General features: G+C 71.6%; 99 protein-coding genes, 13 tRNA genes, 1 other RNA gene and 1 pseudogene. 58 read left to right on the top strand and 56 right to left on the bottom strand.

Features of this window, described 5'->3' with window-relative positions; translation table 11 throughout:
- Nucleotides 1-501: 501 nt before the first annotated feature.
- Nucleotides 502-1,050, bottom strand: a complete 549-nt coding sequence (locus tag B079_RS0119000) for a MarR family winged helix-turn-helix transcriptional regulator (protein ID WP_018547430.1) — start codon at nt 1,048-1,050, stop codon at nt 502-504.
- 134 nt (nt 1,051-1,184) lie between these two features.
- Here B079_RS0119000 and B079_RS0119005 point away from each other — a divergent pair, with 134 nt between their 5' ends.
- Entirely contained in the window at nt 1,185-2,444 is a 1,260-nt protein-coding gene (locus B079_RS0119005; RefSeq protein ID WP_018547431.1) for an MFS transporter, read from the top strand.
- Here B079_RS0119005 and B079_RS0119010 read toward each other — a convergent pair.
- Nucleotides 2,434-4,128, bottom strand: a complete 1,695-nt coding sequence (locus tag B079_RS0119010; protein ID WP_018547432.1) for an ATP-binding SpoIIE family protein phosphatase — start codon at nt 4,126-4,128, stop codon at nt 2,434-2,436. The genes B079_RS0119005 and B079_RS0119010 overlap by 11 nt on opposite strands.
- Before the next feature lie 129 nt (nt 4,129-4,257).
- Nucleotides 4,258-5,634 (bottom strand): NAD(P)/FAD-dependent oxidoreductase, encoded by a 1,377-nt coding sequence (locus B079_RS0119015; RefSeq protein WP_018547433.1) that lies wholly within the window; start codon nt 5,632-5,634, stop codon nt 4,258-4,260.
- Nucleotides 5,635-6,009: 375 nt separating this feature from the next.
- Here B079_RS0119015 and B079_RS0119020 point away from each other — a divergent pair, with 375 nt between their 5' ends.
- Together B079_RS0119020 and B079_RS0119025 are read left to right on the top strand one after the other, a co-directional pair.
- Nucleotides 6,010-6,708, top strand: coding sequence for a TetR/AcrR family transcriptional regulator (locus B079_RS0119020; protein WP_018547434.1), 699 nt, complete (start codon nt 6,010-6,012; stop codon nt 6,706-6,708).
- 293 nt (nt 6,709-7,001) lie between these two features.
- Complete coding sequence (locus B079_RS0119025) at nt 7,002-8,960, top strand: sigma-70 family RNA polymerase sigma factor (protein WP_018547435.1); 1,959 nt, start codon at nt 7,002-7,004, stop codon at nt 8,958-8,960.
- On the opposite strand, the gene B079_RS0119030 is transcribed toward B079_RS0119025, so the two are convergent.
- Nucleotides 8,947-11,031, bottom strand: a complete 2,085-nt coding sequence (locus tag B079_RS0119030; RefSeq protein ID WP_018547436.1) for an asparagine synthase-related protein — start codon at nt 11,029-11,031, stop codon at nt 8,947-8,949. The two genes, B079_RS0119025 and B079_RS0119030, sit on opposite strands and share 14 nt — an antisense overlap.
- A gap of 756 nt (nt 11,032-11,787) precedes the next feature.
- Between B079_RS0119030 and B079_RS0119035 the strand changes: the two genes are divergently transcribed.
- From B079_RS0119035 to B079_RS0119050, 4 genes are all read left to right on the top strand, one after another.
- Entirely contained in the window at nt 11,788-13,212 is a 1,425-nt protein-coding gene (locus B079_RS0119035) for a hypothetical protein (protein ID WP_018547437.1), read from the top strand.
- A 124-nt stretch (nt 13,213-13,336) separates the two neighbouring features.
- Complete coding sequence (lhgO, locus tag B079_RS0119040; RefSeq protein WP_018547438.1) at nt 13,337-14,554, top strand: L-2-hydroxyglutarate oxidase; 1,218 nt, start codon at nt 13,337-13,339, stop codon at nt 14,552-14,554.
- Nucleotides 14,555-15,306: 752 nt separating this feature from the next.
- Nucleotides 15,307-16,137, top strand: coding sequence for a tRNA (guanosine(46)-N7)-methyltransferase TrmB (trmB, locus tag B079_RS0119045; protein WP_018547439.1), 831 nt, complete (start codon nt 15,307-15,309; stop codon nt 16,135-16,137).
- 72 nt (nt 16,138-16,209) lie between these two features.
- Complete coding sequence (locus B079_RS0119050) at nt 16,210-17,550, top strand: PrsW family intramembrane metalloprotease (protein ID WP_037801707.1); 1,341 nt, start codon at nt 16,210-16,212, stop codon at nt 17,548-17,550.
- Between the two features lie 13 nt (nt 17,551-17,563).
- Here the strand turns inward: B079_RS0119050 and B079_RS0119055 are convergent, their stop codons facing one another.
- The 4 genes from B079_RS0119055 to B079_RS0119070 form a co-directional block, all read right to left on the bottom strand.
- Nucleotides 17,564-18,517, bottom strand: a complete 954-nt coding sequence (locus tag B079_RS0119055) for an aldo/keto reductase (protein ID WP_018547441.1) — start codon at nt 18,515-18,517, stop codon at nt 17,564-17,566.
- Between the two features lie 92 nt (nt 18,518-18,609).
- On the bottom strand, nt 18,610-19,626 hold the full coding sequence (locus tag B079_RS0119060) for a M23 family metallopeptidase (protein ID WP_018547442.1): 1,017 nt from the start codon (nt 19,624-19,626) through the stop codon (nt 18,610-18,612).
- Nucleotides 19,627-20,037: 411 nt separating this feature from the next.
- A tRNA-Met gene (locus B079_RS0119065) sits at nt 20,038-20,111 on the bottom strand.
- A 531-nt stretch (nt 20,112-20,642) separates the two neighbouring features.
- A complete protein-coding gene (locus B079_RS0119070; protein WP_234016819.1) occupies nt 20,643-21,242 on the bottom strand; it encodes a TetR/AcrR family transcriptional regulator in 600 nt (199 codons plus the stop codon).
- A gap of 61 nt (nt 21,243-21,303) precedes the next feature.
- On the opposite strand from B079_RS0119070, the gene B079_RS0119075 reads away from it, so the two are divergent.
- Entirely contained in the window at nt 21,304-22,134 is an 831-nt protein-coding gene (locus tag B079_RS0119075) for a class I SAM-dependent methyltransferase (protein ID WP_199779940.1), read from the top strand.
- Nucleotides 22,135-22,312: 178 nt separating this feature from the next.
- Here B079_RS0119075 and B079_RS0119080 read toward each other — a convergent pair whose 3' ends face one another.
- Entirely contained in the window at nt 22,313-23,446 is a 1,134-nt protein-coding gene (locus B079_RS0119080) for a dihydrofolate reductase family protein (RefSeq protein ID WP_018547445.1), read from the bottom strand.
- Between the two features lie 70 nt (nt 23,447-23,516).
- Between B079_RS0119080 and B079_RS0119085 the strand changes: the two genes are divergently transcribed.
- Both B079_RS0119085 and B079_RS0119090 read left to right on the top strand, forming a co-directional pair.
- Nucleotides 23,517-24,041 carry a MarR family winged helix-turn-helix transcriptional regulator gene (locus B079_RS0119085; RefSeq protein WP_018547446.1) on the top strand — a complete coding sequence of 175 codons (525 nt, stop codon included), beginning with the start codon at nt 23,517-23,519 and terminating at the stop codon, nt 24,039-24,041.
- Nucleotides 24,042-24,192: 151 nt separating this feature from the next.
- Entirely contained in the window at nt 24,193-24,831 is a 639-nt protein-coding gene (locus tag B079_RS0119090; RefSeq protein ID WP_018547447.1) for a GTP cyclohydrolase II, read from the top strand.
- A gap of 45 nt (nt 24,832-24,876) precedes the next feature.
- On the opposite strand, the gene B079_RS32335 is transcribed toward B079_RS0119090, so the two are convergent.
- Nucleotides 24,877-25,584 (bottom strand): HNH endonuclease, encoded by a 708-nt coding sequence (locus B079_RS32335; protein WP_158685017.1) that lies wholly within the window; start codon nt 25,582-25,584, stop codon nt 24,877-24,879.
- 251 nt (nt 25,585-25,835) lie between these two features.
- Here B079_RS32335 and B079_RS0119100 point away from each other — a divergent pair, with 251 nt between their 5' ends.
- From B079_RS0119100 to B079_RS0119120, 5 genes and pseudogenes are all read left to right on the top strand, one after another.
- Nucleotides 25,836-27,086 carry a helix-turn-helix domain-containing protein gene (locus B079_RS0119100; protein ID WP_026248852.1) on the top strand — a complete coding sequence of 417 codons (1,251 nt, stop codon included), beginning with the start codon at nt 25,836-25,838 and terminating at the stop codon, nt 27,084-27,086.
- A 50-nt stretch (nt 27,087-27,136) separates the two neighbouring features.
- Nucleotides 27,137-27,736 (top strand): hypothetical protein, encoded by a 600-nt coding sequence (locus B079_RS35240; RefSeq protein ID WP_158685019.1) that lies wholly within the window; start codon nt 27,137-27,139, stop codon nt 27,734-27,736.
- Nucleotides 27,733-27,891, top strand: a complete 159-nt coding sequence (locus B079_RS35245; RefSeq protein WP_018547451.1) for a hypothetical protein — start codon at nt 27,733-27,735, stop codon at nt 27,889-27,891. The genes B079_RS35240 and B079_RS35245 overlap by 4 nt, the downstream gene beginning before the upstream one ends.
- A gap of 223 nt (nt 27,892-28,114) precedes the next feature.
- Nucleotides 28,115-28,225 (top strand): annotated as a pseudogene (locus tag B079_RS34995) (N-acetylmuramoyl-L-alanine amidase); the annotation flags it as partial.
- A 10-nt stretch (nt 28,226-28,235) separates the two neighbouring features.
- A complete protein-coding gene (locus tag B079_RS0119120) occupies nt 28,236-28,457 on the top strand; it encodes a hypothetical protein (protein ID WP_018547453.1) in 222 nt (73 codons plus the stop codon).
- A 310-nt stretch (nt 28,458-28,767) separates the two neighbouring features.
- Here B079_RS0119120 and B079_RS0119130 read toward each other — a convergent pair whose 3' ends face one another.
- Nucleotides 28,768-29,235: an NUDIX hydrolase gene (locus B079_RS0119130; protein ID WP_018547455.1), complete on the bottom strand. Its 468-nt coding sequence runs from the start codon at nt 29,233-29,235 to the stop codon at nt 28,768-28,770.
- Nucleotides 29,222-29,980: a DUF5919 domain-containing protein gene (locus tag B079_RS0119135; RefSeq protein WP_018547456.1), complete on the bottom strand. Its 759-nt coding sequence runs from the start codon at nt 29,978-29,980 to the stop codon at nt 29,222-29,224. The genes B079_RS0119130 and B079_RS0119135 overlap by 14 nt, the downstream gene beginning before the upstream one ends.
- Before the next feature lie 167 nt (nt 29,981-30,147).
- Between B079_RS0119135 and B079_RS32345 the strand changes: the two genes are divergently transcribed.
- Together B079_RS32345 and B079_RS35250 are read left to right on the top strand one after the other, a co-directional pair.
- The gene (locus tag B079_RS32345) at nt 30,148-30,522 is read left to right on the top strand and encodes a hypothetical protein (protein ID WP_018547457.1); all 375 of its coding nucleotides are present in this window, start codon (nt 30,148-30,150) and stop codon (nt 30,520-30,522) included.
- A complete protein-coding gene (locus tag B079_RS35250; protein WP_018547458.1) occupies nt 30,519-30,671 on the top strand; it encodes a hypothetical protein in 153 nt (50 codons plus the stop codon). Before B079_RS32345 ends, B079_RS35250 begins: the two co-directional genes overlap by 4 nt.
- A 41-nt stretch (nt 30,672-30,712) precedes the next feature.
- On the opposite strand, the gene B079_RS35930 is transcribed toward B079_RS35250, so the two are convergent.
- The 5 genes from B079_RS35930 to B079_RS0119170 all read right to left on the bottom strand — a co-directional run bounded on the left by B079_RS35930 (nt 30,713) and on the right by B079_RS0119170 (nt 35,944).
- Nucleotides 30,713-30,952 carry a helix-turn-helix domain-containing protein gene (locus B079_RS35930; RefSeq protein WP_018547459.1) on the bottom strand — a complete coding sequence of 80 codons (240 nt, stop codon included), beginning with the start codon at nt 30,950-30,952 and terminating at the stop codon, nt 30,713-30,715.
- 277 nt (nt 30,953-31,229) lie between these two features.
- A tRNA-Lys gene (locus B079_RS0119155) sits at nt 31,230-31,302 on the bottom strand.
- A 76-nt stretch (nt 31,303-31,378) separates the two neighbouring features.
- Nucleotides 31,379-32,869 (bottom strand): amino acid permease, encoded by a 1,491-nt coding sequence (locus B079_RS0119160; RefSeq protein WP_018547460.1) that lies wholly within the window; start codon nt 32,867-32,869, stop codon nt 31,379-31,381.
- A gap of 169 nt (nt 32,870-33,038) precedes the next feature.
- Entirely contained in the window at nt 33,039-35,171 is a 2,133-nt protein-coding gene (locus tag B079_RS0119165; RefSeq protein WP_018547461.1) for a DEAD/DEAH box helicase, read from the bottom strand.
- 263 nt (nt 35,172-35,434) lie between these two features.
- Nucleotides 35,435-35,944, bottom strand: coding sequence for a hypothetical protein (locus tag B079_RS0119170; protein ID WP_026248854.1), 510 nt, complete (start codon nt 35,942-35,944; stop codon nt 35,435-35,437).
- 131 nt (nt 35,945-36,075) lie between these two features.
- Between B079_RS0119170 and B079_RS0119175 the strand changes: the two genes are divergently transcribed.
- From B079_RS0119175 to B079_RS35935, 9 genes are all read left to right on the top strand, one after another.
- Complete coding sequence (locus tag B079_RS0119175) at nt 36,076-36,426, top strand: metallopeptidase family protein (RefSeq protein ID WP_018547463.1); 351 nt, start codon at nt 36,076-36,078, stop codon at nt 36,424-36,426.
- A gap of 104 nt (nt 36,427-36,530) precedes the next feature.
- Entirely contained in the window at nt 36,531-38,009 is a 1,479-nt protein-coding gene (locus B079_RS0119180) for a metallophosphoesterase family protein (protein WP_018547464.1), read from the top strand.
- Nucleotides 38,010-38,109: 100 nt separating this feature from the next.
- Nucleotides 38,110-38,185 (top strand) — tRNA-Glu (locus B079_RS0119185).
- A 232-nt stretch (nt 38,186-38,417) separates the two neighbouring features.
- A tRNA-Asp gene (locus tag B079_RS0119190) sits at nt 38,418-38,492 on the top strand.
- 24 nt (nt 38,493-38,516) lie between these two features.
- A tRNA-Phe gene (locus tag B079_RS0119195) sits at nt 38,517-38,590 on the top strand.
- Between the two features lie 167 nt (nt 38,591-38,757).
- Nucleotides 38,758-39,102 (top strand): hypothetical protein, encoded by a 345-nt coding sequence (locus B079_RS0119200; RefSeq protein ID WP_018547465.1) that lies wholly within the window; start codon nt 38,758-38,760, stop codon nt 39,100-39,102.
- 145 nt (nt 39,103-39,247) lie between these two features.
- Nucleotides 39,248-43,192, top strand: coding sequence for an ATP-dependent RNA helicase HrpA (gene hrpA, locus B079_RS0119205; protein ID WP_026248855.1), 3,945 nt, complete (start codon nt 39,248-39,250; stop codon nt 43,190-43,192).
- 95 nt (nt 43,193-43,287) lie between these two features.
- A tRNA-Asp gene (locus tag B079_RS0119210) sits at nt 43,288-43,362 on the top strand.
- A gap of 161 nt (nt 43,363-43,523) precedes the next feature.
- Nucleotides 43,524-43,688, top strand: a complete 165-nt coding sequence (locus B079_RS35935; RefSeq protein ID WP_267880473.1) for a DUF6274 family protein — start codon at nt 43,524-43,526, stop codon at nt 43,686-43,688.
- A 420-nt stretch (nt 43,689-44,108) separates the two neighbouring features.
- Here the strand turns inward: B079_RS35935 and bldC are convergent, their stop codons facing one another.
- Nucleotides 44,109-44,315: a developmental transcriptional regulator BldC gene (bldC, locus tag B079_RS0119215; RefSeq protein WP_003949541.1), complete on the bottom strand. Its 207-nt coding sequence runs from the start codon at nt 44,313-44,315 to the stop codon at nt 44,109-44,111.
- Nucleotides 44,316-44,918: 603 nt separating this feature from the next.
- A complete protein-coding gene (locus B079_RS0119220) occupies nt 44,919-45,761 on the bottom strand; it encodes a hypothetical protein (protein WP_018547467.1) in 843 nt (280 codons plus the stop codon).
- 273 nt (nt 45,762-46,034) lie between these two features.
- Between B079_RS0119220 and B079_RS0119225 the strand changes: the two genes are divergently transcribed.
- On the top strand, nt 46,035-47,132 hold the full coding sequence (locus tag B079_RS0119225) for a Leu/Phe/Val dehydrogenase (protein ID WP_018547468.1): 1,098 nt from the start codon (nt 46,035-46,037) through the stop codon (nt 47,130-47,132).
- A 377-nt stretch (nt 47,133-47,509) separates the two neighbouring features.
- On the top strand, nt 47,510-47,761 hold the full coding sequence (locus B079_RS0119230; RefSeq protein WP_018547469.1) for a DUF3073 domain-containing protein: 252 nt from the start codon (nt 47,510-47,512) through the stop codon (nt 47,759-47,761).
- A 133-nt stretch (nt 47,762-47,894) separates the two neighbouring features.
- Here B079_RS0119230 and purM read toward each other — a convergent pair whose 3' ends face one another.
- From purM to B079_RS0119255, 5 genes are all read right to left on the bottom strand, one after another.
- Entirely contained in the window at nt 47,895-48,965 is a 1,071-nt protein-coding gene (purM, locus tag B079_RS0119235) for a phosphoribosylformylglycinamidine cyclo-ligase (protein ID WP_018547470.1), read from the bottom strand.
- 43 nt (nt 48,966-49,008) lie between these two features.
- On the bottom strand, nt 49,009-50,538 hold the full coding sequence (gene purF / locus B079_RS0119240; RefSeq protein ID WP_018547471.1) for an amidophosphoribosyltransferase: 1,530 nt from the start codon (nt 50,536-50,538) through the stop codon (nt 49,009-49,011).
- A 201-nt stretch (nt 50,539-50,739) separates the two neighbouring features.
- A complete protein-coding gene (locus tag B079_RS0119245) occupies nt 50,740-51,174 on the bottom strand; it encodes an META domain-containing protein (RefSeq protein ID WP_234016820.1) in 435 nt (144 codons plus the stop codon).
- A 95-nt stretch (nt 51,175-51,269) separates the two neighbouring features.
- Complete coding sequence (locus tag B079_RS0119250) at nt 51,270-51,992, bottom strand: sterol carrier family protein (protein WP_018547473.1); 723 nt, start codon at nt 51,990-51,992, stop codon at nt 51,270-51,272.
- A gap of 10 nt (nt 51,993-52,002) precedes the next feature.
- Nucleotides 52,003-52,662, bottom strand: coding sequence for a TetR/AcrR family transcriptional regulator (locus B079_RS0119255; RefSeq protein ID WP_018547474.1), 660 nt, complete (start codon nt 52,660-52,662; stop codon nt 52,003-52,005).
- A gap of 96 nt (nt 52,663-52,758) precedes the next feature.
- On the opposite strand from B079_RS0119255, the gene B079_RS32350 reads away from it, so the two are divergent.
- On the top strand, nt 52,759-54,231 hold the full coding sequence (locus B079_RS32350) for an MFS transporter (protein WP_018547475.1): 1,473 nt from the start codon (nt 52,759-52,761) through the stop codon (nt 54,229-54,231).
- A 92-nt stretch (nt 54,232-54,323) separates the two neighbouring features.
- Here the strand turns inward: B079_RS32350 and purL are convergent, their stop codons facing one another.
- From purL to purS, 3 genes are read right to left on the bottom strand one after another with little or no spacing between them, the layout of a single operon-like run.
- Nucleotides 54,324-56,606 (bottom strand): phosphoribosylformylglycinamidine synthase subunit PurL, encoded by a 2,283-nt coding sequence (purL, locus tag B079_RS0119265; RefSeq protein WP_018547476.1) that lies wholly within the window; start codon nt 56,604-56,606, stop codon nt 54,324-54,326.
- A complete protein-coding gene (purQ, locus tag B079_RS0119270; protein WP_018547477.1) occupies nt 56,603-57,283 on the bottom strand; it encodes a phosphoribosylformylglycinamidine synthase subunit PurQ in 681 nt (226 codons plus the stop codon). Before purQ ends, purL begins: the two co-directional genes overlap by 4 nt.
- The gene (gene purS, locus B079_RS0119275) at nt 57,280-57,543 is read right to left on the bottom strand and encodes a phosphoribosylformylglycinamidine synthase subunit PurS (RefSeq protein WP_018547478.1); all 264 of its coding nucleotides are present in this window, start codon (nt 57,541-57,543) and stop codon (nt 57,280-57,282) included. The genes purQ and purS overlap by 4 nt, the downstream gene beginning before the upstream one ends.
- 310 nt (nt 57,544-57,853) lie before the next feature.
- Between purS and B079_RS0119280 the strand changes: the two genes are divergently transcribed.
- From B079_RS0119280 to B079_RS0119315, 8 genes are all read left to right on the top strand, one after another.
- The gene (locus B079_RS0119280; RefSeq protein WP_018547479.1) at nt 57,854-58,171 is read left to right on the top strand and encodes a histone-like nucleoid-structuring protein Lsr2; all 318 of its coding nucleotides are present in this window, start codon (nt 57,854-57,856) and stop codon (nt 58,169-58,171) included.
- A 150-nt stretch (nt 58,172-58,321) separates the two neighbouring features.
- Nucleotides 58,322-58,393: transfer RNA gene (locus B079_RS0119285), tRNA-Gly, on the top strand.
- A 79-nt stretch (nt 58,394-58,472) separates the two neighbouring features.
- A tRNA-Gly gene (locus B079_RS0119290) sits at nt 58,473-58,545 on the top strand.
- Between the two features lie 127 nt (nt 58,546-58,672).
- Nucleotides 58,673-59,611, top strand: coding sequence for an ABC transporter ATP-binding protein (locus B079_RS0119295; RefSeq protein ID WP_018547480.1), 939 nt, complete (start codon nt 58,673-58,675; stop codon nt 59,609-59,611).
- The gene (locus tag B079_RS0119300; protein WP_018547481.1) at nt 59,608-60,408 is read left to right on the top strand and encodes an ABC transporter permease; all 801 of its coding nucleotides are present in this window, start codon (nt 59,608-59,610) and stop codon (nt 60,406-60,408) included. Before B079_RS0119295 ends, B079_RS0119300 begins: the two co-directional genes overlap by 4 nt.
- 16 nt (nt 60,409-60,424) lie before the next feature.
- On the top strand, nt 60,425-61,699 hold the full coding sequence (locus B079_RS0119305; RefSeq protein ID WP_018547482.1) for a sensor histidine kinase: 1,275 nt from the start codon (nt 60,425-60,427) through the stop codon (nt 61,697-61,699).
- Nucleotides 61,696-62,310: a response regulator transcription factor gene (locus tag B079_RS0119310; protein WP_018547483.1), complete on the top strand. Its 615-nt coding sequence runs from the start codon at nt 61,696-61,698 to the stop codon at nt 62,308-62,310. Before B079_RS0119305 ends, B079_RS0119310 begins: the two co-directional genes overlap by 4 nt.
- 23 nt (nt 62,311-62,333) lie before the next feature.
- Nucleotides 62,334-62,409: transfer RNA gene (locus B079_RS0119315), tRNA-Gly, on the top strand.
- A 46-nt stretch (nt 62,410-62,455) separates the two neighbouring features.
- On the opposite strand, the gene B079_RS0119320 is transcribed toward B079_RS0119315, so the two are convergent.
- The 6 genes from B079_RS0119320 to ffs all read right to left on the bottom strand — a co-directional run bounded on the left by B079_RS0119320 (nt 62,456) and on the right by ffs (nt 71,017).
- On the bottom strand, nt 62,456-63,352 hold the full coding sequence (locus B079_RS0119320; protein WP_018547484.1) for a phosphoribosylaminoimidazolesuccinocarboxamide synthase: 897 nt from the start codon (nt 63,350-63,352) through the stop codon (nt 62,456-62,458).
- Between the two features lie 72 nt (nt 63,353-63,424).
- Nucleotides 63,425-64,927 (bottom strand): N,N-dimethylformamidase beta subunit family domain-containing protein, encoded by a 1,503-nt coding sequence (locus B079_RS0119325; protein ID WP_018547485.1) that lies wholly within the window; start codon nt 64,925-64,927, stop codon nt 63,425-63,427.
- Nucleotides 64,928-65,160: 233 nt separating this feature from the next.
- Entirely contained in the window at nt 65,161-66,939 is a 1,779-nt protein-coding gene (locus tag B079_RS0119330) for a hypothetical protein (protein WP_018547486.1), read from the bottom strand.
- A gap of 266 nt (nt 66,940-67,205) precedes the next feature.
- Nucleotides 67,206-68,456: a phosphoribosylamine--glycine ligase gene (purD, locus tag B079_RS0119335; RefSeq protein ID WP_018547487.1), complete on the bottom strand. Its 1,251-nt coding sequence runs from the start codon at nt 68,454-68,456 to the stop codon at nt 67,206-67,208.
- A 121-nt stretch (nt 68,457-68,577) separates the two neighbouring features.
- Nucleotides 68,578-70,818, bottom strand: a complete 2,241-nt coding sequence (locus B079_RS0119340) for a DNA polymerase III subunit gamma and tau (RefSeq protein WP_018547488.1) — start codon at nt 70,816-70,818, stop codon at nt 68,578-68,580.
- Between the two features lie 102 nt (nt 70,819-70,920).
- Nucleotides 70,921-71,017, bottom strand: an RNA gene (ffs, locus tag B079_RS34070) — signal recognition particle sRNA small type.
- Nucleotides 71,018-71,159: 142 nt separating this feature from the next.
- Between ffs and B079_RS0119345 the strand changes: the two genes are divergently transcribed.
- Nucleotides 71,160-71,247, top strand: a tRNA-Ser gene (locus tag B079_RS0119345).
- 75 nt (nt 71,248-71,322) lie between these two features.
- Here B079_RS0119345 and B079_RS0119350 read toward each other — a convergent pair.
- The 4 genes from B079_RS0119350 to B079_RS32360 all read right to left on the bottom strand — a co-directional run bounded on the left by B079_RS0119350 (nt 71,323) and on the right by B079_RS32360 (nt 76,577).
- On the bottom strand, nt 71,323-72,615 hold the full coding sequence (locus tag B079_RS0119350) for a glycoside hydrolase family 16 protein (RefSeq protein ID WP_018547489.1): 1,293 nt from the start codon (nt 72,613-72,615) through the stop codon (nt 71,323-71,325).
- A gap of 221 nt (nt 72,616-72,836) precedes the next feature.
- Nucleotides 72,837-73,181 (bottom strand): hypothetical protein, encoded by a 345-nt coding sequence (locus B079_RS33330; RefSeq protein WP_018547490.1) that lies wholly within the window; start codon nt 73,179-73,181, stop codon nt 72,837-72,839.
- On the bottom strand, nt 73,172-74,203 hold the full coding sequence (locus B079_RS0119360) for a hypothetical protein (protein WP_018547491.1): 1,032 nt from the start codon (nt 74,201-74,203) through the stop codon (nt 73,172-73,174). The genes B079_RS33330 and B079_RS0119360 overlap by 10 nt, the downstream gene beginning before the upstream one ends.
- 1 nt (nt 74,204) lies before the next feature.
- Complete coding sequence (locus B079_RS32360) at nt 74,205-76,577, bottom strand: glycoside hydrolase domain-containing protein (RefSeq protein WP_018547492.1); 2,373 nt, start codon at nt 76,575-76,577, stop codon at nt 74,205-74,207.
- 420 nt (nt 76,578-76,997) lie between these two features.
- Between B079_RS32360 and B079_RS0119370 the strand changes: the two genes are divergently transcribed.
- The gene (locus tag B079_RS0119370) at nt 76,998-77,630 is read left to right on the top strand and encodes a DsbA family protein (RefSeq protein WP_018547493.1); all 633 of its coding nucleotides are present in this window, start codon (nt 76,998-77,000) and stop codon (nt 77,628-77,630) included.
- On the opposite strand, the gene B079_RS32365 is transcribed toward B079_RS0119370, so the two are convergent.
- From B079_RS32365 to B079_RS0119390, 4 genes are all read right to left on the bottom strand, one after another.
- Complete coding sequence (locus B079_RS32365) at nt 77,617-78,225, bottom strand: poly-gamma-glutamate hydrolase family protein (RefSeq protein ID WP_018547494.1); 609 nt, start codon at nt 78,223-78,225, stop codon at nt 77,617-77,619. The two genes, B079_RS0119370 and B079_RS32365, sit on opposite strands and share 14 nt — an antisense overlap.
- 25 nt (nt 78,226-78,250) lie before the next feature.
- Nucleotides 78,251-80,035, bottom strand: a complete 1,785-nt coding sequence (locus B079_RS0119380; protein WP_051095228.1) for a copper resistance CopC family protein — start codon at nt 80,033-80,035, stop codon at nt 78,251-78,253.
- Nucleotides 80,036-80,179: 144 nt separating this feature from the next.
- The gene (locus B079_RS0119385) at nt 80,180-80,794 is read right to left on the bottom strand and encodes a GNAT family N-acetyltransferase (RefSeq protein WP_018547496.1); all 615 of its coding nucleotides are present in this window, start codon (nt 80,792-80,794) and stop codon (nt 80,180-80,182) included.
- On the bottom strand, nt 80,787-82,895 hold the full coding sequence (locus B079_RS0119390) for a penicillin acylase family protein (RefSeq protein WP_018547497.1): 2,109 nt from the start codon (nt 82,893-82,895) through the stop codon (nt 80,787-80,789). The genes B079_RS0119385 and B079_RS0119390 overlap by 8 nt, the downstream gene beginning before the upstream one ends.
- A gap of 83 nt (nt 82,896-82,978) precedes the next feature.
- Between B079_RS0119390 and B079_RS0119395 the strand changes: the two genes are divergently transcribed.
- The 5 genes from B079_RS0119395 to B079_RS36345 all read left to right on the top strand — a co-directional run bounded on the left by B079_RS0119395 (nt 82,979) and on the right by B079_RS36345 (nt 85,774).
- Nucleotides 82,979-83,701: a siderophore-interacting protein gene (locus B079_RS0119395; RefSeq protein WP_018547498.1), complete on the top strand. Its 723-nt coding sequence runs from the start codon at nt 82,979-82,981 to the stop codon at nt 83,699-83,701.
- 53 nt (nt 83,702-83,754) lie between these two features.
- Nucleotides 83,755-84,354 carry an HhH-GPD-type base excision DNA repair protein gene (locus tag B079_RS0119400; protein WP_018547499.1) on the top strand — a complete coding sequence of 200 codons (600 nt, stop codon included), beginning with the start codon at nt 83,755-83,757 and terminating at the stop codon, nt 84,352-84,354.
- 95 nt (nt 84,355-84,449) lie between these two features.
- Entirely contained in the window at nt 84,450-85,160 is a 711-nt protein-coding gene (locus tag B079_RS0119405) for an HdeD family acid-resistance protein (protein ID WP_018547500.1), read from the top strand.
- Nucleotides 85,161-85,322: 162 nt separating this feature from the next.
- A complete protein-coding gene (locus tag B079_RS0119410) occupies nt 85,323-85,589 on the top strand; it encodes a hypothetical protein (RefSeq protein ID WP_018547501.1) in 267 nt (88 codons plus the stop codon).
- Between the two features lie 56 nt (nt 85,590-85,645).
- Entirely contained in the window at nt 85,646-85,774 is a 129-nt protein-coding gene (locus B079_RS36345; protein ID WP_018547502.1) for a hypothetical protein, read from the top strand.
- A gap of 22 nt (nt 85,775-85,796) precedes the next feature.
- Here B079_RS36345 and B079_RS0119420 read toward each other — a convergent pair whose 3' ends face one another.
- The gene (locus B079_RS0119420; protein WP_018547503.1) at nt 85,797-87,362 is read right to left on the bottom strand and encodes a helicase HerA-like domain-containing protein; all 1,566 of its coding nucleotides are present in this window, start codon (nt 87,360-87,362) and stop codon (nt 85,797-85,799) included.
- Nucleotides 87,363-87,646: 284 nt separating this feature from the next.
- Between B079_RS0119420 and B079_RS0119425 the strand changes: the two genes are divergently transcribed.
- Together B079_RS0119425 and B079_RS0119430 are read left to right on the top strand one after the other, a co-directional pair.
- A complete protein-coding gene (locus tag B079_RS0119425; protein ID WP_003986294.1) occupies nt 87,647-87,943 on the top strand; it encodes a type II toxin-antitoxin system VapB family antitoxin in 297 nt (98 codons plus the stop codon).
- A gap of 123 nt (nt 87,944-88,066) precedes the next feature.
- Nucleotides 88,067-88,705 (top strand): LytR C-terminal domain-containing protein, encoded by a 639-nt coding sequence (locus B079_RS0119430; protein ID WP_026248859.1) that lies wholly within the window; start codon nt 88,067-88,069, stop codon nt 88,703-88,705.
- Nucleotides 88,706-88,735: 30 nt separating this feature from the next.
- On the opposite strand, the gene upp is transcribed toward B079_RS0119430, so the two are convergent.
- Nucleotides 88,736-89,371 carry a uracil phosphoribosyltransferase gene (gene upp / locus B079_RS0119435; protein WP_018547505.1) on the bottom strand — a complete coding sequence of 212 codons (636 nt, stop codon included), beginning with the start codon at nt 89,369-89,371 and terminating at the stop codon, nt 88,736-88,738.
- 464 nt (nt 89,372-89,835) lie between these two features.
- On the opposite strand from upp, the gene B079_RS0119440 reads away from it, so the two are divergent.
- The 7 genes from B079_RS0119440 (at nt 89,836) to B079_RS0119470 (ending at nt 93,957) form a co-directional block, all read left to right on the top strand.
- Nucleotides 89,836-90,369 (top strand): hypothetical protein, encoded by a 534-nt coding sequence (locus B079_RS0119440; RefSeq protein WP_018547506.1) that lies wholly within the window; start codon nt 89,836-89,838, stop codon nt 90,367-90,369.
- A 59-nt stretch (nt 90,370-90,428) separates the two neighbouring features.
- The gene (gene tadA, locus B079_RS0119445; RefSeq protein ID WP_037801730.1) at nt 90,429-90,860 is read left to right on the top strand and encodes a tRNA adenosine(34) deaminase TadA; all 432 of its coding nucleotides are present in this window, start codon (nt 90,429-90,431) and stop codon (nt 90,858-90,860) included.
- A 79-nt stretch (nt 90,861-90,939) separates the two neighbouring features.
- Nucleotides 90,940-91,027, top strand: a tRNA-Ser gene (locus tag B079_RS0119450).
- A gap of 173 nt (nt 91,028-91,200) precedes the next feature.
- A complete protein-coding gene (locus B079_RS0119455) occupies nt 91,201-91,380 on the top strand; it encodes a hypothetical protein (RefSeq protein WP_018547508.1) in 180 nt (59 codons plus the stop codon).
- Nucleotides 91,381-91,390: 10 nt separating this feature from the next.
- Nucleotides 91,391-91,684 (top strand): Dabb family protein, encoded by a 294-nt coding sequence (locus B079_RS0119460; protein ID WP_018547509.1) that lies wholly within the window; start codon nt 91,391-91,393, stop codon nt 91,682-91,684.
- Nucleotides 91,685-91,870: 186 nt separating this feature from the next.
- On the top strand, nt 91,871-92,722 hold the full coding sequence (locus B079_RS0119465; RefSeq protein WP_018547510.1) for an RNA polymerase sigma factor SigF: 852 nt from the start codon (nt 91,871-91,873) through the stop codon (nt 92,720-92,722).
- 308 nt (nt 92,723-93,030) lie between these two features.
- Nucleotides 93,031-93,957: an RNA polymerase sigma factor SigF gene (locus tag B079_RS0119470; RefSeq protein WP_018547511.1), complete on the top strand. Its 927-nt coding sequence runs from the start codon at nt 93,031-93,033 to the stop codon at nt 93,955-93,957.
- A gap of 93 nt (nt 93,958-94,050) precedes the next feature.
- On the opposite strand, the gene B079_RS0119475 is transcribed toward B079_RS0119470, so the two are convergent.
- On the bottom strand, nt 94,051-94,245 hold the full coding sequence (locus B079_RS0119475; RefSeq protein ID WP_018547512.1) for a hypothetical protein: 195 nt from the start codon (nt 94,243-94,245) through the stop codon (nt 94,051-94,053).
- 205 nt (nt 94,246-94,450) lie between these two features.
- Between B079_RS0119475 and B079_RS0119480 the strand changes: the two genes are divergently transcribed.
- From B079_RS0119480 to B079_RS0119495, 4 genes are all read left to right on the top strand, one after another.
- Nucleotides 94,451-94,945, top strand: a complete 495-nt coding sequence (locus B079_RS0119480; RefSeq protein WP_018547513.1) for a MarR family winged helix-turn-helix transcriptional regulator — start codon at nt 94,451-94,453, stop codon at nt 94,943-94,945.
- A 13-nt stretch (nt 94,946-94,958) separates the two neighbouring features.
- Entirely contained in the window at nt 94,959-97,493 is a 2,535-nt protein-coding gene (locus tag B079_RS0119485; protein ID WP_086022397.1) for an MFS transporter, read from the top strand.
- 94 nt (nt 97,494-97,587) lie between these two features.
- Nucleotides 97,588-98,409, top strand: coding sequence for a YceI family protein (locus B079_RS0119490; protein ID WP_018547515.1), 822 nt, complete (start codon nt 97,588-97,590; stop codon nt 98,407-98,409).
- A gap of 88 nt (nt 98,410-98,497) precedes the next feature.
- A complete protein-coding gene (locus tag B079_RS0119495) occupies nt 98,498-98,974 on the top strand; it encodes a PPOX class F420-dependent oxidoreductase (protein WP_037801710.1) in 477 nt (158 codons plus the stop codon).
- On the opposite strand, the gene B079_RS0119500 is transcribed toward B079_RS0119495, so the two are convergent.
- The 10 genes from B079_RS0119500 to B079_RS0119545 all read right to left on the bottom strand — a co-directional run bounded on the left by B079_RS0119500 (nt 98,971) and on the right by B079_RS0119545 (nt 111,668).
- Complete coding sequence (locus B079_RS0119500; protein ID WP_018547517.1) at nt 98,971-99,726, bottom strand: TetR/AcrR family transcriptional regulator; 756 nt, start codon at nt 99,724-99,726, stop codon at nt 98,971-98,973. The genes B079_RS0119495 and B079_RS0119500 overlap by 4 nt on opposite strands.
- A 92-nt stretch (nt 99,727-99,818) precedes the next feature.
- Complete coding sequence (locus B079_RS0119505) at nt 99,819-101,270, bottom strand: MFS transporter (protein ID WP_018547518.1); 1,452 nt, start codon at nt 101,268-101,270, stop codon at nt 99,819-99,821.
- A 62-nt stretch (nt 101,271-101,332) separates the two neighbouring features.
- Nucleotides 101,333-103,570 carry an ArnT family glycosyltransferase gene (locus B079_RS0119510; protein WP_018547519.1) on the bottom strand — a complete coding sequence of 746 codons (2,238 nt, stop codon included), beginning with the start codon at nt 103,568-103,570 and terminating at the stop codon, nt 101,333-101,335.
- Nucleotides 103,567-105,102, bottom strand: coding sequence for a glycosyltransferase (locus B079_RS0119515; RefSeq protein ID WP_018547520.1), 1,536 nt, complete (start codon nt 105,100-105,102; stop codon nt 103,567-103,569). Before B079_RS0119515 ends, B079_RS0119510 begins: the two co-directional genes overlap by 4 nt.
- A 14-nt stretch (nt 105,103-105,116) precedes the next feature.
- Complete coding sequence (locus tag B079_RS0119520; protein WP_026248860.1) at nt 105,117-106,790, bottom strand: sensor histidine kinase; 1,674 nt, start codon at nt 106,788-106,790, stop codon at nt 105,117-105,119.
- Between the two features lie 20 nt (nt 106,791-106,810).
- Complete coding sequence (locus B079_RS0119525) at nt 106,811-107,551, bottom strand: response regulator transcription factor (protein ID WP_018547522.1); 741 nt, start codon at nt 107,549-107,551, stop codon at nt 106,811-106,813.
- Nucleotides 107,552-107,750: 199 nt separating this feature from the next.
- Nucleotides 107,751-108,644 carry a DUF2797 domain-containing protein gene (locus B079_RS0119530; RefSeq protein ID WP_078496009.1) on the bottom strand — a complete coding sequence of 298 codons (894 nt, stop codon included), beginning with the start codon at nt 108,642-108,644 and terminating at the stop codon, nt 107,751-107,753.
- A 53-nt stretch (nt 108,645-108,697) separates the two neighbouring features.
- Nucleotides 108,698-109,735: a Bro-N domain-containing protein gene (locus tag B079_RS0119535; protein ID WP_018547524.1), complete on the bottom strand. Its 1,038-nt coding sequence runs from the start codon at nt 109,733-109,735 to the stop codon at nt 108,698-108,700.
- A 109-nt stretch (nt 109,736-109,844) separates the two neighbouring features.
- Complete coding sequence (locus tag B079_RS0119540) at nt 109,845-111,068, bottom strand: hypothetical protein (protein ID WP_018547525.1); 1,224 nt, start codon at nt 111,066-111,068, stop codon at nt 109,845-109,847.
- 93 nt (nt 111,069-111,161) lie between these two features.
- Nucleotides 111,162-111,668, bottom strand: coding sequence for a SigE family RNA polymerase sigma factor (locus B079_RS0119545; RefSeq protein ID WP_018547526.1), 507 nt, complete (start codon nt 111,666-111,668; stop codon nt 111,162-111,164).
- A 115-nt stretch (nt 111,669-111,783) separates the two neighbouring features.
- Here B079_RS0119545 and B079_RS0119550 point away from each other — a divergent pair, with 115 nt between their 5' ends.
- Nucleotides 111,784-112,446: a DUF6000 family protein gene (locus tag B079_RS0119550; RefSeq protein ID WP_018547527.1), complete on the top strand. Its 663-nt coding sequence runs from the start codon at nt 111,784-111,786 to the stop codon at nt 112,444-112,446.
- A 61-nt stretch (nt 112,447-112,507) separates the two neighbouring features.
- Here B079_RS0119550 and B079_RS0119555 read toward each other — a convergent pair.
- Both B079_RS0119555 and B079_RS0119560 read right to left on the bottom strand, forming a co-directional pair.
- Nucleotides 112,508-112,580 (bottom strand) — tRNA-Arg (locus B079_RS0119555).
- A gap of 222 nt (nt 112,581-112,802) precedes the next feature.
- A tRNA-Ser gene (locus tag B079_RS0119560) sits at nt 112,803-112,893 on the bottom strand.
- Nucleotides 112,894-113,199 lie beyond the last annotated feature (306 nt).

A 113,199-nucleotide genomic window follows, 5' to 3' on the forward strand; every position in this document is an offset into this window, starting at 1 on the left:
ATCTGGCGTTGATTTTTGGCACGCTGTTGAGTTCTCAAGGAACGGTCGCTTCCTTTGTACTCACCCTCTCGGGCTTTCCTCCGGGCTTCCCTTCGGTGTTTCCGACTCTATCAGACCGTTTTCCGATCCGATTTCCTCGGTGCTTTCCAGGTTCTCGCTCTCGCGTTTCCCTTTCCGGCGGTTCCGACTCTATCAGATCCTTTTCGGTGTCTGACCCCCAGTCAGCGGGGTTTGTCTTCCCGGCCTCGCGGCCGTTCCGACGTCTCAAACCTTAGCGGATCAACCCCGGCAGTTCCTAATCGGGCTGCCGAGCCCCATTCGAATTGAATTCGGACACGCCGAAAGCAATCCCAGGGGGAGATCGTGCTGATGGTTTGGGGTGCCGCTCCAGGCGGCGGAGTGTTGCGGGAGAACCGTTACGTCTCCGTGCAACCCGAAGAACTTTACGGATCCGCACGGGGCGAGTCAACCCCCGCTGTCAAGATTTTTTTGAGCGGCAGGTCAGTCCAGGTCGGTGAGCCGGCCGTCCGCGTCCGGCTGGGCGTGCTCCACGCGGCGCAGCAGCCGGGTGAGGACCTCTCCGAGCACGGCGCGCTCGGCGGGGGTGAGGTCCTGGAGCAGGTCCTCCTCGAAGACGGTGGCGAGGCGCATCGCCTCCAGCCACTTCTCGCGGCCCCCGGGAGTCAGCTCGACGATGACCCGGACCCGGTTGGACTCGTCGCGCTCGCGGGTGACCAGACCTTCGCCCACCATGCGGTCGATGCGGTGGGTCATCGCGGCCGGGGTGAGGCCGAGGCGCTTCGCCAGCTCGCCGGGGCCCATGCGATAGGGGGAGCCGGACAGGACGAGTGCCTTCAGCACCTCCCACTCGGCGTTGCTGATGCCCAGCTCGGAGGTCTGGCGGCCGTAGGCGACGTTCATCCGCCGGTTCAGCCGGGACAGCGCCGACACGATCTTCTCGACCTGGGGGTCCAGGTCCTGGAACTCGCGCTGATAGGCGGCGATCTGTTCTTCGAGCGTCGGCTCGGTGACGCCGGGGGTGTCGGCCATAGCCGCAGTATCGCACGGGCTCTCCTTGCTTTGAAGTCCTTCGATATGTAGTCTTTAGCTTCGAACTTTAGCTTTGAAGTCTTCACTCCTAACTGATGAAAGAGGTGAACGTGACCAGGGCGAGGGGAGCGGCGATGCGCCGCATCCACGTGGGCAACGCACTCAGTGCGTTCGGGCTCGGCTTCACGGTTCCGTATCTGTACGTCTATGTGGCGCAGGTGCGAGGGCTGGGAGCGATGACGGCGGGACTGGTGCTCGCCGTCTTCGCCGTGGCCGCGCTGGTCGTGCTGCCCTTCGCGGGCCGCGCGATCGTGCGCCGCGGTCCGCTGCCCGTGCTGCTCGCCGCCCTGGTCCTGGCCGCGCTCGGCGCCCTCGGCCTCGGTCTGGCGAGCAGCGCGGCGGCGGTCCTGGTGACGGCGGCGGCGCTCGGCGCCGGGCAGGCCGTGATGCAGCCCGCGCTGGCGACGATGATCGTGGACTGCTCGGCGACCGAGACCCGCTCGCGCGCGTTCGCGACGCAGTTCTTCCTGCAGAATCTCGGGCTCGGTATCGGCGGACTGATAGGCGGCCACCTGGTCGACACGACCAAGGTCTCCTCCTTCACCCTGCTGTTCGCGTTCGAGGCGGCGATCTTCCTGCTGCTGGTCGTGGTGATGACGACGGTGCGGATGCCGCGCGCCCCGCACATCACGGACCAGCCGGAGGGCGCGGCCAAGGGCGGCTGGCGCCGGATGGCCGGGAACCGCGCGATGGTGCAGCTCTGCGTCCTGGGCTTCGTCCTCTTCTTCGCCTGCTACGGCCAGTTCGAGTCCGGGCTGAGCGCGTACGGCGTGGAGGCGGCCGGGATATCCACGTCCACCCTCGGCACCGCGCTGGCGGCCAACACGATGATGATCGTCGTGGCGCAGTTCGCCGTGCTGAAGCTGGTCGAGCGGCGGCGCCGGTCGCGGGTCATCGCGCTCGTCGGGCTGATCTGGACCGTCGCCTGGCTGGCGGCGGGGTACGCGGGGCTCGGGCACGGCAGCCAGGAGATGGCCACGGCCGCGTTCGTGTCGACGTACGCGCTGTTCGGGCTGGGTGAGGCGATGCTGTCGCCGACGCTCGCCCCGCTGGTGGCGGATCTGGCGCCCGAGGGCAGCGCCGGTCAGTACAACTCGGCCTTCGCGCTGGTCAAGCAGCTCGCGCTGGCGATCGGTCCGGCGGTGGGCGGTCCGCTCGGGGCCTCGCTGCACGCGCCGTACATCGTGACGTTCGTGCTGTTCTCACTGGCGATCAGTGTGCTGGCGCTGCGGCTGGGGCGGCGGCTCACGGCCGCGCAGGACCGGCCGTGGTCGCTGGTGCAGAGCCGGGTGGTGGCCCGGGGCAAGGCGGCGGCGGAGTCCGTCAGCGCCTGATCCCGTCGGCCCCTGATCCCACGGAGGGCTCGCCCTTCGAGAGCAGGAACTCGCACCAGACCGCCTTGCCGCCGCCCGGTGTCTTCCGGGCGCCCCAGGCGGAGGCGATGGTGGCCACGATGTCGATGCCGCGTCCGGACTCGTCGGCGGGTTCGGCGCGGCGGCGGCGTGGGAGGTGGTCGTCGCCGTCGGTCACCTCGATGATCAGGCGGCGGTCGGTGCGGCGGAGCCGGAGCCGCATGGGCGGGATGCCGTGCTGGAGGGAGTTGGCGACCAGTTCGCTGGCGGCCAGGACGCCCAGGTCGTGCAGTTCCACGGGGAAGCGCCAGCTGGTGAGGACGCCGGAGGCGAAGGCGCGGGCGCGCGGGGCCGCCTCGATGCCGCCGAGCAGATCGAGGGCAGCGTTGCGGAAGAGGTCGCCCTCGGGGCCGGTGCGCGCGGGGTGCTGGAGGACCAGGACCGCCACGTCGTCGTCGTGGTCGGCGGTGACTCCGGCCGAGCGGACCAGTCGGTCGCAGACGACCTGGGGGCTGCCGGTGGCTCCGGCGAGGGCGCGTTCCAGGGCGGCGATGCCCTCGTCCAGGTCCTCGTCGCGCCGCTCGACCAGACCGTCCGTATAGAGGACGGCCGTGGAGCCGGGGCCGAGGGGGACCGAGCCGGAGGCGTGCACCCAGCCGCCGGTGCCGAGCGGGGGTCCGGTGGGTTCGTCGGCGCGCAGCACCGTGCCGTGCTCGTCGCGGACCAGGATCGGCAGATGGCCGGCGGAGGCGTAGACCAGGCGGCCCTCGTTGGGGTCGTGGACGGCGTAGACGCAGGTGGCGATCTGGTTGGCGTCGATCTCGATGGCGAGGCCGTCGAGCAGCTGGAGCACCTCGTGGGGCGGCAGATCGAGGCGGGCGTAGGCGCGGACGGCGGTGCGCAGCTGGCCCATGACGGCGGCGGCGCGCACGCCACGGCCCATGACATCGCCGATGACGAGGGCGGTGCGTCCGCCGCCGAGGGTGATGACGTCGTACCAGTCGCCGCCGACGGCGGCCTCGGTGCCGCCGGGCTGGTAGGTGGCGGCGACGCGCAGGTCGTCGGGTTCCTCCAGGTCCTGTGGGAGCAGGGAGCGCTGGAGGGTGACGGCGGTCTCACGCTGGCGGCGTTCGCTGGTGCGCAGGCGTTCGGCGGCCTCGGCGTGGTCGGTGACGTCGGTGGCGAAGACGAGGACGCCCGCGCCCCGGTCGCCGCCCTCGGTGACCGGGGTGCAGGTGAAGGTGTAGAAGCGGCCGTCGACGGCGCGGCGGGACTTCAGGGTGCGGGGGCGTCCGCTGCGCAGCACCTGGTCCAGGAGCGGGAGCAGGCCCAGTTCGGAGAGTTCGGGCAGGGCCGCGCGGGCGGGCTCGCCCGGGGTGCGGGTGCCGAAGGCCGCGCGGTAGGCGTCGTTGACGTAGGCGAGGCTGTGGTCGGGGCCGTGGACGAGGGCGACGAGGGCCGGGACGCGGTCGAGGACCTCGCGTGCGGGCAGTTCGTCGACGGCGGGGCCGAAGGCGGGCTGTTCGTCGGGGCGTTCGCCGCGGGCCGCGGGCACGGAGCCTTCTCCCGGTGGGTTCGGGGACACCGCCTGTACCGCCTGCTCGGTCCGTGCCGCGGCGCGGCGCTGCGTTCCGGGGAGCCGGGCGCTCCAGCGCGTGAAGTTCACAGTGGGGAAAGCCTCGTGTGTGCTGAGTGCGGGCGGATGCCCGGCCGGGGACATGGGCAGTCTGGCAGGTGGCCGTCCGGGGCGATATCCGTCAGACGCCCCGGTGCCGGGTGGAGTTCCCGGGTCCGGTCAGGACGACCCCTTCGGGTTGTCGGACGGGGGAGGTGGGGGGGTTCCACCGGCTGCCAGTTCGAACTCCGCGCGGGGGTGTTCGAGGGAGCCGAGCGAGACGATCTCGCGGCGGAAGAGTCCGGCGAGGGTCCACTCGGCCAGGACGCGGGCCTTGCGGTTGACGGTGGGCACCCGGCTGAGGTGGTAGACGCGGTGGATGAGCCAGGCGGGGTATCCGGTCAGCCGGTGTCCGTACACCTGGGCCACCCCTTTGTGCAGGCCGAGGGAGGCGACGGAACCGGCGTGGGTGTGCGCGTAGGTCTCCAGGGGTTCGCCGCGCAGGGTGTGGACGAGGTTGTCGGCGAGGACGCGGGCCTGGCGTACGGCGTTCTGGGCGTTGGGGGCGGTCTCGGTGCCGGGGTCGGCGGTGACGTCCGGTACGGCGGCGGCGTCGCCCGCGCCCCAGGCGTGCGGGGCGCCTTCGACGGTCAGCTCGGCGGTGCAGCGCAGCCGGCCTCGGTCGGTGAGCGGCAGGCCGGTGGCGGCGAGCAGGGGGTGGGGGCGGACGCCCGCGGTCCAGACGAGGGTGCGGGTGGGGAAGCGCTGGCCGTCGCTGAGCACGGCGATCCGGTCGGCGCAGGACTCCAGGCGGGTCTCCAGGAGGACGCGGATGTTGCGGCGGCGCAGCTGGGTGACGGTGTAGCCGCCGAGTTCGGGGCCGACCTCGGGGAGGATGCGCCCGGTGGCCTCGACGAGGACCCATTTCATGTCCTCGGGGCGGATGCCGGGGTAGTAGCGGGTGGCGTGGCGGGCCATGTCCTCCAGTTCGGCGAGGGCTTCGACGCCCGCGTAGCCGCCGCCGACGAAGACGAAGGTGAGGGCGGCGTCGCGGACGGCGGGGTCGCGGGTGGAGGAGGCGATGTCGAGCTGTTCGATGACGTGGTTGCGCAGGCCGATGGCCTCCTCGACGGTCTTGAAGCCGATGCCGTGCTCGGCGAGGCCGGGTATGGGCAGGGTGCGGGCGACGGAGCCGGGGGCGAGGACGAGTTCGTCGTAGCCGAGGAGTTCGTCCGGGGCGTCGCGCTCGGCGGTGGCGAGGGTGCGGACGGCGGCGGTGCGGGCGGTGTGGTCGAGGGAGGTGACCTCGCCGACGACGACGCGGCACCGGTCCAGGACGCGGCGCAGCGGGACGACGACATGGCGGGGTGAGATCGAGCCCGCGGCGGCCTCCGGCAGGAACGGCTGATAGGTCATATAGGGGTCGGGGCTGACCACGGTGATCTCGACATCGCCCTGTCTGAGCTGCGGTTTCAGCGTCCGCTGGAGACGCAGGGCGGTGTACATCCCGACGTGGCCGCCGCCGACGACCAGAATGCGCGCGCGTTCCTTCACCATCCCATGACGCACCCGGCGCCTTTGTTTGTCCACAGCCCCGGCGATTTGTGTGACCGGAAGACGGTGGTGCGCCGTGTGGGACGCGCCGCCCGGACGGGGGAATCGGGGCCGGGCCGCCCGGTGCCGCGAGCGGTGGTGAAGGCATGGAATCCGGACATAGATGGCTCGTACTCCGATCGGGGGCGCACTGTGCGGAACCTACCCCTTCTGAATTGACGCCCTCTCAACTATGTTCATGTGTCGACGGAGTGCGGGGAATGTGGCCGAACGGGGCCCGCGCGGAGCGGTTCCGCTCAGGGACCGGGCCGGTTCCGCGTACCTCCGGCGTCAGTGGCGGGGAGTCTCCGGGGGGAGACGTCATCACCGGGGGAACACATGCATCTTCAGGACACGCACTGGTCGGCCGCGTCCGTCGTGACCGGCGGCAAACGCGGGGACGGTCCGCGTTCGGCGCCGCTGCGGGTGGACGCGCAGCGCAATCTGGAGCACGTGCTGCGGGCGGCGCGTGAGGTCTTCGGCGAGCTGGGGTACGGCGCGCCGATGGAGGACGTGGCGCGGCGCGCGCGGGTCGGGGTCGGCACGGTCTACCGGCGCTTTCCCAGCAAGGACGTGCTGGTGCGGCGGATCGCCGAGGAGGAGACCGCGCGGCTGACCGAGCAGGCGCGGGCCGCGCTGGGTCAGGAGGACGAGCCGTGGTCGGCGCTGTCGCGCTTCCTGCGCACGTCGGTGGCCTCGGGCGCGGGACGGCTGCTGCCGCCGCAGGTGCTGCGGGTGGGGGTCGCGGACGACGAGGCCCGGGTGCCGCAGCAGCGTTCGCAGCCGGTCCCCGGTTCGGGTGAACTCCGGCTGGTGGCGGACGAGTCCACGAGCGTGGCCGCGCTCCTCGAGGTGGTCGGACGGCTGGTGGACCGCGCGCGGGCGGCGGGCGAACTGCGCCCCGATGTCTCCGTGGCCGACGTCCTCCTGGTCATCGCCACGGCGGCCCCGTCTCTGCCGGACGCGGCCCAGCAGGCGGCGGCCTCCGCCCGCTTGCTGGAGATCCTGCTGGAGGGACTGCGCTCCCGCCCGGCGTAGGGCCCGCGGAAGCGACCGTAGGCCCCGCGCGATCGATCGCAGGTCCCTCGGAAGCGAGGCCGGGCCCGGTGACCGTACCGGGCCCGGTATGGCCGTAGAACCTTCCTCATCCCGCCCCCGAAAGATCAACAACGTCCTTACGTGAACACCCCGTTCGGATTTTGTTCGCAAGGCGTGGGGATAATCCGCCCGGACGAGTGACGGGTCGGACGAGTGGCCCAGGGGTGTAAACCTTTGTGGCACCCTGAGCCGGTACGGATTCGGCTGTGCCGGGCATCGGGGGATTTTCGGGGATGAGTGTCGACGGGTGGGACGGCGCGCGCGGTGAGGGCGACGCGGAGGCCGGCGGGCTGACGTCGCCGCAGGTGCCGAGCCAGGGCGGGCGTGGTCCCGGGGCGGAGCAGCCGCGTCCGGCCGAGTCCGCCGAGGCGAGTCTCCCCGCCCAGCGTGAGGGCAGCGTGCTGCCGCCCCCGCGTGACCTGCCCCCCGCCGACATGCCCCCCGCCGACAGCGAGCTGATCGAGCGGATGCGGGCCGGTGACGACTCCGCGTACGAGGAGCTGTACCGCAGGCACGCCGACGCGGTGAAGCGCTACGCGCGTACCTGCTGCCGTGACGGCCACACCGCCGACGACCTGACCGCCGAGGTGTTCGCGCGGATGCTCCAGGCGGTGCGCGGCGGCTCGGGCCCGGAGTACGCGGTGCGCGCCTATCTGCTGACCTCGGTGCGCCGGGTCGCCGCGCACTGGACCAAGTCGGCCCGGCGCGAGCAACTGGTCGACGACTTCGCGGTGTTCGCGCAGCAGGCCGCCCGTTCCTCCGAGGTGTCCGACGACGACACCCTGGACCTCGGCGCGGACGTGCGCGCGATGCACGAGGCCGAGCAGTCGATGGCGATGCAGGCGTTCCGCTCGCTGCCCGAGCGCTGGCAGGCGGTGCTCTGGCACACCGAGGTGGAGGACGAGTCGCCGAGCGACGTGGCGGTGCTGTTCGGCCTGGACGCCAACGGCACGCGCGTGCTGGCCAGCCGGGCCCGTGAGGGGCTGAAGCAGGCGTACCTCCAGGCGCACGTCAGCGCGAGCCTCGTGAGCGACGAGGAGTGCGCGCGCTACGCGGACCAGCTCGGCGGGTACGCCCGCCGCAAGCTGCGGGTGCGCGCCGAGCGGGGCCTGCGCAAGCACCTGGAGGAGTGCGCCAAGTGCCGCCTGGCGGCAGCCCAGATCCAGGAAGTCGCGAGCGGCATCCCGGCGGTCGTCCCGGTGGCCGTCATCGGCTGGTTCGGTGCCGCCGGGTACGCGAAGGCGCTCGGGGTCATCGCGGGCGGCGCGGGAGTCGGCGCGGCGGGTGCCGCCGCAGCGGCGACCGGTTCCGGAGGCGGCGCGGGCGGTGGCGCGGCGGCCTCGGAGGGGCTGGGCGCGCCGGTGAAGGCGGGTATCGCGACCGGCGTGGTGGCGGTGGCCGCCGCGGCGATCGCCCTCGCGCTGGTGAACGACAACCACCCGACCCGGGAGATCGCCAAGCCCGCCCCGTCCCCGGTGATCCAGCAGCCGCACACCCCGAAGCCCGCTCCGAAGCCGAAGAAGCCGGACCCGGAGCCGGTCGCCGCCGCCCCCGCGCAGCCCCCGGCGCCCGCACCGAAGCCGACGCCCAAGCCCGCCCCGAAGCCGAAGCCCACCCCGAAACCGGCCCCCAAGCCGAAGCCCACCCCGAAGCCGACGCCGACTCCCCAGCCGACGCCGAAGCCGACCCCGCCCCCGAAGCCCGCGCCGAAGCCGACGCCCAAGCCCACCCCGAAGCCCACTCCGCCGCCCGCGCCCGAGGTCTACGAGACCAACGCGCTGAACTACGACCTCACCGGCGACGGCACCGAGCCCGAGGTGCGCCTCGGCGACAGCAGTTGGGTGTGGCGGCGCTACGACCTCTCGATCGGCGGCACGCACTACTCCCCCGGCATCACCGTGCGCGGCGACTCCTCGGTCACCGTGGACCTCAACCGCCAGTGCACGGCGTACGACGCCCTGGCCGGGGTGGACGACCTCAACCTCACGCACGGCAAGGTGGCCTTCTCCGTCTACGCGGACGGGGTCCGGCTGTGGCAGTCCGGTGCGGTGGAGGCCGGGGACGCGGCGGTGCCGGTGCATGTGGACCTGGCCGGGCGCAGGACGGTGCGGCTCGTGGTGGAGCAGCGGGGCAACGCCTTCGAGCAGGTGGCCTTCGCGGACTGGGCCCGCTCCCGGTTCACCTGCCGCTAGCGGCTCCCAGCGCGCCCCGCTGCGGGTCGATGCCCGCGGGTACGGCGCGGGCGCGGGCCGGGGTGCCGGTCCAGCAGCTGCCCCGGCGGGCGAGCAGACGGCCGAGCCAGAGTTCGACGGAGACCAGGTCGGCGAGGCCGTCCAGCGGGAGGGGTTCGCCCGCCGCCGCCGAGCGGACGGCCTTGCGGACCACGCGGGCCTCGACCAGGCCCGCGTCCGCGAGCAGCGGGGTGGCGAAGAGGTCCACGAGCGAGTCGGCGGCGACGCGCAGGCCCGTCCGGGCGGCGGCGGCACTGGACGCGTGCGAGGGGGCGCCCCAGCCGGGCGGCAGATCGGTGACCCCGGCGCCGTCCAGGACGGTGCGCAGGACGGCGGCGCGGGCGCCGGGCTTGACCCGCAGGGCCTCGGGCAGGGCGCGGCAGGCGCGGACGACCTGGTTGTCGAGGAAGGGCGCGTGCAGCCGCTGGGAGCGGACCTCGGCGGCCTGTTCGAGGACGCGCAGATCGGCGGCGTGCCGGGCGAGGACGGCGGCGGCGCGGAACTCGCCGGGGCGCAGCCCGGGTCCACCGGAGGCGCGGTCCGCCCCGGACTGCAGAAGAACCGATACTTCAGCCAGTGCTTCCCCCGTCAGCCACCGCGCCGCCGGACCGGGTCTCCCCCAGGTCAGCGCGGCGAGGGACGCGCCGACCGCCCCCTTGGGTTCGTCGAAGCCCCGCCGCATCAGCCGCTCGGCCAGCGCCGCCATGCCCGTGCGGTACGGCGTACGGGCCAGGCGCCGGGCCGCGCCGTAGACCCGCGCGGGGACCAGAACCGAGCCGTCGGCGCGGGTGAGGGCGGCGACCGGGCGGACCAGATGGCGCCGTCTGCGGTCGAGCAGCAGATCGGCGAGGCGGGCGGGGTGGGCGTCGAGGACCTGGCGGGCGCCGTGTCCGGTGAAGTGGTCGGCGCTGCCCGCCGCGAGCCGGGCGCGGTGCCGGGCGGCGGTGACCAGGGAGGGGCCGGGTTCGTCGGTGAGGGGTCCGTCCAGGTCGGCGTAGGGGAGGGTGTCCTCGCCGCCGGTGACCACCACGTGGTGCAGGCGCGGGTTGGCCGCGAGGGCTCCGGCGCGCTCCAGTTCGGCCTCGCGGCCACCGACGGCCAGGTCGTTGAAGGTGACGGCGAGCAGCCGCTCCCCCGCGCCGGTGCCGTGGCCGAGCAGGGTGCCGGGTCGGCCGGGCAGCCCGGCGGCGAGCAGGGCCAGGGTGCCGGAGGCCGGGCCGCCGGAGAGGTCGGCGCCGATGCCGGGCACCGGCATCCCGCGCGCCGCCCGCCGCTCGGCCGGGCCCATGCCGGGCACCGGCCCTGGATCGAGTCCGGGCACGTGCCGGGGCGCGGCGAGCCGCACCCGGACCGCCTCGATCAGGGCGTCGCGCACGGCGTCGACGGCGTGGGCCGGGTCGGCCGGGGGCGCGGCGACCGCGAGGGAGGCGACCGGCTCGTACCCGGTGATCTCGCGCGCTCCGGCGCGCAGGATCAGTGCGTGCCCCGGCGGAACGCGGCGTACGCCCTCGTACGGCGTGGTGTCGCGCAGCGCGGCCGGGACGTCCGGGGCGGCGAGCAGGGAGGCGAGGTGGCCGAAGTCGAGGTTGGCCTCGGTGAGGTCGGCCAGCGGCAGGGCGGCCGTGGCGAAGGAGGTGCCGCCGTTCCAGGGAGCGTGGAAGACCGGGCGGGCGCCCGCGAGGTCGCCGCAGACAGTGATGCGGCGCCCGGCCTGCACGACGGCGGTGTAGCTGCCGGGCCAGGCGGTCAGATGCCGGAGCGCGCCCCCGCGCGCGGTGAACAGGCCCCGGCGCAGCTCGTCGTCGGAGGCGCCGCAGATGCCGAGGACGGCGATGCGGTTCTGTGCGTCGCCCTGGACCACGCGGACCTCGTCGGGGCGCCAGTCGCCGACCGCCCACAGCGGGTCGGGGCCGCCCCACAGCAGCTGGGAGCCGACCGGGTGTGGGGTCTCGTCGTCGTATCCGGAGGGGTCCACGGCGCCGGGTCCGAGGCCGCCCGTCGCGGCGCTGTTCCACCCGACCAACCACCGCATCGACGCCTCCACAGGCTGTGGACAATCAGTGCACCGCACGAACCGGACCCATGCTGCCATGAAGAACGCGCCGGAGAGGGGCGGCGGCGCCGCCTTCGCGCGGGAGAAACCTGAGCGAAACGGCGTGCGGGGGTGGGCGCTTGGCACGGAAGGGCAGGGTCGCACCGGCGAGCGGCGGTCGGCGGGACCTGCGGACAACTCCCCTGGAACACCGGGCGTATGCGATGCGAATGCGCCCCGCTTCACTCCCCGAAAACCCCCTGTGCGCCCTCAAGTTCTCTGGTCGGAGCGGGGATCAGCGGTCCTGACGGAGGGCGGTTTTCGGCCAATTCGTGGGCGGCGTACGGCGGTTGAGCACGCTCCGTACAGAGCCGCGCAGAGCCCTGCGGACCGCGGGCCGCGCACAGTCCGGGAGGCGGGCATCGCCTCCCGGACCGGTCCGCCACCCGCGGGGATGAAGGTGGCGGTGTCCCCCAGCCCACTGGATTCAGTACAGCGGGCCGACCCACGCGAGTCCCATGGAACCGCTCCCGAGGTGGCCGGAGAAGAGCGCACGGACAGGCGCACGGCCACACGGCCGGGGGCACGCCGCGACAGGGTGTGCACGGTGCGTACAGGGCCGTACTCCCGTACGGACCGCAATCGCGCCATCCGGAACAATGCCCCTTAACGCTTGGGATGCGGCGAACTACGCTGTGTTTACGAATGCCGCGTGGTTATGCCAGCGGGGCAGCCGTCTGTGTCGAGGGGTGGCGCATGTCCAGGGAGCAACGCGGGCCGAACGAGAAACTCGGCGCCGTTCTCGCCCTCGCGGGAATCAGCAACGCGGGACTGGCGCGGCGCGTCAACGACCTAGGCGCCCAGCGGGGGTTGACCCTTCGCTACGACAAGACGTCGGTGGCGCGCTGGGTTTCGAAGGGCATGGTGCCCCAAGGGGCGGCACCTCACCTGATCGCGGCGGCGATCGGCCAGAAACTCGGCCGCCCGGTGCCGCTGCACGAGATCGGCCTGGCGGACGCCGACCCGGCGCCGGAGGTCGGCCTCGCCTTCCCGCGCGACGTGGGCCAGGCGGTCAAGTCGGCCACCGATCTGTACCGGTTGGACCTGGCCGGGCGCCGGGCGGGCTCCGGCGGGATCTGGCAGTCGCTGGCGGGCTCGTTCGCCGTGAGCGCCTACGCCACGCCCGCGTCCCGATGGCTGATAACCCCCGCCGACAGCTCGGTGGAACGCGAGGCGGCCTCGGCCGAGGGCGCCGGCGCACCGATCAAAGTCGGCCACAGCGATGTGCGCAAACTCCGGGAGGCGGCCGAGGACGCCCGGCGCTGGGACTCCAAGTACGGCGGCGGCGACTGGCGTTCGTCCATGGTCCCGGAGTGCCTGCGCGTGGAGGCGGCGCCGCTGCTGCTCGGCTCCTACTCCGACGAGGTGGGCCGCGCCCTGTTCGGCGCGGGTGCCGAACTGACCCGGCTGGCGGGCTGGATGGCCTTCGACACCGGCCAGCAGGAGGCCGCCCAGCGCTACTACATCCAGGCGCTGCGGCTGGCCCGCGCGGCGGCCGACGTACCCCTCGGCGGCTACGTCCTCGCCTCCATGTCCCTCCAGGCCACCTACCGGGGCTTCGGCGACGAGGGCGTGGACCTCGCCCAGGCCGCCCTGGAGCGCAACCGGGGTCTGGCCACCGCCCGCACGATGAGCTTCTTCCGGCTGGTCGAGGCGAGAGCGCACGCGCGCGCGGGCGACGCCCAGGCCGCGGGCGCCGCGCTGAAGTCGGCCGAGGGCTGGCTCGAGCGCTCCCGCGAGGGCGACAACGACCCGTCCTGGCTCGGCTTCTACGGCTACGACCGCTTCGCCGCCGACGCCGCCGAGTGCTACCGCGATCTGAAGGCACCCCGCCAGGTGCGCCGCTTCACCGAGCAGGCCCTGTCCAAGCCGACGGAGGAGTTCGTGCGCTCGCACGGGCTGCGCCTGGTCGTCTCCGCGGTGGCCGAGCTGGAGTCGGGCAACCTGGACGCGGCCTGCGAGCAGGGCGTGCGCGCGGTGGAGGTGGCCGGGCGGATCTCCTCGGCGCGCACCACCGAGTACGTCAAGGACCTGCTGCACCGCCTGGAGCCGTACGGCGACGAGCCGCGCGTGGTGGAGCTGCGCGAGCGGGCCCGGCCGCTGCTGATGGCTCCGGCGTGAGGGGCTGAGGGCGTGCGGGGCTGAGGGCGTGCGGACTGACGGCTCCGGTGTCATGGTCCGGCCAGTCGCGGTCGGCCGCGTTTGAAGCCGTTGTCAGTGGCGCAGTGCACTATCGAGTCGGGAGGTGGTGCAGGTGCGGACGGGCGCGTACGACTGTGATGTGCTGGTGGTCGGTGGCGGGATCGTCGGGCTGTCGACGGCGTACGCGATCACCCGCGCCGCGCCGGGTACGCGGGTGACGGTGCTGGAGAAGGAGCCAGGCCCGGCCCGGCACCAGACCGGGCGCAACAGCGGGGTGATCCACAGCGGGATCTACTACCGCCCCGGCTCCCTGAAGGCGCGGTACGCGGTGCGGGGCGCGGCCGAGATGGTCAAGTTCTGCGCGGAGTACGGCATCCCGCACGCGGTCACCGGCAAGCTGATCGTCGCCACCGAGCGCGCCGAGCTGCCCCGGCTGCACGCCCTGGCGCAGCGCGGCCGGGAGAACGGCATCACGGTGCGGGAGCTGGGCGCCGCCCAGATCGCGGAGTACGAACCGGAGGTGCGGGGACTTGCCGCGCTCCACGTCGGCACGACCGGCGTGTGCGACTACGGCGCGGTCGCGCGGCAGCTGGCCCGCGCCTCCGGTGCCGAGATCCGCTACGGCGCGCGGGTGGCCCGCATCGACCGGCGCCCCGAGCGGGGCGTGGCCGTGCTGACCTCCTCCGGGCAGGTGGTGCGCGCCCGCGTGCTGGTGAACTGCGCGGGGCTGTACTGCGACGAGGTGGCCCGCCTCGCCGGTGACGAGCCGGACGTGCGCATCGTTCCCTTCCGCGGGGAGTACTGGGAGCTGGCCCGCCCCGAGCTGGTGCGGGGCCTGGTCTATCCGGTGCCGGACCCGGCGTTCCCCTTCCTCGGGGTGCATCTGACCCGGGGCATCGACGGCGAGGTCCACATCGGCCCGAACGCGGTCCCGGCGCTGGCCCGCGAGGGGTACGGCTGGGGTGTCGTACGCCCCCGTGAGCTGGCGGGCACGCTCGCCTGGCCCGGCGCGTGGGCGCTGGCCCGGCGGCACTGGCTCTACGGCGCCGGTGAGCTGCGCCGCTCGGTGTCCAAGGGCGCGTTCCTGAAAGCGGTGCAGCGCTTGGTGCCCGCCGTCGGCTCGACGGACCTGGTGCGGGCCCCGGCCGGGGTGCGGGCACAGGCAGTGGCCCGGGACGGCTCCCTGGTGGACGACTTCCTGCTGCGCGAGACCCCCCGCACGATCCACGTCCTGAACGCCCCGTCCCCGGCAGCCACGGCCTCCCTCCCGATCGGCCGCGAGGTGGCGTCCCGCGCCCTGGCGATACTGAGCACGACGTGACCACCGAGCGACCGTGCCCCACCGGACGGGACCGACCCATCCCACGGCTATGCCCCGTCACGCGGGCCGGACCTACCGGGCGGCCGTGAGCCACCAGGCGAGGCCGACCTGCCACACGAACCGACCCACCGCACCGGCTCGATCCGCCACACGGCCATGACCCGTCACACGGGCCCGACCGGCCGAACGGCCGTGACCCACCGGACGGGCCGACCTGCCACACGGGCCCTACCCGCCCCACGGGCTCGGTCCACCGCACCGGCCCGCCCCACCGCACCGGCCCGATCCGCCACACGGCCATGACCCGTCGCGGGCCCGACCTGCCGAGCGGCCATGAACCACCAGGCGGGGTCGGCCTGCCACACGGCCACCCGCACGGGCTCGGTCCGCCACACGGCCCCGACCCACCGCACCGGCCCGCCCCACCTCGCGGCCATGACCCGTCACGCGGCTCCGACCTGCCGAGCGGCCGTAAGCCACCGGGCGAGGCCGACCTGCCGCACGGGCCCGAACCACCGCACCGGCTCGATCCGCCGCACGGCCATGACCCGTCACGCGGGCCGGACCTGCCGAGCGGCCATGAGCCACCGGGCGGGCATGACCCACCGGACGGGGCCGACCCGCCCCACGGGCCCGAACCACCGCACGTGCCCGGTCCGCCGCACCGACCCGACCCACCGCACCGGCGTGACCCGTCACACGAGGCGAGCAGAAGGGGGCGCCCCCGTCGACCGCCTAAAATCGGAGGCACTGTGTCTGACTTCGTGAACGCCCCCGAGACCGAGCGACCCGCCACCGACGGGTCGTCCGTTCCGCTGTCCGCCCGGACCTCCCGGAGCAAGGGGGAGCCCCGTTTCCCGGGTGGCCCCCAGGCCGATCCCGCCGGGTCGCACTTCGAGCGGCGCATCCGCAGCTTCCAGCCGCGCCGCAGCCGGGTGACCACCGGCCAGGCCGATGCCCTGGAGCGGCTGTGGCCGCAGTGGGGCATGGACATCGACGGGCAGCGGGTCGTGGACCTCGCGGAGCTGTTCGGGAACTCGAACCCGGTCGTGCTGGAGATCGGCTTCGGCATGGGCGAGGCGACGGCGCAGATGGCGGCGGCGGCCCCCGACGTCAACATCCTCGCGGTGGACGTGCACACCCCCGGCCAGGGCAATCTGCTGAACCTGGCCGACCAGAACGGCCTGACCAACATCCGGGTCGGCAACGGCGACGCGATCATCCTGCTCCGCAAGATGCTCACGCCCGACTCCCTCGACGGTCTGCGCGTCTACTTCCCGGACCCGTGGCCCAAGAAGCGGCACCACAAGCGGCGGCTGATCCAGCCCGCGTTCCTGAGCCTGGCCGCGACCCGGCTGCGGCCCGGCGCGGTCGTGCACTGCGCGACCGACTGGGAGCCGTACGCCGAGCAGATGCTCGACGTGCTCTCGGCACACCCCGACTTCGAGAACACGCAGGCGGAGGGCGGTTTCGCGCCGCGTCCCGGGTTCCGGCCGCTGACCCGTTTCGAGGGCCAGGGACTGGACAAGGGTCACGTCGTGAACGATCTTCTTTTCCGCCGCGTACCTCACCGGCAGCCGTAGGCCCGGCCGGTCGTCGCGTCGGGCCCGTATTTCCCGACGGCCCGCCGTCGGGTCACCGTTAGGGTCGATGCCGTGGCCACCAGCTCTCCCTCCCCGATAGCCCGGGAACACTCCGGACGCCATCACCCGCCGCACTGGTGGCAGCGCCGCTCGGTGCGCTACGGCGCGCTGAGCACGCTGCTCGCGCTGTCCGGCCTCGTCATCCTCGCGCTGGTGCGGCTGCAGACCGGGACCGAGGGGTTCCTGGTGGGGCTCGGGCTCGCGGTGCTGCCGGTGCCGTGGCTGATCGCCGCCTTCCGCTGGCTGGACCGGGTGGAACCGGGCCCCTGGCGGAACCTGATCTTCGCGTTCGCCTGGGGCGCCTGCGCCGCCGCGCTCATCGCGATCGTCGCCAACAGCTTCGCGACCCACTGGATCGCCACGGCCGCCGCCGACCCGGACGACGCCGACACCCTGGGCGCCACCCTGATCGCCCCGGTCGTGGAGGAGTCCGCGAAGGGCGCCGCCGTGCTGCTGGTCTTCCTCTTCCGCAGACGCGACTTCACCGGCCTGGTGGACGGCGTGGTGATCGCCGGGGTGACCGCGACCGGCTTCGCCTTCACCGAGAACATCCTCTATCTGGGCACCGCCTTCGGCGAGGACCGGGTCACCGGCGCCGGGGGCATCGTCTCGGTCACCGCCGCCACCTTCTTCGTCCGCGTGGTGATGTCGCCGTTCGCGCACCCGCTGTTCACCGTGTGCACCGGCATCGGCTTCGGCCTGCGCGCGCTCGCGGCGCCCCGGCAGCGGGTGCGGCGCGTGCTGTTCCCGATCGGCGGCTGGCTGCTGGCGATGACCCTGCACGGCCTGTGGAACGGCTCCGCGTCCTTCGGCCAGTTCGGCTTCCTCTTCGTCTACGCCGGTTTCATGGTGCCCGCGTTCGGCCTGCTGACCTGGCTGGCGATCTGGACCCGGCAGAACGAACTGCGCACCGTGCGCGAGGAGTTGCCGACCTATGTGTTCGCCGGGTGGCTCGGTCCGGCGGAGCCGTTCGTGCTCGGCTCGATGCGTGCGCGCCGGGTGGCCCGCGACCACGCCCGGCATCACCTCGGCGGCCGGCCCGCCGCCCACGCGGTCGCACGGTACGAGGCGTACGCCACCTCGCTCGCCTTCCTGCGGCGCCGGGCCCGCCGGGGCAGGGCCGGGGCGGACTTCCTCGCCCGCGAGCACGAGCTGCTGGCCGCGCTGTGGCGGCGCCGCGAGGTGGCCCGCCCCGCGCTGGAGTACGCGGCCCGGGTCACCGCGCCCCGGCCGCAGTGGCCCGCGTACGGCCACCCTGCGGTGCCGTACGCGGGCTACGGGTATGGCGGGTACGGGAGCGGCTACGGGTACCCGTCGGTGCCGTACTCCGGCTACAACCCGTACCGGTCGTAGCCCGCGCGCCCGCTCAGGCGGAGGCCGCGGTCAGCCGGTCCAGCTCGTCCTGGGTCAGCCGCAGGTCCGCGACCCCGAGCAGGGCCGGGAGCTGGTCGACCGTGCGGGCCGAGGCGATCGGGGCGACCACCGTCGGCTGGGCGGCGAGCCAGGCCAGGGCGACCGTGGCGACCGGAGCACCATGGGCGGCGGCCACCTCGTCCAGCACGGTGAGCACCTTCTGGCCGCGCTCGGACGCCAGGTACTTGGCGGCGCCCTCCGCACGGGGGCTGTCCACCTCGGTGCCGGGCCGGTACTTGCCGGTCAGGAAGCCGGAGGCGAGGGCGAAGTACGGCACCGCCGCCAGGCCCTCCCGGGCGGCGAGGTCCTGCACCGGGCCCTCGTAGGTGTCGCGGGAGACCAGGTTGTAGTGGGGCTGGAGGGCGACGTAGCGGGTCAGGCCCTCGCGGTCGGAGAACTCCAGGGACTCCCGCAGCCGGTCGGCGCCGATGTTGGAGGCGGCGATGTGCCGGACCTTGCCCGCCTTCACCAGCTCGTCCAGGGCACCGATGATCTCCTCGACGGGGACCTCGGGCTGGTCGAAGTGCGTGTAGTAGAGGTCGATGTGGTCGGTGCCCAGGCGGCGCAGGGAGGCGTCGGCGGCGGCCCTGATGTTGGCGGCGGACAGGCCCTTGTACTCCGGGTGCTGGCTGACCTTGGTGGCGATGACCACCTGGTCGCGGTTGCCCCGGGAGGCGACCCACTTGCCGATGATGGTCTCCGACTCGCCGCCGGAGTTGCCCTCGATCCAGGCCGAGTAGGAGTCGGCGGTGTCCACGAAGTTGCCGCCCGCCGCCGCATAGGCGTCCAGGACGGCGAAGGAGGTCTTCTCGTCGGCGGTCCAGCCGAAGACGTTGCCGCCGAGGGCGAGCGGGAAGACCTCCAGGCTGGAGGAACCGAGCTTGCGCAGATGAGGAGAGGCAGTCATGTCTCTCCTCAACGATCACTCGGGGCCCGTCCATTCCGCCTGTCGCACGAATGTCACCGGGGATCGCGCCCGTCTCGGGGATCAGGCCCGTCTCAGGGGTTGAGCCCCTTGCCGCGCAGCCAGGTCATCGGGTCGATGCCGGTGGCCTGGCCGCCGGGGTGGACCTCCAGGTGGAGGTGGGGCCCGGTGACGTTGCCGGTGGCGCCGACGCGGCCGATGACCTCGCCGGTGGCGACCTTCTGACCGGCCGAGACACTGATCGAGGACTGGTGGCAGAACCACAGCTCGGTGCCGTCGTCCAGGGTGAGGACGGTGCGGTAGCCGTACGCCCCGGCCCAGCCCGCCTGGGTGACGGTGCCGCCGTGGATGGCCTTGATGAGCGTGCCGGTGGGCGCGGCGAAGTCGAGACCGGTGTGGTAGCCGGAGGACCACAGCGCGCCGGGCTCCCCGAAGGTGCCGGTGATCGTGTACCCGGAGGTCGGCAGCGTGTACTGCTTGGCCAGCGCGGCCAGCCGCTCCGACTCGGCCTTCTTCTTGGCGTCGGCCTCCGCCTTCTCCTTGGCGTCGGCGGCCTGGGCGGCGGCCTCCTTCGCGGCCTTGTCGGCGGCGTCGGCGGTCTCCCGGTCGGCCGCGGCGACGGCCGCCGCAGTGGCCCGGCTCTCGGCCTTGCTCTGCTGGTACGCGGCCTGGGCGATGATCCGGCTGCGCAGGGCCTCGCCCGCGTCGGAGGACTCCTCGCTCTGCGCGGAGGCCGAGCCGACGGCGCTCAGCGAGGGCGCGGGGGTCTCGGAGCCGTGGTCGATGAGGGAGTCGACGCCGGGCAGGTCGGGCAGCGCGATGGAGACCGGCGGCTTGCCGGTGTTGGCGCTGGCCATGCCGCCCGCGCCGACGGCGGCGATGACACCGACGCCGAGCACGGTGGAGCTGCGGGCGAGCCCGCCGCCGCCACGCTGCTTGGCGACGCGGTGCCGGCCGCCGCGTGCGGCGGGGAGGGACTCCTCGGTGGGGTTCCACTCCTCCCAGGGCCCGTCGGCGCGCGGTGCGCCGTAGCCGAAGGTGTCGTGCTCGCCCGGGGTCGGTGCGAAGGGGGTGTGGGGGTCGGACGCCACGGGGGCGCGCTCCTTTCCTGCCTTCGCCTGCTACCGGGTACGCGGTGGGGGCGACCCCCGCCTCTGGGGCGTGGGGAGGGTGTGGGGATGCGGCGCGAGCGCACGGAGTCGTCTCGGGGACGGCTGGGACGGCCGCGCTGCGTTATCGAACGTTAATAGACCCGGCTGTTGGATTCCAAGCCGATCGGCTTGATCTTTAAGCTTCTTCGGGGCGGACTTAGCCACCAAGGTGGTCACAAAGAGGGCGAGTTGACCGGCGATCAGCAGCGAGCGCGTTTTTGATGATGACTCAGAATCGCTGCGGAGGGAAACCTTTACCTCACGGTGCGTGACGGTGAGGGGGTGGGGAGATGCCGGGAAAACACTCAGGGCCGGAATCCGATGAACTGGATTCCGGCCCTGAGTCTTCAGTAGCGGGGACAGGATTTGAACCTGCGACCTCTGGGTTATGAGCCCAGCGAGCTACCGAGCTGCTCCACCCCGCGTCGTTGTGTCTCAACCATACGTCATGCGCGGGGCCCGATGCACATCCATTCCACGTGACCTGCGCCTCAGGGGTAGGTTCCGGGTCTGCGTTAGCGGTGTCGGTCGATCCCTGACAGTCGGCTGGCAATCTTCCGACGCGCGTGAGTAACGCCTGTGGCCGGAAGCGATCAGTCTCGGGAACTTCGCGATCATCCGGCCAAGCATCACCCCGGGGAGTACGCGTCGGCGACGACGCGTGGGCTGGTGGTCTACGAGAGCCGTCTGGAGCTGGCTCGGCTGCTGCTGGCGGACTTCGACCCGCAGGTGATCGGGATTTCTGCCCAGCCGTGCCGCCTGCGGGCGCGGGTGGGCAGGCGGTGGCGGCTGCACGTGCCGGACTTCCTGCGCCTGGGAGGTGGTGCAGGACGGGGATCCGCTCACGGTCGCCGAACGGCGCCTGGCGGCGGCCCGGCCGGTCGAGGACGAAGCAGAGCGCCTGCTCAGCCTCTTGGACACGGCACAATCCTCCGTCACCTGGCCAACGGCCCGACCTACGGCCGGGGTGGCCGCAAGGCGCCTGCGATGACGGTGGTCACCATCTTGCGGATGGCGGCGGTCTGCGGCGGGGCGCTTGTCCGGTCGGCGAACAGCAGGTGCCCGGCCCCGACGAGGGTGGGGGCGAGTGTGTCGATGTCGGCGTCACCGGCCAGGCGCCCCAACTCCCGCTCGGCGGCGAGGTATGCGGCGATCATGGCAGTGCCTTGCATGGCCAGTGGGAGGCCGGTCAGACCGGCCTCGCGCAGCCGGGCGCGGAGGCCGTCGCGGAAGGTGATGAGCGCAACGATCGCCACCGTGACCGGCCCGAACAGGTCCTGCAGCGCGTCGGCGAGGTTGTCCACCACGCTCCCGGTCCCGGCGGCGGCACGCAGAGTCGTGGTGCGGTCCTCGATGCCGCGGACACGGTCGAAAACGAGTTCCGCCAGGAAAGCGTCGAAGTCGGCGAAGTGCCGATGCAGCACGCCCTTGGCACAGTTCGCCTCCTCCGTGACCGCCCGGCTGGTCAACGCGTCGGGCCCGTCCCGAAGCAGGACGCGCTCAGCGGCTTCGAACAACTGGCCGCGCACGTTGTGGATGTGCACCCCTGACGGCATCGTTTCCCTTTCCGTGCCGCCCCGCCTTAACAAGTGGGCAACCGCCCATTAGTGTGGGCGCATGCCCACTTTAGCGCAGGGACAGCCGGACGCGTCCGGACCCGAGCCCCACCGCCACCGGCAGACGGCCGAGTCGTTCGGCGTGGATGCCGAACGCTACGACCGCGCCCGACCGCCGTATCCCCAGGCCCTGGTGGACAGGATCGTCGCGGCAAGCCCCGGTCGGCACATCCTCGACGTCGGAGCCGGAACCGGCATCGAGGCCCGGCAATTCCAGGCGGCCAGCTGCACAGTGCTCGGTGTCGAGCCCGACGAGCGGATGGCCGCCTTCGCGCGACGCAGCCGCATCGAGGTCGAGGTCGCCAGGTTCGAGGACTGGCAGCCGGCCGGGCGGCGGTTCGACGCGGTCATCGCCGGCACCGCCTGGCACTGGGTGGACCCCGTCGCCGGCGCGGCCAAGGCGGCCCAGGTGCTCCGGCCCGGCGGCCGACTCGCCCCCTTCCACCACGTCCCCCAGCTCCCGGCCGAGTTGATCGACGCCCTCGCCGAAGCACTCCAACGGGTCGCCCCCGATTCACCGTTCAACCCCGGCCTGCTCAGAGGATCGGCCGTGGACGCCTACCAGCCACTGTTCGCGAAAATCGCCGACGGGATCCGGCAGACCGGCAGCTTCAACGAGCCCGAACAGTGGCGCTTCGCATGGGAGCGCACCTACTCCCGACAGGAGTGGCTCGACCAGCTCCCCACTTTCGGCGGCCTCACCCAACTCCCCGCAGGCAAAATGGCGCAGGTCCTGGACAGCGCCGGAACCGCGATCGACAAGCTCGGCGGCCACGCCACCATGCCCTACACATCCGTCGTGATCACCTCGACCCGCTCCCATACGGCCTGACCACCGCAAACGCCGGGAAAGTTCTCCGGCTTGTTGCACCGGACCTCAGCCCGACGGTCCGTCCCTGCGGGCCACACGATTGCTGAAGATCAGCCGATCGGCCCCCTGCTGACGCAACAGGGAATCCGGAGTTCCAGCAGGACCCATTGCTGACGGAGCGGCTCAACCTACCTGCGCCTCAGGGCAGCAGATGGCCGTTCGGGGCCTTCGCGGCGGCCTCGTACTCGGGCAGCGTCACCACCGTCACGCCCCCGTCCGCGAGCACCCCGGACCCGTCGGCCGCCGTCACGAAGGTGTCCGGTTCGCGCCAGGCGGTGACCACTCGGCGTACGCCCGAGCGCAGGATCAGCCCGGCGCACGGGACGGGCCGGGAGGCGCGGTGGGCGCACGGCTCCAGGCTGCTGTAGACGGTGGCGCCGGGCAGGCGGGGGTCGTCCGGGGCGATCTTCGCGAGGGCGGCCTCCTCCGCGTGGACCACCGGGTCGCCGTCCTCGCGCGAGTGACCGCGCGCCAGCTCGGTGCCGTCGGCGGCGACCACCACCGCGCCGACGCTGAAGGCGGTCTCCGAGGGCGGGCACAGCGCGGCCAGCTCGCAGGCGGTGCCGAGCCAGTGGCGGTCGGCGGCGACGGGCAGCGGTCCGGTGCCGGGGGCGGTGGGCTCGTAGCGCATCAGCACCACGTCCTCGATGCGGCGGCTCTCGGTGAGGCGGAGCCGGCCGCCCTGGTAGGCGCCGGGTCCGAAGAGGCGGGGCGCGGCCGGGTCGCCGACGAAGAGGGGGGCGAGGACGAGCTGGAGTTCGTCGGCGAGGCCCTGCTGGAGGAGCTGGGTGTGCACGGTCCCGCCGCCCTCGACCATCAGGCGCCGTACGCCGCGCTCGTCGTGCAGATGCGTGAGCAGCGCGCGCCAGTCGAGGACGGGGCCGAGGGAGACGACGTCGGCGGTGTCGCCGAGGACGCGGGAGGCCCGCTCGGCGCCCGGGTCCGTCGTATAGACGGCCTTCTCGCCGCCCGTGTGCCAGAAGTTGGCCTTCGGATCGAGGTCGCCGGAGGCGGTGACGGTGACCTTGAGCGGGTACTCCGGCCTGCCCTCGGCCCGGCGGGCGGCGCGGCGGCCCGGGGCGTTGACGAGGAGGCGGGGGTTGTCGGCGCGGATCGTGCCCGCGCCGATCAGGATGGCGTCGACGGAGGCGCGCACCTCGTCCACCCGGTCGAAGTCGGCGGGACTGGAGAGGAGGAGGCGGTCGGGCCCGGTGTCGTCCAGATAGCCGTCGAGGGAGACGGCGGCGGACAGCAGGACGTACGGGTACGGCATCGGCGCGCTCTCTCCGGGTGACTCGCGGGCTGATCTTGGTTCAAGTTTGAAACAAACCTACACTGGCGGCATGACGACCCGCTGGCTCACGCCCGAGGAGCAGCGCGCCTGGCGCGCGTACCTCGCCGCCTCCCGCTTGCTGGAGGACGCGATCGACCGGCAGCTCCAGCAGGACGCCGGGATGCCGCACCTTTTCTACTCGGTCCTGGCCACGCTCTCCGAGGCGCCCGACCGTCGGCTGCGCATGACCGACCTCGCGGAACAGCTGAAGATCACCCGCAGCAGGCTGACGTACGCGGTGACCCGCCTGGAACGGGATGGCCTGGTACGGCGCGAGGACTGCGCCTCGGACCGGCGCAGCAGTCTCGCGGTGCTGACCGAGGAGGGGACCTCTGTCCTGGAGCGTACGGCGCCCGGCCATGTCGGCACGGTCCGCGCGACCCTCTTCGGTCGGCTGGACCCGGAACAGGTACGGCAGTTGGAGGAGATCTGCGCGGAGGTGGCGCGGGGACTCCAGGGCGAGGAGGCGGGGGGTACGGCGGAGGAGGTGCCGTGGCGACGGCGCTCGACGCCGTGCGCGGAGCCGCCGCGCTGAGGCGCGCCGCCAGGCGGCGACGGACACTCGCCGTTGATTGATTCAACTTTGAAGCATGAGATAGGGTCCGGAACCGTACCTGTTTCAAATCTGAAGCAGCTGGAGCGCGGGCGACGACCGCGACGCCGACCGCACGGATCCCGGAGGCCCGATGCCCGACACCCCCGCCGCCACCCCGCGCGCCCGCGTCCGGGTGCCGCTGCGCTTCGGCGACGGCTACGCGGCCGACGCCGAGCTGGTCACCTTCCACGGGCTCACCGACGGCCAGGAACACCTCGCCCTCGTCCTCGGCGACCCCGGCCCGGTGCCGCTGGTGCGGCTGCACTCCGAGTGCCTGACCGGCGACGTCTTCGGCTCGGCCCGCTGCGACTGCGGACCGCAGCTGCGCGAGGCGGTCGAGCGCATCGCCGCACGCGGCGGTGTCCTCCTCTACCTCCGCCAGGAGGGCCGCGGCATCGGCCTCTACAACAAACTCGACGCCTACGCCCTCCAGGACCAGGGCCTCGACACCTACGCCGCCAACACCGCCCTCGGCCTCCCCGAGGACGCCCGCGACTACACCCCCGCCGCCCAGATGCTCCACGCCCTCGGCATCACAGAACTGGACCTCCTCTCCAACAACCCCGACAAATCCGCCCAGTTGCACACCCTGGGCATCTCGGTCCGCACCCGCATCCCGACGGGCGTCTTCACGACACCCCACAACGTGCGTTACCTGCGAGCAAAGGCAGACCAGACCCACCACACGCTCGCACTGCCGGGGTTGGAGGAGGACCAGCAGCCGGCCTGAGGGGTCACCTGGCGACGCGCGCGTTCCGCCGGGGCAACTTTCGGGTCACTGACCGATTTTTCTCTCGCCTGACATCAGATACGCCACGATCAACTTGGCAGCGAGATCGCCTTCCGACACCCCCTCGCTGAACGCCACCTTCGAGAAAGCCATGTGCTGATCATCCGTCAGGATTACGGCATTCAGGTTCCTTGCCTGCGGGTGCCAGTAGCCGCAGCACATGCGTCTTGTACAGATGGCAGCCGCCGACACGTAGACGTTGGGTGTCGTCCAGGGAAGATGGGGATAGCCAGACAATTCCCCTCGACAAGCCTGCAGATACTCCAACATCTCTGCCTTGTTCTTGTGGTGGACGTCACCGTAGTGGTGACGGAACCAGTCCCTGCGGCTCGCTTCGCGGATCTCACGTCGAGTTCGGCTCACGCGCTCCTCGAATCCGTGGAACATCCGAAGGGGCATGCGCCGGGTGTCGAATCCCACGGTCGGCTGCTCGCGATGGAGCTTCTGGTCGATCAACCACTCCATCGCCGTACGCTTGCCCTTCCAGTCATTGCAGGGCTTACACGCCGGCAGAAAGTTCCACCAAACGTCAGCCCCGTTGTCCGCGACGGGTTCCTCGTGGTCAAGGGTTGTCGACGGAGCGACAGCACAGTAGACACACAAGCCTTGGTTCGACGTCAGCGTCATCAGCCATACCCACGTTGGCTGCTTCGCCCGCTTGCCCCGCTGCACACTTTCCGTCACGACTGCCATGAGGATCTCCAACCTCCAGTGCCTTGAGTGAAGGACGCTAACCCCAGCCACTGACAGTGCGTAGTCTTTGATCACAGACAGCTACATTCTGCGTTAACGGGCTCAGAGGCACCTGCCCTGCGGACCTCCAGAAAGTCGCCAACGCGGGCAGGATCATGCCGCGCCTTGAACCTGGCTCCGAAACCGCCCAAAGGAAAAGCCCCGCCCCTACTCTGACAGTGCGACCTGTTCTGAGTGATTGGGGCGAGACCGTGTCATCTGACGCTACCCCGGACCCGTATGCCGACCCGCTTCGATTCGGCCAGCGCGTGCAGATCCTGCGCGAGCGGCGCGGCATGAATCGAACTCAGCTCGCGGACTTGCTCGGCATGTCACCGCACACCCTGAAGAAGATCGAGAACGGGCAGATGAACGCACCCGGCCTCGACATGGTGATGCGAATCGCGGAAGCGCTGCGAGTCCGTGACCTTGCCGACCTCACCGGGCTACCGGACATGCATGTGGATCTCTTCGTCGGCCCTGGCCACCCCCGACTCGCTGCGGTCAAGGCCGCCGTCGACAGCCTCTCCGTCGAGACGAACCCGGAACCGCCGCGCGTACCCCATTTGAAGGCCAGGCTGCGCGCGGCCTGGAAGGCGAGGCACCAGGCTCCCAACCACCGGGAGGCGATCGGGGCGCTGCTTCCCGGGCTGATCCAGGACGCCCAGGTCCTGGCCCGACACGCCGACAGCGCGGCGGACCGGCGGGCGGCACAAGCTCTCCTTGCGCAGACCTACTCCCTGGCGCAGTTCTTCCTCTCCTACCAGCCCGACGCCCCCCTGCTGTGGCGGGTGGCCGAGCGCGGCATGGTCGCCGCGCAGGAATCCGACGACCCACACGCCATCGGCGTCGCCGCGTGGCTCCTCGCGCAGGCACACCGGGACTCCGGACGCCGCCACTTCGACGCCGCCGACACCATCAACCTCCAAGCGCTGAACTTCCTGCGGCCCCTGCTTCCTGACGCGGATGACGACGTACTTGCCATCGCAGGTGCCCTGGAGTTCGAGCTGGGTTACACCGCAGCCCGCCGTCGGGACACCGGGACCGCATGGCGGCACTGGGACAGGGCCAACGAGGTGGCAGACCGACTGCCCGCCGGCTACTACCATCCCGTCACCTCGTTCTCGCGGGCGGTCATGGGCGCGCACGCTGTGACCGTTGCCGTCGAACTTCACCAGGGCGGCGAATCCGTCCGGCAGGCCGCCCGCGCCGATGAACTGACGATCCCCTCCCGGCCGCGCCGAGCCCGCCACCGGATCGAGGAAGCCCGCGGCTACCAGCTCGACAGGCAACCGGACGTCGCGATCGCCACACTGGAAAAGGCGTACCGCGCGGCCCCGGAGACGATCCGGTACAACGGCTATGCCCGCTCCATCCTCCTGGAGGAGGTCGAATCGAAGCAGGCGTCCCGGCGTCGGCGCGCGGCCGAGCTGGCGACCGAGATCGGGGTGCTCACCGCGTAGGGACCGGATCCCGGTCCTCGGTCCTACGGCACCGCCCCTACGGTCACAGCGTGAGGCAGATCACCGTGACCCGGGGAGGCAGCACTGTGCCGCAGGAAACCGATCGTCCGCCCGTGCCGCCGCTCCTGTCTCCGTTATTCGGAGCCGCCGCCGTCCGTACGGACTCCGACCCTTCCGAAGCCGTCGCCGCTTGGCTGGCGGGGGCGCACCCCAAGCCGAAGAGAGTGCTCCGTCACTGGGAAGCGGGCGCGGATGAGCTTCTTCCGCTCGGCGGACGTTTCGCGGCAGTGCGTATCCCTGGTGCCATCCTGCACGCCGCCGTAGGGAGCGATGACGACCAGGCGCTCACCGTCGTCGCCCGCGACACCCTGCGCGGCCCGGTCATCGCCGGAACGTACGCCCGCCGACGGACCTACTGGGCGCTCGTTCCCTGGCGTGCACACGTGTACTGGCCCAGCTACCTCACAGACACCCCGTATCTGGGTTCCGGCAGCTATCTGACCGTGCCCCCTCCCACCTGTATCAAGGAGCCCATCCCCTACTGGGTGACGCCGCCGCGCTACCGCTACGACCTCTGCTCTCGAGAGCATGTCTTCAACGTCATCATCCGCGGCTGCAGCGCCATGTCCCGGGAGGCGGGAAGCCGGTGATCTGCTCGCGCTGCGGCGCGCTCATCCAGGGAACACCCCTCGCGGTCTGCGTGGAGACCGGCTCGGCCGTGTCCGCGACCATCTACATCTGTCCCACCCCGTGCAAGTCCGAGGCCACCCGGCAGACCACGTCCAAGCCCGGCTCCGGCCAGTAGCTCTGCCCAGGGGAGGACGTCGAGGCAGACCGGGGCCATGAACTCAGCTTGCTTTGCACTTCGGTTGAGCCTCGGTGGAGCACCGGTGGAGCAGGGGCCTCGGAAGCGCCCAGAAAAGCGCACGCCCCCAGCTCGGTACCTCTCTGAGCTGGGGGCGTTCTCGTAGGCCCTGTGGGACTCGAACCCACAACCAATGGATTAAAAGGACGTGTGGGGCTCCGGAGACGTCGCCTCGTACGCGGCCTGGCAGCGCAAGTGCGGCTACACCGGGACCGCCGCCGACGGCATCCCCGGCAAGACGTCCTGGGACAAGCTCCACGTCCCCAACACCTGAGAGGCCTCTCATGAAGGACACGACGAAGCGCACCCTCCGCACCATGGTGCAGACGACGCTCGGCATCGCCGCCGTACTCCCCGCGATCGTCCAGGCCTCCGGCATCCCCGCCGCCCTCCCGTGGGCTGCCGCCGCCCTCGCGATCGCCGCGGGCGTCACCCGGGTCATGGCCATCCCTGTCGTGCAGGCGCTGCTTCCGGCCTGGCTGCGTACCGGGAAGGTGGACAGATGACGGTGGGCCCGGACCCGGGCGTGTTCATCAGCAGCGCCCAGATGTACCAGGAGCTGCGGACCTTGTCGGACGGGATCACCCGCGTGGAGACCAAGCTGGACACGATCAGCAAGGACCTCACCGAGGTGACGAAGGACCTGACGGACCACGAGACCCGCATCCGCTCCCTCGAGCAGACGGTGTGGCGGGCGGCGGGCGGCGGGCGGCGCCGCCGTCCTCGGCGCGGGCGCCGGCATCCTCGCCCAATACCTGATGCACTGACCGCCGCCCCGCCCTCCGGGAGGGCGGGGCCGCTTCATCATGTCGGGGATCAGCCGAGAACGGGCATATCTCCCGCGAGATAGTCGGTCACCCGTCGGCGGATGCTCGTCACCATGGGCAGGTCGTCGATCTCCGACGGATCGAACCAGCGCACCTCGGTCGACTCATCGGACACTGCGAGCTGGCCGCCGACCGGGCGCGCGAGGAAGCAGATCGAGAACTCCTGCCGCACCTCGCCGTCGTCGTAGGCGAAGACGTGCCCGGGATCGGTGTAGATGCCGACGATGCCGACCAGTTGGACGTCGTAGCCTGTCTCCTCGCGAGTCTCTCGGATCGCGCAGCCGGGCAGGGACTCGCCGATCTCCATCCGGCCGCCGGGGAGGGCCCACATGCCGTTGTCGACGCGCCGCTGGAGCAGGATGCGGCCGTGGTCGTCGACCACCACCGCCGAGGCCGCGGGTACCAAGCTGTTCGCCGCCGGGGCGTCGGGGTCGTTCTCGTAGTCACGCCTGCCCATGGGTCTCCGTCCATACGGGGGTGCCGCGTCGCCATAGCTCTTCGACGTGCGAGGCGAAGCGGTCGAACATGCCGTCCGCCTGGCACCGGCGCAGGTGCAGCGTCGGCGCGTCGTGGCCAATGCTGTGCGTCAGCAGCGGGGTCACGATCATGTCCTCGTCGAAGCGGAACACGGACAGGTGCGCGTGCCCCGCGCTGTAGCGAGCGTCCACCCCGTCCTGGCTGCGGAGCTTCTCCAGCTCGGCGAGCGTGACCCGGATGCGCGTGGACAGCGACAGCGCGACATCCTCGTCCTCTTCCCGGGCACGGGTGAGGTCGCTGTCGGGGTCGCCCACGAGGAAGCGGATGCGACAGCCGGCGGACGCCTTGCGCCGGAGCGCGGTGCCGAACCGGGCCTGCTCCAGCCAGAGGAAGTAGTTGGTGTACCCGGCGAAGACGAGCTGCGTCCCGGCGCGGGTGATCAACGTCCGCCACAGGGAGGCCGGGACCGCCGAACGGTAGGGGTAGACGGACACGACCTCGCGGTCAGGGCCCACCTTGAGCGCCTTCTTCGCTGCTGCCGGCCACAGCACGTCTTCCTCCTTTCCGAGCGCCGCCGCAGCAGCCCACCTATGCCGGGCGTGCGGCACCCGACCGGCTTCCGTGATCCACCGGGCGACGGTCTTCACGTCCACACCGCACTTCTCGGCGAGCTGGCGGTCCGTCATCGTCGCCTCAGCCATCGCTTGCTGCAACGCCTCGTTCATCCGCTTCCCCCTGGGACGTTCAGCACGCTTCACAAGGTAGCCCGCACTTCGTCCCCAACGGCCCGAAAACGGGGTTGGAACGCCCCAGACGAGGGACCACGGTGAGATCAAAAGCCCCCGCAACCGCAGCAACGGTCCGGGGTGTGGCCGACTGCGAAGGAGTCGACGTGAGCCACCGCACCGTCGCGCCCACCGCCCCGTCAGGGCGCCTACCCGCCGACGTCTCCCCGACGGCGTACCTGCCGCTGCCCGACCTGGACGACCTGACCATCGAGCAGGCCGCCGGCCGCGCGTGCGTGTGGGGTGGCCAGCCGATCACCATCACCAGGTCGACCGACCTCGGCGAGCAGACCACCGGCGGGCGGCACTGGTTCCCGCGCGCCTGCGGCATCTGCTACCTCCAGCGGGTCGCCGACCTCTTCTTCGCCCACGAGCGGGACTGCCCGCTGTGCCACGACGACGACCGCCACACGGAGCGCGACACCTCCCGCGCCCTCAACTGGCTCGTGCGCCGCGGCTACCTCACCGGAGGCTGCCGATGATCTGCCACCGCTGCCAGAACATCATCGAGGGCGAACCACAGACGGTGTCCGTGGAGACCGGGTCCGGTGTGTCCGCGGACATCTACATCTGCCCGAAGTCATGCCTGCCCGACAACATCCGCCGGGACGTGGCCCGCGACGACGACTAGCCGCCCGGGGCTGGGACGCCGCCGATCGCCCCGGCCCCGGGTCAACCCACCAGCTCCGACAGCGGAACGCCGATCGCCCGCGCGATCCGGAGCAGCGTCTCCAACTTCGGGTTCTTGGTGCCGTTCTCCACGTGCTGGTAGTACGTGCGGCTCAACGGGGCCCGGAGGAAGACCTGCTGCTGGGTGAGCCCCCGCTCCTCCCGGACCTCTCGGATACGCCGACCGATGCGCACGCGCTCCTCGCGCAGCCAGGCGTCATCGTCAGTGAGGTCGGTAGGCACTCGACACACCGTCTGGCCTGGGGGATCATGTGTCAGCCCTCCCCCGGATGGCTTTTTGTGATCTTGATACCCCACAGGCTGCCGACGCGCTGGAGCTAGGACTCCGGAGAGGGCGCCGAGGCAGAGCAGGGCGGTCATCACCGTGGATGACCGCCCGCTCTCATGTACCCCCGCTTTCCTGACCCCTTGGGCCAGCAGCGGGCCAGCAAACGATCAAGACACCCCAGAAAAGCGCACGCCCCCAGCTCGGTACCTCTCTGAGCTGGGGGCGTTCTCGTAGGCCCTGTGGGACTCGAACCCACAACCAATGGATTAAAAGTCCACTGCTCTGCCAATTGAGCTAAGGGCCCAGGCGATGTTGCCTGTCCGAGCATAGCGGGAGGTGGCCGTGTCTCCGATCGGGTATCGGGGACACGGCCGCGTCGGTCACTCCTCGGGCCGGGCCAGGAACCAGTGGCGGGCCGAGGCGAGCCACCAGGTGGCGGCGAAGCCGAGGACGACCAGGACGGCGATCGGGGCGTAGTTGAAGGTTTCCCAGGTGACGGGGGAGACCTGGGGGAGCATGAAGAGGATCGTGATCAGGACGACCCAGGTGACCGAGAGGAGGCCGATGGGACGGGACCAGCGGCCCAGGTGCCAGGGGCCGCGGACGAAGGCGTCGCCCTTGCGGACGCGGAGCAGGGTCGGGATGACGTAGGCGATGTAGAGGCCGATGACCGCGATGGAGGTCACCGCCGCGTAGGCCGTGGAGTTGATCAGGTACGGGAGGCCGAGGACCAGGGCGCCCAGGGCCGCCAGCCAGACCGCCGCGACCGGGGTGCGGGTGCGGGGGCTGACCGTGTGCCAGACGCGGGAGAAGGGCAGCGCGCCGTCGCGGGAGAAGGCGTAGATCATGCGGCTGTTGGCCGTCACGGAGGCCATGCCGCAGAAGAGCTGGGCGCCGATCACGACCAGGAGCAGGAGCTTGCCGGTCGTGGCACCGAGGGCATCCAGGAGGATCTGGGCCGGGGGCGCGCCCGTCGGGGACTCCAGCGCCTTGTCGTACGACTGGATCGCGAAGGTGAAGCCGAGGAGCAGGACGAAGCCCGCGATCCAGGAGGTCCAGATGGAGCGGACGATGCCCTTGGGGCCCGCCGTCGCCGCGTCGTGGGTCTCCTCGGTCATGTGGGCGGAGGCGTCGTAGCCGGTGAAGGTGTACTGCGCCATGAGCAGGCCGAGCAGGACGACGTAGAAGGAGCTGCCCCAGCCGGTCTCGTTGACGAACTTCGTGAACACGAAGGACGCCGACTGGTGGTGGTCCGGCAGGATCGCCAGGGCGCCGACGATGACGGCCACGCCCACCACGTGCCACCACACGCTGACGCTGTTGAGCAGCGCGACGATCCGGACGCCGAAGGTGTTCAGCAGGCCGTGCAGCAGGAGGATCGCGGCGAAGAGGAGGACCGTGCGGCCGGGGGTCACCTCGAAGCCGAACTGGAGGTTCAGCCACGCGCCGAGGAAGGACGCGGCGCCGAAGTCGATGCCCGCGGTCACCGCGACCTGCCCCAGCACGTTGAACCACCCCGTGAACCACGCCCACGCCGCCGCCGACCGCTCCGGGGCGAGCCGGTGCGCCCAGAAGTACAGCCCCGCCGAGGTCGGATACGCGGAGCAGATCTCGGCCATCGACAGCCCGACGAACAGCGTCATCAGGCCGACCGCCACCCAGCCCCAGGTGATCACCGCCGGGCCGCCGGTCACCATGCCGAAGAGATACAGCGTGAGACACCCGGACAGCACCGAGATGATCGTGAAGGACACGGCGTAGTTCGAGAACGCCGACATCCGCCGCGCCAGCACCTGGGTGTAGCCGAGCTGGGCGAGCCGCTCCTCGTCGGAGAGGACCGGCTCGCCACCGATTTTCGTATCGTCTGTCATGCCCCCAGCAATTCCCTGGGGGTCGACGTGACATGCGTCACGCGATGGCCGGAAACCACCGGAAACCATCGGGTAACACGAAGGGCCCGTACGGAAGCGAATCCGTACGGGCCCTTCGTCAGCTCAAGCTCAAGCTCGGGTCAAGGCCCAGGCTCGGGCTCACGCGCCGTCAGCCGTTGCGCTTCCAGCGGGGCTTGTCGTCGCGGCGGCCGAAGGAGGAGGAAGAGCCGCCGGTGTTGCCCCGGTGGTCGTCACGGCGGCCGTACGGGCGGTCGTGGCCGCCAGTGCGGAAGCCCGGGCGGTCGTCGCGGCGGTCGCGGTTGAACGGACGGTCGCTGCCCCGGTGGCCGGTGCGGTCGTCACGGCGGAAGCCGCCCCGGTCGTCACGGCGCTCGAAGGTGCGGCCACCCCGGTCGTCGCGACGCTCGAAGCCGCCACGGTCACCTCGGTCGCCCCGGTCGTTGCGGTCGCGGTCGAAGCTGCGGCCACCACGGTCATCGCGGCGCTCGAAACCCCGGCCGCCCCGGTCGTCGCGACGCTCGAAGCCACGGTTGCCCCGGTCGTCACGGCGCTCGAAACCGCCACGGTCACCACGGTCGTTGCGGTCACGGTCGAAGCCACGACCACCACGGTCGTCACGACGCTCGAAACCCCGGCCACCACGGTCATCGCGACGCTCAAAGCCACCACGGCCGCCCCGGTCGTCACGGCGCTCGAAGCCACGGCCACCGCGCTCGTCACGACGCTCGAAGCCACGCCCACCGCGCTCGGTCTCGCGCGCGGCCGGACGCTCCGCCTCGGCGGACGCCTCGGCCACGGCCTGCTCGGCGGACGCCTGGGCCTCGGCGACGGCGGCCTCGGGGTCCTCGCCACGGTCGCGGGCGACCCGGGCCACGAGGCGGTCGGCCTCGTCGCGCAGCTCCGCGGCGCGGCGCTGCGCGCGCTCCAGCTCCTTGGTGAGCTGGGCGACCTCGCGCTCGGCCTGCTGCGCGGCGTTGCCCGCCGACTCGGCCTGGACCTCGGTCATGGAGCGGGCGCCGGTGATCTCGGCGACCTCGGCGTCGAAGGCGTCGCCGCCCTGGATGATGTGCCGCCCGGCGTCGACACCGGCGTCCTCCATCAGACGGAAGATCTGACGGCGCTGGTGCGGCAGCGACAGGGAGACGACCGTGCCGGTACGGCCCGCACGGGCGGTACGGCCCGCACGGTGCAGGTAGTCCTTGTGGTCGCCCGCCGGGTCGACGTTCAGGACCAGGTCGATGCCGTCGACGTGGATACCGCGCGCGGCGACGTCGGTGGCGACCAGGACGTTGACGTAACCGTCCTTGAAGTCGGCCAGGGTGCGGGTGCGGGCGCCCTGGGTCATGCCGCCGTGCAGCGCGTCGGCCTTCACGCCGGACTCGCGCAGCTGCTCGGCGACGCGGTCGGCGCCCAGCTGGGTGCGGACGAAGATGATCGTGCGGCCCTTGCGGGAGGCGATCGCGGCGGTGACCGGCGCCTTGTCCTTGGGCTTCACGATGAGGATGTGGTGCGACATGGTCGTGACGTTGCCCTGGGCGCTGTCGACCTCGTGCGTGACCGGGTCGTTCAGGTAGCGCTTGACCAGCGTGGAGATCTCGTTCTCCATAGTGGCCGAGAACAGCATCCGCTGGCCGCCGGCCGGGACCTGGTCCAGCAGCTCGGTGACCTCGGGCAGGAAGCCCAGGTCGGACATCTGGTCGGCCTCGTCGAGGACGGCGATCTGGACGTCCTCGAGCGAGCAGGCGCCGCGGTTGATGATGTCGCGCAGACGGCCCGGGGTGGCGACGAGGACGTCGACGCCGCGCTCCAGAGCGTAGATCTGGTTGCCCATCGAGGTACCGCCGCAGACGACCTTCATCTTCAGGCCGAGGACGTCGCCGTAGGGCTGGAGGGCGTCGGCGACCTGCATCGCCAGCTCGCGGGTCGGCGTCATGATGACGGCGCGCGGGCGCTTCTTCTCGGTGCGGCCACCGGCCAGCGTGGCCAGGGTGGGCAGACCGAAGGAGAGGGTCTTGCCGGAGCCGGTGCGGCCACGGCCGAGGATGTCCTTGCCGGCCAGGGCGTCCGGGATGGTCGCGGCCTGGATCGGGAACGGCGTGGTGACGCCGTTCTGCGCGAGCTTGCGCACGATGCCCTCGGGCAGACCGAGGTCGGCGAAGGTGATCTGGGGGGTGTCGGTGGTGTCGTCGGCCTCGACGACTGCGGTGACCTCGTTCGTCTCGTCGACGGGGGTGTCCCCGTCCTCGAGCGCGACGAACTGGTCAGTACTGGAAACGGACATGCGAATGCGAAACCTTCCGGAGTCTCTCGGCACGCGCCCGTCAACTCCGTGATTCGCACAACACAACCGCCTCAATGCGGTCCGTCACGGCAAAGGAGAGTACGCGCCACACGGCGCGCTCTGCGATGGCGCCGGGCAAATGGGATCAAACGATCTACCACCATACGCACCCCCCACCCCCGAAGGCAAACCCGCTCGTGAGGGCCCTGTCCGGCCCCCGAAAGCCGCCTGTCCGGCCCCAGGGGAGGCGTGCATGGAGGTTGTTACGCGGCCACGGCCGCCGCCCGGAGCGGCACCCGCTCGACCAGCTGCGGCCCGGGGTCCTCGTGCGCCGAGGACGACGGCTCGGCCGACGGGGGCGTGGTGTCCGGCGGCGGCGCGCTGGAGGCGGGCGGCTCCGGCGGGGCGGAGCTGACGGGCGGGGTCGGCGGCACATTGGTCGGGGCAGGCTCGCCGGGGCGCACGGTCTGGCCCGGCTTCGACGGCGCCGCGGAGCGGTCGTGCTTGCCGGAGGCGCTGGCGGACGCCGAGGCCGACTCGCCCGGCTTCTTCTTGCCGCCGTGCCCGTGTTTGTCGTCGCCCGCCGCCTCCTCGAACCCGGCTCCGCCGCCGCCCGCGATCGGCCCACCGCCCGGCACCCCGCCCTGGCGCTGCCCCGCCGAGTGCTCGGGCCGGGCGGGCCCCGCGTCCTCCCCCACGCGCACGCAGCCTGCGGCAGCGGCGGCGGCCAGCACCGTGACGACCAGACGGACGGGTACGTACTTGGGGCGCACGGCGGCCACCTCCGGGACAAGGGAAGGAGTCGACCTGTCCAACTCCCGCCGCCCGCAAGAGGACACGCCCGTTGTTCGAACCCGCTCACCCTCAGCCGCCGTACGGGCCGTCCGTCCCCGACAATGGCGGTGTGCTGGAGATGACACGCGACAGGTTCGAAGAGCTGGTGAGCGAGGCCCTGGACCGGATCCCGCCGGAACTGACGCGGGTCATGGACAACGTGGCCGTCTTCGTGGAGGACGAGCCGCCCGCCCACGACCCGGAACTGCTCGGCCTCTACGAGGGCACCCCGCTCACCGAACGCGGTGAGTGGTACGCCGGGGTCCTCCCCGACCGCATCTCGATCTACATGGGCCCGATCCTGCGGTTCTGCGCCACGCAGGAGGAGGTGGTGGACGAGGTGGCCGTCACGGTCGTGCACGAGGTCGCCCACCACTTCGGCATCGAGGACGCCCGGCTGCACGAGCTGGGCTGGGGCTGAGCTTCGGCCCGGACCGAGCCGGAGCCCCGGCCTGCGCTGAGCCGGACCGGGGCCTCGCCGGGCCACCCCGCATATCCCGTGGCGCCGCTGGGCATACGGCCCCAATGCCCCGCGTCCCCGCCGCCCCGCTCCGCCGCCGGAACCGGACCACGGACCGCCGCCCCCTCCCCTTCCTCGCCCTCGCCGCCCGTCCCCGCCCCTGGCTGCGGGCGCTCGGCCTCGTCACGGTCGTGCTCACCGGGGCCTGGCTGGGGCTGCTGGCCGTCGGGAACGTCCGCACCCCGGTCGGCCCGATGGACACCACCATGGCGCTGCGGCCCTCCCTCAGCGGCGGCACGAAGATCAACGTCTCGCCGCTGGGCGCCCTCACCCTGGACAGCCATGTCGCCCCGCTCCGCCTGGACGTCGACGTGGACCAGCTGGACCCGGTGCGCGCCCAGGCGCTGGTGGACCACCCGGAGCGGCTGTCGGGGCTCCAGCAGGAGATCACCGACGATGTCGAGCACGGCACGCTCGACCTCGCGGTGCGTTCCTCGGTCGCCGTCGTCACCGGCGCGGCGCTGCTCGGCCTCGCGGTGTACCGCAGGCCCCGCCGCGCACTGGCGGCCGGCGGGCTGGCCCTCGCCCTGCTCGCGGCTTCGGGCGTCTCCGCGTACGCCACATGGAACCCGCGCTCGGTCCTGGAGCCCCGCTTCTCCGGGCTGCTGTCCTCGGCCCCGTCGGTGGTGGGCAACGCACGCAGCATCGTCAGCGAGTTCGACGTCTACCAGAAGGAGCTGGCCCGCCTGGTGACGAACGTGACGAAGCTGTACGACGTCGCGTCCACGCTCCCCGCCTACCAGCCCGACCCCTCCACGATCCGGGTGCTGCACGTGTCGGACATCCATCTCAACCCGGCGAGCTGGAAGATCATCGAGTCGCTGGTGACCCAGTACAAGGTGAACGTGATCGTGGACTCCGGCGACACCATGGACCACGGCACGGCGGCGGAGAACGGCTTCCTGGACCCGATCAAGGATCTGGGCGTGCCGTACGTGTGGGTCAGGGGCAACCACGACTCCGAGGCCACCCAGCGCTATCTGGAGCGCATGAAGAACGTGCACGTCCTGGACGACGGCCGGGCCGAGACGGTTGCCGGGGTGCGGTTCGCGGGGATAGGAGACCCCCAGTTCACGCCCGACCGCTCCCGGCCGACCGGCGGGGACGCGGCCGAGCGGCTGGCCGGGGCGCGGCTGGCGTCGGCACTGCGGGACCAGCGGACCAAGGGCACTCCGGTGGACATCGCGGTGGCCCATGAACCGGTGGCGGCGCAGGAGACGGACGGGACGGTGCCGCTCGTGCTCTGCGGGCATCTGCACACCGAGGGGACGAAGATCCTGCCGCTGGGCACCCGGCTGCGCCGCGAGGGCTCGACCGGCGGCAGCGGGCTGCGGGCGGTCGAGGGCCAGTACCCGGCACCGGTCGAGGCGTCGATCCTCTACCTGGACCGCGACACCCGCAGGCTCCAGGCGTGGGACGAGATCAGACTGGGCGGTCTGGGGCGGACGACGGCCGAGGTCAGCCGTCATCTGGTCAAGAAGTGAGTCACCGGGGGTGCCGCGAAGTGTTTTGCCGATACCACCGCCCATCCCCTATGCTGCTCACGTCCCCGACGCGCTGCGAAGCGCCCACGGCGGGCCGATAGCCCTCATCGTCTAGCGGCCTAGGACGCCGCCCTTTCAAGGCGGTAGCACGGGTTCGAATCCCGTTGGGGGCACCACAGCAGACTTGTCACGAAACCCGCTCTGATCCAGGGCGGGTTTTCGCGTTCCCAGGGGCATCTCCCTGGCACCCTCCCCCTCGGAGCCTGGGGAATCACGTTTTCGGAGCACCCCCGGTGCTCTGATACGCTTCTCCAGCGACGTCAGCCCAACAGATGCGCACCTCACAGCAGGTGGGAATCACGTTGGGGAGACCCGCAACCGTGTGCGACACTGTCGTACACAGCGCCTGGTCCTGTGGAGCAGTTTGGAGTGCTCGCCACCCTGTCAAGGTGGAGGCCGCGGGTTCAAATCCCGTCAGGACCGCTGAGGTTTCACGTGAAACCTCGTGGCTGGGTAGCTCAGTTGGTACGAGCGATCGCCTGAAAAGCGATAGGTCGCCGGTTCGACCCCGGCCCCAGCCACAACCGCCCTCACCAGGGCCGACACCCCCTCCGGAGTCTCCGGCGGGGGTGTTTTCGTAGGTCAGGGGACTGCCGTCGAGCTGCCCTGGAGCGCGGTTGCGGGGTTCGGGGGCCGGGGCCACAGTGAAATACGGCCATCCGTGGGAAATCACCCCGAGGGAGTGCCTATGCCCGTCACGAAAAGACAGCGGACGGCAGTGTTCAGCTCGATGTTCGTAGCTGCGGCCGTCGTTCTCGCTCCGGTCTCCTTCCAGCAGGTCGCGTCGGCGGCACCCGCCACCGCGCGGACCGGGACGGTGACGACGCTTCCGGCTTCACCCAGGGACTACCAGCAGGGCTTCCGGGACGGCTTCAGGTCGGGCTTCCGGGACGGTCAGCGCACGTGCCACCACCGCAATGACGGCCACCGTCAGTTCCCGGTCCGCTCGCTGGTGGACCCGCGCGGGGACTACCAGAACGGCTTCAAGGACGGGTACCGGTCCGGGTTCAGGTCCGGACAGCGAAGCTGCTGAGCCGAGGCGGCGAAGCCGCCGAGCCAGGACAGCGCAAGCCACCTAGTCAGGGAGACGGGCCCGTGCGCGGGCCCGTCCGCCTGAGAGCGCCGGAGCGGCAAATCGTTCGCGCGCTGTTTCCCCGAGGTGAGATCCTGGATCGCGTATGTCTACGCATCCCGCTCCCGCCCCGGGCGCCCTCGCCTCCCGACTGACCGAGTTGTCGCTGCGTGACGCCCACCGGCTCGGGCGCAGGCTCGAGGGCGCGCGCAAGATCCGTAAGCCGGAGGCCCGCGCCGCCGTCCTCGCCGAGATCGAGGGCGACATCGACCAGGCCGCCTCCCGCATGAACGCGCGGCGCTCCCGTGTGCCCGCCGTCACCTACCCCGAGCAGCTGCCGGTCAGCCAGAAGAAGGACGAGATCGCAGCCGCCATCCGCGATCACCAAGTGGTCATCGTGGCCGGTGAGACCGGCTCCGGAAAGACCACCCAGATCCCCAAGATCTGTATGGAGCTGGGCCGGGGCGTGCGCGGCATGATCGGGCACACCCAGCCCCGCCGCATCGCCGCCCGGACGGTGGCCGAGCGCGTCGCCGACGAGCTGAAGACCCCGCTCGGCGAGGCCGTCGGCTGGAAGGTCCGCTTCACCGACCAGGTGAACCCGGACGCCACCTTCGTGAAGCTGATGACGGACGGCATCCTCCTCGCGGAGATCCAGACCGACCGCGAGCTGCGCGCCTACGACACGATCATCATCGACGAGGCCCACGAGCGGTCCCTCAACATCGACTTCCTGCTCGGCTATCTCGCCCAGCTGCTGCCCAGGCGCCCCGACCTCAAGGTCGTCATCACCTCGGCCACCATCGACCCGGAGCGCTTCTCCCGGCACTTCGGTGATGCCCCGATCATCGAGGTGAGCGGACGGACGTACCCCGTCGAGGTGCGCTACCGGCCGCTGCTCGAAGAGGACTCCTCCGACGCCGACCGCGACCAGATCACCGCGATCACCGACGCCGTCGAGGAGTTGATGGCCGAGGGGCAAGGCGACATCCTCGTCTTCCTCTCCGGCGAGCGCGAGATCCGGGACACGGCCGACGCGCTGGAGAAGAAGAAGTACAGATTCACCGAGGTGCTGCCGCTGTACGCGCGCCTCTCGCACGCCGAGCAGCACCGCGTCTTCCAGCCGCACACCGGCCGCCGGATCGTGCTCGCGACCAACGTCGCCGAGACCTCGCTGACCGTCCCCGGCATCAAGTACGTCATCGACCCCGGCTTCGCCCGCATCAGCCGCTACAGCCACCGCACCAAGGTCCAGCGGCTGCCCATCGAGCCGGTCTCGCAGGCCAGCGCCAACCAGCGCAAGGGCCGCTGCGGCCGTACCAGCGACGGCATCTGCATCCGGCTCTACTCCGAGGACGACTTCGTCGCCCGGCCGGAGTTCACCGACGCCGAGATCCTGCGCACCAACCTGGCTTCCGTCATCCTCCAGATGACCGCGGCCGGCCTCGGCGAGATCGAGAAGTTCCCCTTCATCGACCCGCCGGACCACCGCAACATCCGCGACGGCGTGCAGTTGCTCCAGGAACTCGGCGCCCTCGACCCCGCGCAGAAGGACCCGCGCAAGCGCCTCACCGAAACGGGCCGCAAGCTCGCCCAGTTGCCGGTCGACCCGCGTCTTGCCCGCATGGTCCTGGAAGCCGCGCGGAACGGCTGTGTCCGCGAGGTCATGGTCATCGCCGCCGCCCTGTCCATCCAGGACCCGCGCGAGCGCCCCGCCGACAAGCAGACCCAGGCCGACCAGCAGCACGCCCGATTCAAGGACGAGACCAGCGACTTCCTCGCCTACCTCAACCTGTGGCGGTACATCCGCGAGCAGCAGAAGGAACGCGGCTCCTCGTCCTTCCGCCGGATGTGCAAGCAGGAGTATCTGAACTTCCTGCGCATCCGCGAGTGGCAGGACATCTACACCCAGCTGCGCACGGTCGCCAAGCAGCTGGACATCCGCATAGGCGAGGAGGACGCCCCCGCCGACCGCATCCATGTCTCCCTGCTCGCGGGCCTCCTCTCCCACGTCGGCATGAAGGACGTGAAGGACGGCAACAAGAACGAGTACCTGGGCGCCCGCAACGCCAAGTTCGCGGTCTTCCCCGGCTCCTCGCTCTTCAAGAAGCAGCCGAAGTTCCTGATGTCGGCCGAACTCGTGGAGACCTCCCGGCTCTGGGCCCGCGTCAACGCCAAGATCGAGCCCGAGTGGGTCGAACCGCTCGCCGGGCACCTCCTGAAGCGGACGTACAGCGAACCGCACTGGGAGAAGGACCAGGCGGCCGTGATGGCGTACGAGAAGGTGACGCTGTACGGCGTCCCGATCGTCGCCCAGCGCAAGGTGAACTACGGCCGGATCGACCCCGAGCTGTCCCGCGAACTTTTCATTCGCAACGCGCTGGTCGAGGGCGACTGGCGCACGCACCACAAGTTCTTCGCCGACAACCGCAAGCTGCTCAGCGAGGTCGAGGAGCTGGAACACCGCGCCCGGCGCCGGGACATCGTGGTGGACGACGAGACGCTGTTCGACTTCTACGACCAGCGCGTGCCCGAACACGTCGTATCCGGGGCCCACTTCGACTCCTGGTGGAAGCGCAAGCGGCACGAGCAGCCCGACTTCCTCGACTTCGAGCGGGAGATGCTCATCCGGGAGTCGGCGGAGGCGGTCACCAAGGCCGACTATCCCGACACCTGGCACCAGGGGAACCTCAAGTTCCGGGTGACCTACCAGTTCGAGCCGGGCGCGGACGCCGACGGTGTGACCGTGCACATCCCGCTCCAGGTACTGAACCAGGTCACCGACGAGGGCTTCGACTGGCAGATCCCGGGCCTGCGCGAGGAGGTCGTCACCGAGCTGATCCGCACGCTGCCCAAGCCGATCCGCCGCAACTACGTCCCCGCGCCCAACTACGCCAAGAAGTTCCTGGAGCGGGCCGTCCCCCTCCAGGAGCCGCTGCCGACCACCATGGCGCGCGAGCTGAAGCGCATGGTCGGCGTGCCCTTCGAGGCCGCGGACTTCGACTGGTCCAAGGTGCCCGACCATCTGAAGGTCACCTTCAGGATCGTGGACGAACGGCGCCGCAAGCTGGCCGAGGACAAGGACCTGGAGGCGCTGAAGCTCCAGCTGCGCCCGAAGGCCCGCAAGGCGCTCTCCCAGGCCGCCGCGGCCACCGCCTCCCGGCAGGGCGGCGAGTCCCTTGAGCGCTCGGGGCTGACCGACTGGACGATCGGCACGCTCACCCGCGTCTTCGAGACCAAGCGGGCCGGACACCCGGTCAAGGCGTATCCCGCCCTGGTGGACGACGGCGACACGGTCTCCGTACGCCTCTTCGACACCGAGGAGGAGCAGGCCGAGGCCATGTGGAAGGGCACGCGCCGGCTCATCCTGCGCAACATCCCGGTCAACCCGGCCAAGTTCGCCGCGGACAGGCTGACGAACGCCCAGAAGCTGGCGCTCTCGGCCAACCCGCACGGCTCGGTGCAGGCCCTGTTCGACGACTGCGCGATGGCCGCGGCCGACAAGCTGATCGCGGACTTCGGCGGCCCGGTGTGGGACGAGGAGTCGTACCGCAAGCTCTACGACAAGGTGCGGGCCGAGATCGTGGACACCACCGTGCGCGCGGTCGGCCAGACGCAGCAGGTGCTCGCGGCCTGGCAGGCGGCCGAGCGGCGGCTGAAGTCGGTGAAGAGCCCGGTCCTGCTCGCCAACCTGAGGGACGTGCGCCAGCAGCTGGACGCGCTGGTGAAGCCGGGCTTCGTGACCTGGGCGGGCCTGAAGCGGCTGCCGGACCTGATGCGCTATCTGGTGGCCGCCGACCGGCGGCTGCAGCAGATGCCGACGAACGTCCAGCGGGACACCTCCCGCATGGAGAAGGTCCAGGAGATGCGCGACGAGTACGCCTGGCTCCTGGAGCAGCTGCCGCAGGGGCGCCCGGTGCCCCGGCAGGTGCTCGACATCCGCTGGATGATCGAGGAGCTGCGGGTCAGCTACTTCGCCCATGCGCTGGGCACGGCCTACCCCGTCTCCGACAAGCGGATCGTGAAGGCGATCGACGCCCTGGCACCGTGACCGGGCGTGCGCGGAGGGTGAGTTCGACCAGGACATCCCCCCTCGTGTACAGTCCTTCTCGCAGCACGACGCAGCAGCCGAGTGCCGCGCGAGATGGTCCTGTGGAGCAGTTTGGAGTGCTCGCCACCCTGTCAAGGTGGAGGCCGCGGGTTCAAATCCCGTCAGGACCGCAGTAAAGGAAGGGCCCCCGCGAGGGGGCCCTTTCGCCGTTCCCACCCGTACCGCTCCCGTCTGCGCCGCCCGCGCCGCGCCCGGCGCTCTTGACGGCCCAGGCCGGGCTCGGTACCCAGAAGGCAGGCCGTCTCCCCCGTGCGGCCTCCGGAGGTGACGGATGGCGGCATCGGCCAGGCACGCGACACGGGCGCTTCTGAGGGCGCATCTGTCGGCCGCCTCCGCCTATCGGCACGTCACCCGTCGCTGTCCCGTCTGCCACCGCCTCCAGCGGCTCGCCATGGAACCGGACGAGAACCCCAACACCCGTCCACACAAGGGCTGATGGGGCGGGCGACCCCAATAGCGCACACATGCCCGCGGCAACAAGACGCCCGGCCTGTGACGGGAGTCACGGCATGATTTTTTGAAAGTACGGTTCTTACCACTGTCCTACAACAGGTCAATTTAATATGTGCAATTGCACCTGCCTCACGGGTCACGCACGGCGCTTCCCACACTCCTCCTCAGACTCCGACAAGGCCGCTCACAGAGGCTCAGGAAGACCCGCCCGAAGGCACAAAAAAGATCGCGCTGGACCCGGCGGAGTCCAGCGCGATCTACGACGCACCCTGTGCCACTTACTCAAGCATGTGAATCGGCTTGGGCGGGGGGCCTGTTGGGGCAGGTCCCGCGTCGTTCAGAGCTAGGGTTCGGGCGCCCCGACCAGTTGGGGTTCGGTCGTTCTGCCCGGTTATGGAGTTGTTCAGGCCTCGCTGCGCTGCTGCGGGATGCCCGCGAGCAGGGCGCGGACCTCCGCCTCGCGGTAGCGGCGGTGCCCGCCGAGCGTGCGGATCGACGTGAGCTTGCCGGCCTTCGCCCACCGCGTGACCGTCTTGGGGTCGACACGGAACATGGTGGCGACCTCAGCCGGGGTCAGCAGCGGCTCGGCATCAGGGGTGCGAGCGGTCATGAGCGGCCTCCTCGGGAGAACCGACGTTCTCGGTTCTTTCCTCTAAATTCTGCACCTTGACCCGCGTTGCCCGAAATGGCGGACGCGAGTCGAGTCGGTTATAGGACGAACGGCTTGTCCTCGGCACTACAACTACACCATCTGTCCAGCCGCGTCGGCCAAACCGATGGAATTGCCCTCCCAGGTGTTCATCAGCGACGGAAGCCGATGGACCATGCCATAGCGGACAGTCACGCCGATGTGACGATCAGTCACTTCGGCGATCAGGAGGCACCGGACCCCCCAAATCGTGCAATGCGGAGATTCTGCCCACAGTGGAGCACAGATGGACAGACGGAGCCCTCCCCGGGCTCCTTGTCCTATTTTGGCATGAGGAGCGGCAAGAGACGCAAGAGCCGCGTAAGTGCCGTCCATCACCCTTGATGGGAAAAAGCCCGGATCGGGACCAACATCCCGTCAGATGAGTCAAGTCCACAGACCGTACGCTGTTCGAGGCCATTTCGACCGTGAGCTGCGTCACTTCTCGCCTGTTCGGGATGTGCCGTCATCAAGGAGTACGTACGGATTCGGCGATCAGTTCGCCCGGACGCACGGACAAGACGATCAGTTCGCCGAACGCAGGTCCCGCACCGCGCGCCAGCGCTGCACCAGGCGCCCGTAGACCCGCCCCGCGGCCGGGCCGTCGCCCCGGCGCAGCGCGTCGATGCCCGCGGCCACGTCCGCCGCGGAGTGGTCGTCCTCCAGCGCCCCCGCGGGCACCGCGTGCACCAGACCGCCGTAGTCCAGCTCCACCAGGGAGCGGGGGTGGAACTCCTCCAGCCAGCGGCCGACGTCCACCAGGCCGTCGATCAGCGGGCCCTCCTCGACGGCGTCCTTCAGGGTGCGCAGTGCCCGCGCCACGCGCCGCCTGGCCTGCACCATCGGGGTGCGGTAGCGCAGCAGCGGGGGCACCTCGCCTGTGCCCTTCTCGAAGCGCCGCTCCTCGTCGCCGACGAGCACGAACCAGTTGAGCGGCACCTGCCAGGTCGCGGTGCGGATCCAGGGGCGGGCGTCGGGGTTGCGGACGAGCCAGCGCTCGTAGTCCAGGGCGGCCTGCTCGCGCACCAGCGGGGGCAGGACCGCGTCCAGCACCGTCGGGGGCAGCTCCTCGTCCAGGGCGGCAAGCGCCTGCCAGCCGCGCAGCCGGGTGCGCCAGGGGCAGACGCAGACCACGCCGTCCACCTCGGTCACGAAGGCGTCCGCGCTCTCGTGCACCGGCACCGCGACCGGCGGGGTGGGCAGCAGGTCGGCCAGCGAGCGGCGCAGCTCGTCCTGGTAGGTGGGGCGGTCGGGCCTGCGGGCGTACCGCGCCCAGTGGGTGCGCTCGGGCTCCGGGAAGGCGGCCAGCGGCTCGTACACGCGCAGGTACGCGGCATAGGGGACGACCACGGAGGACACCTTGGGCACGCTCCCTCCCTCCTCCTCGCGCCCGGCTCGAAACCCCGGCCGGGTCCGGCTCGGAACCACTGCGCATCGTGCCACGGCGAGCGGCCCCGCGGGCACGGAAGAGTGATCCTCGGCGTACCCCGGATACGGGCCGCGAGCAGGCTCTACGCTCAGCCTTGCGGCCCAACGGCCGCGTGGCAGCACCCCGCCACCCACCCCCACGGCCAAAAGTGTGGGGAAACCCCAGGGGCCGCCCCGGCCCCGTCCGCCGCTACACGCACAGGAGTCACCACCGTGACCTACGCAACCGGCGCATCCGCTGACGTCCTGCGGACCCTCTTCCACTCGGACCAGGGCGGCCATGAGCAGGTCGTCCTCTGCCAGGACCGCGCCAGCGGCCTCAAGGCCGTCATCGCCCTGCACTCCACCGCCCTCGGCCCGGCCCTCGGCGGCACCCGCTTCCACCCGTACGCCACCGAGGCCGACGCCGTCGCCGACGCCCTCAACCTCGCGCGCGGGATGTCGTACAAGAACGCGATGGCCGGTCTTGACCACGGCGGTGGCAAGGCCGTGATCATCGGTGACCCGGAGCGGGACAAGACCGAGGAGCTGCTGCTCGCCTACGGCCGGATGGTCGCCTCGCTCGGCGGGCGCTACGTGACCGCGTGCGACGTCGGCACCTATGTCGCGGACATGGACGTGGTGGCCCGCACCTGCCGCTGGACCACCGGCCGCTCCCCGGAGAACGGCGGCGCGGGCGACTCCTCCGTGCTCACCGCCTTCGGCGTCTACCAGGGCATGCGCGCCTCCGCCCAGCAGGTCTGGGGCGACCCTTCGCTGCGCGGGCGCCGGGTCGGCATCGCGGGCGTCGGCAAGGTGGGCCGCCATCTGGTGGGCCACCTGCGCGCGGAGGGCGCCGAGGTCGTGCTCACGGACGTACGCCCGGACGCGGTACGCCGGATCCTGGCCGAGTACCCCGAGGGGGTGACGGCGGTGGCGAGCACCGACGAGCTGATCCGTGTGGAGGGGCTGGACATCTACGCCCCCTGTGCGCTGGGCGGCGCCCTGGACGACCACACGGTGGCGGTACTGACCGCCAAGGTGGTGTGCGGCGCGGCCAACAACCAGCTCGCCCACCCGGGCGTGGAGAAGGACATCGCCGACCGGGGCATCCTCTACGCCCCGGACTACGTGGTGAACGCGGGCGGGGTGATCCAGGTGGCGGACGAGCTGCACGGATTCGACTTCGAGCGGTGCCGGGCGAAGGCCGCGAAGATCTTCGACACCACGCTGGAAATCTTCGCGACCGCAAAGGCAGACGGCATTCCGCCGGCCGCGGCGGCCGACCGTATCGCCGAGCGGCGCATGGCGGACGCCCGCGCGGCGCGCTGACCGGCACGGCCGGTTCGCGCCCACGCGGCACCCCTGCGGCACCCGCGCGGCGCGCGTGCGGCACCCGTGCGGCTCCCTGGCCGGGTGCCCGGCCGCGCGGGTGGGCGGTACCCGCCGGAGGCAACTTGGAGAGAACTCTCACTTCCACCGGCGGGTCGTCCCCCGATAAGTGGTTAAAATCGCCGTTGACCAGCGAGGACAGGGCTCCTCGAGGGTCCTGTGCACACGCGCGTGCTGCGGGCGACGTACCGTATGGGCGCGGGCTCAGGTACCGTGGAAGCCCTACGGACCGGCATCTCTGCGGAGAGTCCGTTCCAGATCATGAACGCGTGTCAGACTCTGGGGCCGTTGAGCCCCGTCACCGAGGGGGTCGAGCCATGGGGCGCGGCCGGGCCAAGGCCAAGCAGACAAAGGTCGCCCGCCAGCTGAAGTACAACAGCGGTGGGACTGACCTGTCACGTCTGGCCAGTGAACTGGGCGCATCGACTTCGAGCCAGCCGCCGAACGGCGAGCCGTTCGAGGACGATGAAGATGACGACGATGACCTCTACTCCCGTTACGCCGACCTCTATGAGGACGACGACGAGGACGAGGACGACGGTCCCTCACAACACCGTCGCGGCGCTTGACCTCGCACTGAGCATCAGGCCGGTCGGTGGCACTGCCACCGACCGGCTTCTGTGCTGCTGGTGAAGCGGTCGGGGCGGTGAGTGAGCCACGAGTAAGGGCGGGCGCCCTGCGGGAGCCCGCCCTACCGGTGTTCTAGCGCGCGTAGTCCCCGGTCAGCTCGGCGCCCGAAGCGTGGCCGTCCCGGGCGGTGATCTCACCGGCCACCCAGGCGTCCACGCCGCGGTCGGCCAGCGTGGTCAGGGCCGCCTCGACGGACTCGGCGGGGACGACGGCCATCATGCCGACGCCCATGTTCAGGGTCTTCTCCAGCTCCAGGCGCTCGACGTCGCCCGTGCGGCCGACCAGGTCGAAGATCGCGCCCGGGGTCCAGGTGGAGCGGTCCACGGTGGCGTGCAGCCCGTCCGGGATCACCCGGGCCAGGTTGGCCGCGAGGCCGCCGCCGGTGATGTGCGAGAAGGCGTGCACCTCGGTGGTGCGGGTGAGCGCGAGGCAGTCCAGCGAGTAGATCTTGGTGGGCACCAGCAGCTCCTCCCCGAGCGTGCGGCCCAGCTCCGCGACCTCCGACTCCAGGGCGAGTCCGGCGCGCTCCAGCAGGACGTGACGGACCAGGGAGTACCCGTTCGAGTGAAGACCGGAGGACGCCATGGCGATCACGGCGTCGCCCTCGCGGATGCGGTCCGGGCCGAGCAGCCGGTCGGCCTCCACCACGCCCGTACCGGCGCCCGCGACGTCGAAGTCGTCCGGGCCGAGCAGGCCCGGGTGCTCGGCCGTCTCGCCGCCCACCAGGGCGCAGCCGGCCAGCACACAGCCCTCCGCGATGCCCTTGACGATCGCGGCGACCCGCTCGGGGTGGACCTTGCCGACGCAGATGTAGTCGGTCATGAAGAGCGGTTCGGCGCCGCACACCACGATGTCGTCCATGACCATGGCGACCAGGTCGTGGCCGATGGTGTCGTACACGCCCAGGCGGCGGGCGATGTCGACCTTGGTGCCGACGCCGTCGGTCGCGGAGGCGAGCAGCGGGCGCTCGTAGCGCTTGAGGGCGGAGGCGTCGAAGAGCCCGGCGAAGCCGCCGAGGCCGCCGAGGACCTCGGGGCGGCGGGTCTTGCGCACCCATTCCTTCATCAGCTCGACCGCGCGGTCGCCCGCCTCGATGTCGACGCCCGCGCTCGCGTAGCTGGCACCCGTGGTCTCAGAGGACATGGCTTAAGAGAACTTTCCTGTCGTACGGCTCTGACGGCGCAGCTCAGGGACGCCGGATGGCGTCGGCCGCGGCGGTGGCGGCGGTTCCTGCCGCCAGCTCGGTCTCCAGCAGCTGCTTGCCGAGCAGCTCCGGGTCGGGCAGCTCCATCGGGTACTCACCGTCGAAGCAGGCGCGGCACAGGTTCGGCTTGGCGATGGTGGTCGCGTCGATCATGCCGTCGATGGAGATGTACGCGAGCGAGTCGGCGCCCAGGCTGGTGCCGATCTCCTCGATGGTCATGCCGTTGGCGATCAGCTCGGCGCGGGTGGCGAAGTCGATGCCGAAGAAGCAGGGCCACTTCACGGGCGGCGAGGAGATCCGGATGTGGACCTCGGCGGCGCCCGCCTCGCGCAGCATGCGCACCAGGGCGCGCTGGGTGTTGCCGCGCACGATCGAGTCGTCGACGACGATCAGGCGCTTGCCCTTGATGACTTCCTTGAGCGGGTTCAGCTTCAGCCGGATGCCCAGCTGGCGGATGGTCTGCGAGGGCTGGATGAAGGTGCGGCCCACGTAGGCGTTCTTCACCAGGCCGTTGCCGAAGGGGATGCCGGAGGCTTCCGCGTACCCGATGGCGGCCGGGGTGCCGGACTCCGGGGTGGCTATGACCAGGTCGGCCTCGACCGGCGCCTCCTTGGCGAGGCGGCGGCCCATCTCCACGCGGGAGAGGTAGACGTTCCGCCCGGCGATGTCGGTGTCGGGGCGCGCCAGGTAGACGTACTCGAAGACACAGCCCTTGGGCTTCGCTTCCGCGAATCGGGAGGTGCGCAGGCCGTTCTCGTCGATGGCGACGAACTCGCCCGGCTCGATCTCGCGGACGTAGCTGGCGCCGCAGATGTCGAGGGCGGCGGACTCGGAGGCGACGACCCAGCCGCGCTCCAGGCGGCCGAGGACCAGCGGGCGGATGCCCTGCGGGTCGCGGGCCGCGTACAGCGTGTGCTCGTCCATGAAGACGAGGCTGAAGGCGCCCTTCACCTGCGGGAGGATGCGGTGGGCCGCCTCCTCGATGGTGAGCGGCTTGCCGTCCTCGTCGACCTGGGCGGCGAGGAGCGCCGTCAGCAGGTCGGTGTCGTTGGTGGCCGCGACCCGGGTGGAGCGGCCGTTGGTGTCCTTGGGCAGGTCGGCGACCATCTCCGCGAGCTGCGCGGTGTTGACCAGGTTGCCGTTGTGGCCGAGCGCGATGGAACCGTGCGCGGTGGCGCGGAACGTCGGCTGGGCGTTCTCCCACACGGAGGCGCCGGTGGTCGAGTAGCGGGCGTGTCCGACCGCGATATGACCCTGGAGCGAACCGAGCGAGGTTTCGTCGAAGACCTGGGAGACCAGGCCCATGTCCTTGAAGACGAGGATCTGGGAGCCGTTGCTGACCGCGATTCCCGCGGATTCCTGACCCCGGTGCTGGAGGGCGTAGAGCCCGAAGTACGTGAGCTTTGCGACCTCTTCGCCAGGCGCCCAGACACCGAAGACGCCGCAAGCGTCCTGGGGGCCCTTCTCGCCGGGAAGCAGATCGTGATTGAGTCGACCGTCACCACGTGGCACGGCTCCGAGTGTAGGCGAGCCGGGCCGTTGCTCCGAATTGGGGATACGTAGCGGCTGCCGAACCCGGACGTGCGATCACCTTGGTGCTTTTCGCGTTTCACCTGGTCACAGCGGTGCGTATCGGACGACTCCCGGCGCGGTCCGGCGCCCGGGGGTGTCTCCGGGCGCCCGGCGGAGGTGTCCCGAGTGAGGTGTCGCACATCAATCGGCCGCGATCCGGGTGAGCCGCACGCGCTCGCCGTGACCGCCCGTGAGCGTGAGTTTGCCGTCCTCGGTCCGCGCGGTGAGGGTCTGCCGGTCGAGTGCGGCGGCCAGCGCCCGCTCGAAGGTCATCCGGGGCCGGTCACAGGCGATCTTGGTGGTGCGCAGGGCGCCGAAGGAGATCCGGTCCTCGCGCAGGGTGGCCCGGGTGCCGAAGCTGTTGCAGCCGAGGTTCCCGCCCGCGGTGCCGTCCTCCTCCACCCGCAGCCGCGCCCCGGCGGGGGCACGCAGGGTCGTGCTCTCCGTGGTCAGGCTGTCGACCCGCCACTCCACCCCGGTCACCGGCTGCTGCGGGCCCACCGACCCGCTGCCCGCTCCCTCGTTTCCACAGGCCACCGCGAGCGGGACGAGCACGGCGGCGGCCGTCATGGTCATGCGCTGCTTGTGCCGGTACATACCGGTTCGACGTGAGGGGGAGTCCGTGGGTTCCGCCGCGCCGTGACCGGTACGGCTGCTGCCATGGCGTCGCGCTACGGCAGCAGCGGGAGCAGCCCCGACAGGTCCGCGCGTTCGCCGCTTGCGCTCACCTCGGCGTGGGCGAGGGCGTCGGCCCAGGGCAGGCGGCCGGTGGTGAGGCGGAGCCAGGTCAGGGGGGTGGTTTCCACGACGTTGGGCGGGGTGCCTCGGGTGTGGCGGGGGCCTTCTACGCACTGGACGACGGCGTAGGGCGGGATGCGGACCTCGGTGGAGGCGCCGGGGGCCTTCAGGGCGAGGGTGTCGGCGAGGACACGGGTGGTGGCGGCGAGGGCCTGCCGGTCGATCCCGACGGCCAGGCCGGGGACCGTGGTGGTGAGGTCGTCGGCGCACCGTGTCAGGTCGACGAGCCTCGTCACCAGGAAGTCGTCCAGGGTCATGACCCCGGCGCCGGTCTCCACCAGGCGTTCGGCGGGGTGAGCGGCGAGGAGGTCGCGCAGGCGTCGTTCGAGGTCGGCGAGCGGCACGTCCGCTGCGGTCGGGCGGGCGCCCGGGGCCAGGAACCACTCGGCCGGGGTGAGGGTCGGCTTCGGGCCCGAGGGGCGCGCGATCGCGTGCTCGACCTCGGCGAGGGACGCGGCGAGCCGTGCCGTCAGCGCGCGCACCGGCTCGGAGTCGAGGTCCCGTACGGCCTCCCGTACCTGACCGAGCTGGGCGAGGGCCGCCGCGCGGGTCTTGGCGGGGTCGTATCTGCGGGGGCGTTTCCTGGCCGGGGGCATGGCGGTGACCCTATGCGTCCCGGGCGGCTTCCGGCGCACGGACGGCGTAACCCCGCAGGCCGGTCTCGATCAGCTCGAAGGCGGCCCGGGCGCGTTCGGGTGCCTCGGCGGCGATCAGGTCCAGGCTCTCGCCCTCGGCCACGCGGCGGTGGTGCTCCTCGATCAGGGCGCTGCGGGCGGCGCTGAGGGTCGCGGCGGCGACGGTGGCCCGCATCAGGTCCCCGGTCTCGGCGGCCAGCAGCGCGGCCAGCTCCCGGGCACCGCGCTGGGCGGCGAGGAAGGCGCGTTCGGTCAGCACCGGGGTGGAGAGCACCAGTTGACGGATCCGGCGGGCGAACGGGTCGGGGTTGAGGCCGATCGCGGGGTCGCGGTTCTCGATCATCTCCAGGAACTGGCGGCGTACGGCGTCCACGGCGGACTCGCCGGGTTCGCGGTCGCGCACGGCGCGGGCCGTGTCCGAGAAGTGCTCCTCCATCGGCTTGAAGACCAGGTCTTCCTTGGTGCGGAAGTAGTTGAAGACCGTCATCTTCGAGACCTCCGCGGCGTCCGCGATCTCCTGCACGGAGACATGGTCGAAGCCCCGCTCGACGAAGAGGTCGATCGCGACCCGGTAGATCCGCTGCCCCGTCTGCCGCTTCTTGCGCTCGCGCAGCCCCATCGCCTCAGCCATGCCGACACCTTACCGCGATGAATTTTAGGCCAAGCTCAAGCTTGAGCCTGGATGAAATATTGACTGAGTACACCAACAGGCGGCAGGGTGACGCCCATGACTGCGACCCAGCGCCGCCTCGGCATGCTCGTCTGCCTGGTCACGATCGTCCTGGCCGTCCTCGACCTGCAGATCGTGTCCGCCGCGACCGTCCCGATCGTCCGGGACCTCGACCCGGCCCATGGCATCGCGAAGATCCCCTGGCTGGTCAGCGCGTTCTCGCTGGCCTCCGCCGCGGTGCTGCCGCTCTACGGCAAGCTCTGCGACACGCACGGCGCCAAACCCGTCTTCCTCGGCGCGCTCGGCGCCTTCCTGACCGGCTCGGCACTGTGCGGCGCGGCCCCCTCGCTGGGCTGGCTGATCGCGTCCCGCGCGGTGCAGGGCGCCGGAGCGGGCGGTCTGATGAGCGTCACGATGGTGGTGATCGCCCAGCTCAGGGGCCCCGGTGGGCGGCGGAACCGGGGTGCGAGCACCGGCGGGGTCGTCGCGGGCGGCGGCATGGCGGTCGGACCCTGGCTCGGCGGCTTCCTCGCCCAGCACGCGAGCTGGCGCTGGGCGTTCTTCATCAACCTGCCCCTCGGCGTCGCCGCGCTCGCCACCGCCGTGGTCGTCCTCAAGCTCCCGCGCGCGACCCGCTCGCACCCGGTCGACTTCCCCGGCGCCGCCCTCGCCGCGGCCTTCGCGACCACGCTGCTGCTGGTCACCGAGTGGGGCGGCAAGCGGTACGCCTGGTCCGCGCCGGAGATCGTCGGCCTGGCCCTCGGCTGCCTCGCCGCGCTCGCCCTGCTGCTCGTCCGCCAGGCCACCGCGGCCGAGCCGATCCTGCCGCTGCCGATGTTCCGCGTCCCCGAACTCCGCCTCGGCTTCGCCCTCCAGGGCCTCATCGGGCTCGCGATGACCGGCGCGACGTACTACGTGCTGGTCTACCTCCAGCTCGTGCGCGCCGTCCCCAGCTCCTCCGCCGGGCTGTTCCTGCTGCCGATGGCGGCGGGCATCATGACCGTCGGCCTGCTCACCGGCCGGCTCACCGGACGCGGCTGGTCGGAGCGGACCTTCGTGATCAGCGGCGCGGCCGTCACCCTGGCCGCGTTCCTGCTGCTGGCCCGCACCGGCACCACCACCTCGCTCTGGCAGGTGCGCGGCGCGCTGCTGCTGCTCGGCGCCGGGTTCGGCCAGCTCCTCGGCCAGCTGATCCAGCTGGTGCAGGCCGCCGCTCCCCCGCATCAGCTCGGCGTGGCCACCACCGCCGTCCGCTTCTTCCAGACCCTCGGCACCTCGCTCGGCGCCGCGCTCTTCGGCACCCTGCTCGGCCGCCTCTACGACGGCCCGGGCGACGTCGGCTCCCTGGCCGCGCTGCGCGGCGCCGACCGGGTGCGGGGCATGACCGCGTACGTCTCCGCGACGGACACGGTGTTCCTGTGCGGGGCCGGGGTCATGCTGGTGTGCCTGCTGCTGGCGCTGCGGCTGCCGAGGCGGCGGGCCGTTCCGGGGGAGCCGGGCGAGCCGGTGCGGGAGCCGGTGCCCGCCTGAGCCGGACCCGATGCCCGCCCGAGACACCGCCCGAGACAAAAGACGAGGCCCCCGCTCCTCGCGCGGGGGCCTCGCTCCGTCACATCCGATGCCTACGCCAGCAGCGCCGGAATCGTGTTCTCGTGCGCCTCGCGCAGCTCCGCCAGGGACAGGCCGAACTCGCCCTGGATCTCGATGGAGTCGCCGTCCACGACACCGATCCGGGTGGCCGGAAGCCCCCGCGCCCCGCACATGTCGGTGAAGCGCAGCTCCTCCGAGCGCGGCACGGCGACCAGCGCGCGGCCCGCCGACTCCGACAGCAGGAAGGTGAACGCGTCCAGACCGTCCGGGACGACCAGGCGAGCGCCCTTGCCGCCGAGCAGCGCCGACTCGACCACGGCCTGGATCAGACCGCCGTCGGACAGGTCGTGCGCGGAGTCGATCATGCCGTCGCGGGAGGCGGAGATCAGGATCTCGGCCAGCAGCCGCTCCCGCTCCAGGTCGACCTTCGGGGGCAGCCCGCCGAGGTGGTCGTGGATCACCTGGGACCAGGCCGAGCCGCCGAACTCCTCGGAGGTGTCGCCCAGCAGGTAGAGCAGCTGGCCCTCCTCCTGGAAAGCGACCGGGGTGCGCCGGGCCACGTCGTCGATGACACCGAGCACCGCGACCACCGGGGTCGGGTGGATGGCCGCCTCGCCGGTCTGGTTGTAGAGGGAGACATTGCCGCCGGTCACCGGGGTGCCGAGCTGGAGGCAGCCGTCCGCGAGACCGCGCACGGCCTCCGCGAACTGCCACATCACGGCCGGGTCCTCGGGCGAGCCGAAGTTCAGACAGTCGGAGACGGCGAGCGGCTTCGCGCCGGTCGTCGCCACGTTCCGGTACGCCTCCGCCAGCGCGAGCTGCGCGCCCGTGTACGGGTCGAGCTTGGCGTAGCGGCCGTTGCCGTCGGTGGCGATGGCGACGCCGAGGCCGCTCTCCTCGTCCACGCGGATCATGCCGGAGTCCTCCGGCTGGGCGAGGACGGTGTTGCCCTGCACGAAGTGGTCGTACTGCGAAGTGATCCACTTCTTCGACGCCTGGTTGGGCGACGCGACCAGCTTGAGGACCTGCTCGCGCAGCTCCTCGGGCGTGGCCGGGCGGGGCAGCTTGTTCGCGTCGTCGGCCTGGAGGGCGTCCTGCCAGTCGGGACGGGCGTAGGGGCGCTCGTAGACCGGGCCGTCGTGGGCGACGGTGCGCGGGTCGACGTCGACGATCTTGCCGCCGTGCCAGAAGATCTCCAGGCGGTCGCCGTCGGTGACCTCACCGATGACGGTGGCGATGACGTCCCACTTCTCGCAGATCTCCAGGAAGCGGTCGACCTTCTCGGGCTCGACCACCGCGCACATGCGTTCCTGCGACTCGCTCATGAGGATTTCCTCGGGAGACAGGGTCGAGTCGCGCAGCGGTACGTCGTCCAGGGTGACGCGCATGCCGCCGGAACCATTGGAGGCCAGCTCGCTCGTCGCGCAGGACAGGCCCGCCGCGCCGAGGTCCTGGATGCCGACGACCAGCTTCTCCTGGAACGCCTCCAGGGTGCACTCGATGAGCAGCTTCTCCTGGAAGGGGTCGCCGACCTGCACCGCGGGGCGCTTGGAGGGCTTGCCCGTGCCGGAGGCACTATCAGATGCAGTGTCGAAGGTCTCCGAGGCCAGGATCGAGGCGCCGCCGATGCCGTCGCCGCCGGTCCGGGCGCCGTAGAGGATGACCTTGTTGCCCGCGCCGGACGCCTTCGCGAGGTGGATGTCCTCGTGCCGCATGACGCCGATGGCACCGGCGTTGACCAGCGGGTTGCCCTGGTAGCAGGCGTCGAAGACGACCTCGCCGCCGATGTTGGGCAGACCCAGGCAGTTGCCGTAGCCACCGATGCCCGCGACCACGCCGGGCAGCACGCGCTTGGTGTCGGGGTGGTCGGCCGCGCCGAAGCGCAGCGGGTCCACGACCGCGACCGGGCGGGCGCCCATGGCGATGATGTCGCGCACGATGCCGCCGACGCCGGTGGCCGCGCCCTGGTAGGGCTCGACGTAGGAGGGGTGGTTGTGCGACTCGACCTTGAAGGTGACCGCGTAGCCCTGGCCGACGTCCACCACGCCCGCGTTCTCACCGATGCCGACGAGCAGGGCGTCCGACTGGGGCGCCTTCTCGCCGAACTGGCGCAGGTGGACCTTGGAGGACTTGTACGAGCAGTGCTCGGACCACATCACCGAGTACATGGCGAGTTCGGCGCCGGTCGGGCGGCGGCCGAGGATCTCGACCACGCGCTCGTACTCGTCCTTCTTCAGACCGAGTTCGGCCCAGGGCAGCTCGACGTCGGGGGTCTCGGCCGCGTGCTCGACCGTGTCCAGAGGGCTGCGGCTCATGCGTTGACCAGCTTCTTTAGGATCGAGGTGAAGAACGGGAGGCCGTCGGTGCGGCCGGTTCCGATCAGCGGCTCGACGGCGTGCTCGGGGTGCGGCATGAGGCCGACGACGTTCCCGGCCTCGTTGGTGATGCCGGCGATGTCGCGCAGCGAGCCATTGGGGTTCATGTCCAGGTAGCGGAAGACGACCCGGCCCTCCGCCTCCAGCTGGTCGAGCGTGTACGCGTCGGCGACGTACCGGCCGTCCATGTTCTTCAGCGGGATGTGGATCTCCTGGCCCTGGCGGTAGTCGCCGGTCCAGGCCGTCCCCGCGTTCTCCACCCGCAGCTTCTGGTCGCGGCAGATGAAGTGGAGGTGGTCGTTGCCGAGCATCCCGCCGGGCAGCAGATGCGCCTCGGTGAGGATCTGGAAACCGTTGCAGATACCGAGGACCGGAAGTCCGGCCTTCGCCTGCTCGATGACGGACTCCATCACCGGCGAGAAGCGGGAGATCGCCCCGGCGCGCAGATAGTCGCCGTAGGAGAAACCACCGGGCAGCACCACGGCGTCGACCTGCTTCAGGTCCTTGTCCTTGTGCCACAGCGCGACCGGTTCGGCGCCCGCGAGGGTGATCGCGCGCCGGGTGTCACGGTCGTCGAGACTCCCGGGAAATGTGACGACACCAATACGAGCGGTCACTCCGCCGCCCCCGCGACTTCTTCCACCTTGACGGTGAAGTCCTCGATCACGGTGTTGGCGAGGAAGGATTCCGCAAGATCATGGATGCGGGCGAGCGCGGCCTCGTCGACCGGCCCCTCCACTTCCAGTTCGAAACGCTTTCCCTGGCGGACGTCCGAGATCCCATCGAAACCCAGACGCGGCAGCGCACGCTGGACCGCCTGGCCCTGGGGGTCGAGGATCTCCGGCTTGAGCATGACGTCGACTACGACGCGTGCCACTGGCACTCCCGGTGTGTGGTGCTGAGCAGGTTCCTTCAGACTACCCGTACAAAATTTCTACGCGAGTAGAGTTGGAGGTTTCTACGTGACCCGCATCACGATCGGGTGTCGAAGACGTGCGCTCACGAAAATTTCTGGGAAAGTTCTCCAGTCCGTGCGCGACATCTATTGAAGCCGGACACGCGGGCGGTTTTAGTGGGTCTTCCCCTTTCATTGCCGAGCGCTGTACAAATGAATTGGCAATAGCGGATACTCGGCATGTCGTAGCCGGTGAGCCGTATCAACGTGCCGCACGAAGGGACCGATATTCGTGGCGCAAAAAGTCGTGGTCAGTCTGTTTGACGACATCGACGGCTCGGAAGCGGCGGAAACGATCGCCTTCGGGCTCGACGGCAAGTCGTACGAGATCGACCTGAACGAAACCAACGCCAAGAGACTGCGCAAGGCGCTCGCGCCCTACGTGGAGGCCGGCCGCAAGCGCGCCCGGTCCGGCAAGGCGTACAAGCAGACCGAGGTCGCCCCCGACCCGTCGGCCGTCCGCGCCTGGGCGCAGGCGAACAAGATGGACGTCCCCGCGCGCGGACGCATCCCCAAGAAGGTCTACGAGGCGTTCAGCGCGGCCCAGTGAGGCGGAGCGGTTCCTCGGGGCCCAGCGGCGGGCCCTGAGAGTCGCTCACCTGTCCGCAGGGGGAACCGACTTGCGCAACCCCCCTGCCGATCGGCTAATGTCTGGAGCACGCCGAGGGGCGAGGCCGAAAGGCCGAATCCCGAGGACCGTGCGGGTGTAGTTCAGTAGTAGAACATCCCCCTTCCAGGGGGAAGGCGCAGTGTGCGATTCCTGTCACCCGCTCTGGCACCGGTCACAAGCATCCTTTTGGATCAGGTAGGCTGGTGCTCGCACCGATCGGTGGGAGCCGGTCGGGAGCAGTGCGGACGTAGCTCAGTTGGTAGAGCGCAACCTTGCCAAGGTTGAGGTCGCGAGTTCGAGCCTCGTCGTCCGCTCGGGAAAAAGACCCCGGTCCTCTGGACCGGGGTCTTTTCGTATGCGGTCCGCTCTTCTGACATTTGTCATGCCCGGTGATGACAGCGCGCACTGCCGACCCGCGCCCGCCGCCGGGACGCTGACGTCATGGACAGCGACGAGCGAGAGCACGTGATCGAGGTCACCGACCTGCGGCGCGTCTACGGCACCGGCTTCGAGGCCGTGCGGGGCATCAGCTTCTCCGTGGCCCGCGGGGAGATCTTCGCCCTGCTCGGCACCAACGGCGCGGGCAAGACGTCGACCGTGGAGCTGCTGGAGGGGCTGGCCCGTCCGGCGGGCGGCCGGGTCCGGGTGTTCGGCCGTGATCCGCACCGCGAGCGCGCCGCCGTACGCCCCCGTACCGGGGTCATGCTCCAGGAGGGCGGCTTCCCGGCGGATCTCACCGTCGCGGAGACCGCCCGGATGTGGGCGGGCTGCACCAGCGGCGCCGGGCCCGAGGGGGAGGCGCTGGAGCGGGTCGGTCTCGCCGGGAAGAGCGGCGTGCGGGTCAAGCAGCTCTCCGGCGGTGAGCGGCGCCGCCTCGACCTCGCGCTCGCCCTGCTCGGCGATCCCGAAGTCCTGTTCCTGGACGAGCCGACGACCGGCCTCGACGCCGAAGGGCGCCGGGACACCTGGGAGTTGGTGCGTGCCCTGCGCGACGCGGGCACGACCGTGCTGCTCACCACGCACTATCTGCACGAGGCCGAGGACCTGGCCGACCGGCTGGCGATCCTGCACGAGGGCCGGATCGCCGCCTCGGGCACCCCGGCGGAGGTCACCGCGGACCGGCCCGCGCGCATCTCCTTCCGGCTGCCCGAGGGCTGGTTCCCCGGCGATCTGCCGCCGCTGGCCGAACTCGGCGTGTGCGGGCACGAGGTCAGCGGACGGACCGTCCGGCTGAGCACCCGTGAACTCCAGCGCTCCGCCACCGGGGTGCTGACCTGGGCCGAACACCACAAGGTCGAGCTGCACGGACTGGACGTGCGCCCTGCCTCACTGGAAGAGGCGTTCCTCGGGATCGCCGGAGAGCGGGAGGCGGCGGCATGAGCGGGACGGTCATCACGGCGGCGCAGAGGCCGGGTCCTTCGGCCGTTCGGCGGCTCACCGCGCTCGCGCGGGCCGAACTCGCCCTCCTCGGACGCAATCGGGGTGTCATGCTCACCGCGTTGCTGATACCGCTCGCCGTGCCGTTCAGCCTGCACGGCGCGGTGGACAAGATGAACCTGAAGCAGGCGGGGCTCAGCATCGGCTCGGTCATGCTGACCGCCGCCCTCGGCTTCACCTTCCTGTTCGCCGTCTACACCTCGCTCGTCAACGCCTATGTCGCCCGCCGCGAGGAGCTTGTCCTCAAGCGGCTGCGCACCGGCGAGCTGTCCGACACCGAGATCCTGACCGGCACCGCCCTGCCCGCCATGGGCCTCGGTCTCGCCCAGGCCCTGCTGCTGTGGGCGGCCTGCGCGGTCCTGCTGCACACAGGGCCGCCGAAGGCGCCGTATCTGACGGTGCTGGGGATCGTGGCGGGGCTGGTGCTCAGCGCCGCGCTCGCCGCGCTCACCGCCTCCTTCACCCGGAGTGTGGAGAGCGCCCAGGTCACCGCACTGCCGCTGGTGCTCGTCTCGATGCTCGGCTCCGGCATCATGTTCCCGGTCGACCTGATGCCCGACGGACTCGCGCGGATCTGCGGAGTCCTTCCGTTCTCCCCGGCGATCCGGCTGGTGAGCGGCGGTCTGACCGGCGGGATGAGCGCGTACGAGACGCTGGGCGCCCTCGCGGGCGCGCTGGCCTGGGTGATCGTGGCCGTGTTTGCTGTACGCCGGTGGTTCCGGTGGGAATCACGCAGGTGATGTGGGGGGAGTGAGGATGCTCGGGCACGCGCGGCGGCTGCGGCAGCGGCACTGGCGGGAGCGGAGCAAGGCGGAGCGGGTCGAGCTGACGACCGTCGTCATGTGGTACCTGACGCCGTGGCTGCTGTCGCTGGTGTGGCTGGTGGCGCCCGTCCTCGGGTCAATGGCCCACCAGCCCCTGCCCCTGGTCCTGGACTGGGTGCTGCTCCTGGCGGGCACGCTCCAGTGCGCGGAGGCCAACCGGCTCACCTGGGCGGCGTTCGACCACTACCTCGGGCGGGCCGTGCTGCCGCCCCGGGCGCTGTGGGGCTCCTGGGCGCTGCTCGCGGCGACCCTCGCGGCGGCCCTGGCGCTCACCGCGCTCGGCCGTGGCGAGGGGGCGGTGCCCGGGCTCGCGATCGGCGCCGCGCTGATGGCGTTCGGGCTGCCGTACGGCATGGTGACGTCGGTCCGGGCGTATCTGCGCCAGTCAGGCGCGCTCGCCGTGCTGCTGATGGCCGCTTTCGGGCTCGCCAGTCCCGACGTCGCCGGGCTCATCGGCATCGGGGCCGTGACCGTCTTCTCGGCCCTCTTCTCGCTGGCCGCCTGCCGCTGCGGTGCCTGGACGCTCTCCGTGCTCTGGGAGGCGGAGCGGGCCCGGGAGACCGAGGCGCGGCTCGCGGTCGCGGAGGAACGGCTGCGGTTCGGGCGCGATCTGCACGACGTGCTGGGCCGGAACCTCTCGGTGATCTCGCTGAAGAGCGAGCTGGCCGTCCAACTCGCCCGGCGCGGACGGCCGGAGGCCATGGAGCAGATGATCGAGGTGCAGCGGATCGCGCAGGAGTCGCAGCGCGAGGTCCGCGAGGTCGTGCGCGGCTATCGCGAGGCCGACCTCGGGGTGGAACTCGCGGGTGCGCAGGGCGTGTTGACGGCCGCCGGGATCGTCTGCGAGGTGCGCGCGGAGACGGCGGAGCTGCCCGCGCCCGTGCAGTCCGCGCTCGGCTGGGTGGTGCGCGAGGCGGCCACCAATGTGCTGCGGCACGGGGACGCGCAGCGCTGTGCCGTGGCGGTGCGGGTGCGCGAGGGGCGGGCGGTGCTGACGGTGGAGAACGACGGCGCGGGTGCCCTCCCGGGCGGGAGCGGGGGTGGCGGGTCGGGGCTCGCCGGGCTGCGGGAGCGGCTGGCCGCCGTGGGCGGGACGCTGGAGGCGGGGGCGGCGGAGGGGGACCGGTTCCGGCTGGTGGCCGAGGTGCCGCTGTGCCGTACGGTCCCGACGGCGGAGGTACGGCAAGTGAGCGAGGTCGCCTCATGAACGGTCCGGTACGGCTGCTGCTCGCCGACGACGAGCATCTGATCCGGGGCGCGCTGGCCGCCCTGCTCTCCCTGGAGGAGGACCTGCTCGTCGTCGCGGAGGCGGCGAGCGGACCCGAGGCGCTGGCCATGGCGCGGGCCCACCGGCCCGACGTGGCGGTGCTGGACCTCCAGATGCCGGGCGCCGACGGTGTGAGGGTCGCCACATCGCTGCGGGCCGAACTGCCTGGCTGCCGGGCGCTGATCGTCACCGGACACGGGCGCCCCGGGCATCTGAAGCGGGCGCTGGCGGCCGGAGTGCGCGGGTTCGTCCCGAAGACGGTGAGCGCCCAGCGGCTCGCGGAGATCATCCGTACCGTGCACGCCGGACAGCGGTACGTCGACCCGGAGTTGGCCGCCGACGCGATCTCCGCCGGGGACTCCCCGCTGACCGCGCGGGAGGCCGAGGTGCTGGAGCTGGCGGCCGACGGGGCGCCGGTCGCGGAGATCGCGGAGCGGGCCGCGCTGTCCCCGGGGACCGTGCGGAACTATCTCTCCGCCGCGGTCACCAAGCTCGGCGCGGAGAACCGGCACGCGGCGGTGCGTCTCGCCCGGGAGCGGGGTTGGGTATAGTTGGCTCCGCGCCACGGCGCACTGCGGACGTAGCTCAGTTGGTAGAGCGCAACCTTGCCAAGGTTGAGGTCGCGAGTTCGAGCCTCGTCGTCCGCTCCATGTAGAAGCCCCCGGTTCTCACCGGGGGCTTCTCGCGTGTCCGAGACTACCAGCGGGTGCCGGTCAGATGCTCGTACGCCTCGATGTACTTGGCGCGGGTCGCCGCCACGACCTCCTCGGGGAGCGCGGGCGGGGGCTGCTCGCTCTTACGGTCCCAGCCGGAGTCGGGCCCGGTCAGCCAGTCGCGCACGAACTGCTTGTCGTACGACGGCTGGGCGCGGCCCGGCTGCCACTGGTCGGCCGGCCAGAAGCGGGAGGAGTCCGGGGTCAGCACCTCGTCCGCGAGCACGAGGGTGTCCCCGTCGAAGCCGAACTCGAACTTGGTGTCCGCGAGGACGATGCCCCGGTCGCGGGCGATGTCGCGGGCGCGGGAGTAGACCGCGAGGGTGGCCTGGCGCAGCTGGGCGGCGGTCTCCGCGCCGACCTGACGGGCCACCTCCTCGTAGGAGACGTTCTCGTCGTGCTCGCCGACCTCAGCCTTGGTGGCCGGGGTGAAGATCGGTCCGGGCAGCTCCGAGCCGTCCTCCAGGCCCTCGGGCAGGGCGAGGCCGCACACCGTGCGGGACTCCCGGTACTCCGCAAGGCCGGAGCCGGTGAGGTAGCCCCGGGCCACGCACTCCACGGGGACCATGCGCAGCGACTTGCAGACCAGGGTGCGGCCTTCCCAGTCGGCGGGGGCGCCCTCGGGCAGTTCGGTGCTGATCACGTGGTTGGGCACCAGGTCACGCAGCTGGTCGAACCACCACAGGGAGAGCCGGGTCAGCACGCGCCCCTTGTCGGGGATCTCGCTGGGCAGCACCCAGTCGTAGGCGGAGATGCGGTCACTGGCGACCATCACGAGGTCGCCCGCCTCGTTCTGGTACAGGTCGCGCACCTTGCCGGTGTGCAGGTGCACCAGACCCGGAACCTCGATCGGCTCGGGCTTTTCTACGAATCCGGACACGGTTCCTCCCCGTGGTTCTGTCCAACTGCCTCGATTCTCCCGTATACGGCGAAGAGGGTGGCGTCCGGGTGGTCAGTCGCGTTTGCAGATGCGGTCCAGGAGGTTGGCCGTGGCCCGCTGGATGCGGGGGTCCACATGGCCGGGGCGGTCGAGCGCCGGGGACCAGGCGAAGGTGCCGGAGGCGAACACCCAGGCGCCGGAGGGGGCGCGGTAGAGCGAGGTCTCCTGGTGGCGTCGTACGCCGTCGCCGTCCAGGTAGGGGGAGTGCGCGAGGAGGATGCGCTCCTCGTGCTCGGGGAGCGCGGTGCGCGGGAAGTAGCGGTCGGCCTCGCCCGCGACCAGGCCCTCGATGCCGTCGCCCTCGCGGGCGCCGGTCGCCTCCCACAGCCAGTGGTCGGCGTTGCGGACGATCAGGGGGCTGGGCTCGGGGACGCGGCCCGCGTACTGGATGCCGATCAGCTGCTGTTCGGGCCGGTCGATCTCGCGCCAGAGCACCGGCTTTCCGGGGCCCTTGCGCTTGCGGCAGGTCAGCAGCCGGTCCGGGACACCGGAGGCGGAGGGCGCCAACTCCACTTGCCAGTACATGGTGTTGGCGGACAGGAAGACCAGTGAGGTGCCGTGGTCGCGGGCGTTCTCCACGGCCCGGCGCATCGGTGCCGACCAGTACTCGTCGTGGCCCGGGAAGACCAGGCCCCGGTAGCGGGTGGGGTCGACGCGGCCCGCGTGCAGATCGCGGGAGTCGGCGTAGGCGAGGTCGTAGCCGTAGCGCTCGGCCCAGCGGATGAAGTCGTAGGCGTGGCCGACGTGGAGCGGGAGGCCCGCGCCCGCGTACGGGCGGTCGAAGGAGACCGTGGTCGCGGCGTCGGACTCACCGAGCAGGGCGCCCTGTTCGTCCCAGGCGTGGTAGAGGCTGGCGCCGGTGTGGCCGTCCTCCGGGTAGAGGTTGTACGCCTGCCAGGTCACGTCGGGCAGCAGCAGGAGCAGGTCGGCGGGCTGGTCGTCGCGGACCGTGAAGGGGACGTGGGAGCGGTAGCCGTCGCTGGTGGTGAGGACGGCGACGTACGCGCCGACCTGCCACTCCTCGGGGACCTGGAGGCGCCAGGACAGCCACCAGTGGTGGCAGGAGACGGTGCGGTCGGCGGCCAGCGGCTCGGGCTGGACGATGCCGGAGAGCCGGGGGCTGTTGGTGATCTTCGCGGCGCCGTGCCCGGCGTAGTGGCCGATGCGGTAGATGTCGACGCTGAACTCCTGCGGCGGGTCGACCGTGATGTGGAAGTCGATCGCCTTGCCGGGCTCGACCGCGCTGGTGGAGGTGAAGCCCTTGATCTGGCGGTGCACGTCGTCGGCGGAGCGGGGGCCGGGGCCCGCCGAACGGGGGGCGGGGACGCGGGTGCCGCTCGCGCTCGTGGTGGTGTGCGGCTGGGTGGTGTCCACGTACCAGGGCACCACGTGACCGGTGTCGTCGAAGTAGGTCTCGCTGCCGCGCAGCCAGGGCACCGGGCCCAGGCCGAAAGGGTCGGTGACGGCGTGCGCGAGTGCTCCGGACTCCCAGCGGCGGATGTGGTCCGAGGTCATGGGCGCTCCCCTCCCTCATGCCCCCGTTGCCGTTGTGGTGGTGCGGGTGGTGCGTGGTGCGAGTGGTGCCTGGTGCGGGTGATTCGTGGTGCTCGGTGCGGGTATGGCCGGCGCGTGTTTATGCCGATGCCATGTGCGCCTCGGTCCCAGCACATCACATAACGCACGGCTCCGGTCACTATTCGTTGTGAATTGGCCTGAAGTGGAAGTCGGTGCTCCGTTATCGGCCGAAGTCAGCCCAGCCGGACCGGCTTCTCCGGCCGTATCCCGGCGGCGGCGAGCCAGTCCCGCAGCGGCGCCGGATCCCCCTCCTCGATCAGGCTGAGCACCCTCGGGCCGAGATCGACGGCCCGCTTCCCGTCCAGGAGCAGCGTCGGCCCGTCGAGCCAGTCCAGGCCCGGGGCGGCGCCCGCGGAGTCGACGGCCGCGCAGCACACCATCGCGGTGACATGCGCGACCAGCAGCTCCCGGCCGGTCCGGGGCGGCTGCAGGGGGAACAGCGGCAGCGCGCCGTCGTCCCACAGCTCGGGGTCTCGGCCGAGCCCGGAGGCGGTGGCGCCCCGGGGCACGCTGCCTTCCTCCCGGGCCAGTTCGGCGCTGAGTCCGGCGGCGAGGGCGGAGCCGCGTTCGGTGGTGGGGTCTTCGGCGTCGTCGGGCTCGGGCTGTGCGGCGGCGGGCGTGACCGGTGCGTCGTCCTCCGGCATCCGCCGGGCGGGTACCTCGGCCGGAGCCGTCAGGTGGTCCAGGACCCGGGCCAGGGTGGCGCCGCCCGAGGCCGGGGCCGGGGGGCGGTCGGGGAGGCCGTCCAGCACCCGGTGCAGGCGGGCCGCTTCCGCACGCCAGGTGCGGTCGACGACCTCCTCCGGGTACGCCTGCCAGTCGACCGGGGCCCAGTGGGGGCCAGGGCCCGTGGGGGCGCCGTGGAAGAGGCGGGCGGCGAGCAGGGAGACCGCCTCGTCGGCCACCCCGGGCTCCTCCAGGAGATCGCAGGCCGGGCGTTCGCCGAGACGGGAGGTGAAGCCGTCCGCCAGGCGGTCGCGCCGGGACAGCTCGGTCAGCGCGGCGACCACGCCCGCGTCGAGCCGGGAGGGCCAGCGGCCCATCCGCCAGGCGGGCAGCGCCACCCTGGTCAGCAGCCGGTCCCAGCCCGCGTAGGCGAGCCCGACCTGCTCCTGGGCGACGATCCGGGGGCCGTAGTCCACCGCCTGCGCGCGCTCGGCCGCCGCCGCGGCGACCCCGCGCTCCATCAGCACCGCGTGCTCCCGGCAGGCGCGCAGCAGCATCCTCGCCACCCAGCCGAGCGCCCCGCACACCCCCCGGGTCAGCGGACAGCGCCCGCTCGTCGCGGAGACGGCCACCGCCGCGTCGAGACCCCGTACGAAGCGCCGGGCGGCGGCTATGTCCGGCTGCGCGGAGGGGCCCGTGCCCGCGACGACCGGGGCGAGCACCGCGCGCAGCTCGGCCACCCGCATCCACCACAGGAACGGGGAGCCGATGACGAGGACGGGCGCGGGCGCGGCACCGCCCGGGGTGTCGCCGGAGGCGGGGGCGAGGCCCGGCCCGGCGGGGGCGCCCGCCGTCTCCCGGGGCGGCGGGCCGTGCGCGGGATGCGTGCGGTCCTCCAGCCAACTGTCGCAGTCCGGGGTGAGCGCTATCGCGGAGGGCGCGGGCACATCAAGACGCTCGGCCAGGTCCCGCACCAGCCGGTACAGATCCGGGGCGGCGCGCTCCGTGACCGGCACCGTCGGTGTCTCGGCCGGGCGCGCACGGGCCACGACCAGGGCGATACCGGCCGCCGCCAGCAGCACCACCAGCGCGAAGCCGCCCACGATCCAGCGGGCCAGATCCCAGCCGGGCCCGGCGAACTGGCCGGTGGCACCGCCCGTCAGCAGGATCACCTCGGCCGCCGCGGGCAGCAGGGCCACGCCCAGCGCGCGCCCCCGGACCCGCAGCACGGCCAGGGCCCGCGAACGCGCGGCCCGCGCGCCCGCCTCCCCACCGATTCCGGTCATGAGCGGAGCTCACCCCCTCCGTGCCGCTCCCGTGCTCTCCTGGCGTTGCCCACTCCCCCACTGTGGCACCCACCACTGACATCGCAATGCCGGTGGGCCAAGTGCCGGAATGCTTGCGCCGCACCATAGTTGGGGCCCCGGCCCCCGTCAGCCGGATAGCTGATTGCTCACTCGATGGAATGGCTTTGGTCAGAGCTGAGTGACAGAAAGCAAAGATCAGGCCCCGGATTCACGCATGTCCGGGGCCTGATCGGGAACAACGGGATCTACGCCTCGGCCGCCCGCGCCGCGATGTCCGTCCGGTGCTGCGCGCCGTCGAGCCCGATCCGGGTCAGCGCGCGGTACGCCCGCTCGCGCGCCTTCGCCAGATCCTCGCCGACCGCCGTGACGGACAGCACCCGGCCGCCCGCGCTGACGGTCTCCTCGCCCTCCCGCCGGGTTCCGGCGTGCAGGACGTAGGCGTGCGGGGCGTCCTGCTCGGCGACCTCGTCCAGACCGGTGATCGGGTCGCCGGTGCGCGGGGTGCCGGGGTAGTTGTGCGAGGCGACGACCACGGTGACGGCCGCGTCGTCGCTCCAGCGCAGCGGCTCCAGGTCGCCGAGCGTGCCGTTCGCGGCGGCGAGCAGCACCCCGGCCAGCGGGGTCCTCAGGCGGGCCAGCACGACCTGCGTCTCGGGGTCGCCGAAGCGCGCGTTGAACTCGATGACCCGCACCCCGCGCGAGGTGATCGCGAGCCCGGCGTACAGCAGCCCGGAGAAGGGCGTGCCGCGCCTGCGCATCTCGTCCACGGTCGGCTGGAGCACGGTGCGCAGCACGTCGTCCACCAGCTTCGGGTCGGCCCACGGCAGCGGCGAGTACGCGCCCATGCCACCGGTGTTGGGGCCCTCGTCGCCGTCGAGCGCGCGCTTGAAGTCCTGGGCGGGCTGGAGCGGTACGACGCTCACGCCGTCGGTGATCGCGAAGAGCGAGACCTCGGGGCCGTCCAGGAACTCCTCGATCACGACGCGCTCGCACGCCGCCGCGTGGGCCGTCGCCGCCTCCGCGTCGGACGTGACGACGACGCCCTTGCCCGCGGCGAGCCCGTCGTCCTTGACGACATAGGGGGCGCCGAAGGCGGCAAGGGCCTCGGCCACCTCCTCGGGCGTGGTGCACACGTAGGAGCGGGCGGTCGGCACCCCGGCCGCCGCCATGACGTCCTTGGCGAACGCCTTGGACCCCTCGAGCAGCGCGGCCTCCCGCGAGGGCCCGAACACCGGGATGCCCGCCTCGCGCACGGCGTCGGCCACACCGGCGACCAGGGGCGCCTCCGGGCCGACCACGACGAGGTCGGCCTCCAGCTCACCGGCCAGCGCGGCGACGGCCTTGCCGTCGAGCGCGTCGACCTGGTGCAGCTCGGCGACCTCGGCGATGCCGGCGTTGCCGGGTGCGCAGTACAGCGCGGTGACGTCGGGGTCGAGGGACAGGGAGCGGCACAGGGCGTGTTCGCGGGCGCCGCTGCCGATGACGAGGACCTTCACGGGGGTCAGCCTATCGGCTGGGTCGCCGAAGTCCGGAGGGCGGTGGATTCGTACGATCCCACAAGCGGCTGGGGTCTCTCACGGCCGCTCGCTGGCCGCTCCCGGGTCGCTCCCTGGCCGCTCACTGGTCGTTGGAGATCTCCTCCACGACCGTGGCGCCCAGTTCCCGCACGATGAGGTCGCGGCCGGAGAGGGCCGACTCGTCCAGGTCGGGGTCGTCGTCCTCGGGGGTGTCCTCCTCGGGCGAGACATGGCGGGCCGGTGGCGGTGTGGGGGCGGGCGCGGGGGCCGCCGGGGCCGGGGGTCGCGCCTCGGGTGCGGCGGACGACTGCTGCTGCGGGGCGGGCTGGGGTGCGGGGGCGGCGGGGCGCGGGTTCGCCGGGGCGCCGTAGCCTCCGGCGGGTGCGCCGCCGTAGCCCTGCGGGGGGCCGGGCGGGGGCGCGGAGCCGCCGCCCGAGGGGTCCACGACCGCGTCGATCTTCCACTGCACGTTGAACTGCTCGGCGAGCGCCTGGCGCAGGACGTCCTCGCTGCCGCCGCTCGTGAAGGTGTCGCGGGCGCCCGCGTTGACGAAGGCGATCTGGAGGGTGGTGCCGTCGAAGCCGGTGACCTGGGCGTTCTGGCTGAGCAGGATCCAGGTGAAGCGGCGGCGGTTCTTGACGGCCTCCAGGATGTTCGGCCAGAGGACGCGGGGGTCGAGGCCGCCGGTGGGGGCGGGAGCGGGTGCCTGGGTCTGGGGGGCGGCCGGGGCCGAGGTCTGGGGCTGCGGCTGCTGCGGGCGGCTCGGGGACTGCGGCTGTGTGCCGCCGCCACCGGCCGGGGCGGCCGTGGGCCAGCCACCGGGGCGGCGACCGCTGCCGACGGGGGCGGCGGTGGGCCAGGCGCCGGGGGCGGGGGCGGGTGCCTCCGGGGCGGTGGGCGCGGGAGGGGTGGGCTCGGGAGCCGTGGGTGCCGTAGGCGCGGGGGCAGGGGCAGGAGCGGGGGCGGGCGGTGCGACGGGAGCCGGGGCGGCCGGGGGTACGGCGGCGGGAGCGCCCGCGCCCTGACCCCGTACGGCGGCCCGGGCGGCGGCGGGCCCACCACCGGGCGGCACCGGAGGTCCCGCAGGCTCCGCCGTCCCCATGCCGGGGTGGACGTGGGCGTCGGGACCGGGGACGTACCCCATGGCCGGGGCGGCGGCGGGGGCCGCTCCGGCCGAGACGCTGATACCGCGCTCCAGGCGGTCCAGGCGGGCCATGACGGAGCGCTCGTCGCCGTAGGCGGCCGGGAGCATGACGCGGGCGCAGATGAGTTCGAGCTGGAGGCGCGGGGAGGTGGCGCCGCGCATCTCGGTCAGGCCCTCGTTGACGAGGTCGGCGGCGCGGCTCAGCTCCGCGGCGCCGAAGGTCTCGGCCTGGGCCTGCATCCGCTCCAGGACGTCGACCGGGGCGTCGATGAGCCCCTTCTCGACGGCGTCGGGCACGGCGGCGAGGATCACCAGGTCGCGCAGCCGCTCCAGCAGGTCGGCGACGAAGCGGCGTGGGTCGTTGCCGCCCTCGATGATGCGGTCGACGACCTCGAAGGCGGCGGCGCCGTCACCGGTGGCGAATGCCTCGACCACGGAGTCGAGCAGGGAGCCGTCGGTGTACCCGAGGAGGGAGGTGGCCATGGGGTACGTCACGCCGTCCTCGCCGGCACCGGCGAGGAGCTGGTCCATGACGGACATGGAGTCACGGACGGAACCGGCACCGGCGCGCACGACGAGGGGCAGGACGCCGTCCTCGACCGGGATCTTCTCCTTCTGGCAGACCTCGCCGAGGTAGTCGCGCAGGGTGCCCGGGGGCACGAGCCGGAAGGGGTAGTGGTGGGTCCGCGACCGGATCGTCCCGATGACCTTCTCGGGCTCGGTGGTCGCGAAGATGAACTTGAGGTGCTCCGGCGGCTCTTCGACGACCTTGAGCAGGGCGTTGAAACCGGCCGACGTGACCATGTGGGCCTCGTCGATGATGTAGATCTTGTACCGGCTGGAGGCGGGGCCGAAGAACGCCTTCTCGCGCAGCTCACGGGCGTCGTCCACACCACCGTGGGAGGCGGCGTCGATCTCGATGACGTCGATCGAGCCCGGGCCGTTGCGCGCGAGGTCCTGGCACGACTGGCACTCCCCGCAGGGCGTGGGCGTGGGACCTTGCTCACAGTTCAGACAGCGGGCCAGGATGCGCGCGCTGGTCGTCTTGCCACATCCGCGCGGCCCGCTGAACAGGTACGCGTGATTGACCCGGTTGTTCCGCAGCGCCTGCTGCAGCGGGTCGGTGACATGCTCCTGCCCGATGACCTCGGCAAAGGTCTCGGGTCGGTAGCGGCGGTACAGCGCGAGAGACGACACGCATACGAGGTTATAGGGGAGCACCGACAACCGGCCGCGCGACGGAAGCGGACCGGAAGCCACCGCAGGTCACAGCCTGGCTTTCCTGGTGCGCCCCGGGAAAACAAGGGCCCCCCACGCACCTGCCAGAGCCGACCTACCCTTGCTGCCTTCCAGCCCTGGGGGAGTTCAGTCAGATAGCACCGCGTGGGGGGCTGCCGAAAGAGTACCCGATCCGGACCGGTGCGAGGTACCTCGCAGGGGCTCACCGCGAGACGTATCGCACCCCCACGAAGAGCCCCGGTCCGAGCCCCCCGAACGAGGTTCGCGAGCACCCTCCGCGGTCATGTAATGTTTGCGGCGGAGGATTCGCCTAGAGGCCTAGGGCGCACGCTTGGAAAGCGTGTTGGGGGCAACCCCTCACGAGTTCGAATCTCGTATCCTCCGCCAAGTGCCTCACCGGGCACTAAGTCGAAGGGCCCCACTGCTTGCAGCGGGGCCCTTCGACGTGTGCGGGGGGCGTTCTCAGGCCAACGAGAACTTTTGGGCGCCCGAGCCGTTGCAGTCCCAGATCTGGAGGCGGGTGCCGTTGGCGGTGGCGCCCGACGGGGAGTCGGCGCAGCGGGCCGTGGTGGGGTTGGAGAGGGAGCCGTCGGGGTTGGCGACCCAGTTCTGGTAGCCGGCGCCGTTGCATGTGGCCAGTTGGAGCTTGGTGCCGTTCGCGTTGACGCCGCCGGCGATGTCCAGGCACTTGCCGAGGGTCTGCAGGGTCTGGCCGCTCCAGGTCCAGTGCTGGTCCTTGGCCGCCTGCTGGCAGTCCCACAGCTGGACCGCGGTGCCGTCGCCGCCGGTGTCGTCGCCCGACACGTCCACGCACTTACCGCCGGGCCCGGTGATGGTCTGGCCGGTCACCGAACCGCCGCCGCCCCCGGAGCCGGGGCCCTTGTTGTAGACGGCCACCGAGTCGATCACCAACTTGCCGCCGGAGACCGTGGCCGCGTTCGGGCCGCCGCCGAAGGCGTCCGGGAAGCCGCCGCCGATCGCCAGGTCGTAGATGATGAAGAACGGGTGGTCGACCGCGTCCGCCCAGGTCGTCGCGTCCACCTGGTTGGCGCTGACGGTGAAGAAGTTGTTCCCGTCGAGGTAGAACCGGATCTGCTCCGGTGAGACCGAGCGGTCGATCTCCGCCGCGTAGTCGTGGAAGCCGGTCTGGCAGCCGGAGCAGGCGCGTTCGCCGGAGCCGAGGCCGGTCGACTCGTTGCACGGGCCGCCGGGGTTCACCCCGCAGTGGAGGGTGCTGAAGACGGAGCTGCGGCCGTTGATGTCCTCCATGATGTCGATCTCGCCGGACTTGGGCCATGTCACACCGGAGCGCAGCGGGGCGCCGAGCATCCAGAACGCCGGCCAGTAGCCCGCGCCGTTGGCGGTGGTGACGTTGGGCTGCTGGAGGACCGACTCGATGCGGACGACGCCGCCCGCCGCGGCGCCGAAGCCCGCCGACTGCGTCTCCACGCGCCCGGACGTCCACCCGGAGCGGGGGTCGGAGCCGGAGTGGAGGGCCTGGAGCACCAGGTGCCCCTGGCCGTCGTAGGAGACGTTCGAGGTGCTGTTGGTCATGGTCTCGATCTCACCGGTGCCGAAGCTGCTGCCCGGGCCGGTGTCGTACTTCCACAGGTTCTGGTCGATGCCGGTTCCGGCGGCACCGTTGAAGTCGTCGCTCCAGGTGAGGGTGAAGCCCGACGGCGGCGGGGGCACCGCCGCCTGGGCGTCCAGCGACGCGACGGCGGTGGTCGCCGCGATGACCGCGACGACCGACACCAGGTTGAGCGCTCTTCGCCATCTGCCGCGCCGCGGCTCGGCACCGGCACATCTCAGGCGCATCTGTCGACCTCCGGGGGGAAGGGCCTGCGTGCTTGCGTGGGGGTCCGCTACGACGTCTCCGGCGGGACAGGCCCGTCGAATGTCATGTACACAGCTTGTCCACGGGACCGGTGCGGGACAAGGCTGTCGACGCAAGGCTGTCGACCCGTCGAGCGGCCTCAGCCGGAGACGGCTCGGCGCCTCCTCCTCGCCCTCGCCAGTCCCGCCTCGACACCGATCGTCAGAAGCAGCAGCACGAAGCAGCAGACGAGGCCGATCACCCCGCCCAGGGCCACGAGGCCCGGGCGGAGATCCGTACAGGCAAGGGCCGACGAGCAGCCGTCCGCCCTCGGGGGCGACGGCGGTCCCGTCGACTGAAAGATGACGACGACACAGAGCACGCAGACGACGGCCCCGGCGCCCAGCACGATCCGCCGGACCCGGCGGCTCCCCCACCACGACAGGAGCCAGCCGACGACGATCGCCGTCGGCAGGGTGAGGAGGTAGAGGAGGATCACGTCCACGCGGAATCGCTCCGCGACATGGAGGTGCGGCCGGTCTGCCGCTGGGTGACGTGATTGCCCATGTCGATCAACGCTACCGTCGGGTGCTTGACGGTCGGCAGATCACCCGTCGGCTTCCGCGTCCTCACCTTCAGTTCGAGGTCGAGCCGGTCACCTGACGTGAGCCTCGCCCTCGTGGTCCAGCGGGTCTCGAACAGCGTGGCGGTCCGGGTGGCCGACAAGAGTCGTACGCCCGCGTCGTACGCCTTGTTGTCGAGCCGGGCGCTGACGATCTTGACGTCGGAGACGACCTGGGGGTCCAGCGCGACGGAGAAGGACGCGGGCACGGGGGCGGTGCCCGGTCCGACGCTGTCCAGCGTGATCCGCGCCGGGTAGTAGTACCACCGCTTGCCGTTCGCCCACTCGCGGCGGTTCCACACGCCGCTGACCTCCAGGCCCCACGGCATGGCGACACCGCCGAAGGAGTGCGGGCGGCCGGGCTGGAGGCTCCGCCGTCCACGCGGCTTGCCGTGCTGGTGGCCCACGGCCGCGCTGGCGTCCGCGGGCCCGACGACCAGGTCGCGCGGGTAGAGGACGGGGAACGCGGTCCCCACGACGACCACCGGGTCGCTGCCCGCGGGGAGCGCTTCGGTGAAGGTGACCGTACAGGTCGTGAGCGCGGTCTTGGGGTCGGTGGTGACGGAGCTCGTCGCGCGCACCCGCCGGTCACCGGCGGTGGCCACCGCGCCGGGCAGCGGGGAGTACAGCCGGGGGTCGTAGGCGATGGCCACCTGGGTACCGGCCGGGAGATCCGTACCCGCGTGCCGGACCTGTACGGCCAGCTGTCTGGGGAACGCGGCGGGCTGGACGCCGACGCGGGGGAGCACCACGACCGGGCTCGCCCCGACGGGGACCAGCGTCACGTCGGCGGGCGCGGCGGCGGCCCACGCCGTTCCCGGACCGGCGACCGTGACGGCGGCGACGCCCAGGGTCAGACCTCCGAGGACCAGGACCTGGCGGCGGGTGACCTTCGAGTCGTTCATGTCAGTCCATTCCCGTGCAGTAGTGGACGATGGCGTCCCGGAAAGCCGACGCCACACCGGAGACCGCGGCGTCGGACATGAACTCGGGGGACGGGCAGGTCACCGACTGGGTGGTCTCGGCCCAGAACGCCGTGCGGATGACGACCATCTCCCCATGGGAGTCACCACCGGTCATCGCGCTCGTGGCGGCGTCCTTCACCGTCTGGGGAGAGCTGCCGAACCGGAGCGAGTAGAACGACCCGCGCCGTACGGCGGCCGTGACGGGCGAGGCGTAGTCCGCCTTGAAGCTCGTCGACAACGCGGTGCCGGAGCCCTGCCTGACGGGGACGCCCAGGATCCAGGCGTCCAGGTCGGCGAGGACGTCGTCGAGGGAGAAGTACGTGCTGTCGCCCTTGGCGCCGATCTGGTTCACGGCGAAGTCGTACGCCTGGTCGTCGGGGAGGCCGCTCATGTAGAACTGCGCCAGCACGCTGACGAGATCGCCGCCCCAGGTCCCGAAGTCGGCCAGGTTGGCGGAGGTGAGGTCGTCCACGAGGCCGGTGGTGACGACGGCGCCGAAGGAGGCGCCGAAGTGGTCGATGTCGGAGTCCCACAGCAGGTCCGGGTCGCGGAGCGGGCCCGCGTACGGCTGGCCGGGATAGCCGTTGACGAAGTCGATGAAGCCCTGGTCGAGTTCGCCGAAGACCGTGTCCGAACCCGTGAACACGTACTTCGACGTACGGGCCCGGAAGTACTGCGCGACCAGCTCCTGCGCGGACCGGGAGGTGTGTCCCTGGTCCCGCCACTGACCGGCTCTCGCCTCGACCCAGATCAGATACGTGTAGAAGGCGTCGTTGGGGTCGCGCGGGCGGGTCACGCTGTTGATGCCCGGGTCCATGCCGGAGGCGATGTCGTTGTCGATCTCCACGGCGCCGCTGGTGCCCGCGGCCAGCGTGAAGTCCTTGATCTGGTCGAAGGCCCAGTTGTCCGGGAGCGGATAGCCGAGGTTCCCGCTGTAGCCGGTCGACATTCCGCTGACGAAACTCCGGGTGGTGAGACCCGCGGCCTGGAGGCGGATGCAGGTGTTGCGGCATCCGTACACGCCGATCGCGTACTGGTTGCCCATCTCGCTCATTCCGGCGCTGACGCCCTGGAAGTGCGGAATGATCGCGCTGGTGATGTCGTCGTCGGTGGCGTCGAAATCGACCGAGAAATAGATGACCGTGCCGTACGGTATGCCGAAACCGTTCGCTGCCTGGGCCGCGTCTTTTCCGGCCGCCTGGCCCTGCGGGAAGCTGAAGTCGTTGAGCGCGTTTCCCTCGTCCTGGTAGATGGGGAAGAGGGAGAGGCCCTTGTCGAATATGAGCGCTATCTCGGAGTTGGTCAGCACCTTGTTCGTGCCGCCGATGAGATAGCGGCCGACGGTGGAGTAGCCGTTCTCCTTCACCGTCTGGATCGTCGTCGGGTTCAGCGGGTACATGCAGTCGAACGCGGTGCCCTTGCGGTCCGGATCGCCGGTCGACACCAGGAGCGACATCCAGGTCGCGTAGTCGCCGGCGCCGGTGGGCTGGAGCGAGCTGAACTGCTGGAAGGCGGTCACCGTGGCGGCCAGTTCGGAGGTGAACGTCCCGCCGCCGTCGCCCCAGTGGGCGTCGTAGCCATTGAACGCGACGGCGCTCTGGAACAGCCGCACCCATCCGGCCGACCCGGCGTCGTGCGAGCCGCTGGAGACGTACGCGGTCGTCTTGAGCGCGCCTTCGGTGGTGGGGCCGAGGGAGCCCGTCACCTGGCTGTCCGTCAGCCCCATCTGGTACTGGATGGCCAGGACGAGGGCCTGCTGGACGTTGCGGGAGAAGTGGCCGTCGCACGGGCCGATGAAGAACTGGCCCTTCTGGTAGTACGCGTCGTTGAGCCACCGCTGACAGGTCTGGATCATGCGCGAGCCGCCGGACGTGAGCACGTACGCGTCCATGGTCAGCAGCGCCTTGAAGACCTTCGGCTCCACGTTGTAGATCTGCAGGTCCGGCTGCTGCGGGCCCGGCAGGCCCATGTCCGCGACCAGCGCGGTCAGGCCGCTGCCGGTGTCCACGTTGAAGCCGCCGTCGATGTCACCGCCGCTGTAGCCCTTGCAGTAGAGGGCCGCCTCCGCGATGGTCCGCATGTTGATGTTGCCGGAATCCCGCCCGACCGGTCCGTACGCCTTCAGATCCGCCCACGTCGTCGGCCCGAAACTGTCGGACAGCGCGGTGATGCCGAGTTCGTGCTGGAGCGCCCGGGTGAGGGAGTAGATCGTCTCCCACCCTGTCATTCCGTTCTCGGTGCACGGGTGGTACCCGGACACCCCCGCGTAGGTCGCATTGACCCATTTCTGCGCCTTGAGAACCATCTGATCCATGGGCGGCCCTTCTCTATACCGATGTGAAGCTACATGTACATGCAAATGACACGGATGAAGCTTCTGTGGATCACCAAGAAAGACCTAGGGTTCTTCAAAGTCCGGCGATAATTCCGGGCGGCTTCCCTCACTTGAAGGCCCGGATCATCCGCATTGCATGCATTCGACGCGAGCGGCCCTCATGCAGAAATGGGCGGGCGGGTTCCATGCGCCCCGTGGAGATTTTCCCAAGCCATGAGGGAAGAAGCGGATCAACAGTGAAAAAGCGCGCGGGCCGTCGGGGTGTCCGGGCCCCGGGTCCGTCGTCAGGCAGGAGGCGGCGCTGGCACAAGACGCGTGCGAGGCAAGCGCATTGGACCAGGATCCCCGGCCCGAATTGGACCTCGAAGGCGTGCCACCCCCGCGCGTAGCGTCGCTCGCATGACCACCGACGCGTCAACGAACCAGTCCCGTACCCGAGTCGACTTCTACTTCGATCCCGCCTGTCCGTTCGCCTGGATCAGCTCGCGGTGGGTGCTCGAAGTGGAGCCGTTGCGGGATCTCGATGTGCGGTTTCACGTCATGAGTCTTCATCTGCACAACGAGGGGAACGAACTGCCGGAGTGGTACCGGGACTTGGTCGACCGGTCTCTCGGCCCTGTCAGGGTCGCCGTCGCGGCGGCCGAGGCTCACGGCGAGGGCGTGTTGCGGGAGTTGTACACCGCCCTCGGCAACCGCATCCACCGCGAGGGGAACAAGGACTTCGACGCCGTGGTCGTAGAGGCGCTGGCCGAGGTCGAGTTGCCCGGGGAGCTGGTAGCGGCGGCGCACGGTACCGCGTACGACGAGGCCCTGCGGCGCAGCCATGACGCGGGGAAGGACCCGGCGGCCGGGGGTTACGTCGGGACGCCCACCCTGCACATCGACGGGACGGCCTTCTTCGGGCCCGTGCTCAACAGCATCCCGCGTGGTGAGGAGGCGGCCCGGCTCTTCGACGCCGTGCGGACGCTCGCCGCGCACCCGGACTTCTTCGAGCTGAAGCGGGAGCGGACGGGGAGCCTCAGTTTCGACTGAGCGCCAGTCGTCGTACGCCCTCCGTCACCCCCGCCACCACCTCCTCCGGCGGTACGTCCCGCAGCCCCTGTGTCCGTGCTGTCAGCGGGAGTTCGACCTGGACGCCGCCCTCCGGGGTCAGGTTCACCGGGTTGCGGGGGTGGAGGCCGCGGAGGCCGGGCGGGATCTCCGAAAGGTCTGTCACCGGGGTGAAGGACGGGGTCAGGGTGCGCAGGGCCTCGGCCAGGGTCTCCGCCGCCGCGCGGTTGGTGCCGCCCAGGAAGATCGAGGCGGGGGTCGCCGGTCTCAGGTGGCCGTGCAGGGAGACCGTCAGGGACACGGCCGACACGAATGTCGCCAGCGTCCGCGACGGTGCCTCCGCCAGGAGGTGGGACGAGATGTGGACCGGCGGCGCGAGCGGCTGGGTGAAGATCAGGCACGTCGCACCGGTCCGCGCCGCCACCTCCTCCGCCAGTTCCGCCGTGCCGCCCTCCACGTCGCCGTGCAGGGCGAGCAGGCCCAGACGGGAGGGGCGGGGAGTCAGGCGCAGGACGAGATCCGTGCCGTCCAGGCGCAGCCGTTCGGTCGTCGTGTTCCCCGGGGTGTCCATCGGCATCGGCATCGCTCCTCCCACACCCGTCTCAACGACCCACCCGCACCGACCGCTCCACCGTCACCTGATCCAGCTCCGACACCCGCACCGTCGCCTTCATCGTCCACGTGCCCGGCATCGGCAGGCTGAAGGTGTCCGCCGCCCAGTAGCCCCCCCGGTTCGTGACCTTGGTGTCCAGCGGGCCGAGGTCGCGGCTGGGCAGGACGAAGGCGATCCGCAGCTCGGGGACCGAGGCCAGGCCGCCGTCCGGGCCGTAGACCACCGCCTGGACGGAGTTGGGGCCGACCCGGCCGGGGTCCAGGGTGATCTGGACCTGGCCGCGTCCGCCGGGGGCGCCGGTGTCGAAGGGAATCGTGGTGACCGAGGCGGACGGGATACCGGCGACCCCCGCCCCGGCACCCGCACCGGCCCCGCTCGACTCCTCCGCCGCCCGCCCCGGCAACGTGCTGGTCAGCAGCGTCGTCAGCACCAGCACCACCACCCCCACGGCCGCCTCCGCCAGCACCGAGCGCCGTAGATAGGTCAGCGTGAGCGAGGGAGAGACCGGCTCGGGCGCCTCCAAGGCCGCCGGTGCCCCCGCCCCCTCCAGCACCCGCACCCGCTCCGCCGCCACCGGCCGCCGCGCGAGGCTCGCCGTCCATACCCGCGACCACGCCGCCGCCAGGAGCAGCAGCACGACCGCCGCCAGCTTCGCGAGCAGGATGCGGCCGTACGACGTGCCGGTGAGCGCCTGCCAGGAGCCGAGGCCGCGCCAGGACTGGTAGGTGCCGGTGATCACCAGGACGACGACCGAGGTCAGGGCCACGCGGGAGAAGCGGGTGACCACGCGCGGGGGCAGCGCCTCCGGGTCCGTCGCGCGGCGCAGGGTGAGCAGCAGCGCGGCCAGGCCGCCGAGCCACGCCGCCGTGGCCAGCAGGTGCAGCGTGGTGGAGGCGAGGGCGACCGGGACCTGGAGGCCCGCCGAGGCGTGGTCGGACGCCGACCAGGTGAGGGCGAGGGCCACGGAGAGCAGCACGGCCGCCGTGAGGGCCGCCCGGCGCGGTACCCGGCGGCGCCAGTGCCGCAGGGTCAGCGCGCCCGCCGCCGCGATCAGCAGCAACAGCAGCCGGACCAGGAGGAGTTCACCCGGGCGCGTGGTCATCGTGCGGCTCAGGAGCGAGAACGCGTTCGCCGGGCTCGTGCCCTCCTCGTACGGCCCTCGCAGCACGAGCAGCGCGAGCGTCGTCCCCAGCAGGGTCCACGCCCCCACCAGCAGCAGCGGGCGCAGATGACCCCGGCTCGGCGGACGGCAGTACACCGCGAACGCGGCCGTGCCGAGCAGCAGCGCCATCGCCAGGTACGCGAGGTAGCGGGCGATGTTGTAGAGGCCGGTGGTGGTCTGGTTCTCGGTGCGCTCGGGGAGGGCGGTGACCGGGGTGGCCGTGCGCTCGCCGACGGAGAAGGTGAGGGCGCCGGAGACCGGGTGGCTGTCGGCCGAGACCACCCGCCAGGCGACCGTGTACGTGCCCTTGCCGAGACGGGCGGGCAGGGCGAGGCGGGCGGTGTCGGAGCGGCCGGGAGCGTGGCCGGCCTCGCCGGTGCGCAGACGGTGGTTGCGGGGGTCGTAGACCCGGAACGAGTCGGTCAGCAGGCCGACCGACTCGCTGAAGGTGAGGGTCAGCTCGCGCGGGGCCCGCTGGAGAACCGTTCCGTCGGCCGGGTCGGAGCCCCGCAGCGTGGCGTGTGCGGAGGCGGGGACGGCGGCGCCGAGCACGAGCAGGACGAGGGCGGCGCAGGCGGTGAGCGCCCCACGCAGCAGCCCGTACGGCGTCATGGACCACAGCGGGGCCGTGGTCCACCGCACCCCGCGCCGCCGCCGCTCCCGCTCCGCACCGCGCACGTCGTCCGCCCTCCGCGTCCCGCGCGTGACCGTGTGTCCCGCGTGTCCCGTTACGTACGGACGCCGGTGGCGTCGCGCTCACACGGTAACGGTGCCGCTTCCGGCCGCGAGCGCCGTCTCCCGGGTCAGGAAGGCCAGTTGGGCCCGCTTCTCGGGGAGGTACACGTCCGGGAGGTCGATCTCCGGGAGGACGACCTCGGGTCCGGTGGTGAAGCCCTGGCGGGCGAAGCGGGCGATGGCCTTGGTGTTGCGCACGTCCGGGTCGACCACCACCCGCTCGCGGTCGAGCACGACCAGGACGTACGTCGCGATCGCGGTCAGCAGGGCGGAGGTCCAGCCGGGGCGGTGGCCGTCCGCTCCGGCAGGGGCGAGCAGGAGGTGGACGCCGATGTCGCCGGGGCGGACCTCGTAGACCTCGCTGACCCGGTCGGCGGCGGGCTCGTAGGTCTGGAGCAGGGCGACGGGCTCGTCGTCCTTGGTGACGAGGTGGGCGTGGTGGGTGTCGAGTCCTGCCATGTGGGCGTAGATCTCGGCTACTTGGGCCCGGGTGAGGCCGTTCATGCCCCAGAACGCGGCGCGTTCCTCGCTCACCCAGGCGTGGATCACCCCGGCGTCGGCGGCCGGGTCCAGGGGGCGGATGCGGACGGTGCCGAAGCCGGGCAGGGGCTGCTCGAAGGAGTTCTGGTCAGACATCGAAGTCCTCGTGGTCTTCCGTGTGTTCGAGGGTGAGGAGGGTCCAGTCGGTGACCACGGGGGCCAGTTCTCCCCCCAGCCACAAGGGGAGTTGGTCGCGGTGGTGGGCGCTGCCGGGGACGCCGTCCGCGCCGAGGGGGACGATCCAGCCGCTGTTGGCGCGGTCGGCCAGGTCCCAGACGTAGCGGGCGGCGGGGCCCCGGGCCGCGAGGCCGGTGATGCCGGGGACGGCGGAGGTGCACAGCACGCAGTCGTGGTCTCCGGCGAGGCCCGGCTCGTCGGACGGCCCGTCGGGCAGCGCGCGCCAGGGGGCGAGGCGGTGGGTGTCGGACCAGGTTCCGGCGGGGGGCGCGGCGGCGGTCTCCTCCAGTGCGGCGCGTACGGCCTCGTCACGGTCGATGCCGTACAACTCCTCGGCGCGCAGCAGGTGTTCGAGGGCGTAGCCGATGCGCGCGGTGAGCGACAGCCAGGGGAGCAGGACCTCGGGGTAGGCGGGCGGTTCGGTGAGGGCGGCGAGGGCCGGGTGGGCGGCGAGGCGGCGGACGAGCGCCGAGCGGAGTGCCGCGTAGTCCGCGGCCTCGGTGCTGTCGGCGTCCATGTGCCGGTCCCAGGCGAGGAGTTGGTCGAGCAGAGCGGTCGCCTCGGGGGTGAGCCCGTCGAGTGCGGCGGCGCGGTCAAGGAGGGCGCCGGTCGAACCCAGGTAGGTGTCGGTGTGGACGCGGGGCAGTTCGGCCGCGGACCAGACGCGGTGTTCCTGGAGCAGGGCGTGGATGCGGTCGGCGCGGTGCGGGGCGGCGAACTCGACGCCGAGCGGGGTGGCGAGACCGCGCTGGTTGGCCATCACCGCGACACCGTCGGCGAGTCGGGCGTGCGGGGTCTCCAGCCAGCCCTGCCACTCATGGCCGGGCTCCCAAGCGGGCACCAGGCGGCGCCGGTTGGCCTCGGAGCGCGCCGGTACGCGGCCCGCGACCCGGTGCAGCAGGCCGCCCTCGGTGTCGGCGGCCTGGACGACGTTGACCGGCTCGGCCCAGGCGTCCAGGGCGCCGTCCACGTCGTCCACGGTGCGGGCGCGCAGCAGCGGGAGCAGGGCGCCGAAGCCGAGGTCCTCGGTGACGCGGGGCGGGTAGCGCAGGGCGAGGGCGGTGGCCAACTCCGGCTCGGGGGAGCCTGATTCGAGTCCTTCCGGGCCGCCCGCGATCACCGGGCCGCGCTCGGTCTCGATGATCTCGATCTCGACCGGGGACTCGCCCGCGACCTCGATCGACTCCGTGTGCCGGACGGCGCGGTGCCACTCCCCGTCGGGGCCGAGGGCCTGGACGCCCGCGCCGGTGCGGCGCAGCCGTTCACGGTAGAGGTCCTGGTAGTCGGCCATGGCGTTGGTGATGGCCCAGGCGACGGTGCCGGTGTGGCCGAAGTGGGCGATGCCGGGGACGCCCGGGACGGCGATGCCGACGACGTCGAACTCCGGGCAGGACAGGCGGATCTGCTGGTAGACGCCGGGGTCCTCGATGAAGCGGTGCGGGTCTCCGGCGATCAGGGGCAGCCCGGTGTCGGTGCGGTCGCCCGCGAGGAGCCAGCCGTTGCTGCCGGAGGTGCCGGGGCCGTCGGTGGCGAACAGGCCGACGGCCTCGGGGCCGAGGTGCCGTATCGCCTCCTCGCGCCAGAGCTTGGCCGGGAAACCGGCGAACAGGATGTGCGTGGCGAGCCAGATGCCGAGCGGGGTCCAGGGCTCCCAGCGGCCCGGGGCGAGACCGGTGCGCTCGAACTCCGGTGTGCGGGCGGCGCCTTCGGGCAGGCCCGCGTTGACTCCCGCCACATACGCGCGCACCCAGTCGGCCGTCTCCGGGTCGCGTCTCTCCAGGGCGGCGAAACAGCGTCTCGCGGTGTCGTCGAGGCGGGCGCGGCGGGCGAACACGTCCCAGGACAGGGCGGCGGCGCCGAGGAAGGAGGCCGAGGTGCCCTGGGAGCGGTGGCGTTCGGTCTCCAGCTGCCAGGCGCGGTCGCGGGCGGTCACCCGGCCCTGGGCGCGGGCGAGTTCGCGCGCACTGGTGGCCCGCAGATGGGGGATGCCCCAGGCGTCGCGGTAGGTCTCGGTGGTCACCCTGGAGCAGCCCTTCGTTTTAGGTTAGCCTTGCCTAACCTGATTGGCAGGTGAAGGAATCGTACGCGAGGGGTGGAGTGGCGATGGGCCAGGGGCGAGGCTGGGAGGGAGCGGTCCTCAAGCTGCTGCGGGCGAAGGACTTCACGTTCACCGTCACCGGCGCCGAGGACGTGACCCCGCACTACCGGCGGCTGCGGCTGACCGACGGCGGCCTGCTCGCCGCGACCGGCGTCCACCCCACCATGTGGGTCCGCCTGTGGTTCTCCGACCACGGCCGCCCCCACCAGCGGGCCTACACCCTGGTCGACCCCGACCCGGAGACCGGCACCTTCACCCTGGAGTTCGCCCTGCACGAGGGCTGCGCCTCGGACTGGGCGCGGGCGGCGAAGGCGGGCGACACCATCGAGGCGACCGTCCAGGGCACGGGGTTCGAGCACCCGGACCCGGCGCCGTCCCACCTCGCGATCATCGGGGACACGGCGTCGCTGCCCGCGATCAACTCCCTGCTGGGCGAGCTGGGTTCGGCCCCGGCGACGATCTGGTTCGAGGGGACGCGCGACGGCCTGCCCTCCACCGCCGACCCCGGGCGCCACCAGTTCCGCGAGGTCCCGCGCCAGGACGCGGGCGCCCACCTGGTCGAGCGGGTCCGCGCCGAGCTGCCCGAGGTCCTGTCCGCCACCGAGGACCCGTACGTCTGGATCGCCTGCGACACGAGGACGACCCGCGCGCTCGGTGCGTACGTCCGCAAGGAACTGGGGCTGCCGAAGACCCGGGTGCACGCGCTGGGGTACTGGCGCGCGGACTGAGACGCGCGCGGACTGAGACGGCGGCGGGCGCGTCCGCGCGGGATCATCGGTGCATGGACGTCACCCTGCACCTCGCCCAGGACCCGGCCGCCGACGCGCTGCTCGGCCGCAGTCCGCTCGCCGCGCTCGTCGGGATGCTGCTGGACCAGCAGATCCCGATGGAGTGGGCGTTCAAGGGCCCCGAGACCATCGCGCGGCGCCTGGGCGCCGACGACCTGGACGCCCACGAGATCGCGGCGCGCGACCCGGAAGCCTTCGCCGCGCTCCTCTCCGAGAAACCGGCCGTCCACCGCTACCCCGGCTCCATGGCCAAGCGCGTCCAGACCCTCTGCCAGTACCTGGTCGAGCACTACGACGGCGACGCCGAAGCGGTGTGGCAGAACGTCGGCACCGGCGCCGCCCTCCTGAAGCGCCTGGAGGACCTGCCCGGCTTCGGCAAGCAGAAGGCCCAGATCTTCCTCGCCCTGCTCGGCAAGCAGCTCGGCGTACGCCCCGAGGGCTGGCGCGAGGCCGCCGGCGCCTACGGCGAGGAGAAGTCGTACCGCTCCGTCGCCGACATCACCGGCCCCGACTCACTGGCCAAGGTGCGCGCCCACAAGCAGGAGATGAAGGCGGCGGCCAAGGCCGCGAAGGCGGCGAAGACCGGGAAGTAGCCCCGGCCCGCGCACCTCCGCGCCCACCTCCCCGCCAAGCTCCCCGCGCACCTCCCCGAGTGGCGGAATCCGCCCGCCCGGTCCCAGCATGGAGCATGACCGAGTCACCGAGCGAGGGCCCCGTCAGGGGCAACGCCTACGACGACGCGAAGGGCCCCGCGGGGCCGACACCGGCCGGGGCGCCGCGTACCGACGAGGCCGCCCGGCCCGATGAGGGAAGGCATGCCGAGGCGGAGACGCCGTTCGAGGGGCCGCTGCACGCGCTGTCCCAGGCCGCCTGGCAGGTGGTGCTGCTGACCGGCATCGCCTCGCTGATCCTGGGCATCCTGGTGCTGGTCTGGCCGGGTGCCACGCTGCTCGCGGTGGGCGTGCTGTTCGGCCTGTACCTGCTGGTCAGCGGTGTCTTCCAGCTGGTCTCCGCCTTCGGCACGCACAAGAAGACCTCGCTGCGGGTGCTGGCCTTCATCAGCGGCGGGCTGTCGATCGTGCTGGGTCTGTTCTGCTTCCGCGGACCCATGCAGTCGATCCTGCTGCTCGCGCTGTTCATCGGCATCGGCTGGCTGATCCGGGGCGTCACCCAGACCATGGCCGCCATCTCCGACGCCCATATGCCCGCCCGCGGCTGGCACATCTTCCTGGGCATCGTCACCTTCATCGCGGGCATCGTGCTGATCGACTCCCCCTTCGAGTCCATCGCCGTGCTGACCCTGGTCGGCGGCTGGTGGCTGATCGTGGTGGGCATCGTCGAGATCATCACGTCGTTCAGCATCCGGGGCCGGGCGAAGCAGATCCCCAAGACGGTGTGACCCGGCTTCGGCGGAGTGCGGGGCGAGGCCGTCAACCTCGCCCCTCACCCGTACGCCGTGCGAGCGGATCTGCCCCGCTTCTGGATGAGCCCCGGGTGTCACATGGGCACATGACCCTCCGTGAGCACCGCAGGAAACCGAGTCCGCAGCCTTCGCCCGCTGATGCGGGCCCTTCTGCTGCTGCTCGTCCTGCTGGTGCCCCATGTGGAGGCCGCGGCCCAGGCCGGACCCACGGGCACGGTCGTCGCGGAATGTGAGCACGAGGTCCCCGTCACCCCGTCCCGGAGCACCGGCCGGACCGTGCTGCGGCCCGACGCCCCCGCCCCCCTGCCCACCCCGGACCCGGCACCGGGCACCCCCCGCACCCGCCCCGCGCCCACCGCACTCTCCCCCGCGCCCCAACTCCGCACGGTCGTCCTGCGCTGCTGACAGAACCGCCCGCCCCCCGAGCACCGTTCTGTCCGTACGACGCGAGGAACACCGCCATGCCCATCGACCCGTACGCGATCCTGCGCGCCCTGCTGCGCGCGGAGGCCCGGCGCAGCGCCCGGCCCCGGCCCGACAGCGAGGCACCCCAGCAGCCGCAGCGCCCGCCGGAGGAGGACCGCCGCTGAGACGCACCCGGCGGGGGACGTCCTACCGCCTCCGCCGGGCCGTACCGAACAGCGACCGCGTGATCTCCCGCCCCAGCTGCGTGCCGACCGAGCGGGCCAGCGACTTGAACATCCCGCTCCCGACGACCTGTTCCACCAGCGAGGGCTCCTCGGCCGGGGCCTTCTTCCGGCCGCCGTCCCCGGCCGCCGGACGCTCCTCGGGCACCGCCTCCGCCTCCCGCGCGCTCAGCTTCTCGTACGCCGACTCGCGGTCCACAGCCTGTGCATAACGTCCGTACAGCGGGGACTCCCGCACCGCGCCGTCCAGTTCCGCCGCGTCCACCGGGCCCATCAGCGACTCGGGGGCCCGCAGCCGGGTGGCCGCGACCGGGGTCGGGGCGCCGCTCTCGCTGAGCACGGTCACCACCGCCTCGCCGGTGCCGAGCCCGGTGAGCAGTTCCTCCAGGTCGTACGGCGAGTCCGGGAAGGTCTTCACCGTCGCCTTCAGGGCCTTCTGGTCGTCGGGCGTGAAGGCGCGCAGCGCGTGCTGGACGCGGTTGCCGAGCTGGCCGAGCACGTCGGAGGGGACGTCCTTCGGGGTCTGGGTGACGAAGAAGACGCCGACGCCCTTGGAGCGGATCAGCCGCACGGTCTGGGTGATGGCGTCCAGGAAGGCGTCCGAGGCGTCGTGGAACAGCAGATGCGCCTCGTCGAAGAAGAACACCAGCTTGGGTTTGTCCAGGTCACCGGCCTCGGGCAGATCGTGGAAGAGATCGGCGAGCAGCCACATCAGGAAGGTGGAGAAGAGGACCGGCTTGTCCTGCACGGCGGCCAGTTCCAGGACGGAGACGACCCCGCGCCCGTCCGGCGCCGTCCGCAGCAGCTCGGCCGTGTCGAACTCGGGCTCCCCGAAGAAGTCCGCCATGCCCTGCGCCTCGAACGCGGTCAGGGAGCGCAGGATGACCCCGGCGGTGGCGGTGGACAGTCCGCCGATGCCCCTCAGTTCGGGCTTGCCCTCGTCGGAGGTGAGGAAGGCGACGACCGCCCGCAGGTCCTTGAGGTCGATCAGCTCCAGGCCCTTGGTGTCGGCGTAGTGGAAGATCAGGCCGAGGGACTGCTCCTGGGTGCGGTTCAGCCCGAGCACCTTGGACAGCAGGACCGGGCCGAAGCTGGTGACCGTGGCGCGGACCGGGATGCCGTGGCCGATCCCGCCGAGCGCCAGGAACTCCACGGGGAAACCGGCCGGGGTCCACCGCTGTCCGGTCTCGGCCGCGCGCGAGGCGACCCGGTCACCGCCGGGGCCCGGGCGGGAGATCCCGGAGAGGTCGCCCTTCACGTCCGCGAGGAACACCGGCACCCCCTGCGCGGACAGCTGTTCCGCGATCAGCTGGAGCGTCTTGGTCTTGCCGGTGCCGGTGGCGCCCGCGACAAGCCCGTGCCGGTTGAGCATCGGCAGCGGGACGCGGATCTGCGCCTCGGGATGGCAGGCGCCGTCCCACAGCAGGGCGCCGAGATCGAGGGCGGGTCCGGTGAAGGCGTACCCGGCCGCGATCCGCCGGGCGGGAGCGGCAAGCTCCGCGTCACCACCCGGCGCCGCGCCTCCGCTCACCGCTCCACCGTCCGCCACTCCGTCACCCGCCGTGCCACGGCCCGGCGTTCCGCCACCCGCCGCACCGCTGCCCTCCGCGTCACCGCCCGCCGTTCCACCGCTCACCGTTCCACCGCCGGTCTCCGGGTCGGTCATCTCAGGCCCCTGTCCCCGCTGGTCTCGTCCCCGATGGTCTCCGGTATGCCACCTTTGTCCCGCCTTGCCATTACGTGCGGTGGCTTTTTCAGCGTCGCACTACGCCGCCATGGCTGCGCCCGGAACGTCTGGGCCGGTAGGCTTTCCGTGTGATCTTCAAGCGCATCGGAAACGGCCGGCCGTACCCCGACCACGGCCGGGAGAGCACCCGGCAGTGGGCGGACGTCGCACCGCGCCCGGTCCGCCTCGATCAGCTCGTGACCACCAAGCAGCAGCTCGACCTGGAGACGCTGCTCGCCGAGGACTCGACCTTCTACGGCGACCTCTTCGCCCATGTCGTGAAGTGGCAGGGCGACCTCTATCTGGAGGACGGGCTGCACCGCGCGGTCCGCGCCGCCCTGCAGCAGCGTCAGGTGCTGCACGCGCGCGTGCTCGAACTGGGCTGACCCTGGGCCGAGCCGCCCCGACGGCCGTACGCGGTACCGGTGTTAGCCCATTTGGGTCGGCCTGTACTCCGTCTGCTGATCATCTAATAGGCATCCCAGCCGAGGCGCACTACGCTGCGGCTCATGAGTATGCTGACTCCCCCCGGCATGGGCGGCAAGTACCGGATCACGGGGGAGACATACCCTCGGATGCGCCCGCCCCGGCGGCGGGGCAGGCTCGTCGCCGCCGCCGTGGCGTCCGTCGCCGCACTGGGCCTGGTCGGCTGGGGCACGCTCCAGCTCGTCGACGTCTTCACGGGCCACCGGCACGCCTCGAAGGCCGCGTCCGCCGCCTGTCTCAAGCAGGCGAGCCCGGCCCCGGTCAAGGCGCTGCCCAAGCCCGGCACGATCACGGTGAACGTCTACAACGCGACCACGCGCGCGGGGCTCGCCAAGCAGACCGCCGACGAGCTGAAGAAGCGCGGCTTCAAGATCGGTGACGTGGGCAACGCGAGCAAGGACTTCGACAAGAAGGTCAAGGGCACCGGGGTCCTGCTCGGACCCGCCACCGCCCTCGACACCTCGCTCCCCGTGCTCGGCACGCAGCTGGACGGCGCCGAGCGCCGCACCGACGCGGCCCGCAAGGGCGCCACGCTCGACCTGATCATCGGGGACGGCTTCAAGTCCCTGGCACAGCGCACGGCCGCCGACCAGGCGGTGGTCAAGCTGACCGAACCCGCGCAGACGGCGGCCGTGGTGAAGAAGGACAAGAAGGACTGCTGATCCCGGCCGGGGAGGCCGGGAGCGGTACCGCTACTCGGCGGCGCCGTAGAGGCGGTCGCCCGCGTCGCCCAGGCCCGGGACGATGTAGCCGTTCTCGTTGAGGTGGTCGTCCACGGCCGCGGTGACCACAGTGACCGGGGTGCCGGCCAGCTCGCGCTCCATGACCTCGACGCCCTCGGGGGAGGCCAGCAGGACCACGGCGGTCACGTCGTCGGCGCCGCGCTTGATCAGCTCCTGGATCGCGGCGACCAGGGTGCCGCCGGTGGCCAGCATCGGGTCGAGCACGTAGACCTGGCGGCCGGAGAGGTCCTCCGGCATCCGGGAGGCGTACGTCTCGGCCTGCAGCGTCTCCTCGTTGCGGATCATGCCGAGGAAGCCCACCTCGGCGGTCGGCAGCAGCCGGACCATGCCGTCCAGCATGCCGAGACCGGCGCGCAGGATCGGCACCACCAGCGGACGCGGCCGGGCGAGCTTCACGCCCGTGGTCCGCGCGACCGGCGTCTGGATGTCGACGGCCTCGGTACGCACGTCCCGCGTGGCCTCGTACGCGAGCAGGGTGACCAGCTCGTCGGCGAGACGGCGGAAGGTGGCGGAGTCGGTGCGCTGGTCGCGCAGCGTGGTGAGCTTGTGAGCGACCAGAGGGTGGTCGACGACGTGGAGACGCATGTCTCTAACAGTAACCGGGCCCCGCGCGAGTCCCCCACCGCGCGGAATCGGTACCCCGCCCGCATCCCGTCCGCGCGGCGCCGGGACCGCCCGGACACGCCACGCCACGTCCCTGTGAACGTTCCGTCGGCGGGCCTCCGCGGCGTACGGTCCTGTGTGCAAGGCCGTGGGAAATGCCCCGGTGAGCAGGACCGCGTCCGCCCCGCCGTGACGGAAGGGCGGGTGTGCGTGGGTGCCCGGAAAGCCGCGTACGATCCGCAGTTGGCGGCGACGGGCGTGCTGGTGAGTCCACACGGACGCACGATCAAAACAGCCAGACACAGGGAGCCGAAGACGTCCCCTGACGGACTTGTTTCTGCCACGATTCCCAGTGGGCGGACCCGGGGGCGACAACCCCGCCCGTCCAGACACCTCCGCCGGGGGGACCGCCAACCGGCACGCCTATGACCAGTGGGAGAGTCACGGTGTACTTCGCCGCACTGCTCGCGCGCACCGAAGACGGGTGGGAAGCGAGCGACACAGAGCTCGACGATGTGGAGACCCTGTCCGATCTGGCCGACCTGGCCCGGGAGTCCTCGCCCGAGGAGGACACGGTCCTGGTCCTGATCGAGCAGGAGGACTCCTGGTTCGGCGTCGTCCGCGTGGACGGCGAGGAGGATCCCCGTATCTACGTCTCGGACGCAGCCGCCGCCGCCCGCAGCGCGTACGGCGAGCTGCTGCTCACCGACGAGCTGCTGGGCCGCGAACCGGGCGCGGACGACGGCCCCGACCTGGACTCGCTCGACCTCGACGGCACGGAGGACGGCGAGAGCGAGGAGGACGACGACGAGGACACCCCGTCCGCCGACGCCGTCCCGCACAGCCCGGTGGGCGACCGCGAGATCCTCGACGACCTCGGGATCGGGGAGAAGGAGCTGCGCGCGCTCGGCGCCGACGACGCGCTCGGCGCGATCGCCGAGGCGCTGGGCGCCTCGGAGGTGCTGGAGACCGTCCGCTGACCGCCCCCGAAGAGACACGGGGCGTGCCCGACCCGGTGCGCGCCCCCTGGGAAGCCGCGATGCGGCTCGCCCTGGCCGAGGCCGAGCGGGCCGCGCTCGGCGGTGACGTCCCCGTCGGCGCCGTCGTGCTGTCCCCGGACGGTACGACGGTGCTCGCCACCGGGCACAACGAGCGCGAGGCCACCGGCGACCCCACGGCCCACGCGGAGATCCTGGCGCTGCGCCGGGCCGCCCGGGTGCTCGGCGAGTGGCGGCTGACCGGCTGCACGCTCGTCGTCACCCTGGAGCCCTGCACGATGTGCGGGGGCGCCCTCCAGCAGTCCCGGCTGGACCGGGTGGTCTACGGCGCCCGCGACGACAAGGCGGGCGCGGCGGGCTCGCTGTGGGACGTGCTGCGCGACCGGCGCCTCAACCACCGCCCCGAGGTGATCGAGGGGGTCCTGGCGGACGACTGCGGGCGGCTGCTCACGGAGTTCTTCCGGGGCCGCTGAACCGGTCCCCGCTCCCCTGCCCGGGGCCCCGCGAGAACCGATTTCAGACCAGGCCCGACCTTGCTGTAAGGTCTCCCTCGGTAGCGTGTCCGAGCGGCCGAAGGAGCTCGCCTCGAAAGCGAGTGTGGCGTAACCCGTCACCGAGGGTTCAAATCCCTCCGCTACCGCCGAAGAAGGGCCCCGTCGCAAGACGGGGCCCTTCGTGCGTCCCGCCCCCGGACCCCAAGCACCAAGGCCGCAGCGCCCGTTGATCCCCAAAAAAGATCGTGACGGTTACACTCGCCGCTTGCAGCAGGGGCCCGTGGGGCCGAGGGAGAGCTGAGGGACAGGGGAGGCCGCGGTGGCGGTGAACGCGAAGAAGATCATCGTGTACGCACTCGTGGTCTTCGCGCTGTACGTGATCATCACGGACCCGGCCAAGGCGGCGGGCTACGTCCAGATAGTCTTCGAGGGCATATCGGACGCGGCCGGGGCCATCGGTGACTTCATGACCTGGGCCGCCAACGGCGGAAAGAGCTGAGGTACACCCCATGATCCGGCACCTGGTCCTCTTCAGGCTCAATGAGGGTGTCGAGCGCGACGACCCCCGGGTGGTGGCCGGTGCCGCCGTCTTCGAGGAGCTGGGCGGGCTGGTCCCGGAGCTGCGCTCGTGGGAGTGCGGCTGGAACCTCTCCGACCGCCCCATCGCCTACGACTTCGCGATCAACTCCTCGGTCGAGGACACCGCCGCGCTGCAGCGCTATCTCGACCACCCCGCGCATCAGGCGGGCGTCGCCCTGTGGCGGGAGTTCGCCACGTGGGTGATCGCCGACTACGAGTTCTGAGGCGGCCCGTCAGCCCCTCGCCCCGGCCCTCCGCCACCGACGGCGGAGGGCTTTTCGGCGTTTCCGGATACCCGAGTTGGGGGCGTTTGAGCCCAACACGGCGTGATGCGGTGCTTGCACACAGTGCACATGTCTTGTGATGCTATGACCGCTTTTGACGGATGATTGACCGATGAAGAGGTGGCGTTGACCGTGTCGGCCAGTTCTGCGCCGCCCCAGGCGGAGGCGCCCGCCCCCGCCCCGGCACCCCCCGAACAGCCCGCACCCGAGAAGCGCCGAGGCGCCGACACCCGCGCCCTCACCCAGGTCCTCTTCGCCCAGCTCAAGGACCTGACCCCGGGCACCCCGGAGCACACCCGGGTGCGCGGCGCCCTCATCGAGGCCAACCTCCCGCTCGTGCGCTACGCCGCCGCCCGCTTCCGCTCCCGCAACGAGCCCATGGAGGACGTGGTCCAGGTCGGCACCATCGGCCTGATCAACGCCATCGACCGCTTCGACCCCGAGCGGGGCGTGCAGTTCCCGACCTTCGCGATGCCGACCGTGGTGGGCGAGATCAAGCGGTACTTCCGGGACAACGTGCGCACCGTCCACGTACCGCGCCGGCTGCACGAGCTGTGGGTGCAGGTGAACAGCGCGACCGAGGACCTCACCACCGCGATGGGCCGCTCCCCCTCCACCGCGGAGATCGCCGAGCGGCTGCGGATCAGCGAGGAGGAGGTGCTGTCCTGCATCGAGGCCGGGCGGTCGTACCACGCCACCTCGCTGGAGGCCGCCCAGGAGGGCGACGGGATGCCCGGGCTGCTCGACCGCATCGGCTACGAGGACCCGGCGCTGGACGGAGTGGAGCACCGCGACCTGGTCCGCCATCTCCTCGTCCAGCTTCCCGAACGGGAACAGCGCATCCTCCTGCTCCGCTACTACAGCAACCTCACCCAGTCGCAGATCAGCGCGGAGCTGGGTGTCTCCCAGATGCACGTCTCCCGGCTGCTCGCGCGCAGCTTCCAGCGGCTCAGATCCGCCAACCGGATCGAGGCATGACCGGCGCACGGGAGCACAAACCCGAAAACCGCAGGTAGCACGCGTTCGCAAGCGAGAGCGAATGATCACCGTCCGGAGCGAATCACGCATCCGGTCAGATGCCGACAGTTGTGCCCCGAAAGCCCGTCAGACCGCCTTCTTGCAGGGGCGATTGGCGTCTCACGTGTCGACATGTCACTTCAGCGCGTTGCCGACATGTGACATTCTGCGGGAAGCGCGTTTGCCGAGGCTCCGGCTCCGGTATTCAGGTGAAGGTCGCGTTGCCTCCAGGCAGCGCGCCGACCGTCCCGCGACCCAAAGGGGGTGGCATGTCCGCAGAACAGGGCAGCTCGAAGGTGCTCACGCCCACGAAGAGCGAGGCAGCGCCCAAGAAGCTCGACGCTCTCGACGTCCTCGACTCCTTCGAGGGCACCACGGCTCTCGACGCGGCACCCGCCGCGACCGCCGCCCCGGCCCCCGCTCCGGAACCGGCGGACATCGACACCCGCACCCTGTCCCGCTCCCTGTTCCTGCGGCTGGCCGCACTCGCCGAGGACAGCCCCGAGCGTGCCTACGTCCGCGACACCCTGATCGAGCTGAACCTCCCGCTCGTGCGGTACGCGGCGGCCCGGTTCCGCTCGCGCAACGAGCCGATGGAGGACATCGTCCAGGTCGGCACCATCGGGCTGATCAAGGCGATCGACCGCTTCGACTGCGAACGGGGCGTGGAGTTCCCGACGTTCGCGATGCCGACGGTCGTGGGCGAGATCAAGCGGTTCTTCCGCGACACCTCGTGGTCGGTGCGGGTGCCGCGCCGCCTCCAGGAGCTGCGCCTCGCGCTGACCAAGGCCAGCGACGAGCTGTCCCAGCGCCTGGACCGCTCCCCGACCGTGCCGGAACTCGCGGTCGCGCTCGGGGTCTCCGAGGAGGACGTGGTCGACGGCCTCGCGGTGGGCAACGCCTACACGGCGTCCTCGCTGGACTCCCCGGCCCCCGAGGACGACGGCGGCGAGGGCTCGCTCGCCGACCGCCTCGGCTACGAGGACACGGCCCTGGAGGGCGTGGAGTACCGGGAGTCGCTGAAGCCGCTGCTGGCCAAGCTGCCGCCGCGCGAGCGCCGGATCATCATGCTGCGCTTCTTCGCGAACATGACGCAGTCGCAGATCGGCGAGGAGGTCGGGATCTCCCAGATGCACGTCTCCCGCCTGCTCACCCGCACCCTCTCCCAGCTGCGCGAGGGCCTGGTCGCGGACTGAGCGGCCGGGGACAAGACGGCGGCGTGGAGCAGTCGCTCCACGCCGATTCCGCCGAGAATGTGAGTCGGAGGGGCTCCGGCAGGAGCCCGTCCCTTACTTGAGCGCCAGCCACGCCACCGCGGCGACGACGACCACGGCCACCACGACGCCGATGATCAGACCGACGCGCGGACCGGACGAGGTCGCCTGCTGCTGCACGGGCGGGGGAGCGTCGTCGACGAACGCGCGGAACATCTGGGTGCTGCCGGCGGGGTCGTAATTGCCCTGCGGGCCCTGGGTGTTAGCCATGGGCCGAGACACTAGCGAATCCCCGGTGGCGGCCCAAGTGCGGGGCCACCGGGACAGACGCGGGCACGTCACCCGCAGCCACCTGCGTATTTACGATCGCAATACTTGCCTTTGCCAAGTTTTTGCGGCGGACCACCCCTGTTTATTTGCCTGTGGCAACCAAACACTCTTATGGTTGCCCCAAGCAACGAATACGGGAGGTGTGATGGCCGAGCAGGCGCAGTTCCTGGAACTGGCACGTCAGCTCAGTGCCGTCGGCGCCGTGAAACGCGATCTGGGGCGCATCCTGCCCCCCGACTGCCCGGCCGGCTCAGCCGCTGTGCTGACGCTGCTCGGCCGTCACGGGGCCATGCGCATGAGCAGGCTCGCCGAGCTGCTCGCCGTGGACATGTCGGTCACGAGCCGGCATGTCACGCATGTCGCGGACCGCGGCTGGATCGAACGGTCGCCGGACCCCGCCGACAAACGCTCGCGCATCCTGCGCCTGACACCGGCCGGAGCGCGGCAGCTCGAGGAGCTGTCGCTGCGGACCAGCCGGTTGCTGGCCGAGCGCCTGAGCGACTGGACCGACGACGACGTCGGCCAGCTCATCCGGCTGATGACCCGGCTGCGCACGTCCTTCGGGGACTGCCGCAGCGGGCTGCCGAGACAGGGCGCCCCCGTAGTCGAAGAGACCACCCGTACACCCGCTCATACGTAAGAAAAGGAAGCCCATGGCAACGACCACACCGGCCGGTGTGCGGGCTCACGCCAAGCACGGGGGAGGCGCCGACCACGCCCCGATGACGCACCGGCAGATCATGGAGGCGCTCTCCGGGCTGCTGCTCGGCATGTTCGTGGCGATCCTGTCGTCCACGATCGTCTCCAACGCCCTGCCGCACATCATCGGGGACCTCGGCGGCGGCCAGTCCGCCTACACCTGGGTGGTCACCGCCGCCCTGCTGTCGATGACCGCGGCCACTCCCCTGTGGGGCAAGCTCGCCGACCTGTACAGCAAGAAGGCGCTCGTCCAGATAGCCCTGATCATCTATGTCGTCGCCTCCATGGCGGCGGGCCTGTCGCAGAACCCCGGCATGCTGATCGCCTGCCGTGTGGTGCAGGGCATCGGCGTCGGCGGTCTGTCCGCCCTGGCGCAGATCGTCATGGCGGCGATGATCTCCCCGCGCGAGCGTGGCCGTTACTCCGGCTACCTCGGCGCGACGTTCGCGGTCGCGACCGTCGGCGGCCCGCTGCTCGGCGGTGTCATCACCGACACCTCGTGGCTGGGCTGGCGCTGGTGCTTCTACGTCGGCGTCCCCTTCGCCGTCATCGCGCTGATCGTGCTGCAGAAGACCCTGCACCTGCCCGTCGTCAAGCGGGACGTCAAGGTCGACTGGGGCGGCGCGTTCCTGATCTCGGCGGCCGTCTCGCTGCTGCTGATCTGGGTCACCTTCGCCGGTGACAAGTACGACTGGGTCTCCTGGCAGACCTACACGATGGTCGCCGGTTCGCTCGTGCTCGGCGCGCTGTTCGTGCTTGTGGAGGCCAAGGCCGACGAGCCGATCATCCCGCTGCGGCTCTTCAGGAACCGCACCATCACGCTCGCCTCGCTCGCCTCGCTGTTCGTCGGCGTCGCGATGTTCAGCGGCACCGTCTTCTTCAGCCAGTACTTCCAGCTTGCCCGCGACAAGTCCCCGACCATGTCGGGCGTGCTGACCATCCCGATGATCGGCGGTCTGTTCATCTCCTCGACCGTCTCGGGTCAGCTCATCACCCGCACCGGGCGCTGGAAGGCGTGGCTGGTCAGCGGTGGCGTCCTGGTCACGGCCGGGCTGCTGCTGCTCGGCGGCATCCGGTACGACACGGACTACTGGAAGATGGCCATCTACATGGCCCTGCTGGGTCTCGGCATCGGCATGATGATGCAGAACCTGGTGCTCGCCACGCAGAACCAGGTGTCCCCCGCGGACCTCGGCTCCGCCAGCTCCACGGTCACCTTCTTCCGCTCCCTCGGCGGCGCGGTGGGCGTCTCGGCGCTCGGCGCGGTGATGGCCCACCGGATCACGCACTACGTCAAGGACGGCGTCTCCGCCCTCAGCCCGAAGTACCAGGCCGCGGTGGCCGGTTCCGGCTCGACCGACACCATCCCGGACATGAACAAGCTGCCCGCGCCGCTGCGCACGCTCATGGAGAGCGCGTACGGCCACGGCATCGCGGACGTGTTCTTCATCGCGGGTCTCCTCGCGGCGGTCGCCTTCCTGATCACGCTGTTCATCAAGGAGGTCCCGCTGCGGACCAAGGGCGCGCTGGCGCAGGGCGCCGAGTCCGAGGCCCCGATCGACCCGGCCGCCGCTCCGGTGGTCGCCGAGTCCCAGGAGGTCCCGGCCCTGGTGGGTGCCATCGGTGAGCCGGCTCCGCGGGCCGACGGCACGGCTCCGGCCGCGCACACCACGCCCGTCGCCGCCACCGCCACCGCGTCCGTCGCCGAGTCCTCGTCGGGCACCGGCGCGGGCACCCCGGTCGGCGGGCATGTCCGGGGCGCGGAGAGCGCACCGGTCCCGCAGGCCGCCGTCACGCTGATCTCGCTGACCGGGCGCCAGCTCGGCCGCGCGGTCGCCCAGGCCGACGGTTCCTACGCACTCAGCGCGCCGGGCACGGGCTCGTACGTCCTCATCGCCTCCGCCGACGGCTACCAGCCGCAGGCCGCCACCGTGGTGGTGGGCGAGGAGCCGCTGACCTACGACATCCTGCTCAGCGGCACCAGCGGTCTGACCGGTGTGGTCCGGGCGGCCGGGAGCGCGCTGCCGGTCAAGGACGCGATGGTCGTCGTCACCGATGTGCGCGGGGATCTGCTGGCCTCCGCCGTCACCGGTGAGCAGGGCGAGTTCGGCTTCACCGATCTGGTGCCGGGCACCGTCACCGTCGCGGTCAACGCGAGCGGCTACCGGCCGCGCGCACTGCCGGTCGAGGTCGCGACCACCGGGGTCACCCGGGTCGAGGCCGAGCTGGAGACCGGTGCGCTGCTGCGCGGTGTCGTCCGGGCCCCGCACGGGCCGCTGGCCGACGCCCGCGTGACGCTGGTGGACCAGGCGGGCAACGTGGTCGGCACCGCCACCACCGGGACGGACGGCGAGTACGCCTTCACCGACCTGGACGCGGGCGACTACACGGTCATCGCGACCGGCTATCCGCCGGTGGCCACCGCGCTCACCGTCTCCGGCACCGGGGCCGACGGGCACGACATCGAACTCGCCCACCCGGGCGAGTAGTTCACCGGCCGGCCCGGGGCGCGTGGAGGCGCGCCCCGGGCCGGTCCGTCTGGATCGACACGCGCAGGGTCTGCGCAGGGAGAAGAAGAACGGGATGGCACTGACCGCGAGAATCCGCACCCGCGACGGCTGGGCCGTGTCGCACGCGGTCGTCACGGTGACCGACATGACCGGCACCCAGGTGCTGCGCGCCGAGGCCGACGCCGACGGCGCCGTGCACGACACCACCGTGCTGGCCCCGGGTCCGTACACCGTGATCGTGACCGCCGTGGGGTACGCGCCCGCCGCGTCCAGCGCCTTCGTCACCGCGAGCGGGCGGGCCGAGATCGGCACGGTGACCCTGGCCCGGCAGGGCGGCACCGAGCTGCCGCCGCCCGGGCCCTGGACCATCGACCCGGTGCACTCCACCGTCGGCGCCGTCGCCCAGCACCTGGGGATCTCCAGCGTGCGGGGCCGGTTCACGGAGTTCGGCGGGAGCATCGAGATCGCCCCGGACGACCTCGCCAAGTCCCGGGTGGAGGCGGTGATCCGGGCCGAGTCCATCGACACCGGCAACACGATGCGCGACACCCATCTGCGCTCCGCCGACTTCCTGGACGTGGCGCACCACCCGGAGCTGACCTACCGCTCCTCGGGCATCACCCAGGTGGGCCCGGACCGCTGGACCGTGCACGGCGAGCTGTCGATGCGCGGCGTGGTGCGGCCGGTCGACCTGGACCTCGCCTACCTCGGCACCGGCGCCGACCCGTGGGGCGGCACCCGCGCCGCGTTCCGTGCGACGGCCGAGCTGCACCGCGACGACTTCGCGATGAACTACAACCAGGTCCTCCAGGCGGGCATCGCCGCCATCGGCACCACCCTCCGCGTCGAACTGGACATCCAGGCGGTCCAGGGCGACGCCCTGCCCGCCCTCTGACGCACCGCGCCCCGGACGCGACCTACGAATCCGACACGGCCCGGCCGGGCACCACCCGGCCGGGCCGTCGTCGTCCTAGGCTGCCGCCATGCCGAATATCGCGACGAACACCCGCGTGACGCTCGACGAGCTGCTGGACTTCGTACGCCCCCGCCACCGCGGGATCCTGCTCACCCGGCGGGGCGACGGCGGACCTCAGGGTTCCCCGCTGACCTGCGGGGTGGACGACTCGGGGCGGATCGTGGCCGCCACCTATCCGGAGCGCGCCAAGACCCGGAACATCAAGAAGGACCCCCGGGTCAGTGTGATCGTGCTGAGCGACGACTGGAACGGGCCCTGGGTCCAGGTCGACGGCACCGCCGAGGTCATCGACGCGCCCGACTCGCTCGAACCGCTGGTGGAGTACTACCGCAACATCGCGGGCGAGCACCCCGACTGGGACGAGTACCGGCAGGCGATGATCCGCCAGGGCAAGTCCGTGATCCGGGTGACGCCGGAGCGGTGGGGTCCGGTGGCGACGGGCGGTTTCCCGGCTCGGCTGGTGGAGGGCGACCAGCTCCGCTAGCCGCGCGCGACCATCGCCTCGATGCCCGCGATCAGCAGGTCCAGGGCGAAGGTGAAGTCGCGGTCCATCATCTCCGCGACCGTGTCGCCGCCGCGTGCCGCCATCAGCTCGCTGGACTCCCGGAACATCTCGGCGGTGCCGGGGATCTCCGAGAAGGAGGTCATGGCCTGCGCGAAGTACTCGTCGGGGCTCAGCCCGGTGGCGGCGATGCGGGCGAAGAAGTGGCCCTCGATGGTGCCGAAGCCGTAGACGAACTGGAAGACGGCCGAGATCGCCCCCGTCACCCCGTGCGGGGGCAGCCCCGCACGGCGCACCGCGAGGCGGATGCTCTGGGAGAAGGCGAGCGAGTTCGGGCCGATGTTGAGATAGCGGCCCGCGAGCGGGGACAGCCAAGGGTGGCGCACCAGCAGCGCGCGATAGGCGGTGGCCAGTTCGCGCAGCTGGTCGCGCCAGTCGGCGCCGGTGTCCTCGAAGTCGGGCAGCGGCAGCTCGCCGAAGGCCGCGTCCAGGGCGAGTTCGAGCAGGTCGTCCTTGGTGTCGACGTACCAGTACAGGGACATCGCGGTGACGTTCAGCTCGGCCGCCAGGCGCCGCATGGAGAACTTCTCCAGCCCCTCCGCGTCCAGCAGCCGCAGCGACGCGGTGGTGATCCGCTCCCGGTCGAGCCCCGAGGGCTGGCCCGCGCGGGTGCCGCGCCGCTCCTTGCCGCCGAGCCAGACACTGTCCCGCGCCGACCGCTCCGCCTTCGCCATCGGCGCATCCTCCTCGTCACTGTCCCGGTCACCGGTCACGATGCCAGACCCGCCGGGCGGCCCGGTGGCCGCATACCCACATCCTCCGTCTGTCAGGCGGCCGTGCGCTCCGCGCGCCGCAGCAGCCCCGCCGCGACGAACCCGCCCGCGAGGACGGCGACCGCGCCCACCAGCTGGCCCTGGCCGAGCCCGGCCGACAGCGACCGCCCGGAGGCCACGGCGGAACTGAGCACCGCGCCGAGGACGGCGACCCCGAGCCCGTTGCCGAACTCGGCGAGCGTGCCGTTGATCCCGGCGCCGACGCCCGCCTTGTCCGGCGGGATCGCGCTCATGATGGCGTGTGCCATGGCCGGGTTGGCGACCGCGCACCCGGCGCCGATCAGCACGAGCCCGAGCAGCGTGCCGCCGTACCCGGCGGAGGCCAGCTCGGCGATGGAGACGAGCCCGGCCGCCATCAGCACCATGCCCAGCGCGATGGCCACCGGCGTGCCCAGTTTTCCGGCCCACTTCGCGGACAGGCCCGAGAAGTTGAGCGCGACGACGGTCAGGGCGAGCGGCGCGGTGCGCACCCCGGCCTCCAGCGGGCCGTAGCCCAGCACGAACTGGAGGTGCTGGGTGAGCAGGAACAGCGCCCCGCCCATCCCGAAGGTGATGAGCACGACCCCGGCGACCGCGCCGGTGAACCTGCGGTCGCGGAAGAAGTGCGGGTCGAGCATCGGCTCGGGGACACGGCTCTCCCAGTACGCGAAGAGGGCCAGCACGAGCACGGCCACGGCCGCCGTGCCGAGGACGCGGGGCGAGGTCCAGCCGTGGTGCGGTCCCGAGATGACCGCGAACACCAGGGCGGCCATGCCGATGGTGGACAGCAGCGCGCCGAGCAGGTCGGGACGGCCGCCGCGCGCCTCGGCGGGCGCCGCCTTCGACTCCGGTACGAGCGCCGCGACCGCGATCAGGCCGAGGACGGCGACCGGGATGTTGATCAGGAAGATCGCGCCCCACCAGAAGTGGTCCAGGACGAAACCGCCGATCAGCGGGCCCACCGCGAAGCCGAGCGAGTTGACCGCCGCCCAGATGCCGATCGCCTTCGGCTGTTCCTCGGGCGTGAAGATCTGCATCACCACGGCGAGCGTGGTGGTGATCAGCAGCGCGCCGCCGACGCCCATCCCGGCCCGCGCGGCGATCAACTGGCCGGTGCTGTCGGCGAGTCCGGCCACCAGGGAGCCGGTGCCGAACACCGCGAGCCCGGCGAGCAGCATCTTCTTGCGGCCGAAGCGGTCGGCGGCGCTGCCCGCGGTGAGCAGCAGGCCCGACTGGACGAGCGAGTACGCGTTGATCATCCACTGGATGTCGGCGGTGCCCGCGTGCAGCAGCCGGGTGAGCGAGGGGATCGCCACGTTCAGCACCGTGTTGTCCAGGAGCACGGTGAGCTGGGCGAGACAGATGACACCGAGGATCAGCCAGCGGCGGGCGTGTCCCTCGGGTGCCTGGGGGGTGGGGAGGGTCTGGGACGCCCGGGGTGCGGGCAGCTCGGGAGAGACGGGCATGCTGTACACCGTATAGCGAGTGCTATACGGTGTACAGCTGGATTGATTCCGTGGTGTCGGGGTCAGCTCTTCTTCGGCTGGGTCAGGTCGTAGAAGGTGGCCGAGCCGACCGTCACCTTGGTGAAGTGGGCCTCCACCCAGGTGCTGATCCCGGACGACGAGCCGCTGCTACGGCCCTCACCGCCCCGGCCGCCCATGCCACCGCCCATGCCGCCGCCCGCGATGAAGTAGTGGATCTTTCCGTCGGCCACGTACTTCTTGAACTGGGCGAGCGTCGGGGACGGGTCGGTGCCGTTGAAGCCGCCGATGGCCATCACCGGGTCACCGGTGGCCAGTTGGTAGCTCGCGGCGTTCTGGGAGCCGATGGAGGCGGCGACCCAGGTGTAGGCGTCGGCGTCCGACTCCAGGAGCTTCTTGGCCTTGGCGGAGACCTTGGCGCCGTCGAGCAGGCCGCCCATGCCGCCGCCGCCCATCCGGCCGCGCTCCCCCGTCGAGAGGCCGCCGGGGAAGCCGGTGCCGCCCCGCTGGCTCTTCGAGGAACCGTTGCCGTTCTGGCCGGGCATTCCACCGCCACCCGGGAAGCCGCCGCCGTTGCCGTTCGGCGGGGTCTGGCCGCCCTGGCCGCCCTGCTGGTTCTGGCCCTGGCCCTGCTGGTTCCCGCCGGGCCCCGCCGTCCCCGCGCCGCCCGGGAAGCCGCCGCGTCGGCCGCCGCCCCCGAAGCCCATCATGCTCGCGCCCGCCGGACCCGCCGTCGGGATGGAGCCCGTGTGAGCCGAGTTGACCGTGCTCAGCGTGTACGCCGTCGGACCGGCGAGCGCCGCCGCGAGGGCGAGCCCGGCCGCGCCGAGCGCCAGCCGGTGGGTCAACCGGGTGGCGAAGACCAGTCCGAGCGCCGCCACCAGGGCGCCGACCAGCACCAGCCACTTCAGCCAGGGCAGATAGTCGGGCGTGCGGTTGAGCAGCACGTACCCCCACGCGCCCCCGGCGACCGACGCGGCGGCAAGGACGAGCGCCGCCCAGGTCTCCTTGCGCCGCTCCCACAGCAGCCCGGCGCCCATGCCGGTGACCGCGCCGAGGTAGGGGGTGAGGGCGACCGTGTAGTACTGGTGGAAGATGCCCGCCATGTAGCTGAAGACCACCATGGTGATCAGCAGCGAGCCGCCCCAGACCAGGAACGAGGCGCGGGTGACGGACGTGCGCTTCAGCTTGCGCGTCGCCCACAGGCCCGCGACCAGCAGGATCAGCGCGGCCGGGAGCAGCCAGGAGATCTGGCTGCCGACCTCGGTGCCGAACATCCGGTCCCAGCCGGTCGTGCCCCAGGCGCCGCCGCCCCCGGCGCCGCCCCGGCCGCCGCCACCGCCGCCGACGCTGCCGGTCTCGTCACCGCTGATGCGGCCGAGGCCGTTGTAGCCGAAGGTCAGCTCCAGGAAGCTGTTGTGCTGCGAACCGCCGACGTAGGGGCGGGAGGACGCGGGCCACAGCTCGACCACCGCGACCCACCAGCCGCCCGCGACCACGAGCGCGCCGGTCGCGAGGGCGAGCTGCCCGAGCCGCTTGCGCAGGGGCGTGGGCCCGCAGACGGCGTAGACCAGCGCGAGCGGCGGCAGGACCAGGAACGCCTGGAGCGTCTTGGCGAGGAACGCGAAGCCGATCGCGACACCCGCCCACACCAGCCACTTGGTCCGCCCGTCCTCCACCGCACGGACGACGAAGTAGCAGGCCAGCGCCATCAGCAGGGCCAGCAGCGCGTCCGGGTTGTCGAACCGGAACATCAGCGCCGCCACCGGCGTCAGCGCGAGCACCGCGCCCGCGATCAGACCGGAGGCCGGGCTGAACCGGCGCCGTACGGCCGCGTACACGACCGCCACCGTGCCCACGCCCATCAGGACCTCGGGGGTGAGGATCGCCCACGAGTTGAGGCCGAAGATCCGGACCGACAGCTCCATCGGCCACAGGAACGCCGAGGGCTTGTCGACGGTGATGGCGTTGCCCCCGTCCAGCGAGCCGAAGAAGAACGCCTTCCAGGACGTGCTGCCCGCCTGGACGGCCGCCGAGTAGAAGGAGTTGGCGTAGCCGGAGGCGCTGAGGTTGTACAGGTACAGGACCAGGGTCGCGGCCAGCAGCCCGAGGAACGCGGGCCGCGCCCAGGCCGGGTCCTCGGCCCGCCCGCGCCACACCCGACGGCCGAACGGGGGCCGGGGGGCGGCGTGTTGGGCGGCCGGGGGGTGACCGGCCTGCTCGGGGACCGGGGCCGGGGCGGACGCCTCCGGCGGGGTGAACCGGTCGTACTGGGTGGTCATCGGGTGTCCCCCGGTCGGGTGGTCGTGGTCGGGTGCGGGATGGTCTGGTCGTCGTACGGGGCCGGGGCGTACGGGGTGCGCGGGTCGTAGCTGGTCTGGGAGGCGTACGCGGCTTGCGAGGCGTACGGGTTCTGCGGGACCTGCTGGGTTTGCGGGACCTGCGCGTCGTACGGGCTCTGCCGGGCGTACGGCGGCTCCGTGTCGTACCCGGTACGGGCGTGCGGCGCGGCGGGGGTGAACGGCGCGAAGGGCGCGGCCTGTTCTGCGGGCCCGGCCTGCTGCCGTACCGGCTCGGTGCGGTCCGGGAAGACCCAGGCGCGGAAGAGGAGGAAGCGCAGGACGGTCGCCGCGAGGTTGGCGGCGATGAGGACCGCGAGTTCGGTGGAGTGCGCGGGCTGGGCGGTGGCCGCGCTCAGGGCGGCCAGGGAACCGCTGGTCAGGGCGAGTCCGATGGCGAAGACGACCAGGCCCTGCGCCTGATGGCGTACGGCACCGCCCCGGCCGCGCACCCCGAAGGTGAGGCGACGGTTGGCGGCGGTGTTGGCGAGCGCGGACAGCAGCAGGGCGAGCGCGTTGGCCACCTGGGAGCCGGAGAACTGCCGGAAGACGCTGTAGAGCAGCAGATAGAACAGGGTGGACAGGCCGCCGACCACGCAGAAGCCGACCAGCTGGCGGGCAAGGCCGCCGGGCACGTCGGAGATCTCGCGATCGCGCGGGTCGTCCCCGAAGGGCCGGGCGAGCCGGTCCAGCGGGAGCGAGCCGGTGGCGAGCGCGCGGCCCACGCGCCAGACGCCCTTGAGGTCGTCGGTCGCGGTGCGCACCAGGTGCACGGTCGAGTCCGGGTCGTCGACCCAGTCCACCGGCACCTCGTGGATGCGCAGCCCGGCCCGCTCGGCGAGCACCAGCATCTCGGTGTCGAAGAACCAGCCGGTGTCCCGCACCAGCGGCAGCAGCACCTGGGCCACATCGCGCCTTATGGCCTTGAAGCCGCACTGCGCGTCCGAGAAGCGGGCCTGGAGCGAGCCGCGCAGGATCAGGTTGTACCCGCGGCTGATGAACTCCCGCTTGGGTCCACGCACCACCCGGGAGGCCCGGCTGAGCCGGGAGCCGATCGCGAGGTCGGAGTGGCCGGAGATCAGCGGGGCCACCAGCGGGAGCAGGGCGTTGAGGTCGGTGGAGAGGTCGACGTCCATGTAGGCGAGGACCGGCGCGTCGGAGGCGGACCACACGGTCGCCAGGGCCCGGCCCCGGCCCTTCTGCTCCAGGCGGTGGACGCTCACCTCGGGCAGGGCGGCGGCGAGGCGGGCCGCGACGAGCGGGGTGGTGTCGGTGGACGCGTTGTCCGCGACGGTGATGCGGAAGCCGTACGGGAAGGTGCGGGTCAGGTGCTCGTGCAGCCTGAGCACGCACGGTTCGAGGTCCTTCTCCTCGTTGTAGACGGGGATGACTACGTCCAGGACCGGCGTGCCCGCGGCGTCGGCGGGGAGGTGCTCCCGCGCCGGCAGGGTGCCGGGAGAAGAGTCGCTTCGCATGGAAGTGACTCTTGTCAGGCGCCCTGTCGCGCAGGTGTGGTGACGCTGTGGTCCGGCTGTGAGTGAGGCCGGTGTTCCGGTTGACCGGGCGTCAGGGGCGGCTGCTCGGGCTGACCGGGCGTCAGGGGCAGCCGGACGGTGAACACGGTGCGGCCCGGCGCGCTCTCCACCCGCACGTCGCCGCCGTGCGCGAGGACGACGGCCCGCACGATGGCGAGGCCGAGGCCGGTGGAGCCGGTGGCACGGGTGCGCGCCGAGTCGCCGCGCGCGAACCGTTCGAAGACGTGCGGCAGCAGCTCGGGCGGGATGCCGGGGCCGTTGTCCTCGATGTCCACGCACATCCAGGGGCCGCGCGGGCGCACCCGTGCGGTGATGGTGCTGCCGGGCGGGGTGTGGTTGCGGGCGTTGCCCAGCAGGTTGACCAGGACCTGGTGCAGCCGGGCGACGTCGGCGGTGACGAGCGCGGGCTCGTCGGGCAGGTCGAGCCGCCAGTTGTGGCCGAGCCCGGCCGCGCGCGCGTCGCTGACGGTGTCCACGACCAGCGGGACCAGGTCGGCCGGTTCGAACTGGAGCGGGCGGCCCGCGTCGAGGCGGGCGAGCAGCAGCAGGTCCTCCACGAGCAGCGTCATCCGCGCCGCCTCGGACTCGATCCGGCCCAGCGCGTGCCGGGTGTCGGGTCCTACGGGTTCGCGGCCACGCCGGGTCAGCTCGGCGTAGCCGCGTATCGAGGCGAGCGGGGTGCGCAGCTCATGGCTGGCGTCGGCGACGAAGCGCCGTACCCGCATCTCGCTCTGCTGGCGGGCGTGCAGGGCGCCGTGCACATGGTCGAGCATCCGGTTGAGCGCGGCGCCGACCCGGCCGACCTCGGTGTGCGGGTCGCACTCCGCCTCCGGGACGCGCTCGCTGAGGTTCACCTCGCCGCTGTGCAGCGGGAGTTCGGAGACCCGGGTGGCGGTGGCGGCGACCCGGCGCAGCGGGCGGGTGGCCACGCCGACGATGACCGCCCCGGCCAGCGAGGCGGCGACGAGCCCGGCGAGCGTGACGCAGACCTCGACCAGGATCAGGGTGTCCACGGTGCCGTCGGCACCGGCGGTCGGCAGCGCGACGTAGAAGCGGTCGGCGCCGTCCTGGCTCTGGGCGTACCGCACGAGGTAGTCGCCGAGCCCCGGCAGCCGCACGGTGTGCGGGCTCCCGTCCCGGGGGACCGAGGCGAGGGCCCTGACCTGGGCGTCGGTGAGCAGCTGGGCGCGCATCCGCTTGAACCGGTCGAGGTCGTCGTTCTGCTGCTGGGACACCGCCGCGGAGACGACCTTGCCGCCGCTGACGTACCCGGCGACGGCCGTCTTCGGCGTCGGGCCCTTGGTGAGCAGCGCGTCGACCTTCTGCGCCGGGGTCGCGGAGGTGTCCACCGGGGCGGAGACCCCGTCCGCGGGACCGCCCGGGTTCCCGGCGTCGGGGAGCTGGAACGGGCGGCCGACCGCGCGCCGGGCGATGTCCGCCACCTGGTGGTCCAGCTGTTTGTACAGCAGCTCGTGCAGGGCCAGCGTGGTCACGGTGCCGATCACCGCGGCGACCACGGCGATCAGCGCCACGGAGGCGACGACCAGCCGGGTCCGCAGCGTGCGCGGCGTACGGGGCCGTGCCGTGCGGCGACCGCCGGACCCGCCCGGCCGCCGCCGCCCGCCCAGGGCACTGCGGCCATGACCGCTCATGACACGGCGGGCTTGATCAGATAACCCGCGCCGCGCCGGGTGTGGATCATCGGCTCCCGGCCCGCGTCGATCTTCCGGCGCAGATACGAGATGTACAGCTCGACCACGTTGGCCTGCCCACCGAAGTCGTACGACCAGACCCGGTCCAGTATCTGCGCCTTGCTGAGCACCCGGCGCGGGTTGCGCATCAGGAAGCGCAGCAGCTCGAACTCGGTCGCGGTGAGGTGGATGGAGTCACCGCCCCGGGTCACCTCGTGGCTGTCCTCGTCCAGGGTCAGGTCCCCGACCACCAGCATGGAGTCCGACCTCCGGTCCGCCGCCCCGGAACGGCGGATCAGCCCGCGCAGCCGGGCCACGACCTCCTCCAGGCTGAACGGCTTGGTCACATAGTCGTCGCCGCCCGCCGTGAGCCCGGCGATCCGGTCCTCCACCGCGTCCTTGGCGGTGAGGAACAGCACGGGCACGTCGGGCAGTTCACGGCGCAGCCTGCTCAGCACGGTCAGGCCGTCCATGTCCGGCAGCATCATGTCCAGGACCACGGCGTCGGGCCGGAACTCCCGCGCGGTGCGCAGCGCGCCCTGACCGTCCCCCGCGCTCCTGATCTGCCAGCCCTCGTAGCGCAGGGCCATGCTCAGCAGTTCGGTGATGGACAGCTCGTCGTCCACCACCAGCACACGGACGGGGCTCCCGTCCGGCCTCAGCAGTTCGGTGCGCCCCTGGGGCGAGGTCGTGGTCATGGCGGAACCATGTCCGGGGCCTCTGAGAAGAGACTTTCGGGAATCTGTGATTTCGCTGAGAAATGCGCGGGGGGTGATCGGAAAGGGGGCGAATGGGGGGTTGCTTGGGGAATGGGTGGGGGGTGCTTGGGGGATTGATGGGGGTTTGCCGAGGATTCGCTGGGGGTTGCGGGGCCGTTCGGCGCGGAGGCGGGGACCGCTAGAAGAGGCCGTCCTGCTGGCCTGCCGACCCTGTCGTGAACTTCCTCACCGGGACGGTCGGTTCACCGCTGCGGGACGCCTGTGGCGTGACGAGGTCCCAGCCGGTCATCAACCGGGTGTCGAGGACGACCACCCCATGGCCGTCGACGGCGAGATGCAGATCGGGTCCGGCGACGGCGACGAGCGCTCCGCCGAGCGTCCCGCCGGGGATCAGCTCGCGCACGTCGGCGAGGACGGGTTCGGTGTGCTGGATGCCGAACACCTCGATGTGGTCGACGACTTGGCAGGGAGAGGGTTCGAGGGAGTCGGGCCAGGCGGGGAGTTCACGGGCCCGGGCATGCAACTCTCTTACCTCTACGGCCCGTTCGTCGCTGGTGTGCGGCAGCCGCGCTCGTACGGCGCGCTTGTCGGCGTACGGCACCCGGTCCGGCACGTTCAGCGCGGCGCGCAGCAGCTCCTCGGTGCGGCGGGCGGCCATCAGGGGGCCGGTGCCGAGCCAGCTGAAACAGACGGCGCCCTGTTCGAGCAGACGCGCGGAACCCCGCTCGGCGGCGGTGATGCCGACCTTGGTCATGCCGGGGCCGAACCAGGCCAGATAGACACGGTACGGACGCGGATCGTCGGCCAGCGTGTCGGCGGCCACCGAATGCGCCCGGTCCAGCCGCGCGCACTCCTCACACCGGGCACCGGTGCTCCGCCCCGACACGGTCGCGCGCAGCGGGCAGTCGTTCCCCCGAGCGCCGACACACCGACGCGCCGTCTCCTCCGCCACGGCGAAGGCGACCCTCTTCCCCCTGACCAACGGGCTGCGCCGTCCCCCGTCCCACACCAGCACGGGGCCCTCCGGGGTCCAGCGGAGCCCGGAACATCTCCATGCGCGTGCGGTTGCCATCGGGGGTGAGCGTAGGGGAGGGGACTGACAGTGGGGGGCGCGTGCCGGTGTGGCTATGGCAGCACGTACACCGGCACCCCGTCTCCCGCGTTCCCCGTCTGCCGCACGCACCCCCGCTTGATCAGCATCCGCACACAGTCGTGCACCCGGTCGAGCGTGAGCCCGGTCCGCTCGGCGACCTCCTCCAGCCGGCAGTGGACCGGCCCGCGCACAAGAGCGGGGGCGAGACAGGCGGCCACGGCGTGCACGTCCTCGGTGACGACGAGATTGCGGGCCCGCCAGGTGGCGAGAAGGTGCTGGGGGGTGAGGGGCGGGGATTCGGCTCCGGTGCGCGGGGCGGCCGGGGGCTGGAGCCGGTCCGCGATGAGATCGAGGGTGTCGGCGATACGACCGAGGACATGGTGAAGCCCTCCGGCACGGGAATCGAGAGCACCGAGGCGGTGATTGGTGTGACCGAGCTGATCGCTGACACGGCCAAGATGCTCATTGGTCCGCCCCCGCTCCTCGTTCGCCCGCCGCGCCTGCTCGATCTCCTCCAGCCGCGCCACCATCATCGCCTCGTCGGCCCGGATGTTCCGCTCCTCCAGCCGGACGATGGCCTCGGCGACCTCCTCGGGCATGAGGTAAGCGGTGCCGCCACCGGGCGCGGGCTGCACGGGGGCGGGGTCGAGCGTGTACGAACCGTCGCGCTGGATGGTGGCGATGACTTCGGAGACCCAGGTTTTGAAGGGCTGAGCCTCCGGCTTGGTGCACCCGTTGACCAACCGGATCAGACCCTGAAGGTTCACTAGGTTCATGTCTCGGCGCCACTCTCGACCTGCGGGAATGCTGAGAGTGTGCTTCAGAAGCACACTCTCGAGTGGAGCGAAGTTGACCTGATCGGCGACATTGCGCAGAGCCGAGCCCACATGTGCGTAGCCGAGGCGCTTGCACACGTCCGCGGCCGGGAACCAGTGCGTACCGTCCGGCAGGGTGAGCCGCCGCAGCCGGGCCCCGGTGGCCGCGTACACGAAGTCGTTGATCTCGATCGCTTCCCGTCGCGGCGTCGCCGCGTCCCGGGAAACCATGCCGTTCTCGTCCCGCTCGTACATCGAGCCTCACCTCCACCCCGGAAGCTAGGGACACCCCTCACCAACTGCCTTCCACACAGCGCACGTTCACTCGATAGAAGACAGAGGTATCGATTCCGCGCCCAGACCCTCAGCCGCGCCACCGCCGGTCCAGTGCCATCGTCCGCAGCCGCTCCAGGCTCAGCGCGGGCATGGGGCGGGTGACGGGGCCCGCTTCGGCGTAGGAGTTGACCTCGCGGACCAGGACGCGCAGGCCGTCGCGGCGGAGGGTGTCGACCTGCCAGACGACCGCGTCGCCGCCCTTCTCCGAGGGGGAACGGGTCGTCTTGACCCTGGTGCCGTCCGCCAGCACCTCGCTGTGACAGATGGGCTGGTCCTTCCCGCAGCTCATCTCCTCGGCCAGCGCCTCGTTCCGGTCGGCCTGGACATCCACCTCGACCATGTTCTTGCCGTGCCCGTCGTCGTACACCACCTGCACCAGCCCCGGAGAGCTGTTCACGTCCGAGATACGGCCCTTGGGCAGCAGGGCGGTGAGCACCGAGCCCATCCGCCCGGTGGCGGGCACCCCCGACCGCGCCGGGGCGGGTTCCGTGTCGGCCGGGGCGGCGAGGGAGGCGAGGGCCGTACGCCACGCCGGGCTGCGGACGACGGCGCCGAGCCGGTCGAGGGAGAGCACCGGGTCGACCCCGGACGCGGGCTCCTTCTCGCCGCCCCCGCCGAACTCCTCCAGGAACAGCTGGACGCCGTCGGCGGTGACGTACTCCACGTACCAACGCCGTTGCCCGTCAGGGTTGTTCGGATAGGTGAAGGACTTGGTGGAGTACAGCACCGAGCCGTCGGGATACCGCTTCTTCGTGCACGTGTCGTAGGGCCGCGCCTCGACAGGCAGGCAGCCGTCCGCCTGCGGCTGCCGGGAGATCGTGAGGTCGAGCTGGGACGACGTGCCCCGCGCGCCGGTGTGGACCAGCTCGGCGGAGAGGCTGCCGGGCCGCTGCTCGCCCGACACCCGCGAGACGGTCCCGCTCTTCGGCATCAGGCTCCGCAGCGTGGCCGCCACGTCGTCCCCGCTGACGTACGGCGCCAGGCTGGTGGGAGCGGGGGCCGTCCGCCCCGGAACCGCCGCCGGTGTTCCGGTGCCCCCGAGGACCCCGGTGCCGGCCAGCACCCCGCCGAGCGCGGCCACCGTCAGCACGGCCCCGCCCCCCACCTGCGCGGCCCGCCACATCCGCCGCCGTCGCCCGCTCCGGGCGGCACGCTCCAGCAGACCGGGGGGCAGCGGGGGAAGGGCCTGGGCGGTGTCGTCCAGCGCGGCGGGCAGCCGCCGCTCGAACGCGTCGTGGGCGTCTGCGGGCATGACGAGTCTCCGTTTCCTGTACGGGTACGACGGTGAAGGGGCGAGGGGCCCCGGGCGATGACGGGCCTGGATTCCGGGTGGCAGGTAAGGGGTCTACCGGGGTGCCAGCTCGGCCAGTTGATCGCCGAGCACGGCCCGCAGCCGTCGCAGCGCGCGCAGACTCTGCGTCCGTACCGCGCCCGGCGAGACCCTGAGCACCTCGGCGGTCTCCTCCACGGACCGGTCCTCCCAGTACCGCAGCACCAGCACGGCCCGGTCCTTGGCCGACAGCCGGGCCAGCCCCTCCAGCAGGGTCAGCCGCAGCTCGGCGTCGTCGGAGCGCCCCGCGCGATCGGGCATCCGGTCACTGGGCCGCTCGGTGGAGCTGCGTCTGCGGCGGTGCGAGAGAAACGTGCGGGTGAGCACGGTGTTGGCGTACGCCACCGGCGAGCTGTCCCGGTTGATCCGCCGCCACGAGCAGTACATCTTCGCCAGCGTCTCCTGCACCAGGTCCTCGGCCAGATGCCAGTCGCCCCCGGTCAGCAGACACGCCGTACGGAACAGATGCGCCCCCCGCGCCGCCGCGAACTCCTGATACTCCCGCCCCGCTCTGCCGACCATGGCACCCTTCCGTGATCCGAAGTCACCCTTCACACGGGGTGGGAGGCGCGGACGTTACAGGGGAAGGGCGCCCGGTTCACTGGCCGCGCGCCGTCGCCCACGGCAGGATGCCGCCATGCCCCCGCCCGACGACGCGTCCGTACGATCCGAGGTGATCAGCCGCTACGTCACGTCCGGCCGGCGCTATCTCCGGCTCGGCGGCAGCCTCCTCCGTCTGAGCGCACCCGAACGCGCCGCGTTCACCCGGCAGCTGGGTCGTGCCGCCCATGACATCAGCACCCGTGACCTGGGCATCCTGCTCGACGAAGGATGGCGTGAGCGCAAAACGGCGGCCTGGCTGATCGCCGTCTCCGGCCGGACCGGATTCCGTGACCGCCTGGGCGAACTCCTCCTCGCCAGCGAAGGCCCCTACGCGGGTCAGGCGTACTGCGTAGCACTAGCCACCTTCGGCACCCCGGCGGACGCCGCTCTCCTGGCCGCCTATCTCGACCGCTACCTGCCGCGCCCCGACCTCCACTACGACCAGGGAGCCGCCCTCGGCGCGCTGCTGCTGCTCGACCGCGAGACCGGTACCGACCGGGCCGCCCGCTTCCTCACCCCGGGCGGCCTCTGGCAACGGTGGACCGAGGGACCGCCCCGCAAGGACCACAGCACTCCCGACGACCGCCGGGAATTCCTCGCCCGGCTGTGCGCTGTCGTGGACGAGAGCGCGGAGCACTACGACGCCGTTCACGCGGAGACGGGGTGCGGCTGCGAAAGGGGACCGCTGAACCCGTAGCGCCCTCACGAACACACGGCAAACACAAGAGGCCCCGGATCTCTCCGGGGCCTCTTCGCTGTGCACTCGGCAGGATTCGAACCTGCAACCTTCTGATCCGTAGTCAGATGCTCTATCCGTTAAGCTACGAGTGCTTGTTCTTTTGTTTTTGTCTTTCGTTCCGACCCTTTCGGCCCGTCCCGGCGACAGGAAGAACATTACATGACTGCCGCCGTCATGTGAAATCCGTTCCGATCACCCCCTCTGACCTGCGAAAACGCAGATCTGGGGTGGAGTGGGGGAAGCCGCTGCGGGGGCCGGGTGCGATCAGGAAACGCCGAAGCCCCGGTCCTGGGGACCGGGGCTTCGGGAGGGTGCGGAGGCGGAGGGATTTGAACCCTCGATGGGCTTTAAGGCCCAAACCGCATTAGCAGTGCGGCGCCATAGACCGGACTAGGCGACGCCTCCAGCACAACCGTTCACGCGCGAGCGCGCGATCGGTGCGTGCAGATGATGACACAGGCGAGCGCCGCGCCACCAATCGACCCCCACGGTACTAGGCGCGGGGCCCGCAGGGCAAAGGGCTTCTTTAGCGTGGCGGAGGAGGCAGGAGAAGAGAGGAAGGAGGGGAGGGAGGAAGAGAGGAGATGCGGGGAAGGGGCGCGGGAGAGGAGAGGAGGGGAGAAGGCTGGCGCGGCGGTCGGGTCGTACGCGCGCACATGTTCGGGGTCACTTCCTCGTGGGACCTCCCCCGTATCCGGCGCCGCGAGCGCG

This window comes from Streptomyces sp. LaPpAH-108 (assembly GCF_000373625.1).
GTDB lineage: Bacteria > Actinomycetota > Actinomycetes > Streptomycetales > Streptomycetaceae > Streptomyces.

What these genes read in the sequence shown, in the direction of transcription:
- B079_RS0119000 (WP_018547430.1), bottom strand. Translation starts at nt 1,050, where the DNA reads ATGGCCGACACCCCCGGCGTCACCGAGCCGACGCTCGAAGAACAGATC.
- B079_RS0119005 (WP_018547431.1), top strand. Translation starts at nt 1,185, where the DNA reads ATGCGCCGCATCCACGTGGGCAACGCACTCAGTGCGTTCGGGCTCGGC.
- B079_RS0119015 (WP_018547433.1), bottom strand. Translation starts at nt 5,634, where the DNA reads ATGGTGAAGGAACGCGCGCGCATTCTGGTCGTCGGCGGCGGCCACGTC.
- B079_RS0119020 (WP_018547434.1), top strand. Translation starts at nt 6,010, where the DNA reads ATGCATCTTCAGGACACGCACTGGTCGGCCGCGTCCGTCGTGACCGGC.
- B079_RS0119025 (WP_018547435.1), top strand. Translation starts at nt 7,002, where the DNA reads ATGAGTGTCGACGGGTGGGACGGCGCGCGCGGTGAGGGCGACGCGGAG.
- B079_RS0119030 (WP_018547436.1), bottom strand. Translation starts at nt 11,031, where the DNA reads ATGCGGTGGTTGGTCGGGTGGAACAGCGCCGCGACGGGCGGCCTCGGA.
- B079_RS0119035 (WP_018547437.1), top strand. Translation starts at nt 11,788, where the DNA reads ATGTCCAGGGAGCAACGCGGGCCGAACGAGAAACTCGGCGCCGTTCTC.
- B079_RS0119055 (WP_018547441.1), bottom strand. Translation starts at nt 18,517, where the DNA reads ATGACTGCCTCTCCTCATCTGCGCAAGCTCGGTTCCTCCAGCCTGGAG.
- B079_RS0119070 (WP_234016819.1), bottom strand. Translation starts at nt 21,242, where the DNA reads ATGCCGTCAGGGGTGCACATCCACAACGTGCGCGGCCAGTTGTTCGAA.
- B079_RS0119075 (WP_199779940.1), top strand. Translation starts at nt 21,304, where the DNA reads ATGCCCACTTTAGCGCAGGGACAGCCGGACGCGTCCGGACCCGAGCCC.
- B079_RS0119080 (WP_018547445.1), bottom strand. Translation starts at nt 23,446, where the DNA reads ATGCCGTACCCGTACGTCCTGCTGTCCGCCGCCGTCTCCCTCGACGGC.
- B079_RS0119085 (WP_018547446.1), top strand. Translation starts at nt 23,517, where the DNA reads ATGACGACCCGCTGGCTCACGCCCGAGGAGCAGCGCGCCTGGCGCGCG.
- B079_RS0119090 (WP_018547447.1), top strand. Translation starts at nt 24,193, where the DNA reads ATGCCCGACACCCCCGCCGCCACCCCGCGCGCCCGCGTCCGGGTGCCG.
- B079_RS32335 (WP_158685017.1), bottom strand. Translation starts at nt 25,584, where the DNA reads ATGGCAGTCGTGACGGAAAGTGTGCAGCGGGGCAAGCGGGCGAAGCAG.
- B079_RS0119120 (WP_018547453.1), top strand. Translation starts at nt 28,236, where the DNA reads ATGAAGGACACGACGAAGCGCACCCTCCGCACCATGGTGCAGACGACG.
- B079_RS0119130 (WP_018547455.1), bottom strand. Translation starts at nt 29,235, where the DNA reads ATGGGCAGGCGTGACTACGAGAACGACCCCGACGCCCCGGCGGCGAAC.
- B079_RS0119135 (WP_018547456.1), bottom strand. Translation starts at nt 29,980, where the DNA reads ATGAACGAGGCGTTGCAGCAAGCGATGGCTGAGGCGACGATGACGGAC.
- B079_RS35250 (WP_018547458.1), top strand. Translation starts at nt 30,519, where the DNA reads ATGATCTGCCACCGCTGCCAGAACATCATCGAGGGCGAACCACAGACG.
- B079_RS0119160 (WP_018547460.1), bottom strand. Translation starts at nt 32,869, where the DNA reads ATGACAGACGATACGAAAATCGGTGGCGAGCCGGTCCTCTCCGACGAG.
- B079_RS0119165 (WP_018547461.1), bottom strand. Translation starts at nt 35,171, where the DNA reads ATGTCCGTTTCCAGTACTGACCAGTTCGTCGCGCTCGAGGACGGGGAC.
- B079_RS0119180 (WP_018547464.1), top strand. Translation starts at nt 36,531, where the DNA reads ATGCCCCGCGTCCCCGCCGCCCCGCTCCGCCGCCGGAACCGGACCACG.
- B079_RS0119200 (WP_018547465.1), top strand. Translation starts at nt 38,758, where the DNA reads ATGCCCGTCACGAAAAGACAGCGGACGGCAGTGTTCAGCTCGATGTTC.
- hrpA (WP_026248855.1), top strand. Translation starts at nt 39,248, where the DNA reads ATGTCTACGCATCCCGCTCCCGCCCCGGGCGCCCTCGCCTCCCGACTG.
- B079_RS35935 (WP_267880473.1), top strand. Translation starts at nt 43,524, where the DNA reads ATGGCGGCATCGGCCAGGCACGCGACACGGGCGCTTCTGAGGGCGCAT.
- bldC (WP_003949541.1), bottom strand. Translation starts at nt 44,315, where the DNA reads ATGACCGCTCGCACCCCTGATGCCGAGCCGCTGCTGACCCCGGCTGAG.
- B079_RS0119230 (WP_018547469.1), top strand. Translation starts at nt 47,510, where the DNA reads ATGGGGCGCGGCCGGGCCAAGGCCAAGCAGACAAAGGTCGCCCGCCAG.
- purM (WP_018547470.1), bottom strand. Translation starts at nt 48,965, where the DNA reads ATGTCCTCTGAGACCACGGGTGCCAGCTACGCGAGCGCGGGCGTCGAC.
- B079_RS0119245 (WP_234016820.1), bottom strand. Translation starts at nt 51,174, where the DNA reads ATGACCATGACGGCCGCCGCCGTGCTCGTCCCGCTCGCGGTGGCCTGT.
- B079_RS0119250 (WP_018547473.1), bottom strand. Translation starts at nt 51,992, where the DNA reads ATGCCCCCGGCCAGGAAACGCCCCCGCAGATACGACCCCGCCAAGACC.
- B079_RS0119255 (WP_018547474.1), bottom strand. Translation starts at nt 52,662, where the DNA reads ATGGCTGAGGCGATGGGGCTGCGCGAGCGCAAGAAGCGGCAGACGGGG.
- B079_RS32350 (WP_018547475.1), top strand. Translation starts at nt 52,759, where the DNA reads ATGACTGCGACCCAGCGCCGCCTCGGCATGCTCGTCTGCCTGGTCACG.
- purL (WP_018547476.1), bottom strand. Translation starts at nt 56,606, where the DNA reads ATGAGCCGCAGCCCTCTGGACACGGTCGAGCACGCGGCCGAGACCCCC.
- B079_RS0119295 (WP_018547480.1), top strand. Translation starts at nt 58,673, where the DNA reads ATGGACAGCGACGAGCGAGAGCACGTGATCGAGGTCACCGACCTGCGG.
- B079_RS0119300 (WP_018547481.1), top strand. Translation starts at nt 59,608, where the DNA reads ATGAGCGGGACGGTCATCACGGCGGCGCAGAGGCCGGGTCCTTCGGCC.
- B079_RS0119305 (WP_018547482.1), top strand. Translation starts at nt 60,425, where the DNA reads ATGCTCGGGCACGCGCGGCGGCTGCGGCAGCGGCACTGGCGGGAGCGG.
- B079_RS0119310 (WP_018547483.1), top strand. Translation starts at nt 61,696, where the DNA reads ATGAACGGTCCGGTACGGCTGCTGCTCGCCGACGACGAGCATCTGATC.
- B079_RS0119325 (WP_018547485.1), bottom strand. Translation starts at nt 64,927, where the DNA reads ATGACCTCGGACCACATCCGCCGCTGGGAGTCCGGAGCACTCGCGCAC.
- B079_RS0119330 (WP_018547486.1), bottom strand. Translation starts at nt 66,939, where the DNA reads ATGACCGGAATCGGTGGGGAGGCGGGCGCGCGGGCCGCGCGTTCGCGG.
- B079_RS0119360 (WP_018547491.1), bottom strand. Translation starts at nt 74,203, where the DNA reads ATGAACGACTCGAAGGTCACCCGCCGCCAGGTCCTGGTCCTCGGAGGT.
- B079_RS32360 (WP_018547492.1), bottom strand. Translation starts at nt 76,577, where the DNA reads ATGGATCAGATGGTTCTCAAGGCGCAGAAATGGGTCAATGCGACCTAC.
- B079_RS0119370 (WP_018547493.1), top strand. Translation starts at nt 76,998, where the DNA reads ATGACCACCGACGCGTCAACGAACCAGTCCCGTACCCGAGTCGACTTC.
- B079_RS32365 (WP_018547494.1), bottom strand. Translation starts at nt 78,225, where the DNA reads ATGCCGATGGACACCCCGGGGAACACGACGACCGAACGGCTGCGCCTG.
- B079_RS0119380 (WP_051095228.1), bottom strand. Translation starts at nt 80,035, where the DNA reads ATGACGCCGTACGGGCTGCTGCGTGGGGCGCTCACCGCCTGCGCCGCC.
- B079_RS0119385 (WP_018547496.1), bottom strand. Translation starts at nt 80,794, where the DNA reads ATGTCTGACCAGAACTCCTTCGAGCAGCCCCTGCCCGGCTTCGGCACC.
- B079_RS0119395 (WP_018547498.1), top strand. Translation starts at nt 82,979, where the DNA reads ATGGGCCAGGGGCGAGGCTGGGAGGGAGCGGTCCTCAAGCTGCTGCGG.
- B079_RS0119400 (WP_018547499.1), top strand. Translation starts at nt 83,755, where the DNA reads ATGGACGTCACCCTGCACCTCGCCCAGGACCCGGCCGCCGACGCGCTG.
- B079_RS0119405 (WP_018547500.1), top strand. Translation starts at nt 84,450, where the DNA reads ATGACCGAGTCACCGAGCGAGGGCCCCGTCAGGGGCAACGCCTACGAC.
- B079_RS0119410 (WP_018547501.1), top strand. Translation starts at nt 85,323, where the DNA reads ATGCGGGCCCTTCTGCTGCTGCTCGTCCTGCTGGTGCCCCATGTGGAG.
- B079_RS36345 (WP_018547502.1), top strand. Translation starts at nt 85,646, where the DNA reads ATGCCCATCGACCCGTACGCGATCCTGCGCGCCCTGCTGCGCGCGGAG.
- B079_RS0119430 (WP_026248859.1), top strand. Translation starts at nt 88,067, where the DNA reads ATGAGTATGCTGACTCCCCCCGGCATGGGCGGCAAGTACCGGATCACG.
- upp (WP_018547505.1), bottom strand. Translation starts at nt 89,371, where the DNA reads ATGCGTCTCCACGTCGTCGACCACCCTCTGGTCGCTCACAAGCTCACC.
- tadA (WP_037801730.1), top strand. Translation starts at nt 90,429, where the DNA reads ATGCGGCTCGCCCTGGCCGAGGCCGAGCGGGCCGCGCTCGGCGGTGAC.
- B079_RS0119460 (WP_018547509.1), top strand. Translation starts at nt 91,391, where the DNA reads ATGATCCGGCACCTGGTCCTCTTCAGGCTCAATGAGGGTGTCGAGCGC.
- B079_RS0119470 (WP_018547511.1), top strand. Translation starts at nt 93,031, where the DNA reads ATGTCCGCAGAACAGGGCAGCTCGAAGGTGCTCACGCCCACGAAGAGC.
- B079_RS0119475 (WP_018547512.1), bottom strand. Translation starts at nt 94,245, where the DNA reads ATGGCTAACACCCAGGGCCCGCAGGGCAATTACGACCCCGCCGGCAGC.
- B079_RS0119480 (WP_018547513.1), top strand. Translation starts at nt 94,451, where the DNA reads ATGGCCGAGCAGGCGCAGTTCCTGGAACTGGCACGTCAGCTCAGTGCC.
- B079_RS0119485 (WP_086022397.1), top strand. Translation starts at nt 94,959, where the DNA reads ATGGCAACGACCACACCGGCCGGTGTGCGGGCTCACGCCAAGCACGGG.
- B079_RS0119490 (WP_018547515.1), top strand. Translation starts at nt 97,588, where the DNA reads ATGGCACTGACCGCGAGAATCCGCACCCGCGACGGCTGGGCCGTGTCG.
- B079_RS0119495 (WP_037801710.1), top strand. Translation starts at nt 98,498, where the DNA reads ATGCCGAATATCGCGACGAACACCCGCGTGACGCTCGACGAGCTGCTG.
- B079_RS0119500 (WP_018547517.1), bottom strand. Translation starts at nt 99,726, where the DNA reads ATGGCGAAGGCGGAGCGGTCGGCGCGGGACAGTGTCTGGCTCGGCGGC.
- B079_RS0119505 (WP_018547518.1), bottom strand. Translation starts at nt 101,270, where the DNA reads ATGCCCGTCTCTCCCGAGCTGCCCGCACCCCGGGCGTCCCAGACCCTC.
- B079_RS0119510 (WP_018547519.1), bottom strand. Translation starts at nt 103,570, where the DNA reads ATGACCACCCAGTACGACCGGTTCACCCCGCCGGAGGCGTCCGCCCCG.
- B079_RS0119515 (WP_018547520.1), bottom strand. Translation starts at nt 105,102, where the DNA reads ATGCGAAGCGACTCTTCTCCCGGCACCCTGCCGGCGCGGGAGCACCTC.
- B079_RS0119525 (WP_018547522.1), bottom strand. Translation starts at nt 107,551, where the DNA reads ATGACCACGACCTCGCCCCAGGGGCGCACCGAACTGCTGAGGCCGGAC.
- B079_RS0119530 (WP_078496009.1), bottom strand. Translation starts at nt 108,644, where the DNA reads ATGGCAACCGCACGCGCATGGAGATGTTCCGGGCTCCGCTGGACCCCG.
- B079_RS0119535 (WP_018547524.1), bottom strand. Translation starts at nt 109,735, where the DNA reads ATGTACGAGCGGGACGAGAACGGCATGGTTTCCCGGGACGCGGCGACG.
- B079_RS0119540 (WP_018547525.1), bottom strand. Translation starts at nt 111,068, where the DNA reads ATGCCCGCAGACGCCCACGACGCGTTCGAGCGGCGGCTGCCCGCCGCG.
- B079_RS0119545 (WP_018547526.1), bottom strand. Translation starts at nt 111,668, where the DNA reads ATGGTCGGCAGAGCGGGGCGGGAGTATCAGGAGTTCGCGGCGGCGCGG.
- B079_RS0119550 (WP_018547527.1), top strand. Translation starts at nt 111,784, where the DNA reads ATGCCCCCGCCCGACGACGCGTCCGTACGATCCGAGGTGATCAGCCGC.